General features: G+C 75.0%; 94 protein-coding genes and 1 riboswitch (2 of these 95 only partly in view). Of the genes, 56 read left to right on the plus strand and 38 right to left on the minus strand.

The window, feature by feature from the left end:
• Positions 1–130, minus strand: partial view of a DUF3263 domain-containing protein gene (locus J0910_RS05160; protein WP_017592007.1) — the start only. The gene continues 176 nt to the left of window position 1, outside the view; the window shows 130 of its 306 coding nt (coding positions 1–130); its start codon is at positions 128–130; its stop codon lies beyond the left edge, outside the window.
• 249 nt (positions 131–379) lie between these two features.
• On the opposite strand from J0910_RS05160, the gene J0910_RS05165 reads away from it, so the two are divergent.
• Positions 380–1,630, plus strand: coding sequence for a S8 family peptidase (locus J0910_RS05165; protein ID WP_420157366.1), 1,251 nt, complete (start codon positions 380–382; stop codon positions 1,628–1,630).
• 362 nt (positions 1,631–1,992) lie between these two features.
• Entirely contained in the window at positions 1,993–2,589 is a 597-nt protein-coding gene (locus tag J0910_RS05170) for a GrpB family protein (RefSeq protein ID WP_420157367.1), read from the plus strand.
• 37 nt (positions 2,590–2,626) lie between these two features.
• Here J0910_RS05170 and J0910_RS05175 read toward each other — a convergent pair whose 3' ends face one another.
• Positions 2,627–4,063: an alpha,alpha-trehalose-phosphate synthase (UDP-forming) gene (locus J0910_RS05175; protein ID WP_420161892.1), complete on the minus strand. Its 1,437-nt coding sequence runs from the start codon at positions 4,061–4,063 to the stop codon at positions 2,627–2,629.
• 308 nt (positions 4,064–4,371) lie between these two features.
• A riboswitch (SAM riboswitch) is annotated at positions 4,372–4,512 on the plus strand.
• 13 nt (positions 4,513–4,525) lie between these two features.
• On the opposite strand from J0910_RS05175, the gene thrC reads away from it, so the two are divergent.
• The 3 genes from thrC (at position 4,526) to groL (ending at position 8,111) form a co-directional block, all read left to right on the plus strand.
• Positions 4,526–5,791, plus strand: a complete 1,266-nt coding sequence (thrC, locus tag J0910_RS05180; protein ID WP_420157368.1) for a threonine synthase — start codon at positions 4,526–4,528, stop codon at positions 5,789–5,791.
• An 84-nt stretch (positions 5,792–5,875) separates the two neighbouring features.
• Positions 5,876–6,154, plus strand: a complete 279-nt coding sequence (locus J0910_RS05185; protein ID WP_420157369.1) for a MoaD/ThiS family protein — start codon at positions 5,876–5,878, stop codon at positions 6,152–6,154.
• 325 nt (positions 6,155–6,479) lie between these two features.
• Positions 6,480–8,111, plus strand: coding sequence for a chaperonin GroEL (groL, locus tag J0910_RS05190; protein WP_420157370.1), 1,632 nt, complete (start codon positions 6,480–6,482; stop codon positions 8,109–8,111).
• A 134-nt stretch (positions 8,112–8,245) separates the two neighbouring features.
• On the opposite strand, the gene J0910_RS05195 is transcribed toward groL, so the two are convergent.
• On the minus strand, positions 8,246–8,821 hold the full coding sequence (locus J0910_RS05195; RefSeq protein WP_420157371.1) for a dihydrofolate reductase family protein: 576 nt from the start codon (positions 8,819–8,821) through the stop codon (positions 8,246–8,248).
• 109 nt (positions 8,822–8,930) lie between these two features.
• On the opposite strand from J0910_RS05195, the gene J0910_RS05200 reads away from it, so the two are divergent.
• The 4 genes from J0910_RS05200 to J0910_RS05215 all read left to right on the plus strand — a co-directional run bounded on the left by J0910_RS05200 (position 8,931) and on the right by J0910_RS05215 (position 12,165).
• Complete coding sequence (locus J0910_RS05200) at positions 8,931–9,503, plus strand: TetR/AcrR family transcriptional regulator (RefSeq protein WP_420157372.1); 573 nt, start codon at positions 8,931–8,933, stop codon at positions 9,501–9,503.
• Positions 9,504–9,652: 149 nt separating this feature from the next.
• Positions 9,653–10,291: a phospholipid scramblase-related protein gene (locus J0910_RS05205; RefSeq protein WP_420157373.1), complete on the plus strand. Its 639-nt coding sequence runs from the start codon at positions 9,653–9,655 to the stop codon at positions 10,289–10,291.
• Positions 10,292–10,484: 193 nt separating this feature from the next.
• Positions 10,485–11,069: a septum formation family protein gene (locus J0910_RS05210; RefSeq protein WP_420157374.1), complete on the plus strand. Its 585-nt coding sequence runs from the start codon at positions 10,485–10,487 to the stop codon at positions 11,067–11,069.
• Between the two features lie 49 nt (positions 11,070–11,118).
• The gene (locus J0910_RS05215) at positions 11,119–12,165 is read left to right on the plus strand and encodes an LLM class flavin-dependent oxidoreductase (RefSeq protein ID WP_420157375.1); all 1,047 of its coding nucleotides are present in this window, start codon (positions 11,119–11,121) and stop codon (positions 12,163–12,165) included.
• Between the two features lie 22 nt (positions 12,166–12,187).
• On the opposite strand, the gene J0910_RS05220 is transcribed toward J0910_RS05215, so the two are convergent.
• The gene (locus J0910_RS05220) at positions 12,188–13,150 is read right to left on the minus strand and encodes a R2-like ligand-binding oxidase (protein ID WP_420157376.1); all 963 of its coding nucleotides are present in this window, start codon (positions 13,148–13,150) and stop codon (positions 12,188–12,190) included.
• Between the two features lie 245 nt (positions 13,151–13,395).
• Here J0910_RS05220 and J0910_RS05225 point away from each other — a divergent pair, with 245 nt between their 5' ends.
• Positions 13,396–13,632: a hypothetical protein gene (locus tag J0910_RS05225; protein WP_420157377.1), complete on the plus strand. Its 237-nt coding sequence runs from the start codon at positions 13,396–13,398 to the stop codon at positions 13,630–13,632.
• A gap of 23 nt (positions 13,633–13,655) precedes the next feature.
• Here J0910_RS05225 and J0910_RS05230 read toward each other — a convergent pair whose 3' ends face one another.
• The 4 genes from J0910_RS05230 to J0910_RS05245 all read right to left on the minus strand — a co-directional run bounded on the left by J0910_RS05230 (position 13,656) and on the right by J0910_RS05245 (position 16,346).
• Positions 13,656–14,108 (minus strand): hypothetical protein, encoded by a 453-nt coding sequence (locus J0910_RS05230; protein WP_420157378.1) that lies wholly within the window; start codon positions 14,106–14,108, stop codon positions 13,656–13,658.
• Positions 14,109–14,154: 46 nt separating this feature from the next.
• A complete protein-coding gene (locus tag J0910_RS05235; RefSeq protein WP_420157379.1) occupies positions 14,155–14,628 on the minus strand; it encodes a hypothetical protein in 474 nt (157 codons plus the stop codon).
• 645 nt (positions 14,629–15,273) lie between these two features.
• Positions 15,274–15,909 carry a CD225/dispanin family protein gene (locus J0910_RS05240; RefSeq protein WP_420157380.1) on the minus strand — a complete coding sequence of 212 codons (636 nt, stop codon included), beginning with the start codon at positions 15,907–15,909 and terminating at the stop codon, positions 15,274–15,276.
• A 104-nt stretch (positions 15,910–16,013) separates the two neighbouring features.
• Positions 16,014–16,346 carry a hypothetical protein gene (locus J0910_RS05245; protein ID WP_420157381.1) on the minus strand — a complete coding sequence of 111 codons (333 nt, stop codon included), beginning with the start codon at positions 16,344–16,346 and terminating at the stop codon, positions 16,014–16,016.
• Positions 16,347–16,562: 216 nt separating this feature from the next.
• Between J0910_RS05245 and J0910_RS05250 the strand changes: the two genes are divergently transcribed.
• The 5 genes from J0910_RS05250 (at position 16,563) to J0910_RS05270 (ending at position 23,494) form a co-directional block, all read left to right on the plus strand.
• Positions 16,563–17,384 carry a hypothetical protein gene (locus J0910_RS05250; protein WP_420157382.1) on the plus strand — a complete coding sequence of 274 codons (822 nt, stop codon included), beginning with the start codon at positions 16,563–16,565 and terminating at the stop codon, positions 17,382–17,384.
• A gap of 479 nt (positions 17,385–17,863) precedes the next feature.
• Positions 17,864–18,247, plus strand: coding sequence for a cold-shock protein (locus J0910_RS05255; RefSeq protein ID WP_420161893.1), 384 nt, complete (start codon positions 17,864–17,866; stop codon positions 18,245–18,247).
• Positions 18,248–18,483: 236 nt separating this feature from the next.
• Positions 18,484–19,251 carry a DUF3027 domain-containing protein gene (locus tag J0910_RS05260; protein ID WP_420157383.1) on the plus strand — a complete coding sequence of 256 codons (768 nt, stop codon included), beginning with the start codon at positions 18,484–18,486 and terminating at the stop codon, positions 19,249–19,251.
• A 31-nt stretch (positions 19,252–19,282) separates the two neighbouring features.
• On the plus strand, positions 19,283–19,945 hold the full coding sequence (locus J0910_RS05265; RefSeq protein ID WP_420157384.1) for an AIM24 family protein: 663 nt from the start codon (positions 19,283–19,285) through the stop codon (positions 19,943–19,945).
• A gap of 453 nt (positions 19,946–20,398) precedes the next feature.
• Positions 20,399–23,494, plus strand: a complete 3,096-nt coding sequence (locus tag J0910_RS05270; RefSeq protein WP_420157385.1) for a sacsin N-terminal ATP-binding-like domain-containing protein — start codon at positions 20,399–20,401, stop codon at positions 23,492–23,494.
• A gap of 754 nt (positions 23,495–24,248) precedes the next feature.
• Here J0910_RS05270 and J0910_RS05275 read toward each other — a convergent pair.
• Together J0910_RS05275 and J0910_RS05280 are read right to left on the minus strand one after the other, a co-directional pair.
• On the minus strand, positions 24,249–25,736 hold the full coding sequence (locus J0910_RS05275) for a DUF7059 domain-containing protein (RefSeq protein WP_420157386.1): 1,488 nt from the start codon (positions 25,734–25,736) through the stop codon (positions 24,249–24,251).
• A gap of 70 nt (positions 25,737–25,806) precedes the next feature.
• Positions 25,807–26,148, minus strand: a complete 342-nt coding sequence (locus J0910_RS05280) for a DUF2530 domain-containing protein (RefSeq protein WP_420157387.1) — start codon at positions 26,146–26,148, stop codon at positions 25,807–25,809.
• Between the two features lie 181 nt (positions 26,149–26,329).
• Here J0910_RS05280 and J0910_RS05285 point away from each other — a divergent pair, with 181 nt between their 5' ends.
• The 4 genes from J0910_RS05285 to thpR all read left to right on the plus strand — a co-directional run bounded on the left by J0910_RS05285 (position 26,330) and on the right by thpR (position 30,570).
• Positions 26,330–27,820: an NCS2 family permease gene (locus tag J0910_RS05285; protein ID WP_420157388.1), complete on the plus strand. Its 1,491-nt coding sequence runs from the start codon at positions 26,330–26,332 to the stop codon at positions 27,818–27,820.
• Between the two features lie 138 nt (positions 27,821–27,958).
• On the plus strand, positions 27,959–28,408 hold the full coding sequence (locus tag J0910_RS05290) for a MarR family winged helix-turn-helix transcriptional regulator (RefSeq protein WP_420157389.1): 450 nt from the start codon (positions 27,959–27,961) through the stop codon (positions 28,406–28,408).
• Between the two features lie 203 nt (positions 28,409–28,611).
• The gene (locus tag J0910_RS05295) at positions 28,612–29,883 is read left to right on the plus strand and encodes an MFS transporter (protein WP_420157390.1); all 1,272 of its coding nucleotides are present in this window, start codon (positions 28,612–28,614) and stop codon (positions 29,881–29,883) included.
• Positions 29,884–30,012: 129 nt separating this feature from the next.
• The gene (thpR, locus tag J0910_RS05300; protein ID WP_420157391.1) at positions 30,013–30,570 is read left to right on the plus strand and encodes an RNA 2',3'-cyclic phosphodiesterase; all 558 of its coding nucleotides are present in this window, start codon (positions 30,013–30,015) and stop codon (positions 30,568–30,570) included.
• Between the two features lie 486 nt (positions 30,571–31,056).
• Here thpR and J0910_RS05305 read toward each other — a convergent pair whose 3' ends face one another.
• Complete coding sequence (locus tag J0910_RS05305) at positions 31,057–31,791, minus strand: 3-keto-5-aminohexanoate cleavage protein (protein ID WP_420157392.1); 735 nt, start codon at positions 31,789–31,791, stop codon at positions 31,057–31,059.
• Positions 31,792–31,915: 124 nt separating this feature from the next.
• Between J0910_RS05305 and J0910_RS05310 the strand changes: the two genes are divergently transcribed.
• Positions 31,916–32,965: a hypothetical protein gene (locus tag J0910_RS05310; RefSeq protein ID WP_420157393.1), complete on the plus strand. Its 1,050-nt coding sequence runs from the start codon at positions 31,916–31,918 to the stop codon at positions 32,963–32,965.
• A gap of 33 nt (positions 32,966–32,998) precedes the next feature.
• On the opposite strand, the gene J0910_RS05315 is transcribed toward J0910_RS05310, so the two are convergent.
• The 4 genes from J0910_RS05315 to J0910_RS05330 all read right to left on the minus strand — a co-directional run bounded on the left by J0910_RS05315 (position 32,999) and on the right by J0910_RS05330 (position 37,364).
• Positions 32,999–33,610, minus strand: a complete 612-nt coding sequence (locus J0910_RS05315; RefSeq protein ID WP_420157394.1) for a Uma2 family endonuclease — start codon at positions 33,608–33,610, stop codon at positions 32,999–33,001.
• Positions 33,611–33,827: 217 nt separating this feature from the next.
• Entirely contained in the window at positions 33,828–34,823 is a 996-nt protein-coding gene (locus J0910_RS05320; protein ID WP_420157395.1) for a glycerophosphodiester phosphodiesterase family protein, read from the minus strand.
• Between the two features lie 129 nt (positions 34,824–34,952).
• Positions 34,953–36,083: a phosphoserine transaminase gene (gene serC / locus J0910_RS05325; protein ID WP_420157396.1), complete on the minus strand. Its 1,131-nt coding sequence runs from the start codon at positions 36,081–36,083 to the stop codon at positions 34,953–34,955.
• 168 nt (positions 36,084–36,251) lie between these two features.
• Positions 36,252–37,364 carry a citrate synthase 2 gene (locus J0910_RS05330; RefSeq protein ID WP_420157397.1) on the minus strand — a complete coding sequence of 371 codons (1,113 nt, stop codon included), beginning with the start codon at positions 37,362–37,364 and terminating at the stop codon, positions 36,252–36,254.
• Positions 37,365–37,481: 117 nt separating this feature from the next.
• On the opposite strand from J0910_RS05330, the gene pdxH reads away from it, so the two are divergent.
• The 3 genes from pdxH (at position 37,482) to J0910_RS05345 (ending at position 41,555) form a co-directional block, all read left to right on the plus strand.
• A complete protein-coding gene (gene pdxH / locus J0910_RS05335) occupies positions 37,482–38,147 on the plus strand; it encodes a pyridoxamine 5'-phosphate oxidase (RefSeq protein WP_420157398.1) in 666 nt (221 codons plus the stop codon).
• Between the two features lie 282 nt (positions 38,148–38,429).
• A complete protein-coding gene (locus J0910_RS05340) occupies positions 38,430–39,134 on the plus strand; it encodes an iron-dependent transcriptional repressor DtxR (RefSeq protein ID WP_420157399.1) in 705 nt (234 codons plus the stop codon).
• A 159-nt stretch (positions 39,135–39,293) separates the two neighbouring features.
• A complete protein-coding gene (locus J0910_RS05345) occupies positions 39,294–41,555 on the plus strand; it encodes an ATP-binding SpoIIE family protein phosphatase (RefSeq protein WP_420157400.1) in 2,262 nt (753 codons plus the stop codon).
• Between the two features lie 63 nt (positions 41,556–41,618).
• On the opposite strand, the gene J0910_RS05350 is transcribed toward J0910_RS05345, so the two are convergent.
• Positions 41,619–41,786: a hypothetical protein gene (locus J0910_RS05350; RefSeq protein ID WP_026120084.1), complete on the minus strand. Its 168-nt coding sequence runs from the start codon at positions 41,784–41,786 to the stop codon at positions 41,619–41,621.
• A 39-nt stretch (positions 41,787–41,825) separates the two neighbouring features.
• Positions 41,826–42,968 (minus strand): acyl-CoA dehydrogenase family protein, encoded by a 1,143-nt coding sequence (locus J0910_RS05355; protein ID WP_420161894.1) that lies wholly within the window; start codon positions 42,966–42,968, stop codon positions 41,826–41,828.
• Between the two features lie 219 nt (positions 42,969–43,187).
• Between J0910_RS05355 and J0910_RS05360 the strand changes: the two genes are divergently transcribed.
• A complete protein-coding gene (locus J0910_RS05360) occupies positions 43,188–45,227 on the plus strand; it encodes an MDR family MFS transporter (RefSeq protein ID WP_420157401.1) in 2,040 nt (679 codons plus the stop codon).
• Between the two features lie 88 nt (positions 45,228–45,315).
• Positions 45,316–46,458: an acetyl-CoA C-acetyltransferase gene (locus tag J0910_RS05365; RefSeq protein ID WP_420157402.1), complete on the plus strand. Its 1,143-nt coding sequence runs from the start codon at positions 45,316–45,318 to the stop codon at positions 46,456–46,458.
• Between the two features lie 449 nt (positions 46,459–46,907).
• Here the strand turns inward: J0910_RS05365 and J0910_RS05370 are convergent, their stop codons facing one another.
• Positions 46,908–48,119, minus strand: coding sequence for a winged helix-turn-helix domain-containing protein (locus J0910_RS05370; protein WP_420157403.1), 1,212 nt, complete (start codon positions 48,117–48,119; stop codon positions 46,908–46,910).
• A gap of 135 nt (positions 48,120–48,254) precedes the next feature.
• Positions 48,255–50,210 carry an acyl-CoA dehydrogenase family protein gene (locus J0910_RS05375; RefSeq protein WP_420157404.1) on the minus strand — a complete coding sequence of 652 codons (1,956 nt, stop codon included), beginning with the start codon at positions 50,208–50,210 and terminating at the stop codon, positions 48,255–48,257.
• 150 nt (positions 50,211–50,360) lie between these two features.
• On the opposite strand from J0910_RS05375, the gene J0910_RS05380 reads away from it, so the two are divergent.
• Positions 50,361–51,455, plus strand: coding sequence for a WD40 repeat domain-containing protein (locus tag J0910_RS05380; RefSeq protein WP_420157405.1), 1,095 nt, complete (start codon positions 50,361–50,363; stop codon positions 51,453–51,455).
• Positions 51,456–52,151: 696 nt separating this feature from the next.
• On the opposite strand, the gene J0910_RS05385 is transcribed toward J0910_RS05380, so the two are convergent.
• Complete coding sequence (locus J0910_RS05385) at positions 52,152–53,540, minus strand: sensor histidine kinase (RefSeq protein WP_420157406.1); 1,389 nt, start codon at positions 53,538–53,540, stop codon at positions 52,152–52,154.
• The gene (locus tag J0910_RS05390; protein WP_420157407.1) at positions 53,541–54,269 is read right to left on the minus strand and encodes a response regulator transcription factor; all 729 of its coding nucleotides are present in this window, start codon (positions 54,267–54,269) and stop codon (positions 53,541–53,543) included. It abuts the gene before it with no gap.
• Between the two features lie 302 nt (positions 54,270–54,571).
• On the opposite strand from J0910_RS05390, the gene J0910_RS05395 reads away from it, so the two are divergent.
• Both J0910_RS05395 and J0910_RS05400 read left to right on the plus strand, forming a co-directional pair.
• Entirely contained in the window at positions 54,572–55,360 is a 789-nt protein-coding gene (locus tag J0910_RS05395; protein WP_420157408.1) for an exodeoxyribonuclease III, read from the plus strand.
• A 91-nt stretch (positions 55,361–55,451) separates the two neighbouring features.
• Positions 55,452–56,336 carry a ribokinase gene (locus tag J0910_RS05400; protein ID WP_420161895.1) on the plus strand — a complete coding sequence of 295 codons (885 nt, stop codon included), beginning with the start codon at positions 55,452–55,454 and terminating at the stop codon, positions 56,334–56,336.
• A gap of 85 nt (positions 56,337–56,421) precedes the next feature.
• Here the strand turns inward: J0910_RS05400 and J0910_RS05405 are convergent, their stop codons facing one another.
• Positions 56,422–57,039 carry a YceI family protein gene (locus J0910_RS05405; RefSeq protein ID WP_420157409.1) on the minus strand — a complete coding sequence of 206 codons (618 nt, stop codon included), beginning with the start codon at positions 57,037–57,039 and terminating at the stop codon, positions 56,422–56,424.
• 358 nt (positions 57,040–57,397) lie between these two features.
• Here J0910_RS05405 and J0910_RS05410 point away from each other — a divergent pair, with 358 nt between their 5' ends.
• Positions 57,398–58,075, plus strand: a complete 678-nt coding sequence (locus J0910_RS05410) for a hypothetical protein (protein ID WP_420157410.1) — start codon at positions 57,398–57,400, stop codon at positions 58,073–58,075.
• A gap of 106 nt (positions 58,076–58,181) precedes the next feature.
• Here J0910_RS05410 and J0910_RS05415 read toward each other — a convergent pair whose 3' ends face one another.
• The 5 genes from J0910_RS05415 to plsX form a co-directional block, all read right to left on the minus strand.
• Entirely contained in the window at positions 58,182–58,823 is a 642-nt protein-coding gene (locus J0910_RS05415) for a DUF998 domain-containing protein (protein WP_420157411.1), read from the minus strand.
• A gap of 1,309 nt (positions 58,824–60,132) precedes the next feature.
• On the minus strand, positions 60,133–60,717 hold the full coding sequence (locus J0910_RS05420) for a sugar O-acetyltransferase (RefSeq protein ID WP_420157412.1): 585 nt from the start codon (positions 60,715–60,717) through the stop codon (positions 60,133–60,135).
• 186 nt (positions 60,718–60,903) lie between these two features.
• Positions 60,904–62,637: an arginine--tRNA ligase gene (gene argS, locus J0910_RS05425; RefSeq protein ID WP_420157413.1), complete on the minus strand. Its 1,734-nt coding sequence runs from the start codon at positions 62,635–62,637 to the stop codon at positions 60,904–60,906.
• Positions 62,638–62,660: 23 nt separating this feature from the next.
• On the minus strand, positions 62,661–64,064 hold the full coding sequence (locus J0910_RS05430) for a hypothetical protein (RefSeq protein ID WP_420157414.1): 1,404 nt from the start codon (positions 64,062–64,064) through the stop codon (positions 62,661–62,663).
• A gap of 263 nt (positions 64,065–64,327) precedes the next feature.
• Complete coding sequence (plsX, locus tag J0910_RS05435) at positions 64,328–65,347, minus strand: phosphate acyltransferase PlsX (protein ID WP_420161896.1); 1,020 nt, start codon at positions 65,345–65,347, stop codon at positions 64,328–64,330.
• Between the two features lie 425 nt (positions 65,348–65,772).
• Here plsX and J0910_RS05440 point away from each other — a divergent pair, with 425 nt between their 5' ends.
• Positions 65,773–67,149 carry a KamA family radical SAM protein gene (locus tag J0910_RS05440; protein WP_420157415.1) on the plus strand — a complete coding sequence of 459 codons (1,377 nt, stop codon included), beginning with the start codon at positions 65,773–65,775 and terminating at the stop codon, positions 67,147–67,149.
• Positions 67,150–67,360: 211 nt separating this feature from the next.
• Here J0910_RS05440 and J0910_RS05445 read toward each other — a convergent pair whose 3' ends face one another.
• Complete coding sequence (locus tag J0910_RS05445) at positions 67,361–68,980, minus strand: MFS transporter (RefSeq protein ID WP_420157416.1); 1,620 nt, start codon at positions 68,978–68,980, stop codon at positions 67,361–67,363.
• Positions 68,981–69,577: 597 nt separating this feature from the next.
• Here J0910_RS05445 and J0910_RS05450 point away from each other — a divergent pair.
• Positions 69,578–70,618, plus strand: coding sequence for an ROK family glucokinase (locus J0910_RS05450; protein ID WP_420157417.1), 1,041 nt, complete (start codon positions 69,578–69,580; stop codon positions 70,616–70,618).
• Here J0910_RS05450 and J0910_RS05455 read toward each other — a convergent pair.
• The gene (locus J0910_RS05455; RefSeq protein WP_420157418.1) at positions 70,608–71,348 is read right to left on the minus strand and encodes a GntR family transcriptional regulator; all 741 of its coding nucleotides are present in this window, start codon (positions 71,346–71,348) and stop codon (positions 70,608–70,610) included. The genes J0910_RS05450 and J0910_RS05455 overlap by 11 nt on opposite strands.
• Before the next feature lie 466 nt (positions 71,349–71,814).
• Here J0910_RS05455 and iolB point away from each other — a divergent pair, with 466 nt between their 5' ends.
• From iolB to J0910_RS05480, 5 genes are all read left to right on the plus strand, one after another.
• Positions 71,815–72,693, plus strand: coding sequence for a 5-deoxy-glucuronate isomerase (gene iolB, locus J0910_RS05460; protein ID WP_420157419.1), 879 nt, complete (start codon positions 71,815–71,817; stop codon positions 72,691–72,693).
• A gap of 5 nt (positions 72,694–72,698) precedes the next feature.
• Positions 72,699–73,088 carry a hypothetical protein gene (locus J0910_RS05465; RefSeq protein WP_420157420.1) on the plus strand — a complete coding sequence of 130 codons (390 nt, stop codon included), beginning with the start codon at positions 72,699–72,701 and terminating at the stop codon, positions 73,086–73,088.
• Positions 73,085–73,213 carry a hypothetical protein gene (locus J0910_RS05470; RefSeq protein ID WP_420157421.1) on the plus strand — a complete coding sequence of 43 codons (129 nt, stop codon included), beginning with the start codon at positions 73,085–73,087 and terminating at the stop codon, positions 73,211–73,213. The genes J0910_RS05465 and J0910_RS05470 overlap by 4 nt, the downstream gene beginning before the upstream one ends.
• Positions 73,214–73,700: 487 nt before the next feature.
• Positions 73,701–74,015, plus strand: a complete 315-nt coding sequence (locus tag J0910_RS05475) for a P-loop NTPase family protein (RefSeq protein ID WP_420157422.1) — start codon at positions 73,701–73,703, stop codon at positions 74,013–74,015.
• A gap of 32 nt (positions 74,016–74,047) precedes the next feature.
• Positions 74,048–75,052, plus strand: a complete 1,005-nt coding sequence (locus J0910_RS05480; RefSeq protein ID WP_420157423.1) for a Gfo/Idh/MocA family protein — start codon at positions 74,048–74,050, stop codon at positions 75,050–75,052.
• A 30-nt stretch (positions 75,053–75,082) separates the two neighbouring features.
• On the opposite strand, the gene J0910_RS05485 is transcribed toward J0910_RS05480, so the two are convergent.
• Together J0910_RS05485 and J0910_RS05490 are read right to left on the minus strand one after the other, a co-directional pair.
• On the minus strand, positions 75,083–75,355 hold the full coding sequence (locus J0910_RS05485; RefSeq protein ID WP_420157424.1) for a DUF397 domain-containing protein: 273 nt from the start codon (positions 75,353–75,355) through the stop codon (positions 75,083–75,085).
• A gap of 8 nt (positions 75,356–75,363) precedes the next feature.
• Entirely contained in the window at positions 75,364–76,239 is an 876-nt protein-coding gene (locus J0910_RS05490; protein WP_420157425.1) for a helix-turn-helix domain-containing protein, read from the minus strand.
• Between the two features lie 228 nt (positions 76,240–76,467).
• Here J0910_RS05490 and J0910_RS05495 point away from each other — a divergent pair, with 228 nt between their 5' ends.
• Both J0910_RS05495 and J0910_RS05500 read left to right on the plus strand, forming a co-directional pair.
• Positions 76,468–77,010 (plus strand): ATP-binding protein, encoded by a 543-nt coding sequence (locus J0910_RS05495; protein ID WP_420157426.1) that lies wholly within the window; start codon positions 76,468–76,470, stop codon positions 77,008–77,010.
• Positions 77,010–77,171, plus strand: coding sequence for a hypothetical protein (locus J0910_RS05500; RefSeq protein ID WP_420157427.1), 162 nt, complete (start codon positions 77,010–77,012; stop codon positions 77,169–77,171). Before J0910_RS05495 ends, J0910_RS05500 begins: the two co-directional genes overlap by 1 nt.
• 1,236 nt (positions 77,172–78,407) lie before the next feature.
• On the opposite strand, the gene J0910_RS05505 is transcribed toward J0910_RS05500, so the two are convergent.
• On the minus strand, positions 78,408–81,143 hold the full coding sequence (locus J0910_RS05505; protein WP_420157428.1) for a WD40 repeat domain-containing serine/threonine protein kinase: 2,736 nt from the start codon (positions 81,141–81,143) through the stop codon (positions 78,408–78,410).
• Between the two features lie 169 nt (positions 81,144–81,312).
• Between J0910_RS05505 and J0910_RS05510 the strand changes: the two genes are divergently transcribed.
• Entirely contained in the window at positions 81,313–82,149 is an 837-nt protein-coding gene (locus J0910_RS05510; protein ID WP_420157429.1) for a MerR family transcriptional regulator, read from the plus strand.
• Between the two features lie 102 nt (positions 82,150–82,251).
• Positions 82,252–83,130: a hypothetical protein gene (locus J0910_RS05515; RefSeq protein WP_420157430.1), complete on the plus strand. Its 879-nt coding sequence runs from the start codon at positions 82,252–82,254 to the stop codon at positions 83,128–83,130.
• Positions 83,131–83,172: 42 nt separating this feature from the next.
• Here J0910_RS05515 and J0910_RS05520 read toward each other — a convergent pair whose 3' ends face one another.
• The gene (locus J0910_RS05520) at positions 83,173–83,712 is read right to left on the minus strand and encodes a hypothetical protein (protein ID WP_420157431.1); all 540 of its coding nucleotides are present in this window, start codon (positions 83,710–83,712) and stop codon (positions 83,173–83,175) included.
• Between the two features lie 380 nt (positions 83,713–84,092).
• Entirely contained in the window at positions 84,093–85,757 is a 1,665-nt protein-coding gene (locus J0910_RS05525; RefSeq protein WP_420157432.1) for an ABC-F family ATP-binding cassette domain-containing protein, read from the minus strand.
• A gap of 464 nt (positions 85,758–86,221) precedes the next feature.
• On the opposite strand from J0910_RS05525, the gene J0910_RS05530 reads away from it, so the two are divergent.
• The 4 genes from J0910_RS05530 to J0910_RS05545 all read left to right on the plus strand — a co-directional run bounded on the left by J0910_RS05530 (position 86,222) and on the right by J0910_RS05545 (position 89,778).
• Positions 86,222–86,533 (plus strand): hypothetical protein, encoded by a 312-nt coding sequence (locus tag J0910_RS05530; RefSeq protein WP_420157433.1) that lies wholly within the window; start codon positions 86,222–86,224, stop codon positions 86,531–86,533.
• A 140-nt stretch (positions 86,534–86,673) separates the two neighbouring features.
• Positions 86,674–88,134 (plus strand): APC family permease, encoded by a 1,461-nt coding sequence (locus J0910_RS05535; protein WP_420157434.1) that lies wholly within the window; start codon positions 86,674–86,676, stop codon positions 88,132–88,134.
• A 69-nt stretch (positions 88,135–88,203) separates the two neighbouring features.
• Positions 88,204–88,977, plus strand: a complete 774-nt coding sequence (locus J0910_RS05540) for an SDR family NAD(P)-dependent oxidoreductase (protein ID WP_420157435.1) — start codon at positions 88,204–88,206, stop codon at positions 88,975–88,977.
• A 12-nt stretch (positions 88,978–88,989) separates the two neighbouring features.
• Positions 88,990–89,778 carry a crotonase/enoyl-CoA hydratase family protein gene (locus J0910_RS05545; RefSeq protein WP_420157436.1) on the plus strand — a complete coding sequence of 263 codons (789 nt, stop codon included), beginning with the start codon at positions 88,990–88,992 and terminating at the stop codon, positions 89,776–89,778.
• 124 nt (positions 89,779–89,902) lie between these two features.
• On the opposite strand, the gene J0910_RS05550 is transcribed toward J0910_RS05545, so the two are convergent.
• The 3 genes from J0910_RS05550 to J0910_RS05560 form a co-directional block, all read right to left on the minus strand.
• Positions 89,903–92,650, minus strand: a complete 2,748-nt coding sequence (locus J0910_RS05550) for a CDP-glycerol glycerophosphotransferase family protein (RefSeq protein ID WP_420157437.1) — start codon at positions 92,648–92,650, stop codon at positions 89,903–89,905.
• Positions 92,651–92,853: 203 nt separating this feature from the next.
• A complete protein-coding gene (locus J0910_RS05555) occupies positions 92,854–94,833 on the minus strand; it encodes a glycerophosphotransferase (protein WP_420157438.1) in 1,980 nt (659 codons plus the stop codon).
• The gene (locus tag J0910_RS05560; protein ID WP_420157439.1) at positions 94,830–96,305 is read right to left on the minus strand and encodes a D-ribitol-5-phosphate cytidylyltransferase; all 1,476 of its coding nucleotides are present in this window, start codon (positions 96,303–96,305) and stop codon (positions 94,830–94,832) included. Before J0910_RS05560 ends, J0910_RS05555 begins: the two co-directional genes overlap by 4 nt.
• A gap of 766 nt (positions 96,306–97,071) precedes the next feature.
• On the opposite strand from J0910_RS05560, the gene J0910_RS05565 reads away from it, so the two are divergent.
• The 8 genes from J0910_RS05565 (at position 97,072) to J0910_RS05600 (ending at position 105,613) form a co-directional block, all read left to right on the plus strand.
• A complete protein-coding gene (locus tag J0910_RS05565) occupies positions 97,072–98,523 on the plus strand; it encodes a gamma-aminobutyraldehyde dehydrogenase (protein ID WP_420157440.1) in 1,452 nt (483 codons plus the stop codon).
• Between the two features lie 98 nt (positions 98,524–98,621).
• Positions 98,622–99,782, plus strand: coding sequence for an ABC transporter ATP-binding protein (locus J0910_RS05570; protein ID WP_420157441.1), 1,161 nt, complete (start codon positions 98,622–98,624; stop codon positions 99,780–99,782).
• A gap of 36 nt (positions 99,783–99,818) precedes the next feature.
• Entirely contained in the window at positions 99,819–101,045 is a 1,227-nt protein-coding gene (locus J0910_RS05575) for a polyamine ABC transporter substrate-binding protein (RefSeq protein WP_420157442.1), read from the plus strand.
• Positions 101,046–101,058: 13 nt separating this feature from the next.
• On the plus strand, positions 101,059–101,934 hold the full coding sequence (locus J0910_RS05580) for an ABC transporter permease (RefSeq protein WP_420157443.1): 876 nt from the start codon (positions 101,059–101,061) through the stop codon (positions 101,932–101,934).
• Entirely contained in the window at positions 101,931–102,770 is an 840-nt protein-coding gene (locus tag J0910_RS05585; RefSeq protein WP_420157444.1) for an ABC transporter permease, read from the plus strand. Before J0910_RS05580 ends, J0910_RS05585 begins: the two co-directional genes overlap by 4 nt.
• A 172-nt stretch (positions 102,771–102,942) precedes the next feature.
• Entirely contained in the window at positions 102,943–104,346 is a 1,404-nt protein-coding gene (locus J0910_RS05590; protein WP_420161897.1) for an NAD(P)/FAD-dependent oxidoreductase, read from the plus strand.
• 75 nt (positions 104,347–104,421) lie between these two features.
• Positions 104,422–104,841: a hypothetical protein gene (locus J0910_RS05595; RefSeq protein ID WP_420157445.1), complete on the plus strand. Its 420-nt coding sequence runs from the start codon at positions 104,422–104,424 to the stop codon at positions 104,839–104,841.
• 568 nt (positions 104,842–105,409) lie between these two features.
• The gene (locus J0910_RS05600; RefSeq protein ID WP_420157446.1) at positions 105,410–105,613 is read left to right on the plus strand and encodes a cold-shock protein; all 204 of its coding nucleotides are present in this window, start codon (positions 105,410–105,412) and stop codon (positions 105,611–105,613) included.
• 111 nt (positions 105,614–105,724) lie between these two features.
• Here J0910_RS05600 and J0910_RS05605 read toward each other — a convergent pair whose 3' ends face one another.
• Positions 105,725–106,603: an NAD(P)-dependent oxidoreductase gene (locus tag J0910_RS05605; RefSeq protein ID WP_420157447.1), complete on the minus strand. Its 879-nt coding sequence runs from the start codon at positions 106,601–106,603 to the stop codon at positions 105,725–105,727.
• Between the two features lie 188 nt (positions 106,604–106,791).
• Between J0910_RS05605 and J0910_RS05610 the strand changes: the two genes are divergently transcribed.
• The 4 genes from J0910_RS05610 to J0910_RS05625 all read left to right on the plus strand — a co-directional run.
• On the plus strand, positions 106,792–110,667 hold the full coding sequence (locus J0910_RS05610) for an AfsR/SARP family transcriptional regulator (protein WP_420157448.1): 3,876 nt from the start codon (positions 106,792–106,794) through the stop codon (positions 110,665–110,667).
• An 829-nt stretch (positions 110,668–111,496) separates the two neighbouring features.
• Positions 111,497–112,465 carry an ABC transporter ATP-binding protein gene (locus tag J0910_RS05615; RefSeq protein ID WP_420157449.1) on the plus strand — a complete coding sequence of 323 codons (969 nt, stop codon included), beginning with the start codon at positions 111,497–111,499 and terminating at the stop codon, positions 112,463–112,465.
• A 56-nt stretch (positions 112,466–112,521) separates the two neighbouring features.
• Complete coding sequence (locus J0910_RS05620) at positions 112,522–113,388, plus strand: ABC transporter permease (RefSeq protein WP_420157450.1); 867 nt, start codon at positions 112,522–112,524, stop codon at positions 113,386–113,388.
• 132 nt (positions 113,389–113,520) lie between these two features.
• Positions 113,521–114,371, plus strand: the 5' portion of a protein-coding gene (locus J0910_RS05625; protein ID WP_420157451.1) for a sensor histidine kinase. It continues 433 nt past the right edge of the window; only the first 851 of its 1,284 coding nucleotides appear in the window; the start codon lies at positions 113,521–113,523; its stop codon lies beyond the right edge, outside the window.

Here is a 114,371-nt window from a genome sequence, read left to right on the forward strand (position 1 = left end):
GCTCCTTGGAGCCTTCGAGCTTCCACCACTGGCTCTCGAAGGCGAGGATGCGGCGCTCGCGCTCGGCGAGGCCGGCGGGCTCGGATGAGGGGTCGGACGGTTCTCGGTCACGGGTAGTGGAGTCTGGCATCGCACGTCTCCAGGTCGGGATCGGCGCGAATCATCGTAGCGAGTCGGGGTGACCGACACGGGGCGTGTGGTGCGGAACGACCGGAACGGTAAGGAAGTGCTGTCCAATCCAGCAGGGCCGGCTGTCCGGCACGCATACCCGCGCGAAGCTGGCAGAATTGCCGGTGCACACGGCACCGACCCGCGCACTCGCCGGAGAAGCCGCAGGTGGGCGCGGGTAGGAGAGACGGCTCAGGGGGATTGCTTCATCATGCGCACCAGGCAGGCCGGCACGCACCTCGGGCGCGGACTGGTGGCGGTCCCCCTGCTCGGAGCGGTGATCGCCGCCCAGATGGGCGCCGGGACCGCCGCCGCGGACACCGGTTCGGGCGGTCTGCTGCGCGAGCAGTGGGCCCTGGAGGCGATCGGGGCGCAGGAGGCCTGGGACGCCGGTGAGTCCGGTGAGGCCGGCGACGAGGAGGCGGGCCGCGGAGGCGGCGCCACCGTCGCGATCGTCGGCACCGGCGTCGACACCGACCACCCGGACCTGCGCGGCGAGGTCACCGAGGGCACCGACTTCTCCGGCGGCCCGGGGGAGGGCGCCGACGGCTCCTCCACCGCGCTGGCCGGCATCGCCGCCGCCCGCGGCCACGGCAAGGAGCACCTCGGCGGCGTGCTCGGCTCGGCGCCCGGCGCCGGGCTGCTCTCGGTCCGGGTGGCCCCCGAGGGCGGGGAGGCCGCCGACGCCGACGCGCTGGAGCGCGGCATCCGCTACGCGGCGGGCGAGGGCGCCCAGGTCGTGGTGGTGGCCGAGGGCGTCTCCGGCGGCCAGGACGCCGAAGGGGTGGCCGACGCGGTGGCCGGCGCGGTGCGCTCCGGCGCGCTGGTGCTGCTGCCCGCGGGCGACCCGGTGGCCGGGGCGGCCGGGGACGTGGAGGGCGTGCTCACCGTCGGCGCGGTCGGCGAGTCCCTGGCACCCGCCGCGGGCGGGACCGGGGCCGGGACCCCGGGCGGAACCGGGGCCGGCGCCGACCTGCTCGCCCCCGGGACGGGCGTGGACGCCATCGCGGCCGGCGGCGACTACGCGGAGGTCAGCGGGGACGACGCGGCGGCCGCGCTGGCCGGCGGCGTCGGCGCCCTGGTCCGCGCCGCCCACCCGCAGCTCCTCCCGGCGCAGGCCGCCGAGGCGCTGACCGGGGGCGCGGAGAACGGCGTGCTCAGCGCGCCCGGCGCGGTCCGCGAGGCGGCCGCCGCGGCCGAGGGCGTCCCGCTCTACGACGAGGACCTGGTCACCGAGGACGGCGGCCTGCCGGTCCCGGCCTGGACGCTGTGGACCGCGGGCGGCGTGCTGCTCATCGCCCTCGCGGTGGCCGGCGTGGTGCTGTTCCGCCGCGCCACCCGGAACCCCTACGACCTGCCCGAGGACGAGCCGGTCGAGGTGCCCGCCGCCGCGGCCGAGCAGGAGCGCACCACCCGCTCCATCGGCCGCCGCCGCAAGGGCGCCGGCCGCCGCCGGAAGTAGCGCCCGCGCCGGCCCCGGAGGGCGGAGGGCCGTACCCGCTGATGAACCGGGGCCGGGGTCGGCCGCCGGGCGTCCGAGGGGCGGTGTGCGGTCGGATCGCTCCCGCGCCCCCGGGAGTGGCCGGAAGCGGCGCCCGCGCCGGGAGCGGCTCCCGCCGGCGGGCCGGGGCGGGCGTCCGCCCGCTCTTTCGGGGATCGCGGCCCGGAGCGGTGGTCCGGTGCAGGCCGGGAGGGGGAGAGGGGCGGTCCGCCCGCCTTTCCCGGAGCCTTCCGGAGCGGGGAGCGGGCGGCCGGAAGCGGCCTCGGGGGGCCGGGAGCGGCACCAGGGTTGACAAGGGGGCCCCAGGTCACAAGAGTGCCTGCATGTCCCCCAGCACCGAACCCCCCGCCCCGCTGCCCGTGCGCGGTGCGGACCCGGATGTCGCCGCCGCCGTCGAGACCCGGCACTTCGACCGGGCGACCGGCCGGGTCCTGCTCGTCGAGCCCGACCCGAAGTGGCCCTACCTGTTCCAGCGCGAGGTCGAGCGGCTCCGCGGCCTGCTCGGCGAGGCGGCCCTCGGCATCGAGCACGTCGGCTCCACCGCCGTCCCCGGCCTGGCCGCCAAGCCCTGCGTCGACATCCTGCTGCTGGTCGCCGACCCCGAGGACGAGGAGGCCTACCGGCCCGCCCTGGAGGGCGCCGGGTACCGGCTCTTCCTGGTCGAACCGGAGCGCTCCGGGCACCGCGGCTTCAAGGGGCCCGACGTCAACGTGAACCTGCACGTCTACCCGGAGGGCCCGGAGGCCCGGCGGATGCTGCGGTTCCGCGACCGGCTGCGCTCCTCCGCCGGGGACCGGGAGCTCTACGAGCGGACCAAGCGGGAGCTGGCCGAGCGGACCTGGGGGTCGGTCCGGGAGTACGGCGACGCCAAGACCGGGGTGGTCGACGAGATCCTGTCCCGGGCCGGCGGGGAGGACTGAACCCGCCCCGCCGCCGGACGGGAGCGGGGCGGGCGGGTCAGCGCAGGGCGTCGAGCTGGCGGCGGAACCAGCGGGTCGGCGGGAGGGCGGTGGCCGCCTCGACCAGCCGCTCGCACCGGGCGGCCCGCTCCTCGGCGGGCATGGAGAGCGCGGCGTGCAGCGCCTCGGCGGTCTCCACCACGTCGTACGGGTTGACCAGCAGCGCGTCCGCGCCCAGCTCGTCGGCGGCGCCGGCCTCGGTGGACAGCACCAGGGCGCAGCCGCGCTCGGAGAGCACCGGCCCCTCCTTGGCGACCAGGTTCATCCCGTCCCGGATCGGGTTGACCAGCAGCACGTCGGCCATCCGGTAGGCGGCCAGGGAGCGCGGGAAGTCGTCGTTGACCTCCAGCACCAGCGGGGTCCAGTCCGGGGTGGCGAACTCCTCGGTGATCTCCTCGGCCAGCCGCCGCACCCGCTCGGTGTAGGCGAGGTACTCCGGCACGTCGGTCCGGCTGGGGTAGGCGAAGGCCAGGTGGGAGACCCTGCCGCGCCATTCCGGGCGGGAGCGCAGCAGCTCGCGGTAGGCCTCCAGGCCGCGGACGATGTTCTTGGACAGCTCGGTGCGGTCCACCCGGACGATGAGCCGGCGGTCCCCGACCCGCTCGCGCAGCGCCGCGGCGCGCTCGGCCACGTCCTCGGCGGCGGCCCGCCCGCGCAGCCCGTCGGCGTCGGCGCCCAGCGCGTGCACCTCCACCCCGATCACCCGGCCGCCGTACTCGACGGTGCGCCGGACCGGGTCCACGGTGGCGCGCAGGAACTCGGCGCAGCAGCGCAGGAAGGCGTCGGCCCAGCGGGGGCTGAGGAAGCCCAGGTGGTCGGCGCCGAGCATGCCCTCCAGCAGCTCGCGGCGGACGTCGGAGGGCAGCAGCCGGAAGTACTCCGGCGGCGCCCAGGGGGTGTGCGAGAAGTGCGCGATGCGCAGGTCCGGGCGGCGGCCGCGGAGCATCCGGGGGAGCAGCGCCAGGTGGTAGTCCTGCACGGCCACCCGGGCGCCCTCGCCGGAGCCGGTGAGCAGGGCCTCGGCGAAGGCGGCGTTGTAGGCGCGGTAGTCCGCCCAGCGGGTGCGGAACCCGGTGCCGAAGTCGGGCGCGTTGGGGGTGTCGTACAGCATGTGCTGGACGAACCAGAGCGTCGAGTTGGCGATCCCGGTGTAGGCGTTGTCGAACACGTCCTGCGGGATGTCGAGCATGGTGACGCGCATGCCGCCCAGGTCGGCGACGCGGTCGATGCGGCCGTCGCCGGACTCGGCGGCGGCCTTGCGGTCGGCGTCGGAGAGCGCCGCGCACACCCACAGCGTGTCGGTGCCCTCGGCGGCGGAGCTGAGCCCGGAGACCAGCCCGCCGCCGCCGCGGCGGTGGCCCAGCGAGCCGTCCGCGCCGATCGAGAAGGACACCGGGCCCCGGTTGGAAGCGACGAGGATCTGCGCCTTGTCCACCTGTTCGTTCACCTCTCGCCGTGTGGTCGGTCAGGAGCGCGCCCTGGCGCGGCCGCTGAGCGCGGGAAGCGCCGAACCACGCGCGGGGTCCGCCCCCGCGTGGTCTTAAGGGTTTCGCCCTGCGCGGGCGGCCGCAAACCCCCCACCGGTCACGGCCGCCCCGGGCGCCTGTGACATCCGCCATCGGTGTAATCCGGGTCACTCGGTCTGGAAAGGCGGCCGCGCCGTCCGTTACAGTGGCGATCGGATTCCCAACCGGAAGCGTGGACAAAACGGACGCGGTCCGGGATCCGCCGACAACTTCATATTGCTCATCCAGAGGGGTGGAGGGACCGGCCCTGCGAAGCCCCGGCAACCATCTCGGTGCGTGCGCTCGTAACCAGGCGAGGCGGCCGGGGCAGGTGCCAACTCCGGCCTGGGGCCAGATCGGTCGCCAGGGAAGATGAGGGGAGACGCCTCGCCATGGCGATTGCCGCCACCGAACCCGCCGCCACCTCCGCCCGGCCCTTCGGCCCCGCCGCCGCGCTGTCCTGCCGGGAGTGCGGCGAGCGCTACGACCTCGGCCCGAAGTTCGCCTGCGAATTCTGTTTCGGCCCGCTGGAGGTCGCCTACGACCACGGCGCGGTCACCCGCGAGCAGATCGAGGCCGGGCCGCTGAACATCTGGCGCTACGCCCCCCTGCTGCCCGTCCCGGCCGACGTGGACGAGCTGCCCAACATGAAGCCCGGCCTGACCCCGCTGGTCCGCGCCGACCGCCTCGCCGCCGAGCTGGGCCTGCGCTCGCTGCACGTCAAGGACGACTCCGGCAACCCCACCCACTCCTTCAAGGACCGGGTGGTGGCCATCGCCGTCGAGGCCGCCCGCACCTTCGGGTTCCGCACCCTGTCCTGCTCCTCCACCGGCAACCTGGCCGGCGCGGTGGGCGCCGCGGCCGCCCGCGCGGGCTTCGAGTCCTGCGTGTTCATCCCGGCCGGCCTGGAAGAGGGCAAGGTCGTGATGGCCGCGGTCTACGGCGGCAAGGTCGTCGCCCTGGACGGCAACTACGACGACGTGAACCGGTTCTGCTCCGAGCTCATCGGCGACCCGGCCGGCGAGGACTGGGGCTTCGTCAACGTCAACCTGCGCCCCTACTACGGCGAGGGCTCCAAGACGCTGGCCTACGAGATCGCCGAGCAGCTCGGCTGGCGGCTGCCCGAGCAGATCGTGGTGCCGATCGCGTCCGGCTCCCAGCTCACCAAGATCGACAAGGGCTTCCAGGAGCTGATCAGGCTGGGCCTGGTGGAGGACCGCCCGTACAAGGTCTTCGGCGCCCAGGCCACCGGGTGCTCCCCGGTCGCCCGCGCCTTCGAGCAGGGCCACGACGTGATCCAGCCGGTCAAGCCGGACACCATCGCCAAGTCGCTGGCGATCGGCAACCCGGCGGACGGCCCCTACGTGCTCGACGTGTGCCGGCGCACCGGCGGCGCGGTCGCGCACGTCAGCGACGCCGAGGTGGTCGACTCGATCAAGCTGCTCGCCCGCACCGAGGGGATCTTCGCCGAGACCGCGGGCGGCGTCACCACGGGCGTGCTGCGCAGGCTGCTGGCCGAGGGCGTGCTCGACCCGCAGGCCGAGACGGTGGTGCTGAACACCGGTGACGGCCTGAAGACGCTGAACGCGGTGGACTCCGGCGTCACCGCCACCATCCGGCCGTCCCTGGACGCCTTCAAGGAGGCCGGCCTGCTCTAGGCCGAGCCCGCCCCCCGGAAACCTGGTGCCTTTCCCGAACGCCTCCGTCCGGGCGGCCCCGCGCGACAAGGAGAACCCACAGCCATGAGCGTCAGTGTCCGAGTCCCCACCATCCTGCGCACCTACACCAAGGGCGCGGCCCAGGTGACCGCCGAGGGGGCCACCCTCAACGAGGTCCTGAACAGCCTGGACGCCGACCACCCGGGCATCCGGGCCCGGATCGTCGACGACTCCGGCAAGCTGCGCCGGTTCGTCAACGTCTACGTCGGCGACGAGGACGTCCGGTTCGCCGAGGGCCTGGAGACCGCCACCGCCGACGGCACCGAGGTGTCGATCATCCCCGCCGTGGCGGGCGGCTGCTGACCCCGGCCGAGCCTCTTCCGACCGCCGCATCCGGTGCGAACCGGGTGCGGCGTTCGTGTTTCCCGGACCTCGGCCGGGACCGGCCGCAACCTGGTTGACCTGCGGGTAACCGCCGGGAGAAACCTCCGCAAGGCGTTTGCACTCGCAGGGGTCGAGTGCTAAAAAGGGGAGTCGTTAGCACTCCGAGACCTGGAGTGCTAACTCGGGATCGAGACGATGAGGCTGCGGCCGCCGGCACCGGAACGCCGTCGGGACCGCGGTCGTCCGTCGCGGGCGTCGGCTCGTTCCTTCGCGTATCAGCCCGTCCCGGGAGGACAGGAAGTCTATGGCAGCCAAACTGATCGCGTTCGACGAGGAAGCCCGTCGCGGCCTCGAGCGCGGCATGAACACGCTCGCTGACGCCGTCAAGGTGACGCTCGGCCCGAAGGGCCGCAACGTCGTCCTGGAGAAGAAGTGGGGCGCCCCCACGATCACCAACGACGGTGTCTCCATCGCCAAGGAGATCGAGCTCGAGGAGCCGTACGAGAAGATCGGCGCCGAGCTCGTCAAGGAGGTCGCGAAGAAGACCGACGACGTCGCCGGTGACGGCACCACCACCGCCACCGTGCTGGCCCAGGCCCTGGTGCGCGAGGGCCTGCGCAACGTCGCCGCGGGTGCCAACCCGGTCGGTCTGAAGCGCGGCATCGAGGCCGCCGTCTCCCGCATCAGCGAGGAGCTGGCCAAGCTCTCCAAGGAGATCGAGACCAAGGAGCAGATCGCCTCCACCGCCTCCATCTCCGCCGGCGACACCCAGATCGGCGAGGCCATCGCCGAGGCCATGGACAAGGTCGGCAAGGAAGGCGTCATCACCGTCGAGGAGGGGCAGACCTTCGGGCTCGAGCTGGAGCTCGCCGAGGGCATGCGCTTCGACAAGGGCTACATCTCGCCCTACTTCGCCACCGACCTGGAGCGGATGGAGACGGTCCTCGAGGACCCCTACATCCTCATCGTCAACTCCAAGATCTCCAACAACAACGAGTTCCTCCCCGTTGTGGAGAAGGTCCTGCAGGCCGGCCGTCCGCTGATGGTCATCGCCGAGGACGTCGAGGGCGGCGCCCTGCAGACGCTGGTCGTCAACAAGATCCGCGGCACCTTCAAGTCCGTCGCGGTCAAGGCCCCGGGCTTCGGCGACCGCCGCAAGGCGCAGCTGGGCGACATCGCGGTCCTCACCGGCGGCCAGGTCATCACCGAAGAGGTGGGCCTCAAGCTGGAGAACACCGAGCTGGACATGCTCGGCCGCGCCCGCAAGGTCGTCGTCACCAAGGACGAGACCACCATCGTCGACGGCGCCGGCGACGCCACCGCGATCCAGGGCCGGGTCAACGAGATCCGCTCCGAGATCGAGCGCACCGACTCCGACTACGACCGCGAGAAGCTCCAGGAGCGCCTCGCCCGCCTGGCCGGCGGCGTCGCGGTCATCAAGGCCGGTGCCGCCACCGAGGTGGAGCTCAAGGAGCGCAAGCACCGCATCGAGGACGCCGTCCGCAACGCCAAGGCGGCCGTCGAGGAGGGCATCCTGCCCGGCGGCGGCGTCGCGCTGCTGCAGGCGGGCGTCCCGGCCTTCGAGAAGCTGGAGCTCTCCGGCGACGAGGCCATCGGCGCCGACATCGTGCGCCGCGCCATCGAGGAGCCGCTGAAGCAGATCGCGGTCAACTCCGGCCTTGAGGGCGGGGTCGTGGCCGAGAAGGTCAAGGGCCTCGAGGCGGGTGTCGGCCTGAACGCCGCCACCGGCGAGTACACCGACCTGTTCAAGGACGGCGTCATCGACCCGACCAAGGTCACCCGTTCCGCGCTGCAGAACGCCGCGTCCATCGCGGGCCTGTTCCTGACCACCGAGGCGGTCATCGCGGACAAGCCGGAGAAGGCCGCCGCCGGCGGCGCCGACCCGACGGGCGGCATGGGCGGCATGGACTTCTAAGTCCCCGTCCGGTCTCACCGGGTACGCGGTAGCAGCACCCGCGACAGCGAGGGCGGTCCCCGAAACGGGGGGCCGCCCTCCGTCGTGTCCGGCGGCCTCCCCGAGGGCGCGCCGCCCCGGGGAGGCCGCCGGGATCAGGCCCGGCGGTACAGGGTGTAGTCGGCGCCGCTGTCGAAGACGTGCCGGGAGACCGGCTCGAACCGGGCGGGGGCGTGGCCGGCCCCGTCGAACAGCGGCTTGCCCGCGCCGAGCAGCACCGGGTAGCGCTTGATGAACAGCGCGTCGATCTCGGGCAGCAGCGCCGCGGCGGCCTTGGCCCCGCCGACCAGGCAGATGCCCAGCTCCCCGTCCTCCGCCTTGAGCCCGCGGACCGCCTCCACCGGGTCGCCGGAGATGAAGTGCACCGCCGGGTCCGGGCTGGTCCGGGAGGCGGACAGGACGTACTCGCGCATGTGCGCATAGGGGCGGGTGACGCCCTCGTCCAGGGCGACCCGGTAGGAGCCGTGGCCCTGGACCATGGTGTCGAAGCGGCGGTTGGGGCCGAGTTCGAGCCCGTACCGCTCGCGGACGCCCGCCGGGATCAGCTCCGGGTACTCGGCGAAGTGGAACGCGGCGGTGTCCTCGGCGTGCGGGAAGGCGTCGAACGAGCCGTCCGGCGCGCAGATGTAGCCGTCCACGGAGACGGCGACGAAGTAGGTGAGTTCACGCATGGGGACCTCCAGGCCGGAACGGGCGCGGTGTCGGGGCGGCCCCGAATCACTTCAGTTATAGTACTTCGTGTGTAGTGGTTGCAACCCGTCTCCGAGGAGGACCCCGAACATGGCCAAGAACCCCCGCCGCCGGGCAGAGCTGCTCGACGCCGCGCTCCGGGTGCTCGCCGGGCAGGGCGCGCGCGGGCTGACCTTCCGCGCGGTCGACGCGGAGGCCGGCGTCCCGGCCGGCACCGCGTCGAACTACTTCGCCGGCCGCGACGACCTGCTCAACCAGGCCGGCGCGCACATCTACGTGCGGCTGACCCCCGACCCCGAGCAGGCCGCCGAGGCGCTGAGCGGCGCACCCACCAAGGAGCACCTGGCGGAGCTGATGCGCTGGATCGTCGGCCGGATGGCGGAGAACCGCACCGTCTACCTGGCCCTGCTGGAGCTGCGCCTGGAGGCGACCCGGCGGCCGGAGCTGCGCGCCACGCTCACCGAGCGGATCCGCGAGGACCTGGAGGCCAACGCCGCCGGGCACGCCGGGTCCGGGATGCCCGGCGGGCGGACCGAGGTGGTGCTGCTCTACCTCGCCGTCAACGGGCTGGTCGCCGAAGTGCTCACGCTGCCCGGGGTGCTGGACGGCGAGCGGGACCCGGACGAGCTGATCGGCCTGATGGTGGACCGCCTGGTCCCCTGAGCGCCGCCGCCGGGGCCCGCGCCTCCTCCGCGCCGGCCCCGGGGCCCGCGCCTCCTCCGCGCCGGCCCCGGGGCCGAGAGGGGGAGACCCCGGTTCAGCGCGGGTGTGCTCCGGGGTCCTGGGAGATCTCCCAGATGTTCGAGGGGAAAATGAGAAATCTGGGAACCCGGTCGGGGGTGGGGGCGTCCAAAGCCGACGTGGAGGACCTTTTCGACACCGTTCCGATCATCGTGAAGCAGCCCAAGCGCTTCTTCGTCGATGAGTCGGAGTACCACTGCTACGACGCCCGCGGCCGGCACGTCGCGCACGTCTGCGAAGAGGGGCTCGACGGCGGTATGCGGGCGCTCCGCTTCCTCGCCGAGAACACCTCGGGCTTCGCGCGCAAGCTGGTGGTGAACGACGCCTACCGGCGCCCGCGGCTGCGGATCCACAAGCAGTGGTCGCTGTGGACGGCGTCGACGAGCATCATGCTGGCCGACGGGACCCCCGTGGGCTACATCGACCAGGACTTCCGGCTGTTCAAGGCGGGCTTCCGGCTGCTGGACGGATGGAAGCGCCAGGTCGGGACGCTCAACGGGGACTTCTGGGGGTTCCGCTTCCGGATCGACGACGCGAGCGGCCACGAGGTCGCGAAGGTCGATCGCAGCGTCCCCGACCTGGGGGAGTTCTTCACCGCGGCGGACAGCTACGTGCTGTGGCGGCGCTATCCCGGCCTGCCCGAGCCGCTGCGGACCCTGGTCCTGGCCGCGGGCATCACGGTCGACCTGGTCCTCGCCGAAGGGAAGTAGCGGGCCCGGCCGGGCCCGGAGACCGCTCCGGTCGTGCGCGGCGCCCCGCGCGGGCGGCCGGTTCCCGTCCCCGCGGGAACCGCGGCCCAGAACAGCAAAAAGAATCCGATTTGTCGGATTTGAGAGTTATATTCGCCGGGTTCGGCAGACCTCCCGGCCACATCCCCGATCTGTGAAAACGGAGCCACCCCCGATGTCCCTCGACACCACCGCCATCGCCCCACTGGCCAAGAAGGCGCTGCTGGGCGCCGCCCTCATCGGCGCCGTCACCATGAGCTCCGGCTGCGGCGCGCTGATCAGCGGCATCCAGCAGGCGCAGCAGGAGTCCCAGGGCGCCTCCGACGCCCCGCCCCCCGCGAGCGACACCCCGGCCGACGCGCCGAGCGACCCCGCCACCGACGTGCCCGCCGCGGAGGAGGACGTCGCCGCCTTCGACATCTCCGTCGGCGACTGCCTCAACGACGAGAGCATCGTCGGCGAGGTCAGCGAGGTGCCGCTGACCGAGTGCTCCTCCCCGCACGACTCCGAGGTCTACGCCTCCACCACCTCCGGCGCCACCACCTGGCCGGGCGAGGACGGCATGGCCCAGGAGGCGCAGGAGTTCTGCGAGACCGAGTTCTCCACCTTCATCGGCGTCCCGATCGACCAGTCGATCTACCAGTTCAGCTACTACACCCCGACCCAGGACGCGTTCGACGCCTTCGACCGCGAGATCTCCTGCGTGGTCTCCGACCCGTCCGGCCAGACCACCGGCAGCCTCGCCGGCGTCGCGCAGTGACCCCGGGCGCCGGGCGGAATGCCCGGCGCCGCGGGGTGTTGTGCTGGACGTGACTTCAGTGCAGGAAGCCCCCGCCGCCGCTCCCGCCCCCGCCCCCGGCGGGCCGCGGCTCTCCGTCCTGGACCGGTCCAGCATCCGCGAGGGGCAGGACCCCTCCCGGGCGGTGCGCGAGACCGTCGAGTTCGCCCGCGCCGCCGAGGAGCTCGGCTACCACCGCTTCTGGGTCTCCGAGCACCACGGGGTGCCCGGCCTGGCCGGGCCGGCCCCGGCGGTGCTGGCGATGGCGGTCGCCGAGCGGACCTCCTCGATCCGGGTCGGCACCGGCGGCGTGATGCTGCCCAACCACCGGCCGCTCGCCGTCGCCGAGCAGTTCGGGGTGCTGGAGGCGCTGCACCCCGGCCGGATCGACATGGGGCTGGGCCGCTCCCTGGCGTTCACCTCCGGGATCCGCCGGGCGCTGGGCACCGGGCGGGACTCCGCCGCGGACTTCCCCGAGCGCCTGGCCGAGCTGCTCGGCTACTTCACCGGGGACCAGCACGACCACCCCGGGGTCCGGGCCTACCCGGGGGAGGGGCTGCGCCCGTCCCCCTTCCTGCTCGGCACCGGGGAGGGCTCGGCGGAGCTGGCCGGGCGGCTCGGGCTGGCGCTGGTCACCGCGCCGGTCCGGGGCGAGGACGCGATGGCCGGGACGGTCGCCCGCTACCGGGAGGCCTTCCGCCCGTCGGTGTGGGGCGCCGAGCCCTACGTCGCGGTCTCGCTCGGCGTCGCGGTCGCGCCGACCGGGGAGCAGGCGCGCCGGCTGCTGGTCCCGGAGGCGTGGGCGCAGGCCTACTCCCGGACCCGGGGCGTCTTCCCGCCGCTGGAGCCCGCGGAGCGGGCCGCCGAGCGGGAGATGACGCCCCGGCAGCGGGAGTACCTGGAGGAGTCGGTCGCCGCGGGCCTGTACGGCACCCCCGACCGGGTCCGCGCCGAGCTGGCCCGGCTGACCGCGCGGGTCGGAGCCGAGGAGGTGCTGGTCACGCTGAGCACCTACGACCGGGCGGAGATGCTGGACTCCTACCGGATGCTGGCCGAGGCGCCCGCGCCCGCCCGCTGAGCGGGGCGCCCCCGGCGGCCGCTCAGGCCAGCCGGGACATCGCGGCCCGGTCCTCCTCGCCGAACCGCTCCTCCAGCTCCTCGGGGGAGGCGTCCACATCGATCCGGGTGACCGGTACGCCGCGGGCGGTCTCGATGGCGCCCAGCCGGCGCAGCGCCCGGTCGGTGGCGTAGCGCAGCAGCTCGCCCTCGGGCAGCTGGTACCGCCGGTCCTCCTCGCTCTCCAGCGGGGTGTCGGCGGAGGCCACGGTGGCCTGCAGGTGCGGCAGCAGCTCCTCCAGCCGGTCGGTGACCACCTGCCAGTTGGCGTCGTCGGCGGCGACGTGCCGCCGGCAGGTGAAGGTTCCCCAGGCCATGTGCCGCCGCTCGTCGTCGCCGATCCGCCGGATGATCTCCCGCATGCCGGGGAAGATGTTCCGCGCCGTGCACAGGTGGTTCCAGGAGTAGTAGCCGGTCAGCGCGAGGGCGCCCTCGATGACGTGGTTGTAGGTGACCGAGGCGCGCACCTGGTTGGCCGGGGTGGGCTCATCGAGCAGCAGGTTCAGCGACTCGGGCAGCTCCCGGTAGAACAGCGCCCGGTAGCCGGGGTTCCGGTCGATGTGGGCGTGCAGGTCCTCGGTGACGCCGACGGCGTCCAGCCAGAGCCGGAACGCCTGGACGTGCTTGGCCTCCTCGAAGGCGAACTGGGTCAGGTACATCTCGTCGCCGATCCGCCCCTCGGCGGCCATCGCCCGGATGAAGGGCTGGATGTCCTCGGTCACCGCCTCCTCCCCGGCGACGAACTGCGCGCAGAGCCGGAGGATCCGCTCCTGGGCCTCGTCGCTGAGCCCCTTCCAGTCCTCGGCGTCGGCGGCCATGTCGATCGCGGCGGGGTCCCAGAACTTGGCGTTGCCCTTGGCGAACAGCCGCAGCGGGAAGGAGTCCCAGTTCAGCCCGCCGCGGCGGATGGAATGGAAGCCGTCGCGGGCGGGGGCGGTCTCGGTCATGCGGGGTACCTCCGTGGCCTCGAAGTCGCTCCCCATGATTCGACTCGGTATGTCGGAATGTAAAGCGCCTGGGGGACTTTCTCCCTGAAAGGGATGGAACGGCGGCCCGGAGGCGATCCGGGCCGGACCGGCGGCCGGATGCGGACCGCCCGAAGCGCGCGAGGCGGTACGGTCATGGTGACCGCGCGGCGCCGGACCGGGCCGGGCGGTCCCGCGACCCGCCCCGCCGACCACCGGGAGAGAACGTGTTCTGTGGCGACCCGCTGGCTCCCGGCTACGCGGACTGCACCCACCAGATGACGATCTTCGCCATCGCCTCCTCCATCCCGGCGATGCTGGCGCTGATCCTGATGGTGGCCGCCTTCGCCACGCCCGCGATGAAGGCCGCGCCGGCGCTGCGCACCCGCACCCTCGGCTACTCCCTGCTGGCCTGGGTCATCGCGGGGTTCACACTGGTCATGGGGGTTCTTCCGTCGGTGTGAGCCGGCCGCGGCGCACCGCCGGCTCAGGGAGGCGTCGCCGAAGAGGCCGACATGTCGGCCAGCATGATGGACATCACCACGAAGTAGGCGATGATCGCGAGGATCCCCAGCCCCACCAGGCCGATGTGGATCCAGTTGGAGATCCAGGCGTACTTCGTGAACCGCCGGAACCGCTCGACGTCGTGCTTCTCCGACATCGCGATGACCGCGAACACCATGCCGACGGCGTTGGTGAGCATGCTGCAGAGGAGCATGGTGATCAGAGCGGTCACCAGCGCGCCGATCGCCCTGCCCTGGCCCGCCTCGATCTCCGGGTGGGTGGCCGGCGGGTACGGGTGGTGGGCGTACGGCGGCGGCTGCTGCTGCGGCCCGTGCCCGGTGCCGGGCGGGGGGAAGGGCCGCTGGGCGCCGGTCTGGTAGCCGGGCGGCGGGTCGTAGCCTCCGGGGCGCTGGGACGGGGGCCACTGGTCGCTCATGTGTGCTCCGCTCTTCTCGGTTCCGGCGCTCCGGAGCGCCTCGTGGTCAGGACAGCAGGGCCAGCGCCATCACCATGACGCCGAGCAGGACCGCGGCGATCACGGCCAGGTAGACGAGGATGCAGGCCCAGGTGCGGGCGATGTTCCGCTCCACCGCCTCCGGGTGCCGGGAGCCCACGGCCAGCGCGCCGAAGACCACGCCGGGGACGTTGATCAGCAGGCCGAGCAGCGGGATCCCGATCAGCAGGCACAGCAGCGGGAAGAGCAGGCTGAGCAGGGCGCACAGCAGGGCGGCGACGGCGGCCCCGGTCCGCGCCGGAGGACCGGAGGGGAGAGCCGGAGCGGGCTGCGGGGGCGGCGCGGCCGCCGTGCGGTAGGCCTGCGGCACCGGGGGCCGCGCCGCCGCGGCCTGCGGTACCGGTGCGGCCGGGACCGGCGCGGGCGCCGTCCCGGCGGGCGGCGGCATGAGGACGGGACCGTCCTCCCAGAACCGCTCGGTGGCGGGCCGGTGCCCCTGCATGCGTTCCCCTCCTCCCGGACGGCCGGCTCATCGGAGCGGCGTTCCCGAGGCGCTCCCGCTCCCCGAGGTGACGGCGATCAGCAGGAAGCCGGTCAAAACGCCGATGCCCATCGTATTCCAGGCGTTGCGGCGCAGCCCGTGCCGCAACGCCTCGTCGGGGGGCGAGCGGCATGCCGGCGGCGGACACGGGCGCGGTGGCCCCGCGAACAGGGGTGCGGCGGGCCGTCATCGCGATCGCGGCAGGGCCGCCGAGGCGCGGCCCGGGGCGGTCTCCGGGGGCGCCGGCGGCGGTGTCGGCGTCCTGCTCGGCGACGGTGCGGTACCCGGCGCCGGGCGGCGGCACCATGCCGTCGCGGGGGTCGTGCACGGGGCGTCCTCCAGGGCGTTCTCCGTCTCGCCCCTCTGATGGGCGCCCGGGCGCCGCGGGTTCCGCGGCGGCCGGATCCGGCCGCCGGCCGGGCCCGTACCCGGGGAAGGCGCCGCGGCCGCCCCGGCCGGTTCCGGGCCGGCCGCGGCGCCGGCGGGCTCGCGGGAGAAGGACGGAGGGCCCGGCGGCGGCCCCACCGCCGGACCCCGGTCCGTCGGCGGGGACGGCCCTCCGCGCCGCCCCAAGGCGGCGGTCCCGGCGCCGGAGGAGGGGCGGCCTCAGTACAGGACGTTGCCCGGGACGAACCCCTGCACCCAGGAGCCCGCCCGGGTGAGCATCCACAGGGTGAGCACGGCCATCACGAAGAACATCACGGCCGCCGCGCCCAGGCAGTACCAGGAGTACCGGGCCAGCGTCTCGGCCTCCTCGTAGAGCCCGCGGTCGCGCTTGTGCCCGGCGCGCACCGCGAACACGATGCCGACCACGCCGAAGATCCAGTTGGCGCAGCACAGGAAGGTCAGCGCGTGCAGGATGAGCGCCATCGTGGAGCTGCTGGAGCCGCCCCCGGCGGCGGGGGCCGGGCGCTCGGCGCGCGCCTCGCGGTCCTCGTGGTCCGCCTCGTCTCCGCGGTCCTCGCGCACCTCGCGGCCGGTGTCCGTACCGCGGTCGGCGCGGGCCGGGCGCCCGGTGCCCGCCCCGCGCTCCGCGCCCGCCCCGTGCCCGGGGCGCGCCGCGCGGTCCTCGCGGCGGTCCGGGCGCCCTTCGGGCGGGGCGGGGGCGCGGTCCGCGCGCGGCTCGGCCCGCTCCCGCCGGGGCGGCTCCTCCCGGGCGGGCCCCTCGGGTCTGCGGGAGCGCCGGGGCGGTGGCTCGTCACGGGGGGACGCGGCGCCGGGCGGCAGCTGCGGGTCGCTCATCGCGGCCGACCCTTTCTGTTTCTCGGGGGCCTTCGAGGTCCCTCCTATCTCACCAGAAGGCGCGATCCCGCGCAGGGCCGGGATTCCGCTCGGCCGGGGCCGGATCAGTCGAAGTCGATGCGGACCGAGTGGACGCTGAGCAGCGGCGGGATCCACTGGGTGGCGTCGCGGCCCGCGCCGAGCGCGACCCCGGTGCAGTCCGGCCCGGAATAGAGCGCGTAGTCCGCGATCGGGTCGGCGTCGGCGTAGCCCACCGGGCGGGGCGCGGGGAAGGTGTGGCAGCCGTCCTCGACCTCCAGCACGGTGTGGCCGATGCCGGGGGCGGCGTAGAGCGCCAGGGTTCCGGAGTCGGCGGTCGCGGCGCCGGCCGCGGGGGCCGCGCCCAGCAGGAGTCCGGTGAGGGCGGCGACCAGGGCCGCGGAGCCGGGTGCGCGCATGTCGGCCTCTCTCGTCGGTGGGGACCGGGGCGGGCGGCCGCCGGTCGTCGGCGCGGGGGGCAGGGCTCATTCATACACCGCGGAGCGGGCTCGCGTGGCTACTTTCGGTCATCAAAACGGAAGTGGGTCGGCCGACCGGTACTCGGTGAACGGGATATTCGCCGAGCATCGGGTGATTCCGGGCGGGCGGCACCGATCTTGCGGCACCATGTGCCCATGACCGAGCAACCCGATCGCCTGGTCCTGGACTACGTATCGCGGGTGGGGGAGGCCGCGTACGGGGCCGTCCCCTCGCGGCGGCGGGTCGCCTTCCTCGCGGAGGTGCGGACCAGGGTGGACGAGGCCTGTGCGGCCGCCGGCGCGCGCAGCGCGGACGATGTGCGCCGGGTGCTGCGCGGCTTCGGCGCCCCGGAGGACGTCGTCGAGGCGGAGCTCGCCGCGCGCGCCGGGGAGCCGGACGGCCCCGGAGAGAACGGCGCGGGCGGGGGCGCGCCGGGGGACCGGGTCTACCGGCGCCGCGAGCCGCCGCCGTGGCGGGGCGGCCCGGAGACCGGCTGGCTGGGGTCGCGGGCCGGGACCGGGCGGGCGGTCGCGGTCGGTCCGGAGCGCGGCTCGCCCATCGTGACGACCAGGTCGCGGAGTACGGCCGGCCGGGCCGCGGGCACCCTCGGTGCGCTGCTGTCCCACCCGGCCGAGCTGGTCGCCCTCCTGCTCCACCTGGCCGGGGCGGTCCTCGCGGCCGCGGCGCCGCTGTGGCCGGTGGCCGCCGTGATGGTGGCGCTGAGCCGGGTGTGGCGGCGCAGCGACAAATGGGTGCTGGTGGGCGTGCCGATCGCGGCGACCGCGGTCGGCATGGCGCTGTGGCCGGGGGAGGCGCCCTATGTGGACCAGTACCTGCTCGGCTCGCTCGCCGAGACGGGGCTGACCGGCCTGCGCGCGGCGCTGGCGGGGTGCGCCGTGTACATGCTGCTCCGGATCGGCGGATCGGCCGGAAAAGCCGCCGGGGAGAAGGCGCGGAACGGGGTCATGGGCCGTTAAATCCTCCGGAATAACATCCTTGACCTGCACTTTCATGGGCGTGTCGGGAGGGCGGCCCGGGTAAGCATGGACCTGCGTCGCCGTTTTCGGACAGCGGTCCCAGTGCGGACGGCGCGATCGGCGCCCGCCGTATCCGGGGCGCCTGGCAGGTCCGACGCCGCCCCGGCTCCGCCGGGTCCCGTCCCAGCACTCCGCAACCAGCGGTGGCGGGGCGGCCGTCAGAGAGAGGCCCGGAAATCCGCTTCCGGGCCTCTCGCCTTGTCCGGGGCGCTGGCCGGATATGGCCGATGCGTTTATCCGCATTTGGCGGAATCGGCGGCGCGCTCGCCCTCGCCCCCCGAGTTCGGAGAGCACTAGCCTTGAAATCCCCTATGAAAAGATGGGTCTGCGGGATCTAGCGGACATTCGCCTAAGAACAGGGCGCCCCCTCTCGGTCCCCCCACACCGTCTGGTCCTACGGCGAGAACGTGAGGTCACACGTGCCCACCGGCAAGGTCAAGTGGTACGACAACGACAAGGGATTCGGTTTTCTCACCCGCGACGACGGCGGTGAGGTCTTCGTGCACTCCTCTGCGCTGCCGGCCGGGACCCCGTCCCTCCGGGCCGGCCAGCGGGTGGAGTTCGGTGTGGTCGAGGGGCGCAAGGGCGCGCAGGCCCTGCAGGTGCGCCTGCTCGACGCACCCCGGTCGGTGGCCAAGGCGCTGCGGAAGAAGCCCGACGAGATGGTCGTCATCGTCGAGGACCTGATCAAGCTGCTGGACGGGGTGTCCGGCTCCTACCGGAGGGGCAAGCACCCCGAGCGCCGGGAGGCGGCCAAGATCGCGCAGGTCCTGCGGGTGGTCGCGGACGACCTGGAGGAATGACCCGGACCCGGTCCGCCGCCGCCCCGGTGAGCTGGGGCGGGGCGGTCCCGCCCGGACTCCGGAGTGACCCCTGCCACAGGTGGGGCGCTCGCTCCGCCCGGGAAGCGCCCTACCTCCCCATTTCGACGTAACGGTCGTCTATCGAGTCGGTGTCGTGGTCTCGGTGGTGGCGGCGATCAGCGAAAATGGATGATGTGAGCCGTAGCCGTCGTACCCCCGCACCTGACAAGGCCAGCATGGAAGCGGTCGACCTCGCCCGCGAGGCCGCCGCCGAGATCGCGCGTCCGGAGTGGGTCGGTGAACACCTCTCCGCCTACGTCGAAGGCGACCGGGTGGTGACGCACCTGTTCGCGTGCCTGGACCCGGCCTACACCGGCTGGCGCTACGCCGTGACCGTGGTGCGCGCAGCCCGCGCCAAGGTCGTCACGGTCAACGAGGCCGTGCTGCTGCCCGGCAAGGAGGCGCTGCTGGCGCCGGACTGGGTGCCGTGGAAGGAGCGGCTGCGCCCCGGAGACGTCGGCGTCGGCGACCTGCTGCCCGCCTCGGCCGACGACGAGCGGCTGGAGCCCGGGTTCGGCCAGGTCCCCGAGGACGCCCTGGAAGAGGAGGGCGAGGACCGGCAGATGATCTGGGAGCTGGGCCTGGGCCGCAAGCGGGTCCTCTCCGAGGCCGGGCGCGAGTCCGCCGCCGAGCGCTGGTACAACGGCGAGGCCGGGCCGCGCAGCCCGATCGCGACCGCCGCCCCCGGGCGCTGCGCCACCTGCGGTTTCATGACGCTCATGGCCGGCAACTTCCGGCGCATGTTCGGTGTGTGCACCAACGAGTTCGCGCCCGACGACGGCAAGGTCGTCTCCTTCGACCACGGCTGCGGCGCCCACTCCGAGGCGGTCCGCGAGCCGGTCCGCGCCGAGCGGGCCTCCGAGCCCGTGGTCGACGAGCTGGGCTACGATCACATCGTTTTCGACGACACGACCGAGCTGGAGCTGGTCTCCTCCGAGGGCTGAACCGGGCGGGGGCCCGCCCGGAGGGAGCCGCATGCGCAGCAGCCTTTTCGACGAGGCGGCGGAGAACGACCGGCCGGGGATGTCCCTGCAGAACCGGAAGATGCTCCGGGTCCGCCTGGAGGGCGGCGAGTTCCACGCCCGGCAGGGGTCGATGGTCGCCTACCAGGGCCAGGTCGACTTCGCCTACAAGGGCGCCGGAGTGAAGCGGTTCCTGAAGAAGGCGTTCACCGGTGAGGGGCTGTCGCTGATGACGGTCTCCGGCGCCGGCGACGTGTTCCTCGCCCGGGACGCCTGGGACGTGCACCTGGTCGACCTGGAGGACGACGCGATCACGGTCAACGCCGAGAACGTGCTGGCCTTCGAGTCCGGCCTGGACTGGGACGTCTCCCGGGTGGAGGGCGCCGGGATGGCCGCGGGCGGCCTGTTCAACACCGTGTTCACCGGGCGCGGCCGGATCGCCGTGGCCTGCCTCGGCGCCCCGGTGCTGATCGGCGTCGACCGGCCCACCTACGCCGACACCCAGTCGGTCGTCGCCTGGTCCACCTCGCTGCGCACCGGGGTGCGCCGCACCGCCAAGGCCGGCGCGCTGGTCGGCCGGGGCAGCGGCGAGGCGTTCCAGCTCGCCTTCGAGGGCGAGGGCTTCGTCCTGGTGCAGGCCTCCGAGGGCCCGCCGCCCCAGCCGGCCCAGGGCTGACCCCGACCGCCGGACCGCCCGGCAGGCCGACCGGGAGGTCCGGCGGTCGCGTCCCCTCCGGGGCAGGCAATGGCCGATGCCGCGGAGCCCGGCCCTTCTGCCCCGGAGGACCGTCCGCCGCCGATCCGGCCGGACACCGGAACCGCGCTGAGAGCCTGTCGGGTGTGCGGGCGGTCGCGCGGCCCGCCCAGCGGGCCGGAGGGGATCGGATGCACCGAGGCATGCCGCACCGCCGCACCCGGACCGGCGAGTGGCGGTGCAGCCGCCGCAGCGCTCCGGGCGGCACCGCAGTCCGGCGCGGCGGCACCCTCTTCCGGACCGCCCCGCCCCCTCCGCAGTGGTGCGGTCCCGGCGACGGCTCCGGAACCGGTCCCGCCGCGCCGCGGGAAACCCGCTCGGCGCCCCCTCCTCCGTCGCGTACCGTAGTGCCGCACCGATCCGGGAGGAGACCCCATGGACGCCCGAACCGCCGATCCGTACGGCACCGCCGGGCTGCGGCGGCGCGTACTCGACGGCTGGTCCGCGTCGCCCTCCCGGTTCCGGGAGGACGCCAACGCCGAAGAGGACCACGCCCTCGGCGGGTACCGCGACCGCGCCGTCGTCGAGCTGGCCCAGAACGCCGCGGACGCCGCGCTGCGCGCCGGGGTCCCCGGCCGGCTGCTGCTCCGCCTCGACGGCGGCGCGCTCACCGCCGCCAACACCGGCGCCCCGCTCACCGCGGAGGGCGTGGAGTCGATGTCCACCCTGCGCGCCTCGGCCAAGCGCGGCGGCGACGGCGCGGCCCCGGTCGGCCGGTTCGGCGTCGGCTTCGCCTCGGTGGCGGCGCTCTCCGACGACGTCACCGCCGCCTCCCGGGACGGCGCGGTGCGGTGGAGCGCCGAGGCCGCCCGCGCCGAGATCGGCGCCGAGCTGCTGGACACCGGCCGGGCCGACCCCGGCCTCGCCGAGGAGCTGCACCGCCGCGGCGGCGCCCTCCCGCTGCTCCGGCTCCCGTTCCCGGCCGCAGGCGCCCCGGCGGTCCCGGACGGCTACGACACCGCCGTCACCCTGCTGCTCCGCGACGCCGAGGCCCGCGCGACCGCCGCCCGGCTGCTCGCCGAGACCGGCCCGGCCCTGCTGCTGGCGCTGCCCGCGCTGGCCGAGGTGCGGATCGAGACCCCCGGCGGGGAGCGGGTGCTCACCCGCGGGGACCGGCCCTCCACCGACCCCGACCTGCCCGGGGCGGAGGACGTGCTGATCGGCGCGGACGGCCCGGACGGGCCGAGCGGCACGCACTGGCGGACCCTCACCCGCACCGGCCGGTTCGACCCCGGACAGCTGGCCGACCGGCCGGTCGAAGAGCGGGACCGGCCGGACTGGACGCTGACCTGGGCGACCGCCCTCGACGAGGAGGGCCGCCCCGGGCTGCCCCCGGGCGTGCCCCGGGTACTGCACGCCCCCACCCCCTCCGACACCCCGCTGGACCTGCCCGCCCTGCTCATCGCCTCGTTCCCGCTCACTCCGGACCGGCGCGGGGTCGCCCCCGGGCCCGCGGCCGACGCGCTGCTCGCCGAGGCCGCCGAGGCCTACGCCGAGCTGCTCTGCCGGCTGGAGCCGCGCGCGGCGCTCGACCTGGTCCCGCAGCCCGTGCTGGGCGGCGGCGAGTTCGACGGCCGGTTCCGCGCGCTGGCCGGCGACCCGCTGCAGGACGCCCCGTTCCTGCGCACGGCGGGCGGTGAGCCGGTCAGCCCGCGCGACGCGGTGCTGGTGGAGGGCGGACCGGAGGTGGCCGAGGCGATCGCCGGGGCCGTCCCGGCCGCGCTGCCCGGCGACGCCGACCCCGCCCACCCCGGCCTGGCCCGGCTCCGGGTGCGCCGGATCGGCCCGGCCGAGCTGGCCGACCTCCTCGCCGAACTGGACAGGGAGCCGGCCTGGTGGGCGCGGCTGTACGCGGCGCTGCGCGGCGCGGTCGCCGCCGGGGCCGACGCCGGCGAGCTCGGCGCCCTGCCGGTGCCGCTGGCCGACGGCAGGACGGTGCGCGGTCCGCGCTCCCTGCTCATCCCCGGTCCCGGCGTCTTCGAGGCGCTGCCGGACCCGCGCGCGCTGGCCCCGCTCGGCCTGCGCATCGTGCACCCGGAGGCGGCCGATCCGCTGCTGGTCCGGCTGGGCGCGGTGGAGGCCGGCCCGTACGCGGTGCTCTCCGACGCGCAGACCCGGGCGGCGGTCCGGGGCTCGCTGGACGCCGAGGACCCGGACGCGGTCGCCGCCCCGGTGCTCGCCCTGGCCGCGGCCTCCGCCGCGTCCACCGCCGACCTGCCCTGGCTGGCCGAGCTGGCGCTCCGCGACGACGAGGACGGCTACTCGGTCGCCGGCGAGCTGCTGCTGCCGGAGAGCCCGCTGCGCGAGGTGTTCACCGACGACGCCCCGTTCGGGCTGGTCGCCGGCGACCTGGTGGAGCGGTACGGGGCCCGGCTGCTCGCCGCGGTCGGCGTGCTGGACGGCTTCACCGCGGTCCGCGCCGAGGACGTGACGCTGGGCGAGGCCCTGGAGGAGGTCCTGGACGACCTCCCGCTGGACGGCCTGGAGGAGTGGGCCGAGGAGGTCTCCGCCCGGCTCGGCGACCCCGACCTGCCGCCGACCGTCCCCGAGCTGGTGGCCGTGGCCGACCTGGAGTTCGTCCGGGAGGACCGCTGGCCCCGGGCGCTGGAGCTGCTGGCCGGGGCCGCCGGGACCCGCGCCGCGGTCACCGACCCGGCCCGGGTGCTGCTGGAGGGCGGCCGCTCGGCGGACGTCCCGTCCTACACCGCCTGGTGGCTGCGGACCGGGGCGCTGCTCGGCGGGGCCGCCCCGGGCGACCTGCGGCTGCCCGACGCCGACCCGGTGCTGCACGGGCTGTACGAGCCCGCGCCGAAGGGCGTCGACGCGGCCCTGGCCCGCGCGATCGGCGTCCGCGGCACCCTGGAGGACCTGCTCGCCGACCCGGACGGGCCGGACGACCTGCTGGACCGGCTGGCCGACCCGGAGCGCCGGATCGGCCACCGGGCGCTGCACCGGCTGTGGACCGCGCTGGCCGGGGCCGACCCGGAGCGGGTGGAGCCGCCGGAGCAGGTCCGCGCGGTGCAGGGCGGGGCGATCGTCGTCGCCGACGCCGAGGACGTCCTGGTGGTGGACGCCCCCGACCTGCTGCCGCTGCTGGCCGACCGGCCGGTGCTGCTCCCGCCCGCCGGGCTGGCCTCGGCGCTGGCCGACGTCCTCGACCTGCCGCTGGCCGGCGAGGAGGTCCCGGCGCCGGTCACCGCCCCCGGCGACGTCCGCCAGGTGCCCGACGAGGTCCGGCACTTCATCGACACCGACGCACTGACCTACGTGCACCACGAGGCGATCGAGGTGGACGGCGTCCCCCTGGAGTGGCGCCTCGCGGAGGGCGTCCCGCACGCCACCGGCCCCGAGGGCCTGGCCCGCGCCCTGTGCTGGAAGGCCGGCGCCTGGCACCGCCGCCACCTCGTCGCCCGCGTCCTCACCGACCCGGACCGCGCCCCGCTCCTGCTGGCCGAGGCCGACCTGGAGTGACCCCGGCGGCCGTGCGGCCGCCCAGCGCAGTCCGGGCGGGGTCCGGGACCTGGCCGGGTGCGGTGCGGTCGTGCCCGCCGCTCCGCACTGGGATCGCTGCCGGGAAAGGGGAAGCGGCCGCAGAAGAACCCCCGGCCCCCGCCCCTTTCCCGCGATGATCTCGGAGTCGCGGGCCCGGCAGAGCGCGCGGGCGGGCCCGCAACTCCGAGATCATCGCCCTGGGACGGGGGCTCCCATCAGCGGTCTGAGCTTGTTCTCAACCTGGGCGGGCGTGGTGCTCCTTCGGGCTCATGGCGCGTTCGGCTGTCTTTCCCCGCGTCATGGCGCGGTGCCCGACACCGGTTCTTCGACACCCGGGGGCGCCCGGGGCCGGGGGTTCGGGCGCACCGGCGGGACGGGCCGCCTCCGCGCGGACGCTGTGAAAGCCCCCCCGCACCCGCGCCGGGCCCGACCGCCCCGGCGGCCGGGGCGGGCGTAGCCGGGTGCGGGCGGCGATCACAGGCCACCTCCACCGGTCGGCCGCCTCGATGCCCCGGCCGCCCCCGAGGTTGAAGAACAAGCCGAGCAGGTGGGGCGGGTGCCGTCGCCGCCGCCGGTCTTCGGCGGGGCGTTGTTCCTGTGTTCCGGCGGCACCGGCTCCGGGCCCGCGCCGGATCGGAGGCGGGAGCGAGCCGCGGAGCGGCCTTGCGGGGCGGGCGGCCCGCTCCGTGCGGGGGTCCGGAGCCGGCCGGAAGAGCAGCGGGAGCAGGGCGGGTCAGCGGGCCACGCGGAAGAAGCCCTCGGCGATCAGGGAGCGGAGCACGTCGGGGAGGCGGTGGCGGAGCCGGGCCGGGTCCTCCTCGGTGAGCTGGGCGATGGCGTCGAGCAGCGGGCCGACCGGCATGGTGCCGTCGCAGACACCGGCCAGCGCCGCCTCGACGGTGCCCACCTGGGCGGCGCGGCGCAGGCCGTTCTCCTGGCGGAGCACGATGCGCTGCGGGTCCGGCGCGCCGGGGGTGCCGATCCGCTCCTCGACGACGCCCGGGGCCAGGGCCACGTGCGCGGAGAGCAGCGCCGCGTCGGTCAGCCGGTGCGCGGTCATCGCGCCGTCGACCACGTCGGGGAGGTAGCCGCCGACCGGCTGGTCGATCTCGTGCCGGAGCTCCTCGACCCGGACCGCGGCGTCCTGCGCGGCGTCGTTGCGCAGGCAGATCCAGCCGAAGCCGATGCCCTCCACGCCCTCCCGCTCGAAGTACTCCAGCCAGGCGTCGTACCGGCGGGTGTACTCGGGGCCGCCCTGCTCGCAGGAGTCGCGCAGCCACAGCTCGACGTACTCGGCGGGGTCCTGGACGTCGCGCTGGACCACCCAGCCGGAGCAGCCCGCGCCGGCCACCCACTCGCCGACCCGGTCCCGCCAGTCCTCGCCGTCGACGTGCAGCCAGTTGCCGAGGAGCTGGCACCAGCCGCCGTCGGTGAGGTGCCGCGGAGCCTCGCGGACCAGCTCGGCGACGACCGCGTCCCCGGGCAGGTCGGATTCGCGGTAGGTGAAGTTCGCGGCCCCGGGGGTGATGACGAACGGCGGGTTGGACACGATCAGGTCGAAGCGCTCGCCGGCCACCGGCTCGTACAGCGATCCGCGGCGCACCGCCACGTTGTCCGCGCCGGACAGCGCGGCGCTGATCTCGGCGAAGCGCAGCGCGCGCGGGTTGACGTCGGTCGCGCACACCTCGGCGGCGCGGCCGGCCAGGTGCAGGGCCTGCACGCCGCAGCCGGTGCCCAGGTCCAGCGCGCGCTCGACCGGCCCGTCCACGATGAGCCGGGACAGGGTGGCGGACGCGCCGCCCGCGCCCACCACGTGGTCCGGCCGGGGCACGCCCTGGCCGGGCCGGACGGTGGGGTCGCTGACCACGTAGCCGGGCTCGCCGCCGTCCAGCTCCCACGGGCCCAGGTGCACCAGGGCGCGGACGCCGCGGCCGTCCACCGCGAGCAGCCCTTCGGCGGCCAGCTCGTCGACGGGCAGCAGCGCGCGGGCCGCCTTCTCCTCGATCGGCTCCTGCAGCCACCACAGCCGGAGCAGCCTCCCCAGGCCCTCCTCGCCGCCGGTCGCGCGCAGCGCAGGGACCAGCTGCTCCCGGGCCAGGGCGCGCGCGGCGGTCCCGCCCAGGCGGTCGCGCACGCCGGCGACGGTGTAGTCGGCGTCGATCAGGATCCGGCGCAGCCGTTCGGCCAGCCGTCGCGGGAAGGGGCGGAGCGTTTCAGACACGGGCCCATTATCACGGAGAACCCGTCCGCTTCGGCTCATCCGCGCTGCGGGCCCGGGCGGTCCGGCGGGGTCAGGCGGGGCGGTCGGCGCCGGGCGGTGCCTCCGGGGCGGGGGCGGGCCGCTCCCCGGGGTCCGGGGCCTCTTCGGCGGTGGCCGCGGCGCGCTCCGCGGACCGCTCGGCCTCGGCGCGGGCCCGCTTGTCCAGCAGGCGGGGGATGTAGAAGAAGGCGAAGACGCCGAGCACCATCCCGGTGACGCACACGGCGACCCGCCAGCGCTGGTCGGGGTCGAGACCGTCGCCCCAGACCAGGAGGGCGGCCAGCGCCGCGGTCCAGCCCAGGGTGCCCAGGGCCGTGGGGACGCGGTAGTCGAACTCCAGGACCTCGGGGTCGGGACGTCGGGGTGTGCGCACGCCTCCAGGCTACGTCAGCGCGGAGCGGTGGGGCCGGGGCCGCGTGCCGCGCGGTGGGCGCCCGCGGCCCCGGCCGTTGTATGTTCCTCCAAGTGGTGAGACGGGGAACATGTCCTGGTTTGTACGAATATGCAACTAACCTGGTCTCGTCCCTTAATTCGCACATGTCAGGGTCAGCCGAGTGAACGCAACGCCACAGTCCACCTCCGCCCCCGCCGCGCCCGCCGGCCTGCGCGGCCGGATCGACGCCTACTTCCGCGTCACCGCGCGGGGATCGAACTTCGCCCGGGAGATCCGCGGCGGCCTCGTGACCTTCTTCGCGATGGCCTACATCATCGTGCTCAACCCGCTGATCATCGGGACGGCGCCGGACGCCAACGGCGACGAGCTGGGCATCGCCCGGGTGGCGGCGACCACCGCCCTGGTCGGCGGGGTCATCTCGATCCTGATGGGCGTGGTCAGCCGCTACCCGTTCGCGGTGGCGGCCGGCATGGGCCTCAACGTGATCGTCGCCTACACCCTGGCCCCCGAGATGACCTGGGCCGATGCCATGGGCCTGGTGGTCCTGGAGGGCATCGTGCTGATGGTCCTGGTGCTCACCGGGTTCCGCAACGCGGTGTTCCGCGCGGTGCCGGCCGGGCTGAAGAGCGCGATCGCGGTCGGCGTGGGCATGTTCCTCGCCTTCGTCGGGTTCGTGAACGCCGGCTTCATCCGGCGGGTCCCGGACGCGGCGGGCAGCACGGTCCCGGTCCAGCTCGGCTCCGGGCACCTGAACGGCTGGCCGATCCTGGTGTTCGTGCTGGGCCTGGCGCTGACCATCGCGCTGATCGTGCGCAAGGTGAAGGGCGCGATGCTGATCGGCATGGTCGCCGCCACCGCGGCCGCGATCGCGGTGGAGGCGTTCGCGAAGGTCGGCCCGTCGGTCGGCGCCGGCGGCGAGCCCAACCCGACCGGCTGGTCGCTGACCGTGCCGACGCTGCCGTCCTCCCCGGGCGACGTGGTGGCGGTGCCCGACTTCGGGCTGGTCGGCCAGTTCAACCTGTTCGGCAGCTTCGCCGGCATCGGCGTCATCGCCGTCGTCCTGCTGGTCTTCACCCTGCTGCTGGCCGACTTCTTCGACACCATGGGCACCATGGTCGGCGTGGCCGAACAGGGCAGGATGCTCGACTCCGACGGCAACCTGGACGGCAGCCGCGGGGTCCTGGTCGTCGACGCGGTCGGCACGATGGCCGGCGGCGCCGCCTCGGCCTCGGTGAACACCGTCTTCGCCGAGTCGTCGGCGGGCGTCGCCGAAGGCGCGCGGACCGGTATCGCGCCGATCGTCACCGGCCTGCTGTTCCTGGTGGCGACGCTGTTCGCGCCGCTGGTGGAGATCGTGCCGTTCGAGGCCGCGACCCCGGTGCTGATCATCGTCGGCTTCATGATGATGACCCAGGTCACCAAGATCGACTTCAGCGACCTGTCGCTGGGCGTCCCGGCGTTCATCACCATCGCCACCATGCCGTTCACCTACTCCATCGCCAACGGCATCGGCTTCGGCTTCATCGCCCACGTGCTGATCAAGGCGGTCCAGGGCCGCCCGCGCGAGGTGCACCCGCTGATGTGGATCGTCTCCGCGGCGTTCCTGGTCTTCTTCGCGCTGGAGCCGCTCAAGGCGCTTTTCGCAGGCTGAGGCGCGATTCCGGATAGAGTTCCCTGTCCGCCCCTCCGGGCGGGCAGGGCACCGCCGTACCGCAGCGCGGCTCGTCCCCGCTGCGGCGGGGAATGGCGGGGTGCCGCCGTTTGTTAGCAAGAGTAATGAGTCGTGCTAATGAAGAATCCCGACCTCACCCCGCAGACCCGAACCGACGCCGGACTGGCGGCGGTGCTCCGCGTGGCCGTGGGCAGGCTCGCCCGGCGGCTCAGGGCGCAGCGCCCCGACGCGTCGCTCTCCCTGGGGCAGGGGGCCGTCCTGTTCGCCCTCGCCCGCCACGGCCAGATGACCCCGCGAGCCCTGGCCGACCACGAGAAGGTGCAGCCCCCCTCGATGACCAGGATCATCACCGCGCTGGAAGAGCGCGGCCTGGTCACCCGGACACCGCACCCGCAGGACCGCCGGCAGCAGCTGGTGGACCTGACCGGAGCGGGCCGGACCCTGGTCCGGGAGGACCAGCACCGGCGGGAGGCCTGGCTGGCCCGGAGGCTGGCCGAGCTGAGCCCGCGGGAGAAGACGGTGCTGCGGGAGGCGGCGGAGATCCTGGACCGGCTGAGCCAGTCTTAACCGCCCCGCCCGATCCCGCCGACCAGGTCGCCGGCGCACCGGCGGCGGAGGCCCCGCACGACCCGGCCCCCGGCGCCCCGGAGCGGGCCGGCGCGGCCGAGGACGGTGCGGCCGACCGGGCGGCGGGCGGCGCCTCGGGGGGCGGCGGAGCGGCGGACGCCGAGGGGGCCGGCGAAGCCGAGCGGCCCCGCCGGGGCCCGGCGATGTTCCGCTCCCTGGCGATCCGCAACTACCGCCTCTTCGCCGCCGGCCAGGTGGTCTCCAACACCGGCACCTGGATGCAGCGGGTCGCCCAGGACTGGCTGGTCCTCCAGATCAGCGGCGGCAGCGGCATCGCCCTGGGCATCACCACCGCCCTGCAGTTCCTGCCCATGCTCCTGCTCGGCCTCTGGGGCGGCACCATCGTCGACCGCGCGAACAAGCGGCGGCTGCTCATCGCCACCCAGGCCGTGATGGGCGTGCTCGCCCTCGGCCTCGGCGTACTGGCCACCGCCGGGCACGCCCAGGTCTGGCACGTCTACCTGTTCGCGTTCGGCCTCGGCCTGGTCACCGTGCTGGACAACCCGGCCCGGCAGACCTTCGTGGTGGAGATGGTCGGCCGCCGCGACCTGCCCAACGCGATCGCGCTGAACAGCGCCAGCTTCCAGCTGGGCCGGGTGGTCGGCCCCGCCGTCGCCGGCCTGCTCATCGCCGCCGTGGGCAGCGGCCCGGTGTTCCTCATCAACGCCCTGTCCTTCCTCGCGGTGCTCACCGGGCTGTGGCTGATGCGCCCCGGCGAGCTGCAGCCCACCGAGCCCGCCCCGCGTGCCAAGGGCCAGACGATGGAGGGCCTGCGCTACGTCGCCGGCCGCCCTGACCTGCTGCTCCTGCTGGTCATGACCGGGTTCCTGCAGATGTTCGGCTCCAACGTGCAGAACCAGATCGCGCTGATGACCAACAACGTGTTCACCGCGGGCGCGGCCGCGTTCGGCGTCGCCGCCGCGGCGCTGGCCGTCGGCGCGCTGGCCGGCGCGCTGCTCTCCGCCCGCCGGGAGAGACCCCGGCTGCGCACCGTGCTGATCGGGGCGCTCGCCTTCGGCGCGGTCGAGTTCGCCTCCGCCTTCGCCCCCGGGTTCGCCTCCTTCACCCTGCTGCTGGTGCCGATGGGCATCGCCTTCCTCACCTTCACCGCGACCCAGAACGCCTTCTTCCAGCTCAGCGTGGAACCGCAGCTCCGCGGCCGGGTGATGAGCCTGTACATGCTGGTCTTCCTCGGCATGGCCCCGATCGGCGCGCCGATCGTCGGCGTGCTCGCGGACGCCTTCGGCCCCCGGGTCAGCCTCGCGACCGGCGGCGCGGTGACCATCGCGGTCACCCTCGCCGCCACCGCCCTGCTCGCCCGCAGGCTGGGCGCCCGCATCCGGCTGACCCCGCGCACCCGCCCCTTCCTCACGGTGGAGCGGGCCCGCCCCGCCGGAGCGGAGGGCGCGGCCTGACCCGGAGGCGGTGCGGCGGGCCGGTCCGCCGCACCGCCTTCCCCTCCGCGGCGGCGGCTGGCAGGCTGGCGGCACGGACACCGGTGCCGGGCCGGCCGGGCCGGCCCGCGGATGCGGAGGTGGTACGGAGTGCGGCTGTTCATCGCGGTCGACCCGCCGGAGGAGGTGCTCGACGAGGTGCAGGCCGCGGTGGCCGGAGTGCGCCGCAACGGCGACGGCCTGCGCTGGTCCGGGCGCCGCGACTGGCACATCACCCTGCACTTCCTGGGCGAGGTCGACGAGCGGCGGCGCCCCGGCCTGGAGGCGGCGTTCGCCGCCGAGGCCGCCCGGCACGGCGCGCCGCGGATCGCGGTGCGCGGCGCCGGCACCTTCCCCGGCGACGACACCCGCGCGGTGGTGCTCTGGGCCGGCGTGGAGGGCGGGACGGCTGCGCTCGGCCGGATCGCCGCCGGGCTGCGCCGGACCGCCCGCCGCTGCGGCGAGCGCGTCGAGCGCCGCCCCTACGTCCCCCACCTCACCCTGGCCCGCAGCCGCACCCCGGTCGACCTCGCCGGCACCCGCACCGCCCTGGCCGGCCTGGCCACCCCGTTCTGGCACGTCGGAGAGGTCCACCTGGTGGAGAGCCGCCCCGGCGCCGACGAGGACCGCTACCGCACCGTCGCCACCTGGCCCCTGGGCCCGGGCTGACCGCCGGGCCGCCGCCCCGCCCCCGGAACCGCTGCGGAGAGGGCCCCGGCCACCGGGCCCGGGCGCGGAGGCGCCCCGCCCCTGCGATGAACGCGGCGCTCCGGGCCGGTCGGGCCAGGCCGGCGGGCCCGGCCGCGGCCACCGCCCGGAAGACCGCTCCCCCGGCGGGCGGCCAGGGCACCGCCGCAGGCCGGGGCGGACGTCCCCGGTCGATCCTCGGGGACCGCCGCCTCCGTCCCGGAGCGCGGGCGGGGCCCGGCGGGGCCCGCATCCCGGCCCCGGCTCCGGGCGGGGGAGAGGCAGGCCACGGCGCCCCGGGGCGCGGCCGGTCCGGGGCGGGGCGACAATGGGCAGGGAGGACACCTCAGCCCGTCGTCCGCCCCCACGTCCACCGCCGCGAACGAGGTCGGCCCATGAGCATGCTCACCAACAACCGCAAGCAGCGCTGGCTGCTGCCCGCCGTGCTCGCGGTCATCATGCTGATCGTCATCGTCGGCTCTCTGCTGAGCTGACCAGCCGGGCCGCCTCCGCGACCAGCGCCGCGTTGTCCGCGGCCTCCGCGCCCGCCGAGGTGCGCAGGGTGTCCTCCAGCCCGATCCGCACGTCGCGGCCGGCCGCCACCGCGGCCTCCAGCACCGGCCAGGCGGTTCCGTCCGCCCCGTGCATCTGCCTGGGCAGATCGATCCCGGCCCGGTCCAGCACCGCGTCGATCGCGGCCGCCTCCTCCAGGGCCGCGCCGATCGCGGCGTGCGCCGGCTCCACCAGCACCCCGGTGAACTCCGCCGCGAGCCCGGTGGCGGCCAGCAGCCGCGCCGAGGCCGCCGACTCCAGCCCGGCCTCCACCCCCACCCTGCGGTCCACCAGCAGCCGGGCCACCTCCACCGCGCCCGGCTCGTGCAGGTTCACCGTCGCCGTGTCGGGCAGCGCGCCCCAGCGCTGCACCAGGTCGTAGCGGAGCCACGGGTCGGGCTGGGCGCTCAGCGCGGTCGTCACGCTGACCGGCACCCCGGGGATCTCCGCGCGCAGCCGCTCCAGCAGCGGGGTGAGCACCTGGGGGTCGAGCGCCTCCGCCCCGTCCGCCGCGCGGGGGTGGACGTGCACCGCGTCCGCGCCCGCGGCCACCGCCGCGGCCGCGTCCCGGGCCACCTGCTCGGCCGAGACCGGCAGCGCCGGGTGCGCACCGGGGCGGCGGTCCCCGTTCAGGCAGGCGGTGATCCTCATCGCCGGCTCCTCTCTGCCGCGGGGGCCGGGCCGTCCGCCCTGCCGTACGGCAGAGCATGCCCGCCCCGGGGCCGCGAATCACCCGCGGACCCGGCGCGGCCGGGCTGATGGCAGGATGTCGGCCATGACCAAGTCCGCCGCCCTCGCGCTCGCCGTCCTGCTCGCCCTGGCCCCGGCGGCCCCGGCGTCGGCGTCGGCCGCACCGAGCCCCGAGCCGAGCGGCACCGGGAACGTCCCGGAGGGCTCCGAGATCCTGTTCCGCCTCACCGACCCGAGGATCACCGAGTCCAGCGGCCTGGCCGCCTCCTCCCGGCACGAGGGGGTGTACTGGACGCACAACGACAGCGGGGAGCATCCCGCGGAGGTCTACGCCGTCGACGGCGACGGCGCGGTCCTGGCCACCGTCACCCTCTCCGGCGAGGGCGTCGAGCTGCGCGACTGGGAGGCCGTCGCGCTCGGCACCGACGAGGCCGGGGAACCGGCGGTCTACGTCGGCGACATCGGCGACAACTTCCAGGGCGGCTGGCCGAGCGTGCGGGTCTACCGGTTCACCGAGCCGGCCGAGCCGGCCGACGCCACCGTGGAGGCGGAGGCGTTCACCTTCACCTACGCCGACGGCGGCCGGGACGCCGAGGCGATGATGGTCGACCCCCGGGACGGCCGGCTCTACATCATCAGCAAGGAGGTCGCCGGCGGCGTCTACGCGGCCCCCGAGGAGCTCGACCCGGACGCGGAGAACACCCTGGAGCGGGTCGACTCCGCGCCGCTCTACGCCACCGACGCGTCGTTCTCGCCGGACGGCTCGTACTACGCGGTCCGCACCTACTGGGGAGCCACCTTCTACGACGCCGCGGACGGCGTCCCCGGGCGCAGCGCGGGCCGGGTCGGCCTGCCCGAGACCGACCAGGGCGAGTCGCTCGCCTTCACCGCGGACGGTTCGGCGGTGCTGGCCGGCACCGAGGGCCCGGAGAGCCCGGTGTGGCGGGTGCCGGTCCCCGGCCACATCGCGGAGGGAGGCGGGGAGCCCTCGCCGGCCCCGGACGCCTCCGCCGCCCCCGAGGAGGGGGAGGAGCAGGTCGGCTCCGGCCCGAGCGCGACCACCCTCATCCTCACCGGGGCCGGGGTCGCCGCCGCGGTCATCATCGGCATCGTCCTGCTGGTCCGCAGGTCCTGACGGGGCGGAGGGCTCCGCGAGCCTCGGATCGGTTCAGCGATCGTCCTCGTCCGGCTCGGTGAACTGAGACGTGTCGAACTCGGCATTGAACGGTTCCGGCAGGTGGAGGGACTCGCCGAACGGTACGGTGACGCGCCTGCGGTACACCCCGTCCTCGGGTTCCTCGAAGAGGGTCACAGAAGGCCCTTCCGGGGCCCAATGGTCAACGAGAAGGTAGAGCGGGACTCCACTGAGGGCGTATCCCCTCAGCTTGTGCTTGCGGTCCTGCTCCCTGCTGCTCGGTGAGACGACCTCCGCGGTGAGGAGGGCTTTGGAAGCAGGGGGGAAGCTCTTTTTGCGAATGGCCTCGAAGAGTGCCCGGTTCGGCAGGATCAGCGCGTCAGGGATGTAGAGCTGGCTGCTCGACGGGAGCAGGATGCCCTGCGTCGTGTAGATGCCGCACGCATCCGGCAAGTGTTTCGGGAGGAACTGCAGAAGCAGATTGAGGATGAAGTTGTGCAGTGCGGCCGGGGGCGCCATGAGCCTGATGTCTCCATCGATGATCTCGGCCCGCCAACCGTCGGGCACGTCCAGCTCTCGCCAGGTGCGCAGCAGCAGCTCGAACTGGGCGTCGTCCCGGTCGGAAACAAGGTCAGGCTCGGCCATCAAGAGACTCATTTCGCCGCTCACCTCCGGGCAGGAGATTAGGCCAGGGGCAAGGTCTCCTGTCCGCCCTTTCACTGGAGAGCATACGGGGATCGGTCTACGGATCCCCGTCCATGCAGGTCGGACCGGCCTGGTGGCAGGTGGGCAGAGGACTTCGCGCGGTCCCTCGCCCCCCGCCCTGGAATTCCAGGCCGGGCGGAGCCGGTACAGGCCGGCCTCAGCCGCCCCGGGACTCCTCGAAGACCTCGCGGGCCAGGTAGGCGTGGCGGGAGTGGTCGGTGAAGACGCCGTCCACGCCGGCGGCGAAGAAGGCCTCGTACTCGGCGGCGAACGAGCCGTAGCCGGCCGGGTCGTCGCCGGAGCGCAGGTCGGCGGGGAGGAAGCGGTTCTCGCTGCGGAAGGTGTAGGGGTGCACCAGCAGGCCGGCCCCGTGCGCGGCCTCGACCAGGCCGGTGGGTTCGGCCAGGGCCCCGTCCTCGGCGCGCGGGACCACCAGCTCCTTGGCGGGGCCGATGGCCTGGGCGAACTCCGCCGCCTCGGCGAGCCCCTCCGGGGTGGTGAACCGGGTCTCGTCGGAGCCGAGCAGCAGCACCCGCGGGACCTCCAGCGGGGCCAGCTTCTTCAGGCTCTCCGCCTCGAAGGACTGGAGGAAGACCGGGACCTCCGGCTCCGGGCCGGCGAGCCCGGCGGCGCGCAGCGCCTCGATCAGCGGCGGCTCCAGCTCCAGGCCCTGCGCCTCGTGGTAGGCCGGGTGCTTGGTCTCCGGGTAGACGCCGATCGGGCGGCCCAGCTCGGCGGTGAGCTCGCGGGCCAGGGAGACGATCTCCTCCAGGGTGGGGATCCCGTACTCGCCGTCGTAGGAGGCGTTCTCCGGCCGCACGTCCGGGATGCGCTCGGTGGCGCGCAGCGTCTTCAGCTCGGCCAGGGTGAAGTCCTGCGCGAACCAGCCGGTGTGCTCGGTGCCGTCGATGGTGCGGGTGGTGCGCCGGTCGGCGAACTCCGGGCGGCCGGCGACGTCGGTGGTGCCGCCGATCTCCGGCTCGTGCCGGGCGACCAGGGCGCCGTCGGCCGTGGCCACCAGGTCCGTCTCGATGAAGTCGCCGCCGTACCGGGCGCCCAGCCGGTAGGAGGCCAGGGTGTGCTCGGGCCGGTGCCCGGACGCCCCCCGGTGCGAGATGACCGTGATCGCGTGGCCCCGCTTGTTCCTGCGCACGTACCTGCTCCGCCCTTGCGAACCCCGTGGCGGGCCCGGTGCGGGCCCGCGCTGACCTGGTGGCCGGCCCGTACCGCGACCGGGCCGGCCACCATGTCTATCCGCTCGGCGGCGCCGGGGCCAACTCGCTCAGGAGAGCTTGCCGACCACGTGGTCGACGCAGGCGGTCAGCGCCTGCACGTCGGCCGGCTCGATCGCCGGGAACAGGCCGATGCGCAGCTGGTTGCGGCCCAGCTTGCGGTAGGGCTCGGTGTCCACCACGCCGTTGGCGCGCAGCGCCGCGGCCACGGCGGCGGCGTCCACCGCGTCGTCGAAGTCGATGGTGCCCACGACCTGGGAGCGCTGCGCCGGGTCGGCCACGAACGGGGTGGCGAACGCGGACTTCTCCGCCCAGTCGTAGAGGGCCTGCGAGGACTCGGCGGTGCGCCGCACCGCCCAGTCCAGGCCGCCCTGCCCGTTGATCCACTCGACCTGCTCGGCGAGGAGCAGCAGGGTGCCCACGGCCGGGGTGTTGTAGGTCTGGTCCTTGCGGGAGTTGTCGATCGCGGTGGGCAGCGAGAAGAACTCCGGGACGTAGCGGCCGGAGGCGGCGATCTCCGCGGCCCGCTCCAGGGCCCGCGGGGACATGACCGCGATCCACAGCCCGCCGTCGGCGGCGAAGCTCTTCTGCGGGGCGAAGTAGTAGACGTCGGTCTCGGCGATGTCCACCGGCAGGCCGCCGGCGCCGCTGGTGGCGTCCACCAGGACCAGCGCGTCGTCCGCGGCGCCCTGCGGGCGGCGGATCGGCATGGCCACGCCGGTGGAGGTCTCGTTGTGGGTGAGCGCGTAGGCGTCCGCGCCCTCCTCGGCGCGGGCCTCGCCGTGCGTGCCCGGGGCGGTCTCGATCACGGTCGGCTCGGCCAGCCACGGGGCGCCCTTGGCCACCTTGGCGAACTTGGCGGAGAACTCGCCGAAGGCGAGGTGCTGGGACTTCTCCCGGATCAGGCCGTGCGCGGCGATGTCCCAGAAGGCGGTGGTGCCGCCGTTGCCCAGCACCACCTCGTACCCCTCGGGCAGCGGGAAGAGCGAGGCGAGGCCGGAGCGGACCCGGCCGACGAGGGACTTGACGGCCTTCTTGCGGTGCGAGGTCCCGAAGTAGGCGGAACCGGAGTCGGCGAGGGCCTTCAGCTGTTCGGGGCGGACCTTGGAGGGGCCGCATCCGAAGCGGCCGTCGGCGGGCAGCAGGTCGGCGGGGATCTGAATGTCGCTCACCCCGTACATGGTAGTGGCGGGCGGTGCGCCGCCGCAGGTGAGGGGGGACTTTTCCGGTCCTTTCGAATTCCCCGCAGGACCCGCGGCCGAATGTGAGGATCCGTCGGTGAATGTGAATTCCTGTTAATCGCGGGCGCCGTTCCGGAACCGGTTCCGGGCCCGCCCCCGGGGCGCCCCTCAGTCCCCCTCGGCGAGCGCCGCCCCGGCGCCGGGGACGTCGGAGAGCGGGCGCTCGGCCGGGCCGGTGTAGTCGGCGCTGGGGCGGACCAGGCGGCCGGTGAGCTTCTGCTCCAGGACGTGCGCCGACCAGCCGGCGGTGCGGGCCGCGGTGAACAGCGCGGTGAACAGGTCCGCGGGGACCTCCGCGAAGTCCAGCACCACCGCCGCCCAGTACTCCACGTTGGTGGCCAGCACCCGGTCCGGCTTGCGGGCCTCCAGCTCCTCCAGCGCGGCGGCCTCCAGCGCGGCCGCCGCCTCGTAGCGGGGCGCGCCCAGCTCGCGGGCGACCCGGCGGAGCACCCGGGCGCGCGGGTCCTCCGCCCGGTACACCCGGTGGCCGAAGCCCATCAGCCGCTCGCCCCGGTCCAGCACCCCGGTGACGTAGCCGCGCGCGTCGCCCAGCCGCTCGGTCTCGTCCAGCATGTGCAGCACCCGGGCCGGGGCGCCGCCGTGCAGCGGCCCGGAGAGCGCGCCCACCGCGCCGGACAGCGCCGCGGCGGCGTCCGCCCCGGTGGAGGCGATCACCCGGGCGGTGAAGGTGGAGGCGTTCATGCCGTGCTCGGCCGCCGAGGTCCAGTAGGCGTCGACCGCCCGCACGTGCGCCGGGTCCGGATCGCCGCGCAGCCGGACCATGAACCGCTCCACCGCGGTGCGGCCCTCCGCCACCCGCTCCTCGGGCACCTCGGCGAGGCCGGCCTCGGCGCGCGCCGCCGCGGCGATGACCGCCAGCGCGGTCGCCGAGACCCGGGCGATCTCCTCGCGGGCCTGCCCGCCGTCCAGGTCCAGCAGCGGCCGGAGGCCCATCCGCGGGGCGAAGGCGGCGATGCCGGCCTGCACGTCCACCCGCACGTCGCCGGTGCGCACCGGGCCGGGCACCGGGTCGGCCGGGGGCAGCCCCGGGTCCAGTTCCCCGTCGACGAGCAGACCCCAGACCCTGCCGTACTCCACCTTCCCGACCAGGGACTCGATGTCCACGCCCCGGTAGCGCAGCGCACCGCCCTCCCGGTCGGGCTCGGCGATCTCGGTCCGGAAGGCCGTGACTCCTTCGAGTCCGGGAGTGAACTCCGGCATGGCGGCTGCCTCCGCAGGTCGGTGACGTCGGTGCCGCGGCGGGGCGGGCGGCCGTGCGGCCGGGCGCACCCGCGGCGGCTGGCGCTAACCTCCGAGGACGTGTGAGGATGCACCCTTGTGAGTCATTCTGACCCTGCTGAGCTGCGGGAACCCTATTCCGGTGCACCACTTCGCCGGAGCGGGCTGCCCGCCCACCCGCTGGACCTGTTCGACGCGTGGTTCGACGAGGCGGCCGCCGAGGGCCTGGCGGAGCCCAACGCCATGGTGCTGAGCACCGTGGACCCCGACGGGACGCCGCGCTCCCGGACCGTGCTGCTCAAGGGGTTCGACCGGAGCGGCCTGCGGTTCTTCACCAACTACCGGTCCCGCAAGGGCCGGGCGCTGCTCGCGGAGCCGCGGGCGGCCGCGCTCTTCCCCTGGCACGCGGTGCGCCGCCAGGTGATCGTGACCGGGCGCGCCGAGCGGCTGAGCGACGCGGAGAACGACCGGTACTTCCGGTCCCGCCCGCGCGGCTCGCAGATCGGCGCCTGGGCCAGCGAGCACCAGTCCTCCCCGGTCGCCGAGCGGTCCCTGCTGGACGAGCGGTACGCGCACTGGGAGCGGTTCTGGGAGGGCGAGCCGGAGGTGCCCCGGCCGGACTACTGGGGCGGGTTCCGGATCGTCCCCGCCGAGGTGGAGTTCTGGCAGGGCGGCACCGACCGGATGCACGACCGGTTCCGCTACCGGTCCGCCCCGGCCGGCGCGTCCGGCGGGAGCTGGGAGATCGACCGGCTGGCCCCCTGACCCGGGGCCGCGCGCCCGGCGGCGGACCGGGCGGTCCGCCGCCCCGCTCCCGGGGAGCGCGCGTCGCCTGCGGGAGCGGCCCTGCGGGGCGCCCTGGCGTACCCTTCGTCACGCTATGATGGGGCCCACCGGTGGCCGCTTTCCGAGGGCGGCGACGACGGGCGAGAGCGGGGCCGACGGCGGCCCCGGGCCCGGTGTCCGCGTTGGGAATCCGACGCCGCCGGCCGGTGTTGGGAGTTCTGCCGCGGCGAACGCCCGACGGCGGACGAGGGGAGGAGAACGTTGACCGCGCACGGGCTCATCGACACCACGGAGATGTACCTCCGCACGATCTTCGAGCTCGAGGAGGAAGGCATCGTTCCTCTTCGGGCCCGCATCGCCGAGCGCCTCCAGCAGAGCGGCCCCACCGTGAGCCAGACCGTGGCGCGGATGGAGCGCGACGGCCTGCTCCGCGTCGAGAACGACCGGCACCTGGTCATGACGGAGGAGGGGCGCCGCCTCGCCACCCACGTCATGCGCAAGCACCGCCTGGCCGAGCGGCTCCTGGTCGACGTGATCGGCCTGCCCTGGGAGGACGTGCACGTCGAGGCGTGCCGCTGGGAGCACGTCATCTCCGAGGCGGTCGAGGAGCGGCTGATCGGGCTGCTGAACGCCCCCTCGGTCTGCCCGCACGGCAACCCCATCCCCGGCCTGGACGAGCTGGGCCTGGAGAACTACTCGCCGGAGCCGTTCGCCGACGACTCGATCCTGCCGATGACCGAGATCGCCAACGGCGCGGAGACCAGGGTCGCGGTCCGGCGGATCAGCGAGCAGATCCAGAGCGACCCGGACATCATGCTCTCCCTCAAGGACGCGGGCGTCCGGCCGGGGCAGGAGGTCGTCCTCCTCTCCACCGACGACGGCGTCCGGGTGGGCCGCGAGGACGGCGGCGAGCCGGCCGAGCTGTCCCGCGAGGTCGCCAGCCATGTGTTCGTCGCCAAGCTCTGATGTCGCCGACGGCGCAGGCCCCGGGGCGGCCCCGGCCCCGAAATGTCGCGTTGCTCTGCGGGTTTGCGTCCTATAGGGCTATGCTCGGGCGAAAGCGGGGGCGATCCGGAACGCGCGGGTCATCATGACGCGGGTCATTGACGGCAAGGTGGCGGCTGAATGAAGCGGTGGGGGGAAGCCTTCTACGACGACAGCGCGGTCACCGGGGAGACGGTCGTCGAGCGGGCGCAGATCGCCGTCATCATGACCGACCGCTTCAGCCACCTGCGCTATTGGAACGCCTACGCCCGCGACCTCTTCGGGTTCGTGGACGGCCGGGACCCGCTCGGCATCTCCTTCCTGGACATCGGCATCCACGAGTCGGACCGGGAGCGCGCCGCCCAGCTCGCCCGCCGGGTGCTCAAGGGCGAGACCTGGGAGGGCACCTTCGGCGTGGTCCGCGCCGACGCCACCTGGATGCACATCCGGGCCCAGGCCGTGCCGGTCCGCGACGAGCAGGGCGCCGTCGAGGGCATGGCGATCTTCGCCTACGAGGCGATGCGCAGCGGCCGGGTGGAGGAGCAGTACGGGCTGCTGGAGCGGATCGGCGACCGGCTGGCCGGATCGCTCCGCTACGACGGTGCGCTCAAGGCCGTCGCCGAGACCCTGGTGCCGCAGTTCGCCGACCACTGCTTCATCGACCTCTACGACGGCGACCGGCTGGTCCGCCGGGTCTCCATGCACGCCGAAGGGTGGTCGCCGCCCCCGGGCACCTGGTCCGACGTCGGCCAGGAGGTCCGCTACCCGGAGCGGAACGTGGCCGCGCTGGCGATGCGCCGGCTGGAGGCCATCGCCGTGGACGACCTCTCCTATCCCCCCGGATCACTCGACGAGGGCTCCGCCCGCGCCGTCGAGCAGGTGGGGGTGAGCTCGGCCGTCGCGGCGCCCCTGCGGGCCCGCGGTGAACTCCTGGGCGTGCTGACGCTCGCCCTGTCCCGGCTGACCCCGCGCGACAAGACCTCCTACGACGGCTTCGACCGCGACCTGGTCGGCGCGGTCGCCGGCCGGGTCGCGCTGGCCATCGACAACGCCCGGCTCTTCGAGGAGGAGCGCAGCACCGCGCTGGCCTTCCAGAACAGCCTGCTGCCCAACACCTTCCCGTCCTTCGACGGGCTGTCCATCGCGCACCGCTACGTGCCCGCCCGGCCGCTGGAGTCCCAGGGCCGCGGCGTGCAGACCCAGGTCGGCGGCGACTTCTACGACGTGGTGCCGCTGTCGGCGGGCCGGGTCGGCATCGTCGTCGGCGACGTCGAGGGGCGCGGCCCGCACGCCGCAGCGGTGATGGGGCAGCTCCGCGCCGCGCTGCGCGCCTTCGCCCAGGCCGACCGGGAGCCCGCGGACATCCTCCGCGAGCTCGACGAATGGGTGCGCAGACTGGGCGTGCCGGACGGCTCCGGCGGCACCTGGGTGCCCAGCGTCAGCTGCCTGTACATGGTCTACGACGCCTGGTCCCGGGAGCTGTCCTACGGCAACGCCGGCCACCCGCAGCCGCTGCTCATCTCCGGCGGCGAGGTCATCCCGCTGGCCCTGGAGGTCACCGACTCGCTGCTCGGCGTGAAGACCCGCGGCGTCCCCTACGACGAGGCCATCTACCACCAGGCCGACCTCACCCTGCCGGCCGGGGCGACGCTGCTGCTCTACACCGACGGACTGGTCGACCGGAGGCCGGCCGGCGGCGGGACCGCGGACGAGGGGCGGGCACTGCGCCGGCTGCGCGAGCGGGTCCGCACCGTGGCCGACTCCGACGTGGAGCGGATCGCCGACGTCGCGCTGGGCGCGGTGCCCGGGGAGAACGACGACGACACCGCGCTGCTGGTGGTCCGCACCCACCCCGACGAGCTGGCGCTGCGCGAGGGCTGGTTCGTCGCCGAGGCCCCCACCGTGGCGGAGGCGCGCCACCTGGCCGCGGCCACCTTCAAGGAGTGGGGGATGGACGCCGGCCAGTCCGAACTGGCCTGCCTGCTGGTCTCCGAGATCGTCACCAACGTGGTCATCCACGCCACCCCGCACCCGGTGCGCCGGGAGTTCACCGCCGACGGCGTGGTGGACTCCGCCGATCCGCTCGGCGGCCTGGGGCTGCAGGGCGGCGCGGACGACTTCTCCGAGGACTGGTCGGACCTGCTGGAGGAGGTCGCCGAGGCGTCCGACGAGGACACCCCGGAGCAGACCCGGTTCCTGCTCCGGCTGCGCCGCGGGGCGTCCTCGGTGTGGGTGGAGGTCTTCGACGACGACCTGCGGCTGCCCCGGATCCGCAGCGCCGGCGCCGACGACGAGGGCGGGCGCGGCCTCTACCTGGTCGACCAGCTGGCCGACCGGTGGGGGTCCAGGCCGACCCCCACCGGCAAGGCGGTCTGGTTCGAGATCTCGATGAAGGGCGACTGAGCGCCGCTCCGCCGGCCGCCCGTGCCCGCGCGCCCGGACCGCCGGGGCGCGGGCGGGCCCGGGTCAGCGCCAGGACCACGCCCACAGCAGCAGCACCAGGAAGATGAAGAAGACCACGATCCCCCCGGTGCTCCAGGGGATGTGCATCTTGGGGCGCAGTTTGCGCACCCCGATGACCAGCAGGAGGACAAGCAGTCCCAGGACGATCAAGCCGTCCCATGCACCCGTCATGACCCTGGAGACCTTTCGCCGCGACCGAGGGGGCGGTGGCTACAGGCCCATGGAGCGGCCCACGATCTCCTTCATGATCTCGGTGGTGCCACCGAAGATCGATTGGATCCGGGCGTCCTGCCAGGCCTTCGCCACCGGGTATTCCATCATGTACCCGTACCCGCCGTGCAGCTGCAGGCACCGGTCCATCACCTTGTTGGCCAGCTCCGAGCACCACCACTTGGCCTTGGCGGCGTCCTCCACCGAGAGCTCGCCCCTGTTCAGCAGGGTGATGGCCCGGTCCACGTAGGTGCGGGCCAGGTCCACTTCGGTGGCCAGTTCGGCCAGTACGAAACGGGTGTTCTGGAACTTGGAGATCGGCCGGCCGAAAGCCGTCCGCTCCTTGCAGTAGGCGATGGTGGCGGCGAGCATCGCCTCGGCGCCGGCGGTGGAGGAGACCGCGATGGAGAGCCGCTCCTGCGGCAGCTTCTCCATCAGGTGGACGAAGCCCTTGCCCTCCTCGCCGATCAGGTTGGCGGCGGGCACCCGCACATCGGAGAAGGAGAGCTCGGCGGTGTCCTGGGCCTTCAGCCCGATCTTGTCCAGGTTGCGGCCGCGCTCGAAGCCCGCGGCGCCGCGCTCCACCACGAGCAGCGAGATGCCGTGCGCGCCCGCCTCCGGGTCGGTCCGGGCCACCACGATCACCAGGTCGGAGTTGATCCCGTTGGTGATGAACGTCTTCTGCCCGTTGAGGACGTACCCGTCGCCGTCGCGTACCGCGGTGGTCCGGATGCCCTGCAGGTCGCTGCCGGCGCCGGGCTCGGTCATCGCGATCGCGGTGATGGTCTCCCCGGAGCAGAACCCGGGCAGCCAGCGCCGCTTCTGCTCCTCGGTGGTGAGGTCGACCAGGTAGGGCGCGATCACGTCGTTCTGCAGGGTGAAGCCGAGGCCGCTGGCGTGCGCCTTGCAGATCTCCTCGGAGAGGACGGCGTTGAACCGGAAGTCGCGCACCCCGCTGCCGCCGTAGGCCTCGGGGACGCCCAGGCCGAGCAGTCCGACCCGGCCCGCCTCGGCCCACACCTCGCGGGGGACGATGCCGTCCTTCTCCCACCGGTCGTGGTGCGGCTTGACCTCCCGGTCGAGGAACTCGGCGACCGACTCCCGGAAGAGGTCGTGCTCGGCTTCGAAGAGCTCCCTCTGCATGGACATGACTCCTTCGCGCACGGGGGCCGCCCGGAGGCGGGGTTGTGCCGCCAACGTTAACCGAATCCCATTCGGTTTTGCACGGTCCAAATCGCGGCAAAGCCGGGGTCTCCCCCCTCCGCCGGAGCCGGGCCCGGCCCGGCCCGCTTCCTAGGGTCGGGAAGGGGCGCCCGCCCCGGGCGCCCGCGGCTCGCGGACGGCGACGGGGGGAGCGGCCGGATGGGCAGGCACGAGGCGGCGGTGCGCAAGCGGCGGAGCGGCGGGGCGGAGGAGCCGCGGGTCGCGGTCATCATCGCCGCGCTGCTGCTGACCGTGCTGGTGGCGGCGCTGAACCAGACCGTGGTCGCCACCGCGATGCCGCGCATCGTCTCCGACCTGGGCGGGCTGAGCCACATCTCCTGGGTGGTCACCTCCTACCTGCTGGCCGTCACCGCCTGCACCCCGCTGTGGGGCAAGCTCGGCGACCAGTTCGGCCGCAAGTGGGTGCTGCTGGTCTGCCTGGCGGTCTTCCTGGCCGGGTCGGCGCTGTGCGGGCTGGCCGGCGGCTTCGGGACCCTGGTGGCCTACCGCGCGGTCCAGGGCATCGGCGGCGGCGGGCTCATGGTGCTCGCCCAGGCCGCGATCGGCGACATCGTCCCGCCGCGCCGGCGCGGCTCCTTCATGGGCCTGTTCGGCGCGGTCTTCGGGGTGGCCAGCGTCGCCGGGCCGCTGATCGGCGGGTTCATCGTGGACAACCTGTCCTGGCGGTGGGTGTTCTACGTGAACCTGCCGCTGGGGGTGGCGGCGTTCCTGGTGCTGATCGCCGCGCTGCCCGCGACCCGCGGAACCGCGCGCACCAGGGTCGACTACGCGGGCATCCTGCTGCTGGCCGCGGCGTCGGTCTGCGCGGTGCTGGTGACCTCGCTGGGCGGCACCGCCTACGGCTGGCTCTCGGTGCAGGTCATCGGGCTGATCGCGGCGACGGTGCTGCTCGCCGTGCTGTGGTGGGCCGCCGCCCGGCGGGCGGACGACCCGGTGATGCCGCTGTCGCTGTTCCGCAGCCCGGTGATCGTCGCCTCGGCGGCGATCAGCTTCGCGGTGGGCTTCGCGATGATGGGCTCGATGGCCTACATCCCGCTGTTCCTGCAGGTCGTGCACGGGTATTCGCCGACCTCGTCCGGGCTGCACCTGCTGCCGATGGTGGCGGGCATGCTCGTCTGCTCGATCGCCAGCGGGCAGCTGCTCACCCGGACCGGGCGGTACAGGATCTACCCGATCATCGGCTCCGCGCTGGTCGCACTGGCGCTGTTCCTGATGTCCGGGCTGGAGCCGGACACCCCGTTCCCGGTGCTGGGCGGGTACCTGCTCCTGCTGGGCAGCGGGCTGGGGCTGACCATGCAGGTGATCGTGGTCGCCGCGCAGAACGCCGCGGACTACCGGGACCTGGGCGCGGCCACCTCCGCGGCCACCTTCTTCCGCTCGATCGGCGGGTCGATCGGCACCTCGGTGTTCGGCGCGGTCTTCGCCGCGCAGCTCGCCGCGAACATCGCGGAGCGGATGGCCGGGGTCGCGCTGCCGCCCGGCGCCGACCCGCGGGAGCTGCAGAACGACCCGAGCGGACTGGCCGAGCTGCCGCCGGAGGCGCGGGCGGAGTTCCTCGGCGCCTACGCCGACTCGGTGGACGCGGTCTTCCTGTCCGCGGTGCCGCTGGCGCTGGCCGCGTTCGTCGTCGCGCTCTTCCTCAAGCAGATCCCGCTGCGCACCACCATCGGCCCGCCGGACCTGGACGAAGTGGTGGCGCCGGTGCGCACCGACCGCACCGCCGTGGCCGAGCTGGAGCGCGCGGTGTACCGGGCGTTCGGCAGGGAGGGGGCCCGGCACGCCTACCTCAGGCTGGCCGAGGAGGCCGGGCTGGAGCTCTCCCCGGGCGCCTGCTGGACCGTCACCCACCTGGCCGCCACCGGCCCGATCGGCGCCGAGGAGCTCTCCCGGATGTCGCACGGCACGGTCGAGCAGGACGAGTCGGTCCACCGGGAGCTGCTCCGGGCCGGCCTGCTCCGGGACGCTTCGCCCACCTGGGAGCTGAACCCCCAGGGGCGGGACGCCGCCCGCCGGCTCCGCGAGGCCCAGGAGCGGACCCTGCGCGGGCTGCTCAGGGAGTACGGCCCGGCGGACCACCCGGAGCTCAACGCGGCCCTGCACGACCTGGCCCGGTCCTGCCTCGGCGACGAGGAGGACGCCGGCCTGGTCCGCGAGGGCGGTGACGAGCGCCGCCTGTAGCGGACCCCGGTGCCGGACTCGCGCGGCGAAACCGAATATGGTTCGGTTAAGGTAGTCCGCACCGAACAGGCTCCCCCAGGAGGACCGCATGGCTGAGGCATTCATCGTCGGGGCCGTCCGCACCCCCGTCGGCACCAAGAAGGGCGCGCTGGCCGGGGTGCACCCCGCGGACCTGGGCGCACACGTCCTCAAAGAGCTGATGCGGCGCACCGGCGCCGACCCGGCGGCGGTGGAGGACGTCATCATGGGCTGCGTGAGCCAGGTCGGCCCGCAGGCCCTGGACCTCGCGCGCACCGCCTGGCTCTCCGCCGGGCTGCCGGAAACGGTCCCCGGCGTCACCATCGACCGGCAGTGCGGCTCCTCCCAGCAGGCGATCCACTTCGCCGCGCAGGGCGTGCTCAGCGGCACCCAGGACCTGGTGGTCGCCTCCGGCGTGGAGAACATGGGCATGGTGCCGATGGGCGCCAACGCCAAGTTCGCCATCGACGAGGGCCTCCCGCTCTTCGGCGACGGCTGGACCGAGCGCTACGGCATGCAGGAGATCTCCCAGTTCCGCGGCGCCCAGCTGATGGCCGAGAAGTGGGGCTACAAGCGGCAGGACCTGGAGGAGTACGCCCTGGAGAGCCACCGCCGGGCCGGCGCGGCCCTGGCGGACGGCAGGTTCGACGCCGAGATCGCCCCGATCGCCGGTGTCGAGCGGGACGAGGGCGTCCGCCCGGACACCACCCTGGAGAAGATGGCCGGCCTCAAGCCGCTGCGCGACGGCTGGGCGCTGACCGCCGCCGTGGCCAGCCAGATCTCGGTGGGCGCCGGCGCGGTGCTGATCGCCTCCGAGGCCGCGGTGGAGCGGCACGGCCTCACCCCGCTGGCCCGCATCGTGCAGCTCTCGGTGGTCGGCGACGACCCGGTCTACATGCTCACCGCCCCGATCCCGGCCACCCGGCTGGCCCTGGAGAAGGCCGGACTGGGCATCGGCGACATCGACGTCACCGAGATCAACGAGGCCTTCGCCCCGGTCCCGATGGCCTGGGCCGAGGAGCTCGGCGCGGACATGGCCAAGGTCAACCCGAACGGCGGCGCGATCGCCCTGGGCCACCCGCTCGGCGCCACCGGCGCGGTGCTGATGACCAAGCTCGTCCACGAGCTCGAGCGCTCCGGCGGCCGCTACGGCCTGCAGACCATGTGCGAGGGCGGCGGCCAGGCCAACGTCACCGTCATCGAGCGGGTCTGACGGGCCGGGGACCCGCCCGGCCGCCTGGGGAGCACGGCCCTCCGCCCTTCGGACCCGCGGAGAACCGCCGACCGGGCGCCCCCGGCCCCGCCGACCGGATCCGCGGCCCCGCGGCGCCTTCCGGGGGCCGGCCCCCGGAGCGGGCGGGCCCGGGAGGCGGCCGGGCGTGCGGTCGGCCGCCTGAAGTGTTCGGCCGCCGCCCGCCCGCCTGGAGCCTCAGCCCCGCGCCTGCCTGCGCCGGGCCCCGGCCCCGCGCCCGCCTTCATCGAGAAGCACCACCCTGCGACGGTGCCGGGGAGGGGCGGGCCGGCTGCAGGGCGGCCCGCGGCCGGACACTCCGGGCGACCGGGTGCGTACCCGACGGCCTCTGAGCCGGGGAGGGCCCGGCCGGTGCGGTGGGAGGCTCCGCTCCGCTGCGGGCAGGCGGCCGGAGCCCTCCGGCGGCCCGGTCAGCCCTGGTGGACCGGGCCGTGCTCCAGGCCGAGCCAGGCGGCCATCGACTCCAGTTCGGCGCGGAGCTCGGCGGCGGTCTCCGGCGGGGCGCCGTCCTCCAGAGTGGTGCGGCGGACCAGGAGCCGGCCGGAGGCCCGGTCGGACTTGAGGTCGGCCCGGGCGACCAGGCGGTCGCCGAGCAGGAACGGCAGCACGTAGTAGCCGTGCACCCGCTTGGCGGCCGGCACGTAGATCTCCAGCCGGTACCGGAAGCCGAACAGGGCCTCGGTCCGGCTCCGCTCCCACACCGCGGAGTCGAACGGGCTGAGCAGCGCCCGGGCGTGCAGCCGGCGCGGCACCCGGGCGTCGGCGTGCAGGTAGGCGGGGGAGTCCCAGCCCTGCACCGAGACCGGCACCAGCTCGCCGGAGTCGACCAGGCCGGCGACGGCGGCGCGCCCCTCGGCGGCGCTCAGCCGGAAGTAGTCGCGCAGGCAGCGCTCGGTGCCGACGCCGTGCGCCCGGGCGGCGATCCGGACCAGCTCGCGGCGGGCCTCCTCGGGGTCGGGGTCGGGCGCGCCGTGCACCTCGGCGGGGAGCACCCGCTCCGGCAGGTCGTAGCGGCGCTCGAACTGGGCGGTGCGCCCGTTCGCGGTCACCTCGCCGGCCCAGAACAGGAACTCCAGCGCGCGCTTGACCAGCGACCAGTTCCACCCCCAGTGGTCCTTGGCGCGCGGCGCGTCGTGCTCCAGGCCGGCCTCGATCTCCCGCGAGGTGGCCGGCCCGATCCGGGCGACCTCTTCGCGCACCGCCTTCACCAGCTCCGGCTCGTCCCGGGCGATCTGCCGCATGCCGCCCCAGGCCTCGTCCCGGGCGCGCGCCATCCGCCAGCGCAGCATCCGGTGCGTCGAGGGCGGGACCAGGCTCGCCTCGTGCGCCCAGTACTCCACCAGCCGCCCGCCGCGCCGGGTGGCCGCCCGGTCCGGCAGCGCCCGGTCGTAGGGGCCCAGCCGGGCGAAGAACGGCAGGTAGTGGCTGCGGGAGAGCACGTTCACGCTGTCGATCTGGACCACGCCGATCCGGTCGACCACCCGCTGCACGTGCCGCATGGTCGCCGCTCCGCCGGGTCTCCGGTCCGCGAACCCCTGGGCGGCCAGCGCCACCCGGCGGGCCTGGGCGAGGGAGAGCACCGAGTCGCGGCGCGGATGCGGAGCGGGAGGGGAGTCGTACATGAGTACTAACGTAGTAGCGGTTCGGTCCGCCCGCCACCGCCCCGCCGGGGCCCGCGGCCCCGCGGTCCCGAACACCCCCGGGAACGTCTCGCAGCGGAACCCCGCGGCTCCCGGCGGCCGCCGGGCCCGGGGCGGTCAGCCCATCCGGCGGTGGTGGTCCTCCTTCCCGGTGGGGCCGGGGGCGGCGTCGGCGATGAGGGGGCCCGGGGCGGACGGGTCCAGGGCGCCCTCCTCCAGCCAGGTGTAGCGGTCGGCGAGCAGGCGCTCGGCGACCTTGGCGTCGGTGCCGTCGGTGTTGGCCCACAGCGCGCGGAACAGCTCCTCGACGCGGAGCCGGGAGCGGCGGCAGAAGGCGTCGGCGAGCTCCTGGCCGGCTCGGGCCCGGTCGGGGTCCCCGGCGTGCTCCCGGCGCTCCGCCTCGGCGCGGACCACCGCCGCGCTCATCGCGAACAGCTCGGCGCCGATGTCGACCAGCCGGGCCAGGAAGGCCTGCCGCTCCTCCATCCCGCCCTGCCACCGGGACATGCCGTAGAAGGTGGACCGGGCCAGCCGGCGGGCGGCCCGCTCGGTGAAGCGCAGGTGCCCGGCGAGCGGCCCGAACCCGCCGAACGCCCCCGGGCGCTGCCCCTCGCCGACCACCAGGCCGGGCAGCCAGGAGGCGTAGAAGCCGCCCGCCTTGGCCAGCGCGCGGGCCTTGGCGGCGCCGTCCGCGTCCGGGTCGATCAGGTCCCCAGCGACCGAGAGGTGGGCGTCCACCGCCTCCCGGGCGATCATCAGGTGCATGATCTCAGTGGACCCCTCGAAGATCCGGTTGATCCGCAGGTCGCGCAGGAGCTGCTCGGCGGGGACGCCGCGCTCGCCCCGGGCGGCCAGCGAGTCGGCGGTCTCATAGCCGCGCCCGCCGCGGATCTGCACCAGCTCGTCGGCGATCTCCCAGGCCCGCTCCGAGGCCCACAGCTTGGCGATGGCCGCCTCGATCCGGATGTCCCGGCGCCCGTCGTCGGCGAGCCGCCCGGCCAGTTCCACCATGGCCTCCATGGCGTAGGCGGTCGACGCGATGAACGCGATCTTCTTGGCGATCTCCTCGTGCCGGCCGACCGGCCGGCCCCACTGCACCCGCTCGCGCGCCCACTCCCGGGCGATCCGGGTGGCCCACTTGCCCGCGCCCACGCAGATCGCGGGCAGCGACAGCCGGCCGGTGTTCAGCGTGCTCAGCGCGATCTTGAGGCCCTGCCCCTCGGCGCCGATCAGGTTGGCCGCGGGCACCCGCACCCGGTGGAAGCGGGTGACGCCGTTCTCCAGCCCGCGCAGCCCCATGAACCGGTTCCGGTTCTCCACCGTGATGCCCTCGGAGCCGCCCTCGACGACGAACGCGCTGATCCCGCCGCGGCGCCCGGGGCCCTCCGGCACCCGGGCCATCACCACCATCAGGTCGGCGACCACGCCGTTGGTGGTCCACAGCTTCACACCGTCCAGCAGGTAGGCCGAGCCGTCCCCGGTCGGGACCGCGGTGCTGCGCAGCCGCGCCGGGTCGCTGCCCACGTCCGGCTCGGTGAGCAGGAACGCGCTGATCTCCCCGGCGGCGCAGCGCGGCAGGTACTCCCGGCGCTGCTCCTCGGTGCCGAACGACTTCAGCGGCTGCGGCACCCCGATCGACTGGTGCGCGGAGAGCAGCGCGCCGATCGCCGGCGAGACCGAGCCGACCAGGGCGAGCGCCCGGTTGTAGTGGACCTGGCCCAGGCCCAGGCCGCCGTACTCGCGGGGGATCTTCATGCCGAACGCGCCGAGCTCTTTCAGGCCGCGGACCACCTCGTCGGGGATCTGCTCCTCGCGCTCGATGCGCTGGGCGTCGATGCCGGAGCAGAAGCCGCGCAGCCGGCCGAGGAACCCGGCGCCGGCCCGCTCGGCCTCCTCGTCCGGTGCCGGGCAGGGGTGGACCAGGTCGAGCCGGAGCCGGCCGAGGTAGAGCTCCTTGCCGAAGCTCGGCAGGCGCCACTCGGTCTCGCGGGCGGCCTCGGCGACGGCCCGCGCCCGCCGCTCGTCGACGCCGCCGTCCCCGGGGGAGGGGCCGCCCGTGTTCACCGCCGTCATATCGGGATCACCTCGCAGGTGGGAGGGGGTGCGGTCCGCGGCGGCCGCGGGCCGCCCGCTCCGCCGTGGCGTACATCACACACCTACCCGCCGGTACCGCCGGTGAAGCCCGGCGCCCGGCTGTCCGAGGCGGGGCCTAGGTTGCCGCGCATGACAGATGAGCGCATGATCCCCGAGCTGTCCGGCCGGGCCCGGTGGCGCACCCGCCACGACACGACCTCCCTCATCGAGGTGGACGGGGCGCCCCTCGCCGTCGGCGTCGACGAGGAGGGGGTGCTGCACACCTGCGACCTGCGCACCGGCGCCCGGACCGAGGTCCCCCTCGACCTCGACCCGCAGACCCTGGTGGGGCCGCTGCTCCACGATGAAGAGGACGAGGAGTTCGAGGAGGACGAGGAGGACGAGGAGGACCTCTCCGAGTACGAGGTCGACACCTACAAGCTCGCTGCCCGGGTCGCCGCGCTGCACCTCGGCGGGCGGCCGGTGGTCCTCACCGGGGCCGACCGCTTCGACGTGCTCATGACCGACGACGACTACGGGGGCGGCGCGGTGCGGGCCTGGGACCTGCGCACCGGCCGCATGATCGGCCGCCCCATGGACGGGCACGAGCTGGGCGTCACCGCGCTGACCGCGCTGGCCGGCCCCGGGGCGGCGCTGTCGGTGAGCAGCAGCGAGGAGGGCCGACTGGTCGTCTGGGACCTGGACCGGGGCGAGCGCGTCGCGAACCTGGCCGGCTCCTACAACGGGGTGATGGGAGCCGGGTTCGCCGGCGGCCGCCCGATCGCCGCCACCGGGGGCCACCACGACTACGTCGAAGTGTGGGACCTGGCCGCCGGGGAGCGCATCGGCGAGCCGCTGACCGGCATCGACGGTCCGGTCCGGGCCATCGCCGTCACCGAGGTCGAGGGCCGGGCCGTGGTCCTGGCGGCGGGGGACGCCGATACCGCCCTGTACCGGTGGGACCTGGTCGGCGGCGGGTCGGCCGGCGCCCCGCTCACCGGGCACACCGACTCGGTGATCGACCTTGCCGCCGTGGTCGCCGGCGGCCGCCCCATCGCGGTGTCCGGCGCGGCGGACCGCACCGCCCGGGTGTGGGACCTGGCGGGCGGCGGGCAGATCGGCGCCCCCATCGAGGGGTGCTGGCTGCTGGAGGACGTCGCCGTGATCGGGGGCGTCCCGGTCGCGCTGACCTCCAGCCTGGAGGGAGAGCTCCAGGTCTGGGACCTGGATCGGGCCGCCCGCTGAGGGCCCGCCCCCTCCGGGCGGCCCGCGGCCCGGAGGGGGGCGGTGCCCGAGGGCGCCCGGACGCCCCGCGCCGGGTCGGTACGGGTACCACCGGACCGGAGCAGGGGCGCCCGCCCCGCTTCCGCCGTCCCGAAGCGGAGGACCGCCTTCCGGCCGATGCGGCCCCGCATCGGCGGGCGGTCCCGGACCGGGGGCGGACCGGTGCCGCGTCGGCGGGCGGCACGCGGGCGGGCGACCGCACGGCGCCCGGCCCTGCCCGGGGCCCGGTGCCGCTTTCGGCCGGGCGGCCGTACGGCGCGGCCGGTGGCGGCTTCGGCCGTCCGTCCTTCCCGCACGGGCCGGGCCGAGCGGCAGGCACGCAGCGGGCCGGGGCCAGGCGCCCGGTGGGTGTGAGTCCGGCGTTGGCGCGGGCAGTGTGAGCCATCGGGGGCCTTCCGGTCAGCGGTGCAGATCTCGCAATCCACACCGGTACCGGGGCCCTCTCGTCGTATGTCAGCAGGGCTGGGCGTTCCCGGCCTTTATGGTCGGTGCAGCTGGGCCCTGTTCCGCGGATGCCTTCGGGCCGGGTGCTCCGCCGGGGGCGCGGGCGGGCGGCGGTTCGCGCGAGCCGTCTCGCTCCGGCCGTCCCGGGCGGCGGTGCGAGCGCGGTCGGCGCCGCCGGCGTCGTTCATGCCGCCCCCGCGCCGGGGCTCCGCGCTAGCGGTAGGGGAAGCGGACCGTGACCCGGGTGCCGGCGCCCGGCGCGGAGGCGATGCCCGAGTCGCCGCCGTGCGCGTCGGCGATCGCGGCGACGATGGACAGCCCCAGGCCGGAGCCGCCGCCGGGGGAGCGGGTGCCGCGGTGGAACCGGTCGAAGGCGCGGCGGAGGTCCTCGCCGGACATCCCCGGGCCCTCGTCGGAGATCTCCAGGGCGGCGTGCGCCGGGCCCGCGCTCAGCCGGACCCGGACCGGGGTGCCCTCCGGGGTGTGCTCGGCGGTGTTGGCCAGCAGGTTGGCCAGCACCTGCCGGAACCGGGCCTCGTCGATCCGGCAGGGCAGCCGGTCCGGGGCCTCCAGCGAGATCTCCCGGTCCGGGGCGACCACTCGGGCGTCGGCGACCATCTCGCGCACCACCGGGACCAGGTCGGCGGTCTCCAGGTGCAGCGAGCCGCCGCGGTCCAGCCGGGCCAGCTCCAGCAGCTCGCCGACGAGCCGGCTCATCCGCTCCGACTCGTCCTCGATCCGGCGCATCGCCCCGCCCAGCTCCTCCTCGGGCACCGCGCCCTGCCGGTACAGCTCGGCGTAGCCGCGGATCGTGGTCAGCGGGGTGCGCAGCTCGTGCGAGGCGTCGGCGGCGAACGCGCGCACCCGCTCCTCGGACTCGCGCTGCGCCGCGAAGGCCTGCTCCAGCCGGGCCAGCATGGTGTTGATCGCCCCGGCCAGCCGCCCGACCTCGCTGTTCTTCTCCGTGTCGGGCATCCGCGCGGACAGGTCGGAGCCGGTGGAGATGCGGTCCGCGGTGGTGGCCATCCGGTCCAGCGGCTCCAGGCCGCGCACGATCAGCCAGCGCCCGGCCAGCGCCAGCCCCCCGAGCAGCAGCACCGCGGTGACCATCTGGGTCAGCACCAGCTGCCAGGGGTACTCCTCGCGCTCGTTGGTCGGCACCAGGGTGACCATCAGGCCGCCGGGGCGCGGCCGGACGGTGGCGCGGAACGGCGGCACGGTGGCGTCCCGGCCGTCCAGGTCGAAGATCTCCTGGGTGCCGGCCCGGTCGTGCAGCCGGCGCAGCGGCACCTCGGCGATCCGCTCCAGCGCGACGTCGTCCCGCTCCAGGTCGCCGTAGACCTGGGTGACCTTGCCGGTGCGGCCGTCCAGCAGCACCACCAGGTAGGGCGAGGGGCTGGGCGCCTCGACGCCGACCGGCGGGGTGTCGTTGTCCAGCCGCACCATGGCGCTCTCCGCGGCCAGCGTCACCTGGTCGTCGATCCGGTCGGTGATGAACCCGCGCATCGTGACGAAGCCGACCACGCAGGTGACCAGCAGGCCGACGGCGGTGACCGCGATCAGGCCGGTGAGCAGCCGTGAGCGGAGCCTGCCCGGAGGCATCTACCGGGCGTCCGGGGCGCGCAGCGCGTAGCCGACGCCGCGCTGGGTGCGGATCAGCGGCGGGCCGTACCGGTCCAGCTTGCGGCGGAGGTAGCTGATGTAGGTCTCCAGTACCTGGGACTGCCCGGTGTACTCCCCGCCCCACACGTTCTCCAGGATCTGGGCGCGGGTCACCACCTGGCCGGCGTTGCCGGCCAGGTAGGCGAGGAGCCGGAACTCGGTGGGAGACAGGTCGATCGGGCGGCCGTCCCGGCGCACCTTCCACTTGCGCTCGTCGATCTCCAGGTCGGCGTAGTGGATCAGGCCGACGGAGCCGCGGACGCCGGTCCCCTCCCCGGCGGGGGCGTCCCGCTTGGCGCGGCGGAGCAGCGCGCGGATCCGGGCGATCAGCGCCTCGACCGAGAACGGCTTGGTGACGTAGTCGTCGCCGCCCAGCGAGAGGCCGGTGACGGTGTCGGTCGGGGTGTCCCGGGCGGTGAGGTAGATGACCGGGACGTCGTCGCCCCGGCCGCGCAGCTTGCGGCAGACCTCGAAGCCGCTGATGTCGGGGAGGAGCACGTCCAGCAGGATCAGGTCCGGCTTCTCCTCGCGGGCGCAGTCCAGCCCGGTGGCGCCGTCCCCCGCGGAGCTGACGGTGAAGCCGTGGAAGCGCAGGGCCGCGCGGACGAGGTCCCGGATGTTGGGTTCGTCGTCGATGACCAGCACGTGCGGCGGGACATCGTCGGCCATGGCTTCCTCCTCGGTGCTCTCGTCTCCTCGGCGACCCCTCCATGATGCCGCAGCCGGGACGGGGTCCCTGCCGCCTCCGCCGCCCGGGGCGCGGCCCGGACCCGGTCCGCGCGGTGAAACCGAGAAGAGGCGAACCGTTTCGGTTCGCGGCGCGTCGGAGAGGAATGAGAAGGACCGGCGCGGGGCGGGCCGCCGCGGAGGACGGCCGCAGCGGCCCGCCCCGCCCGCCTTCCGCCCCCGGATCGGCCCGGATCCCGTGCGGGCGCCGCCGGATGTCGCCGCCGGGCGCTAGCCTTGCCACCGTGCGAATCGCAACGTGGAACGTCAACAGCATGAGGGCCCGCGCGGACCGGGTCGCCGCCTGGCTGGAGCGGAGCGACGCGGACGTCGTCGCGATCCAGGAGACCAAGTGCCGGGACGACCAGTTCCCCGCCTCCGTCTTCACCGACCGCGGTTACGAGGTGGCCCACCACGGGCTGGGCCAGTGGAACGGCGTCGCGCTGGCCTCCCGGGTCGGCCTGGAGGACGTGCGCACCTCCTTCGACGGCCAGCCCGGGTACGGGGAGCCGGAGGAGGCGGAGGCCCGGGCGGTCTCCGCGGTCTGCGGCGGCGTGCGGGTGTGGAGCCTGTACGTGCCGAACGGGCGCGAGATCGACCACCCGCACTACGCCTACAAGCTGCGCTGGCTGGAGGCGCTGCGCGGGGAGGGCGCCGCCCGGCTGGCCGAGGACCCGCGGGCGCAGATCGCGTTCTGCGGCGACTTCAACGTGGCCCCGCAGGACGACGACGTGTGGGACATGGCCGCCTTCGAGGGCAAGACGCACGTCACGGAGGCGGAGCGGCAGGCCTTCCAGGAGCTGGGCAAGGCCGGGTTCGCCGACGTGGTCCGCCCGCACGCCCCCGGCCCCGGCGTCTACACCTTCTGGGACTACCAGGGCCTCTCCTTCCCGAAGAAGAAGGGCATGCGGATCGACTTCCTGCTCTGCTCCCCGGCGCTGGCCGACCGGGTGTCCGGTGCCCGGATCGACCGGGAGGAGCGCAAGGGCAAGGGCGCCTCGGACCACGCCCCGGTCCTCGCCGACCTGGACTGACGGGCTCCGGCGCGACCGGGCCGCTGCGCTGAGTAGAGTCGTCGGTGTGAACGCAGGACACGCAGAGCAGACAAAGCCCTCGCGGCCGAGGATCGCCGTCTTCGGCAGCGTCAACATGGACCTGGTCGCCTACGTGCCGGTCCGCCCTGGCAGCGGGGAGACCGTCGGCGGGACCGAGTTCCGCCAGGTCCCCGGGGGCAAGGGCGGCAACCAGGCGATCGCCGCCTCCCGGGCCGGCGGCGACGTCGCCTTCCTCGGCGCGGTCGGGGACGACTCCTTCGGGGTGCAGATGCGCAGCGCCCTGGTGGACAGCGGGGTGGACACCTCGGCGCTGCGCACCGTCCCCGGTCCGTCCGGGGTGGCGCACATCGTGGTGGAGGACGGCGGCGCCAACTCCATCATCGTGGTGCCCGGTGCCAACGCCGCGATGACCGCGCTGGACGGGAACGACCGCCGGGTGCTGGAGGGGAGCGACGCCCTCCTGCTCCAGCTCGAGCTGCCGATGGAGGGCGTGATCGCCGCGGCCGGGGCGGGCCGCGAGGCCGGGGTGCGCACGGTGCTGACCCCCGCCCCCGCCCGGGAGCTCCCCGACGAGCTGCTGGACCGGGTCGACCTGCTGGTCCCCAACCAGCACGAGGCGGAGGCGATCACCGGCGAGTCCGACCCGCGCCGGGCCATGGCGGCGCTGCTGGAGCGGGTGCCGGAGGCGCTGATCACCCTCGGGTCGTCCGGTTCGCTCTACGGCGTCCGCGGCGCCGAGCCGGTCGAGGTCGCCGCCCGCCCGGTGGAGGCGGTCGACACCACCGCCGCCGGCGACACCTTCTGCGGCGCCTTCGCGGTGGCCCGCGCCGAGGGGCGCGGCCCGGCGGAGAGCATGGCCTTCGCGGCGGCGGCCGCCGCCCTGTCCGTGCAGCGCCAGGGCGCCAGCACCTCGATGCCGGAGCGGGCCGAGATCGACGCGCTGCTGGCGGGCTGAGCGCCGGCGCCCCGCCGCGGGCGCGGCCGCTCCGGCGGCCGCGGACCCGGGGCGGGGCACCGGGGCGCCGCAGGGGCGCGGAGGCTCAGGCGATGTGCCCGATCCCGCGCAGCCACTCGGTCGGGTCGGCGTCCTGCAGCCGGATCTCCAGGACGACGTCGACGGTGTCGCCGATGATCCGGGCGCCCCACGGCGTCGGACCGACGTCCTCGATGCCGAAATCGGAGAGCGAGATCCGGGTGTCGGCGGCGAAGAAGTGGCCGTGCACGCCCTCCGGGTCCTGCAGGTCGGGGGCCTCGCCGCCCCACCGGCAGTCCAGCGAGACCGGCCGGGTGGCGCCGTGCAGGGTGAGCTCCCCGCGCATCCGGAAGGCGTGCGCGCCGCGGCCGCGCCGCTCCAGGCCGGTGGCGGTGAACCGCATCTCCGGGTGGGCCGCGGTGTCGAGCAGGTCGGGGGAGCGCAGGTGCCGGTCGCGGGCCTCGACCCCGGTGTTCAGGCTCTCCGTGCGGATGACCGCGTCGACCTCGGTCGCGGCGGGGTCCTCCGCGACCCGGACCACCCCCCAGGAGTCGCCGAAGGTGCCCTGCACCCGGCCGAAGCGCAGGTAGTGCGCGACGAAGATGATGCAGGAGTGGGCCGGGTCGATGTACCAGGTCCCCGGTGCGATCTCCGGGGCGCCCCCGGGCTGATCCTCGTCCGACATGTGGTGGTTTCCCCCTGTTAGTCGTTTTTCCGGTGCCAGGCTAGACGCCGCGCGGCGGTCGTTCCGCCCGCCGACGGGTCCGGGGCCGCTCCGCGGGACCTTCGGCCCTTGCCGGTCCGCCGGACGGTGCTGTAGGCAGTCGCGTTGGTCACACCCGGGCGGTGGAACAGGGGCGGAACCGCGGGTATATCGGGGTTTGCCGGTTTTCGGCGTTCGGCGCGGGGGTGTCGCGAACCGTCGCGGTTCTTTACAGTTCGTCCCTGGGTGTCGTTCACGACCCCGCCGGACCGTGAGACCGCGGTCTCCCCACACGGAATTCAGACGCGCCATGACCGGATCAGCACGGAGAAGCGGGCCGATGGACGAGGCCGACCCGCGGAGCCGCACCGAGCGCCGCCGACAGCAGCGGCGCCGCTCGCGCAACCGCATGATCGTCGCCGGCGTCGTGCTCCTGGGGCTGGCGGCCGGCGGCACGGCCGTCGCGGGCATGGCCCTGCCCGGCGACACCGAGGTGGGCCTGGACGACGCGCCCGCGCCGGCCGGCCACCCGGGCCACCCCGGGCAGACCGGCGAGGCCCCGGGCGGGGCCGGTCCCGGCGGCAGCGGCAGGGTCGGCACCGATGAGGACGGCGTGGACGGCGGGACCCCGGAGAAGAGCGGGGACGAGGAGCCGCGGTCGACCGGGAAGAGCGGCACCGGTGGGGAGCGGGGCGGCGGCTCGGACCGCGGCGACCGGGGGGACCGCGGCGACCGCGGCAGCGGCGGCCGGGACGGCGACCGGGACGAGGACGGCGGCTCCGGCGGGGGCGACCGCCCCGGCCCGCGCCCGCCCCACCGCCCCACGGAGCGCCCCACCCCGGAGCCGACGCCCACCGATCCGGCCCCGCCGACCGAGTCGCCCGACCCGGAGCCGACCGGGCCGGAGCCGGAGCCCACCGGCGGCCCCAACGGATCGCAGCACGACCCGTACGATCCCTACGGCCCGTACGGGTACTACGGCCCCCACGGCCACTACGGCCACTACGGCCACTACTAGGGAGCCGTCCCCTTTCTCCGATGATCTTGACGTTGCGGCCCTATCCGAGCGCTCGGATAGGGCCGCAACGTCAAGATCATCGGGTGTGAGGGCGGTCCCGCGGGCGTCAGCGGGCGGCGTACAGGAACAGCAGCCCCAGCCAGAGCCAGCCGACGATGATCGTCGCGCGCTGGAGGAGGCCGGTGCGGGGGCCGTCCTTCTCCCAGGACCGGCCGAACGCGAAGAACCCGGCGGTGGCGAGCACCGCCGTCAGCCCCGAGTACGCCTTCCAGCCGGGCTCGGGAAGGGCGATCGCCGCGATGACCGCCGCGGCCGGCAGCGCGGTGAACACCAGAGCCCCGGCCCGGTCGTGCATCTTGTGGCGGGCGGAGAACTCGGCCGGGGTGCCGTCGGGCGCCCCCGGCGGGTAGCCGCGCATCGGGTCCATCGGGAACACCCCGGACAGGACCAGCGCGGCGCCGAAGACCCCGACCGCCACGGCGAGCACCGTGCTGCCCAGCGCACCGGCGAGGGCGACCGCGCCCGCCGCCACGGCCAGGCCGCAGAGGACGAAGTCGGCCGTCTGGATCCACCCGCGCGGCCCGAGGGCCAGCGCGCTGACCGGGTGGCGGACCGGCCGGTACCCGGGCCGGGTCCAGCCGTCGACGGTGAAGACGGCGATGAACGCCCAGCACCCCAGCGCACCCGCCCACAGCAGGGCGGTCATCGCGGGCTCCGGACGGGTGCCGGAACCGGTGTCGTCGTACACCGCATGCCACCGCTCCGATCGGGCCGGGGTCGGGTCCGTGGCACCGATCCTAGAACCGCGATCGGCGCCCTCCCACCCCGCTTCCGATGATCTCGACGCCGTCGCGGTCTCGACCCCGCTGGTTTCCAGCGTCTGCTGCAACACCGCACACCAAGAGGACAGGAGAGGAGCAGTCGGTCGCCCGGGCGCGGCGCCCCACGGGGCGGGGGTTCAGGCGGGCGGCGAAGGCGGCGGTGGGCACCGGCTGGTCGGTCTGGCGCGGCGTCTCGCGGGGTGGCGGTTCAAGCGGGCAGCGAGGGCGGGAGGGCGTGCTGGCTGGTCGGTCTGGCGCGGCGCCCCACGGGGTGATGGCGCGAACCGGCGGCGACGGCGAAGGCAGAGGCGGGGTGCAGGCGTCGCCCGGGTGCCGGGCCCCACGGGGTCGGGGTTCACGCAGGCGGCAAAGGCGGCGGTGGGGGACCGGCCGGTCGCTCCGGTGCGGCAGAGCAGGGAGGGGCGGGCCGGGGTGGCGGGTTCGCCGTTCCCGCGTCGCCCGGGCGCCGGGGCCGGCCGCCCTTGAAACCGCTGCCCCTTCCTGACCTGGGTGAATACGCAGGGTGATGGTGGGGTGGGGTGCCCTGCGCACCGCGAGAGCACCCCGGTGATTCCTGGGCGCGCACCCTGGGCCGGATCGGGCCCCGAGAGGCCCGAATCGCTCTGATCGGGCCGGTGATCGGGGTTCGAGTGGCCCGGAAGGTCGGGAGGCAGGGGGCCGGAACCCGGGCAGGGGCGGCGCGGGGGCGAGATATCGCTTTTGCTCTGCCTGGGAGGCCCCGCTTTGGCCACTCTGGGTGATCGGTGAGGGGGCGGTGGGGGCCTCAGGGCTTACTACTCGCTGGTAGATGTAATCGGGGTGCTCCCGCGGTGTGCAGGGCGCCCCCGCCCCTGCCTGTCCCCTGCCGCAGACCCGGCATAGGGGATATGACCACCCCCGGCGGTGCGGGCGGGCCCACCCGCACCGCCGGGGCGCCGCACCCGGGCGACCGCCTTCGCCATGGCCCTCCCCTTGCCGTCGCCGCCGGTTTGAGCCTTCGCCCCGTGGGGTGCCGCGCCGAACCGACCGGCCGGTCCCCATCCCGCCCTCGCCGCCTGCTTGAACCCTCATCCCGTGGGGTTCGACACCCGGGCGACCACCTGCACCCCGTCCCTCTCTCTCCTCCTCGGGGTCCTCGTTTCCTCGTTGCAGCGGCCGCTTGACGGCGAGGCCGGTCGAGACGGTGACGGCGATGGCGATGGCGTCGAGACCATCGGGGAGGAGGGGCCCCGCTCGCTACCCCCGGACCGGGCGGATGACCCGGGCGGGGTTGCCGACCGCGACGACGCCGGCCGGGACGTCCCTGGTCACCACGGAGCCGGCCCCGATCACGCTGTCCTCGCCGATGGTGACGCCGGGGAGCACGATCACGCCGCCGCCGAGCCAGACGTTGTCGCCGATGGTGATCGGCTGCGCGGCCTCCAGCTTGTCCCGGCGCGGCTTCGGGTCGATCGGGTGGGTGGGGGTGAGCAGCTGGACGTTCGGGCCGATCTGGCAGTCCTCGCCGATGTCGATCCGGGCCACGTCGAGCGCGGTGAGACCGGAGTTGACGAAGGTGCCGCGGCCGACGGTGATGTGCGCCCCGTAGTCGACGGCGAGCGGCGGCTTGATGAAGGCGTCCTCGCCGAGGCCGCCGAGGAGCTCGGCCAGGATCGGCCGGGCCTTCTCCGGCTCCTCCACGAAGGCCGCCTGGTAGGCGGCGGTGAGCCGGACGGCCCGCCGGCTCATCCGCTCGTCCTCGGGGCCGCCCGCGAGGTAGAGGTCTCCGGCGAGCATCCGCTCCCAGTGGCTCCGGGGGTCCCCGGCGAAGTAGTCGTCCATGGGGCAGGAGGCTAGCGGTGCCGGGCCCGGCGGGCGGCGGATTTTCCCGGCCCGGCACCCCGCCGGCGCCCGGCGGGGAGGCGCGCCCGCTCCGGGGCGCGGGGGCGGAGGCCGGCGGGGGAGCGGGAAAGGGGGCCGCCGCTGGGCGGCGACCCCCTCGTGCTTCCCCGTGCTTCCGTCCGGGCCCTACATCTGCTCCGGGGCCTCGACGCCGAGCAGGTCCAGGCCCTGCACCAGGATGCGCAGCGCGGCCGCGCACAGCGCCAGCCGGGAGTCGCGCAGCTCCGGGGTGTCCGCGCTCAGCACCGGGCAGTGCTCGTAGAACGCGGTCAGCGCCTGGGCCAGGTCGAACAGGTAGCCGCAGAGCCGGTGCGGGGCGAGGTCGTCGCCGACCAGGGCGACCGTCGGGCCGAAGCCGAGCAGTGCCAGCGCCAGCTCGCGCTCGGCCGGCTCGCCGATGGCGATGGTCCCGGCCGGGTTCGCCGGGTCGGCCCCGCCCTTGCGGAAGATGGAGCGCAGCCGGGCCTGGGCGTACTGCAGGTAGGGGCCGGTGTTGCCGGTCAGCGCCAGCATCCGGTCGAAGTCGAACACGTACTCGGTGTCGTGCGAGACCGACAGGTCGGCGTACTTCACCGCGCCGATGCCGACCTGGCGGGCGATCCCGGCGCGGGTCCCGGCGTCCAGGTCGGGGCGGTTCTCCTCGACCACGGCGCCGGCCCGCTGCACCGCCTCGTCCAGCAGCTCCATCAGCCGGATCGGCTTGCCGGAGCGGGTGCGCAGGATCTTGCCGTCCGAGCCGAGCACGTTGCCGATCTGCACGTGCACCGGCTCCACGCCGTCCGGGATCCACCCGGCCAGCCGGGCGGCCTCCCAGACCATGCGGAAGTGCAGGTTCTGCGGGGCGCCCACCACGTAGAGCACCCGGTCGGCCTTGAGCTCGGCGGCCCGGTACCTGATGGTGGCCAGGTCGGTGGTGGCGTAGCCGTAGCCGCCGTCGCTCTTGCGGACGATCAGCGGCACCGGTTTGCCCTCGCGGCCGGTGAACCCGTCCAGGAAGACGCAGAGCGCGCCCTCACTGGTCACGGCCAGGCCCTTCTCCTCCAGCTCGCGGCAGACCTCTTCGAGCATGTCGTTGTACATGCTCTCGCCGGCCAGGTCGGCGTCGCCGAGGGTGACGCCGAGGGCGGAGTAGACCCGGTTGAAGTAGGCCTTGGACAGGTCGATCAGGCCCTGCCAGATGCGCAGCGTCTCCGGGTCGCCGGCCTGCAGCGAGACCACCCGCTTGCGGGCGCGGGCGGAGAACTCCTCGTCGGAGTCGAACTTCTCCCGTGCGGCCTGGTAGAAGGTGTTCGGGTCGGTCTTGAGGTGCGCGGCCTCCTCGGAGTCCTCGCCGACGTCCAGCAGGTGCTCGATGAGCATGCCGAACGGGGTGCCCCAGTCGCCGATGTGGTTCTGCCGGACCACGTTGTGCCCGAGGAACTCCAGGGTGCGGGCCAGTGCGTCGCCGACCACGGTGGTGCGCAGGTGGCCGACGTGCATCTCCTTGGCCACGTTGGGCGCGGAGTAGTCGATCGGGATGTTCTGCCGCTCCTGCACCGGCACGCCCAGCCGGGCGTCGGAGAGCAGGGCCTGCGCCTGGGCGGCGATCCAGTCGTCGCGCAGGGTCAGGTTGATGAAGCCGGGGCCGCTGATCTCGACCTCGCGGCACACGTCGCCGACGTCCAGTCGCTCCACGATCTCCGCCGCGGCCTCGCGCGGCTTTCGGCCGAGCCGCTTGGCCAGCGCCAGTGCGGCGTTGGCCTGGTAGTCGGCGAACTGGGAGGGACGGATGACGGGGTCGGTCTCGGCGTGCTCGGGGCCGAAGGCGGCCCCGATCGCGGACTGGACCCGTTTCGCGAGTACTTCTTGCGGGTCGGCCATGCGCCCAGCCTACCGACACGCGTTCACCGGACGGTCCTGAACTGCGCCGATCCGGGGCGTCCGGGGCGCGGCGGGAGCAGCGGCCGGACCGCCCGCAGGGCGCCCCACCAGGCCGCCGCGGTGACCGCCGCCCCCGCGGCCTGCCAGGGCAGCCGCCACCAGGGCGAAGGCGGGGCGGGGAGACCGCCGTCCGGCGGCGGGACCGGGTCCGGGTGCTCCCCGGCGGCCGTCCGGGACCAGAGCATGAAGGCGTCCCCGACCGGCAGTGCCCCGCCGAGGTAGGCGCGGTGCTCGCGGCCGGCCGCGGCGCCGAGCGGCTCGCCCAGCCCGGTCAGCGCCGCCGCGGCGGGCCCGTCGCCGTAGACCACGGCGTCGCCCAGCGCCACCGCGCTCGCGGAGGCGGACAGGCCCAGGACGAGCGGCCCGGAGTCGACGTCGCCGGCGCCGCCGGTGCCGGCCGGGAACTCGCGGACGCCCGGCGCCCAGGCGTGCCCGGAGCGGAACTCCTCCCGGAAAGCGCGGTAGTCCTCGGCGGCCCAGGCCGGGTCGACGTCGGGCAGGAAGCGGAGCAGCAGCGCCTGGGAGCTGCCCCGGGCCGGGCCGGCGGGCTCTCCGGTCTCCGCGTCCACCCGGTGCGGGATCAGCCCGGTGCCGGGGTCGGTCCGCTCGCGCACCGCCGCGGACCAGGCGTCCAGCGTCGCGGCGTGCGCTTCGGCGCGCTCCGGGTCCTGGGCGCCGCCCAGGACCCGGTCGGCGCGGGCCAGGGCCGCGGCGGCGGCGACGCTGTCCACCGGCCACGCCTGCCCGGGGTAGGCGGCCAGGTAGGGGCTGCCCGATCCGGCCAGGGAGGCGTCGAAGGCGGCGGCGATCTCCTCGGCGTCGGCGGCCAGCCGCCGGGCCTCCTGCGGCGCCTGCTCGGGGCCGCCGGCCAGCTCCACGATCCGGGCCAGCAGGTAGGTGCTCCAGCCGGCGTGGAAGACCCCGTACTCCGGCTCGGCCTCCCGGGGGAACGGGGCGGTGCCGGCGGGGGAGTCCAGCCGGTCCAGCGCCCACCGGGCCTCGGCCAGCGCCTCCTCGCGCCGGCCGGGGTCGAGCGTCCCGGAGTTGGCCCGGCTCAGCCCGTACAGCGCGTGGGTGAAGAAGTACCCCTCGGGGAAGAGCGCCTGCATCCGCTCCCCGGCCCCGCCGCGCAGCTCGGCGCCGAGGAAGCGGAGGTGCGGTTCGGCCGCGGCGGCGGTCCGGGGGCCGCCCTGCTCCAGCGGCGAGGGGGTGTGGGCGCGCGCCCAGCCGGTGCCGACCAGCGCGGTCACCGCCACCGCCGCCAGCGCGGCCAGTACGGCCCCGGCCGCCCGCCAGGGGCGGCGGCGCACGGCGGCCCGCAGCGCGGTCCCGGGGGGCGTCGGGGGTCCGTTCTCGGCTCTCGGCATCCGGCGATGCTAGCCCGCGGGCGGCTTCCGGGCCGAGCCGGGGCCCTCCGGGCCGGCGGACCCGGCCCTTCGGGCGCAGCACCGCGAGGCCCGGCCCGGGGCATGCCCGCCCGGCCGCTCCCTCCGGCCCGGACCCCCGCCCGGCCGGTCGGGGCGCCCGGCCGAGCGGGCCGCCGCCCCGCCGCACCGCTCTCGGAGCGCGAGGCGGTTCCGCACCGCCCCGCCCGGTCCGGGAAATCGCCGGCGGAAGGGCCGGGGCCGGCTCAGTCGTCGTGCTGGCTCAGCCGGGAGAGCCAGGTGGTGCGGTGGGCGGTGCCGACGCGGCGCCGGATCTGGTCGACGATGCGCCCGCCGGCCAGGTCGGAGGCGAGCAGGCAGGCGCGCTCGATGCCGCGGGCGCGGCTGGCGCCGTGCGCGATGACCACGGTGCCGTTCAGGCCGAGCAGCACCGCGCCGCCGTAGCTCTCGCTGTCCAGCCGGTCGCGGAGCCCGCGGAGCGCCTTGCGCTGCAGCAGGGCGCCGGCCTTGGCCATCCGGCTGGAGGCGAGCGCGTCGCGCACCTGGTCGAAGGTGAACCGGACCGCGCCCTCCACCGACTTCAGCGCCACGTTCCCGGTGAACCCGTCGGTGACCACCACGTCCACGTCCCCGGCGAGCAGGTCGTGGCCCTCCACGTTGCCGCGGAAGTCCAGCCCGGGGGCCTCCTCGGCGGTCGCGGTGAGCAGCTCGGAGGTCTTGCGGGCGAGCCGGTTGCCCTTGCCCGGCTCGGCGCCGATGGTCAGCATGCCGACCCGGGGCGAGGCCACCCCGTAGGCGGTGTGCGCGTAGGCGGCGCCCAGGTGGGCGAACTGGACCAGCATCTCCGGTTTGGCGTCGGCGTTGGCGCCCGCGTCCAGCAGGATCGTGGGGCGGTCCCCGGTGGGCAGGGTGACGGCGAGCGCCGCGCGCAGCACGCCCGGCTGGGTGCGCAGCCGCACCGTGGAGGTGGCCACCACCCCGCCGGTCGACCCGGCCGAGACCAGGGCGGAGGCGTCTCCCTGCCGGATGAGCTTGCAGGCCACCGCGACGCTGGAGCGCGGCCGGCGCCAGCTGGCCAGCGCCCCCTCGTTCATGGCCAGGGTGTCCTCGGCGTGCGCCACCGGCACCTCGCCGAGCGCGCCCAGCTCGTCCAGGACCGGGAGCAGCTCGGCCCGGCGGCCGACCAGCACCACCCGCAGCCCGTGCGCGCGCACGGCGGCCACCGCGCCGTGCACCGCCTCGGCGGGCCCGTGGTCGCCGCCCATGGCGTCCAGGGCGATCACCGGTGCGCCCCCGGCGCCCGGCCCCGCGGATGCTCCGGTCACGTGTCCGTCCTCACTCTCAGCGCGTCGGGCCGCCGGCCGCCCCCTCCCCGGGCCCGCACCCTTCCCGCACGTCATGCCGGGGGTGCGCCGACGGGGGCAAGGCTATGCGGTGCCTCCCGGGGAATCGCGGGCGCCCCGGGGCGCACCGGAAAAATGAGTGCTCAGGAGGCTATTTCCGGAAAGTGGGTAAGAATCACCCGAGATCGGGTACATCCGACCGCTGGTCAGGCGGATTGATCACGTAACTGACCGTAATCGAATCATAGAACCGCTTCACCGGGTGGCCCCCCGTTGCCGAGGGGCCGCCCGGTTCAGGCCTGCCCGGTTGATCACCGGGCGGCCTGCCGCACCCCGAAGGGAGACGCGTGAGCTTGACGCACGACGCGGCATCGGCCCCTTCGACGCCCCCGTCAGCGGGACGTCGATTCCGTGCCTACACCTCCAAGCACCTGGACGAGTTGACGGCGCGGGCGGGCCTCGGCTCCGACGAACGGCTCGCCGTTCGAGCGGTCGCCACGGTGCTGCCGTTCCGGGTCAACAGCTACGTCATCGACGAGCTGATCGACTGGGACTCCGCGCCCGACGATCCGATGTACCGCCTGGTCTTCCCGCAGCCCGACATGCTGCCGGAGGCCGACGTGTCCCGGATCGCGGACCTGCTGCGCCAGGACGCGCCGAGAAAAGAGCTGAACCGGGTCGCCAACGAGATCCGGGCGAAGCTCAACCCGCACCCCGCGGGCCAGATGGACCTGAACGTGCCCAAGATCGGCGGGCAGGACCCGCTGGAGGGCATGCAGCACAAGTACGACGAGACGGTGCTGTTCTTCCCCAAGCAGGGGCAGACCTGCCACGCCTACTGCACCTACTGCTTCCGGTGGGCGCAGTTCGTCGGGGAGCCGGACCTGAAGTTCGCGTCCGGCGAGGTCGACCACCTGGTCCGCTACCTCAAGGACAACCCGCAGGTGACCAGCGTGCTGTTCACCGGCGGCGACCCGATGATCATGGGCGAGGGGGTGATCTCCCGCTACGTCGAGCCGCTGCTGGAGGTCGAGAGCCTGGAGTCCATCCGGATCGGCACGAAGGCGCTGGGCTACTGGCCGCAGCGGTTCGTCACCGACCCCGACGCCGACGACACCCTGCGGCTGTTCGAGCGGGTCGTGGAGTCGGGCAAGAACCTCGCGTTCATGGCGCACTTCTCGCACCCGGCCGAGCTGGAGTCGGACCTGGTGGCCGAGGCGGTCCGGCGGATCCGCGGCACCGGCGCGGTGATCCGCACCCAGGCCCCGCTGATCCGCACCATCAACGACGACCCGGCGGTCTGGGAGCACATGTGGCGCACCCAGGTGCGGATGGGCATGGTGCCCTACTACATGTTCGTGGAGCGCGACACCGGCCCGCAGGACTACTTCGCGGTCCCGCTGGCCCGTGCCTACGAGATCTTCCAGGGCGCCTACAAGAACGTCTCGGGCCTGGCCCGGACGGTCCGGGGCCCGTCCATGTCGGCCACGCCCGGCAAGGTCTGCGTCGACGGCGTCACCGAGATCGCCGGCGAGAAGGTCTTCATGCTCCACCTGATCCAGGCGCGCGACGCCGACCTGGTGGGCAAGCCCTTCTTCGCCAAGTACGACGAGAAGGCCGCCTGGCTGTTCGACCTGGAGCCGGCCCTGGGGGCGACGCACTTCCCCTATGAGTCGGCCCCGCCGGCGGACGTCTCCAGCCTGGTCGACCCGGCTCGCGCCTAGCGCAGGCCGGCGACGGCAGGGCCCCGGTCCCCGCGCGCGACCGGGGCCCTGCCCCTTTTCTCCGCTCCCGCCGCTCCCGGTGCGGCCCGTCCCGGCCGCGCGCGGGAGCCGGGGCGGGAGCGCCGGGCGGCCAGGCCGTGCGAGGCGGCGACCGCCCGGCAGAGGACCGGGCGGGCCGCGTGCGGCAGGAAGGCCGCCGCCGGGCCCGGGGTCAGTCCCGCTCCGCGGCGGGGGTCCTCTCCGGGGCGCGCCGCGGGCCGCGCATGTTGCGGGAGAACAGGGTGGCGGCCAGGCCGAGGGCGATCGCGCCCAGCGGGACCAGGCCGACCAGGCGGAAGGTGTCGGTGAAGGCCTGCGCGAACACCGCCTCCGCCAGCGCCGGGAGCCGGTCGGCGACCGACTGCGGGACGTCGGCGGGCAGCTCCGGCGGGGCCGGCGGGCCGAGCTCCAGGCCGGTCCCGTGGCCGGTGGAGACGCCTTCGGCGAACCGCTCCCGGACCTCCGGGGGGAGCTCCCCGGCGCGGGCCCGGGCCTCCGCCTCCATCCGGGCGCTGAGCGAGGCCTGCATGAGGGCGCCCACCACCGCGCCGCCCAGCACCGAGCCGAGCTGGCGGACGGTGTTCAGCACCCCGGAGGCGGCGCCCGCCATCCGCGGCTCGACCCGGTACATCGCCAGCGAGTTCATCGGGCCGAAGACCGACGCGACGCCGATGCCCATCACCACCAGCGGGGCGACGAACACCGGCGGGCCGCTGTCCGGGGAGGCGAGCGCGAGCAGCGCCGCCAGGCCGCCGCCGAACAGGGTGAACCCGCCGATGAGCAGGTACTTGCCGCCGACCCGGTCCACCCAGCGCCCGATGACCGGCGCGGCGACCATGGACATCACCGACATCGGCGCCATGGTCAGCCCCGCCGCCAGCGCGCTCATCTGCAGCACCGACTGCAGGTAGATGGTGAACAGCAGGGAGTACCCCAGCATCGCCACCGAGACCAGCGCCGCGTTGAGGCTCATCAGGCTGTAGTTGCGGTCGGCGAACAGGGCGAACGGCACCAGCGGGTCGCGGCCCTGCCGGGCGCGCTGCTGGACGAGGAAGGCGGCGAACAGCACCGCGCTGAGCGCCAGCAGCAGCGGGATGCTCACCGGGCCGACCACCTGGCCCCAGTGGAACCGCTCGCCCTCGACCAGGCCGAACGCGAGCAGGCCCAGCGCCAGGGTGGCCAGCAGCACGCCGGTCCCGTCGAACCGGGGCCGAGCCTCCGACGGCGGGTCGGGCGGGATGAGCAGGGCGCCCAGCACCAGCGCGAGCGCGCCGAACGGGACGTTCACGAAGAAGATGGACCGCCAGTCGAACCCGGTGACCAGCAGGCCGCCCAGGGTGGGGCCGGCGATCGTGGCCAGCCCGGCGACCGCGCCCCACACGCCCATCGCGGTCCCCCGGCGCTCCGCCGGGAAGACCCGGATGATCAGCGTCATGGTCTGCGGCATCATGACCGCCGCGCCGACGCCCTGCAGCACCCGGGCCGCGATCAGCCACCCCGCATCGGGGGAGAACCCGCAGGCCACCGAGGCGGCGGTGAACGCCGCGACGCCGATCAGGAACAGCCGGCGCGGCCCGAACAGGTCGCCCAGGCGGCCGGCGGTGATGATCAGCACCGCCAGTACCAGGGTGTAGGCGTTGGCCACCCACAGCACCTCGTCCACGGCCGCGCCCAGCCGCCGGATCATGTCCGGGATCGCGATGTTGACGATGGTCAGGTCGAGCAGCGTCATGAAGAACCCGAGGCACAGCGCGGCCAGGATGGCCCACGGGTCGCCGCGCAGCGATCTCACCGGACCCCCTCCGCGGGGCGCGGGACGCGCCGGGCGCCGCCGGTGTGCGCCGCGCCGCTCCGCGCCCCTGCGCCGGGGCGCCCGGACCCGCTCGGGGGGCGGGCGGCTCCGCCGCGGACCCGCCGCGCGCCGCCCTCCGCGCCGGCCCGGCCCGGCCCGGCCCCGATGCGGTGCGGGCGGGGCGCTCGTCCGGGGCGCCCGAGGCCCGGTGCGGCGGCGGTTCCGGGCGCCGTGCGGGGCGTCGGCGGCCGGGGTGTTCGGCTCGGCATGGATCCCTCCGCGGGCCCGGTCGGCCCCTCGGAAAAGATGCGGGCCCGCCCTCCCCGGACGACCCTACCCCCGGGCCGCCGGGGTTGACCGGCCGCTGCGGACCGTTTGCCGTCCCTTGCCGGGGCCCTGCGCCGGGGAGGGCGCCGGGACCGGGGAAGGGAGGGCGTCCGTCCCGGTCGGGGCGGTGGTCCCGCCGCCGAGGAGGGGAGGGGCGGGCGGCTCCCCGGAGTCCTCCCCCCGCCGGTGACCGGGGGCGGGGCGGCGCGGCCGACAGGGGCCCGCGCCGCGGCGGGAACCGCCCGGCCGCCGGATAGGGTTGTCCGGGTCATGGCACTCACCAGGGGGAACGGCGGCCGTTCGCGCGGGCTCGTGATCGGCGTCGACATCGGCGGAACCAAGGTCGCCGCAGGGGTGGTCAACCCCTCCGGGCGGGTCCTGGCGCGGCTGCGCGCCGAGACCCCGGACCGCAGCAAGAGCCCCAGGGTCGTCGAGGACACCATCGCCGGCGTGGTGGAGGAGCTGCGCGCCGAGTACCCGGTCAAGGCGGTCGGCGTGGGTGCGGCCGGGTTCGTCGACGAGCGCCGCTCCAATGTGCTGTTCGCACCGCACCTGTCCTGGCGGGACGAGCCGCTGCGCGAGGCGCTGAGCGCCCGGCTGGGCCTGCCGGTGGCGGTGGAGAACGACGCCAACGCCTCCGCCTGGGCGGAGATGCGGATCGGCGCCGGGCGCGGCCACCGGGACGCGGTGGTGGTCAACCTGGGCACCGGGATCGGCGGCGCGATCGTGCTGAACGGCGCGCTGTACCGGGGGCGCCACGGCATCGCCGGGGAGTTCGGGCACATGTCGGTGGTCCCGGGCGGCCACCGCTGCGAGTGCGGCAACCGCGGCTGCTGGGAGCAGTACGCCAGCGGCAACGCGGTGACCCGGGAGGCGCGCGAGCTGGCCGAGGCCGACTCGCCGGTGGCCCGCACACTGCTCCAGGCGGTCGGCGGCGACCCGTCCCGGATCACCGGCCCGCTCGTCGCCGAGCTGGCCCGGGACGGCGACCGCGCGAGCGTGGAGATCCTGGAGGACGTCGGCGGCTGGCTCGGCGTGGGCCTGGCCGACCTGGCCGCGGCCTTCGACCCCGAGCTGTTCGTCATCGGCGGCGGCGTGTCCGACTGCGGCGAGCTGCTGCTGGGCCCGGCGCGCACCGCCTTCCGCCGCAACCTGACCGGGCGCGGCCACCGCCCGGAGGCCCGGATCGCCCGCGCCGAGCTGGGCAACGAGGCCGGCATGATCGGCGCCGCGCTGCTGGCCCGCGAGGAGCCGCGGAACCGCCTGCTCCGCCGCCGCTTCCCCGCCCGCCGTCGGCGCCTCAGCCGGTGAGGGTGAGCTCGAAGGAGTAGCGCGAGGCGCGGTAGACGTGCGAGCCGGCCTCGACGGCGCGGCCGGTGTCGTCGTAGGCGACCCGGTCCATGGTGAGCAGCGGGGCCCCGGGGGCCTCGCCCAGGGCGCGGGCCTCGGCGGCGGTGGCGCCGCGGGCGCCGATGCTCTGCGAGGCGGTCTTCACCGCCACCCCGCCGGCGCGCAGCAGCCGGTAGAGGCCGGTCTCGGCGAGCCGGTCCGGGTCCAGGGCGACCAGGTCCAGCGGCAGGTGGTTGCGCATCAGCGCGAGCGGCTCGCCGCCGGCGTAGCGGAGCCGCTCCAGCGCGTAGACCTCGGTGCCCGGGGCCACCTCCAGCCGGTGCGCGACCGCCTCCGGGGCGGGGCGGACGCTCAGGGCCAGTACCTCGGTGCGCGGGCGCCGGCCGGCCCGGTCCAGGTCGTCGTAGAGGCTGGACGACTCCACCGGGCGGCGCGCGCGAGGGGTGACGACCTGGGTGCCCACGCCCCGCTTGCGCACCAGCAGCCCCTGGTCGACCAGGTAGCCGATGGCGCGGCGCAGCGTCGGGCGGGACAGCCCGAGCCGGCCGGCGAGCAGGATCTCGTTCTCCAGCCGGGTGCCCGGGGGCAGCTCGCCCTCGCGGATGCGGCGCTCCAGTTCCCGGGCGAGCTGGAAGTAGAGCGGGATCGGGCTGGTGCGGTCGAGCGGCACCGAAAGGGGCGTCTCAGCCACGGGACTCCTGTCGGCGGGGAGCGGGGCGGATGCCGGCAGTCTACCGACCTGACATGTTGACCGGAGGTCATGATGTGACTATGTCTGGACATATCGTTGACAGCCGGTGCGGGCCCGGCGTAGAAATCAGGGCGGGGCGTGACCCGGGTCACGCCGCGCGCCGGTCCGGCGCCCGGTCCGCCCCCGTTCGGACCCCTCGGCGGACGGAGGGAGCGGCGGTGCGCGTCGGACTCATCGGATCAGGGCGCATCGGCCCGCGGCGCGCTGCGCTCCGGTCCCGCCCGCCGGACGGCCGGCCCCGGCCGGGCCGGTACGGCTCCGCGCAGGGCCGCCGCGCCGTCCCGGCCCCGCCACCGGCCGCAGGGGCGTCCCGCCCCGGCGGCGAAGTCCCCGGCTCCGCTCCCGCACCGCGGGAGGCCCGATCCGCCCCCGGCCCCGGCGGCCGGGGCGACCCAGGAGGTGCACGGTGAACAAGCACCACGTCCCGGCCCGCTCCACCGCGTCCGGCCCGTTCTCCACCGTCGTCACTCCCGAATCCGCGGGATGGGGCCACTCCGGCCTGCGGGTGCTGGAACTGCCGCCGGGCGGGCGCGCCGAGGTGGCCACCGGCGACGCGGAGACCCTGGTGCTGCCGCTGAGCGGCGCCTGCTCGGTGGAGCACGGAGGGGAGCGGTACGCCCTGGAGGGCCGCCTCGACGTGTTCAGCCGGGTCACCGACTTCGCCTACCTCCCCCGCGACGCGGCGGCGACCGTCTCCAGCATCGACGGCGGCCGGTTCGCGCTGCCCTCGGCCCGCTGCGAGCGGCGGCTGCCGTTCCGCTACGGCCCCGCCGACGGCGTCCCGGTGGAGCTGCGCGGCGCCGGCCGGTCCAGCCGGCAGGTGAACAACTTCTGCACCCCGGAGGCGTTCCACGCGGACCGGCTGATCGCCTGCGAGGTGCTCACCCCGGAGTCGAACTGGTCCTCCTACCCGCCGCACAAGCACGACGAGGCCACCGCCGCCGAGTGCGTGCTGGAAGAGATCTACTACTTCGAGGTCGCACCCGGGCCCTCCGGCGCCGGCTTCGGCTACCAGCGGGTCTACGGCACCGCCGAGCGCCCCATCGACGTCTTCGCCGAGGTGCGCACCGGCGACGTGGTGACCGTTCCGCACGGCTGGCACGGACCGTCCATGGCCGCCCCCGGCTACGACCTCTACTACCTCAACGTGATGGCCGGCCCCGGCGCCGAGCGGGCCTGGCGGATCTGCGACGACCCCGCGCACTCCTGGATCCGCGGGACCTGGGAGGCCCAGGAGGCGGACCCGCGCCTGCCGATGTGCGGCGCGGCGGGGAAGGGAGGGTGACCGGGGTGGCGACGGTACGGCTGACCGCGGCCCAGGCGCCGGTGCAGGCCGCCGCGTTCGCCGAGATGCGCGACCGGCTGCAGGCCCGCGCCTGCACCGCCTCCACCGCCTCCACCGGCCCCGGCTCCACCGACCGGCTCCCGGTGCCGCTGCCCGGCGACGTGTTCGCCGCCCGCCCCGCCGACCCGGTGCCGCAGCGGCTGGAGGACGCCCGCGCCGGCGGCGCCACGGCCAACGACGCGCTCCGCCCGGTCTCCGAGTGCTGGGACCGGATCACCCGGCCCGAGCAGCCGGTTCCGCGACGGCGGCGATGCGGGCGCTCACCGGCCCGGCGGAGACCGGCGGCCACGGCACCGCCGTCGGCGCCGCGATCGGCGCGTTCGTCTGCGGCATGACCGAGCAGGGCATCGCCTACACCGGCCGGGCCGACGACCGGGTGATGTCCTTCGTCGGCGCCATGCCGCCGCCGGCGGTGGCGGCCAACGGCCGGTTCCGCACCAGGGCCGGCGGCAGGAGGTGACCGGGAGCGACCGCGGAGCGGACCGCGCGGGCGGAGCGGCGGACGGAACCGCCCCGGAGCCGGGCAAGGACTCCGCCGGCATCCGGGTGCTGAGCGGCGCGGACCCGGAGGTGCACGCCGGCCGGGTCGGCTGCGTCCCGGGCGACAGCGGAGCCGGCGAGTCCGCCCTGATCAAGATCCTCGCCGGGCCGCACCGGCCCACCGCCGGCACCTACCCGGCGGACGGCGGGCCGGTGGCGTTCTCCTCGCCGCGCGAGGCGCCGGACCGCGGCATCGCCACCGTCGACCCGGACCTGGCCCTGCTGCCGCTGATGCCGGTGCGGCGCGACTTCTTCCTCGGCCCGGAGCCGCGCGCCGGGCTCCGGCCGCTCACCCGGCTCCAGGGGCCGAGATACGCGCCACCGCCGACGCCGGGCCGAAGAGGACGGGCATCGGCCCGCCGGACATCGACGCGCCCGTCGCCGGCCTGCCCGGCGGGCAGGGGCAGGTGGCGGCGATCGCCCGCGCGGTGCACTTCGGCGCCCGGGTGCCCATCCTGGACGAGCCCGCCGCCGGGCTCGGCGTCAAGCGGTCCGGGGCGGTGCTCAGGTGCGTGCGGGCCGCCCGGGACGCCGGGCCGGGGGCCGTGTTCATCACGCCCGACCCGCACCACGCCCACCTGGCCGGCGACCGCTTCACCGTGCCGCGCCTGGGCGAGGTGGAGCCGGACGCGCCCCGCACCGGACCGGCCCTGGACGACCTCGTCCAGCACAAGGCGGGCGGCGCCGAGCCGGACGCCCTGAAGCACGATCCCGCCCGCTGACCTGTCCCGCCCCCAAGGAGAGGAAGCACGGAATGCCCCTCAACGTCGGCCTGGTCGGCGCCGGGATGATCGGCGCCGACCATGCCCGCAGGATCGCCGCCTCCGTCCCCGGCGCCCGGATCGCCGCGGTGACCGACATCGACCCCGGCCGGGCCGCGGCGGTCGCGGCGTCCTGCGGGGCCCGCACCGCCGCCTCCGACCGCGAACTGGTCGGCTCCGGCGACGTCGACGCGGTGCTCGTCGCCTCCTGGGGCCCGGCGCACGCCGGGACGGTGCTGGCGTCCATCGCCGCCGGAAAACCGGTGCTCTGCGAGAAGCCGCTGGCCACCACCGCCGAGGACTGCCTGAAGATCATCGAGGCGGAGCAGGCGCTCGGCCGCCGCCTGGTGCAGGTCGGCTTCATGCGCCGCTACGACGCCGGCCACCGGGCCCTCAAGCGGCTGGTCGGCGGCGGAGGCCTGGGCGAACCGCTGATGGTGCACTGCGTGCACCGCAACGCCTCGGCGCCGGAGGCCTACCGCACCGAGATGGCGGTGCACGACACGGCGGTGCACGAGATCGACGCGGCGCGCTGGCTGCTGGACGACGAGATCGCCTCGGCGCAGGTGCTGTTCCCCAAGCGCACCCGGAACCGCTTCGAGCACCTGCGGGACCCGCAGTTCATGCTCTTCGGGATGGAATCGGGCGCCCGGGTCGACGTCGAGGTCTTCGTGAACTGCCGGTACGGCTACGACATCCGGTGCGAGGTGGTCGGCGAGGCCGGCACCGCCGAGCTGCCGCCCCCGCCCGCCCCCGCGGTCCGCTCCGCGGCCCGGCTGAGCACGCCGGTCCTCCAGGACTGGAAGGACCGGTTCGCGGACGCCTACGACGCCGAGATCCGGGAGTGGGTCATGGCGGCGGCCGAGGGCACCGCCGCCGGCCCGAGCGCGTGGGACGGGTACGCGGCGGCGGTGGCCTGCGACGCGGCCGTCCGCTCCCAGCGGACCGGGGAGGCGGAGCCGACGGGCATCGGCCCCCGCCCGGACTTCTACGCCTGACGCCGGAGGGGCCTGACGGGCCTGACGGACCTAGAGCCGGTGCTCCCGAGCAGCGATGACGAAGGCGGCCCACTCGGAGGAGGGGAGGAAGAGCGCGGCGGCGTCCGGGTTCTTGGAGTCCCGGATGCCGTGCAGGACGGCGGCGGGGTGGGCGCCGACCTCGACGCAGTTGCCGTTTCCGCCGCTGTAGGAGGACTTGCGCCAGTCGAGTGCGACCTCGACGCAGTTCCCCTGGTCACCGGTGTAGCTGGACTTCCGCCACTGCCCGTCGGTGGTGCGTCGGGGGTCTGTCATGTGGGGCATCGGCGTCGTCATTCCTTCCGCAAACCGTGCCGGATGCTTGAGATCAGCGATGTTGTCGACTGGACCCCAGCGGCAGCCGCACGGAGGTTGTCGAAGACCTTCTCGTAGGTCTCGATGTCTTCCTCGGAGTCGAGGTACAGGTTACTGGTCCGGCCTTCGACGTAGACGGCCGTCAGGGAGATCTCGGACAGGCGGAGGATAAGGAAACCGCTGGTTTCCAGGCCCGGGTGGGCGCCCTCGGAGAAGGGGACCGCCTGCAGGGTGATCCTGGGATGCTCGGAAAGTTCCAGAAGCCGTGTGAGCTGCTCGTGCATGGTGGGCGGGCCGCCGATCAACTGGCGGAGGGCCGCCTCTCCCACTATCAGCCAGAGTTCCGTGGACCCCTCTTCCCAGGTCCGCTGGCGCTGCAGCCGCACATTGACCCGCTGTTCGAGCGTTGTCGGGTCGATGTCGGGGCGGGTCCCCTTGATGACCGCGCGCATGTAATCCTCGGTCTGGAGCAGTCCGGGGACGAGCTGCGGGTCGAAGGCTTCGATCTCAGAGGCGTTCGCCTCCAGGCCGATGAGGGTTCCGTAGTGCTTGTCCAGGTCATAGGGCTGCCACCAGCCGCGTGAACGGGCCTCGTCGCGCAACGCCATGAGGCGCTGAGTCTCCGCCTCATCCACCTCGTAGTACTCAAGAAGGCGGGTGAGGGTGCCTGACGCGGGGACGACTCCGTCGGAACCCGCGGTTTCCCAGCGGAAGACGATGGAAGGCGTCATCCTCAGCGCCTTGGCCACTTCGTTCGCGCTCCGGTCACCGCGCAGCCGGCGGAGTTCTCCGGCCAACTGCCAGCGGACCACCGTCGGGTTCTTGGTGGGGGGTGTGGTCTTCCGCTTCCTCATGCATCAAGAATACGCGAGTCGCATATTGATTTGCATATAAGCCTTGCATAGTTCTGTCACGAGGCCCATACTCGCAGTATCGCAGCCTCGGCTCGGCAGCGCGGAGGAATCCGCAGAACGCCTGTCGGCTGTGCAAACAAAACGGCCCTGCCGGGTGGTGGAGCACCCAAAGGCAGGGCCTAGTCCCACCCGCCTGCTAACCCAGGGAGTAGAACCGTGTCCACATTAGTGCCACGCCCGTCCGCCGCGCACCCCGGAACCGGTTGGGGGCCCGCGTTCGCGCGGCTCGCCCTCGCCGGGACCCCCGGCTCCGCCGGGGAACTGCGTGTCTGGGCCGCACGATCGCTCTCCGCCTGCCCCCGCCCCTACCGCACCGATACCGACCTGCGGGAGCGGCTGGAACTGGTGGCCAGTGAATTCGCGTCCAACGTCGTCCGGCACTCCGCCTCCGGCCGGGACGGCGGGATCATGATCGCCGCCCTCTTCACCCCGCACGACCGGCTCGCCCTCCGCCTCTACGACGAGGGCCCGCGCCCCGGCACCCCGCGCACACCGCAACCACCGCCATCCGTCCTGGGCGACACCGCCCTGCTCGACGCCGAGGGCGGCCGGGGCCTCGCGCTCGTCGCGCTCGCCTCCGCCGCCTACGGCTTCACCGCCCCGCCCGAGCAGCCCGCCCACTCCGTCTGGGCCGAACTCGCCCCCGACGACGCCCCTCCCGCCGCCTCCGACCCGGCGGACGGCCCCGACTCCCTGGGGCGGTGGTCCTGATGCGCCGACTCTCCTGGCGCCGCCCGCGCTCCCGGGTCCGCCGCTACACCCGCCCCGCCCCTGCGGCGGCCGTCGCCGGCCGCTGGCCGGTGATCCGCGCCGGGTACGGGAGCCCGCTCCCGCTCCGGCCGCTGCTCACCCCACCGACGGCCCTCGCCTGATCCCGGCCGGACGCAGGTCCGGGGCCGAAGCACGGTCCGCCCGCTCGGAGGGGGGCGGGCGGACCGCCCCCTTGCGTCGATGTCGGGTGCGGCGTCTCGCGGAGTGAAGGTTCAAGCAGGCGGCGAAGGCGGTGGTGGGGACCGGCCGGTCGGTCGGGCGCGGCGCCCCGCAGAGCGAAGGTTCAAGCCAGCGGCGACGGCAGAGGTAGGGGCGGGGCTAAGGCGATCGCCCGGGCGCGGCGCCCCACGGGGTGGCGGTTCAAGCAGGCAGCGAGGGCAGCGGCGGGCACCGGCCGGTCGGTCGGGCGCGGCAGGGCGGGTGGGGGCTGCCGGGGGCGGGATCGCCGTGCCTGCACCGCCCCGGGCGCCGGGGTCGGCTGCCCCTGAAACCACCACCCCTCCCTGACCTGGGCAAATACGCAGGGTGATAGCAGGGTGGGGCGCCCTGTACACCGCGAGAGCACCCCGGTGATTCCTGGGCGCGCATCCCGGCCCTGATGGGCTCTCCAAAAGCCCGAACGGGGCCGATCGGGCCGGTAAACGGGGGTTCGAGCCCGGCCAGAAAGCAGGGGGTCGGAACCCGGGAAGGGCAGGGGGGCGAGATGTCCCATTAGTCCCCTGGGAGGGCCTGCCTTGGCCACTCTGAGTAACCGGGGAGGGGGTGGTGGGGGCCTCAGGGCTTACTACTCGCTGGTAGATGTAATCGGGGGTGCCGTGGAGGTGCGCAGGGTGCTCCCGCCCCCGCATGATCCTCGCCGCAAACCCGGCATGGGGGATATGACCCCTTGGTGAGCCCGGGCAGACCCACCCGCACCGCCGGGGCGCCGCCCCCCGCCGGGAACAGGCGCCGGGCCGGGCCGGTGAACGCGGCGCCCGGCCCCCTCCGACCCTCGCCGCCCGCTTGAGCCCTCACTTCGTGGGGTGCCGCGCCGGACCGGCCGGCCGGTCCCCACCACCGCCTTCGCTGCCTGCTTGTGCCTTCGCTCCGTGGGGTGCCGCGCCCGACCGACCAGCCGGTGCCCGCCGCTGCCTTCGCTGCCTGCTTGAACCGCCACCCCGTGGGGTGCCGCGCCGGACCGGTCGGCCGGTGCCCCTTCCCGCCGTCGCCGCTGGTCTGAGCCTTCGCTTCGTGGGGTGCCGCGCCCGACCGACCGGCCAGCACGCTCCCTCCCCGCCGTCGCCGCCTGCTTGAACCCTCGCCCCGTGGGGTGCACCCGGTCGGGGCACCCCCTGCCCCTACGGAGTCTCGGAGAAGGGCAGCGGGATCTCCTCGGCCACGGAGAAGTCGTCGTGCAGCCGGAGGAAGACCTTGGTCTCGCCGCCGCCTCCGCCCTCCTCGGAGGCGATGGCCCCGGTGAACCCCGGGGACGGAGAGAAGACCTCGTAAGACGTGTCGCCGCGCTCCTCACCGATCGGCTCCCCGCCACCGCTTCGCCAGGTGCGGACGAAGGGGTCCCCCTCCTCGGTCCCCCAGGCGGCGATCTTGGAGCCGCCGTCGGAGAACTCCAGGCCGGCCACCTCAGGTGGGACGGAGGGCGGTCCCTCCGCCAAGCTCGGCAGCTCCTCCGGGGGTCCGCCCGCGTCGATGCTCCACACCTGGACCGCGCTCTGCGATGCGGCGGCGACCTTGCCGTTCGGGCCGAAGGCCAGCGCGGTGCCGAGGCCGCGCGGAGAATCCTCCAGAGCAGGGAGATCGCGCTCCTCGCCGGTGGCGGTGCTGAGCACGGTGATGCCCCGGTCGTCGGAGACGGCCAGGTCCATCCCGCTCGGTGAGACGGCGAGGGCCCGGGCGCCGGGGGCTTCGACCGTGAAGAGCTCGGCGCCGTCCAGGGCGCCGAACGCGCGCACCTCGGTCCGCCCGCGGTCGTCCTCCAGGATCGCGAAGAGCACCTCCCCGTTGGGGGAGAGCTCGGTGCCCAGGACCTCCGGCGAGGCGCCGGCGGGGGCGATGCTGTTCTTCCCGGGACCGTCCGTGCGCCACACGTGCAGGGTGTCCCCGGCGGAGTCCCCGCCGGAGCCGTCCTTCCTGCCCCGGGCGGACAGGGCGACGGCGGTCCCGTCGCGGCTCGCGGTGATCCGGTGCCGGTAGTAGCGGTCGGCCTCGGTCAGCACCTGGACGTCGTACTTCCCTGTGCTCGAGCCCGGTCCGGAGGAGGAGAACAGGTAGAGGCCGTCGGAGGTGTTGGCCGCGAACCCGCCCACGCCGTCGAGCAGTGCGATGTCGTGGGTGACGAGGGGAGCCTCCCCTGATGGGTGCGAACCGGACCCGCCGGGCGCCCCTTCGCGATCCCGCCAGGTGACGTCGCCTTCGTACAGCACCTCCTCGGGCAGGTTCCGGGCCACCATCACCCCGCTGATCACCAGGGACATGGCGATGACCGCCCAGCCCACCAGCCTCTGCCAGGAGGCGTCGCCCTTCGGGGCGGCCCGGCCGGGGGCGGGCGCCGAAGGGGCGGGAGCCCCGGCGCGCGGTGCTGCGGGCGCACCCTTCCCAGGGGGAGTCTTCGGCTGCGGGGAGGCGTTCTCGGACCGGTCGGCGGTGGCGGGGGCGGGGGAGGACGGTGTTCCGGCGGGTGCGGAGCCCGCCGGGCCACCCCCGTTCCCGCTTTCGGGCTCCGGTCCGGCCTCCTCCGGCTCCTCCTGCCGCCGGCCTTCCGGACCCTCCGGTTCTTCCGGCTCCTCCTTCGGAGCGTCGCTCTCGTCCGGTTTCTCCGGCTTCTTCTGCCCGGCCGGCGGCTGCAGTGGCCACGGCGGCAGACCGGCCGGGGCGAACGCCTCCGCCTCTTCCACCGCAGGGGGTGCTGCGGCGGGCGCCGGACCGGCCGCCGCCTCCGGGGACCGGGTGCCAGGGGGCGCCTCCGGAGCGGCGGCCGGGGCAGGGGCGGGGACGCCGGCCGGGCCGTCCTGCCTGACGGCATCCTGGTCGGCGGAGTCCTGTCGCTCCTCCGGGCCGCTCTCCTCGCGGGGCTCCTCGGCCCCGGCGCTCTCCTTCTCCACCGGCCCCTCGCCAGCCGGGGCGGGCTCCGCCGGGAGGGCCGCGGTCCGGGCCAGTACGGTCTGCGCCACTGTGGGCGCGAGCTCGACCAACGTCGCCGCGGTCCGGATGACCTGGGTGGCGACGGAGTCGGGGAGCCAGGCGGTGGCGGCCTCTTCATCGGAGCCGGGCAGCGGATCGGCGCCCAGCCCGGCCAGGACGGCGTCCAAGCCGGGGCGGTCGGCGGGGTCCTTGGCGAGGCAGGAGGCGATGAGCCCGCGCAGCCCGTCCGGCACCCCGGACAGGTCGGGTTCCTCGTTGACCACCCGGTAGAGCAGCGCGGCCGGGTCGCCCGTACCGAACGGCTGGCGCCCCGTCGCGGCGAACACCAGCACGCCGCCGTAGGAGAAGACGTCGCCGCGGTGGTCCAGGTCGGCGCCGGTCGCCTGCTCGGGCGACATGTAGCCGGGGGTGCCCAGGGTCTGGCCGGTGCGGGTGAACGACGTCGCGTCCACGGCCCGGGAGATGCCGAAGTCGATCACCTGCGGGCCGCGCGGGGAGAGCAGCACGTTGGACGGTTTGAGGTCGCGGTGGACCAGCCCCACCGAGTGGATCGCGGACAGCGCCTCGGCGAGGCCGGCCGCCAGCACCCGCAGCGAGTCCTCGGGGAACGGCCCGCCGTCCCGCACCGCCCGGTCGAGCCCGGGGCCCGGCACGTACTCGGTGGCCAGCCAGGGGGTCGGGCCCTCGGTGTCGGCGCCGAGTACCCGGGCGGTGTAGGGACCGCGCACCCGGCGCGCCAGCTCCGCCTCCCCGGCGAACCGGGCCCGGAACTCGGCGTCCTCGGCGTACTCCGGCCGCACCGCCTTGACCGCCGCCGGCTCCCCGCCGCCCGCCGGGACACCGAGGTAGACCACGCCCATGCCGCCGGCGCCGATCCGTCGCAGCAGGGTGTACCCGCCGAGCTCTCGGGGGTCGTCGGGGCGGAGTTCGTACAAGGCGGGCTTTCCGGGGGATTCGTCGCGTCGCTTCCGGAGGGGAGCGTAGCGGATACCCAGCGCACCCGGCGGCGCGGAACCCGGCCGATGGCGGCCAGGGACGGGGGAGGGGCGGCCGGGGCCGTGTCGGTCGGGCCCTGCCGGGGCGGGCGGGGGGAGCATGAGGGGTGTGGAGGACGAGCTGCTCACCATCGGACGGTTCGCCCGGCTGTGCAGGGTCGGGGCGGGGCGGCTGCGCGAGTACGAGGAGCTGGGGCTGGTGCAGCCGGTCCGGGTCGACGCGGACTCCGGGTACCGGTACTACGCGCGGTCCCAGGCGCGCGACGTGCTCACCGCGGAGCTGCTGCTCGACGCGGGCGTGCCGCTGGCCGTCGTCGCCGACGTGCTCCGGGGCGACGAGCGGACCCGCACCGTGGTGCTCCAGGCCGAGCGGGAGCGGCTGGCCGAGCGGGCCGACCGGGACACCGGGCGGATCGGCGTCCTCACCCGGCTCGCCCAGGGCGGACTGCCCGATCACGAGGTCGTCCGGGAGCACGAGCCGGAGCGGCGGCTGGCCGCGGTGCACCTGGAGTGCGGCCCCGGAGGCCTGGGCGAGTGCACCGAGGAGGGGGTGCGCCGGCTGCTCGGCGCCATCGAGGCGGCGGGCACGCCGTGGATCCCCCCGCTCATCGGCCTGCTCCCGCTGGACCTCGCCGAGGGCATGCGGGTCGGCATCGCCGCGGAGACCGAGGAGGACGAGGTCCCCCGCGGCGCCGAGCGCGCCGTACTGCCCGCCGCCGACGTCGCCTCGACCATGCACGAGGGGCCCTGCGCCCACCTGCCGCTCGCCTACAACGCCCTGTTCACCTGGATCCACGACCAGGGCCTGCAACCGCACGGCCCGGCCCGCGAGACCTACCTCGCCACCCCCGGCGAGACCGACCCCGACGAGCAGCTGACCAGGATCGCCGTCCCGATCGAGCCGCGGAGGGCGGGGGACGGGGAGGCGGGGGACGCGGAGACCTGACCGCGGAACGCGTCGAATCCGAATTCATCCGGTGAAAGGGAGGAAACGGACCGGAAAATGCATTCTCCGGTCTGAAAGAGATCGGGGCGGTAGTTTGCTCCCGTGTCCGTTTCCCATGGCCATGAGACCCGGGTGCAGCTCTTCAAGGACTGCCCCGCTTTCGCCCCGCAGCTGCTGTCCGAGTGCCTCGGCGTCGAACTCCCCGAATTCGACCAGGCCGTTCTGCAATGCGCCGATCTGGGGGAGGTCGTTCCGGTCGAGCGGAGAGCCGACGCCGTCGTCGGCCTGCTCGACACCGCCCTGATCGCGCGGATCGAAAAGCACGACAAGACCGAGATGCTGATCGTGGTCGAGGTCCAGAACGAGTTCGTCGAAGAGAAGGTCTACCGCTGGGCGGAGTACTGCGGCGTCTCGGCGGACCGGTCGCGCTGCCCGGTCGCACTCCTCGTGCTCTGCCCGGACCAGGACGACGCCGACCGCTACGACCGCTGGTTCGAACTGGGCCCGGGCTTCCGCCTCAAGCCCCAGGTCCTCGGCCCGGACCGGCTGCCGGTGATGGCATCGCCCGAGGACGTCGCCCGCTCCCCGGAACTGGCGGTGCTCGCCTTCGCGGCCCATCCGGAGGCCCCCGGCGCAGTGAAGACACTGGTGGAGGGGTTGGAAAGAATCGACCCGCACGACGCCGCGAAATACACTGAGTACACGCTGACCCTGCTGGACGGGAAGGTCCGCGACGAGCTGGAGGAGACCGCGACCATGAGCCCTGTGCGTTATCGGAGCGAGTACACGGACCGGTTCGTGGAGGAGGGGCAGGAGAAAGGCCTTCGGGAGGGGCTTTTCCTGGTTCTGGAGTCCCGGGGCATCGCGCTGTCAGCGGAGGACCGCCGCCGGATCGAGGCGTGCCGCGACCAGGGGGAGATCAAGCGCTGGTACGCCCGGGCGCTGGCCGCTTCCACCGCTGAGGAGCTTTTCCGGGACTGACGCTCGACCGGCGCCTCCCGCCGGTCCCCGGGCCGGTCGGGGTCAGGCCGGGAAGGGCCACTCCGGGACCGGCAGCTGCCAGCCGCCCTCGGCCTGCTCCTCGTCGATGCACGGGGAGGAGGCGCTGATGGAGAACTCGTCGTCCTCCCCGGAACCGCCGTGCACGGAGAGTTGGAACTCGTCGTTCCGGTCGCGCACGGAGACGAAGGGCTCGTCCGGGCGGAGGTCCTCCTGGACGGTGTAGCCGTTGATGCTCCAGTGCGTGACCAGGGCATCGACGGCCTCCTTGCTCTCCTCGGCGGGGAGGGAGTCCAGCGAGTACCTCTTGGCGACCGCGACCAGGTCGTCGCTGGCGCAGGGGGTGCCGACGGCCGATTCCGGGGCGCCCGGCTCCATCTCCGCCGCGCCCGGGAGGGCCGCGACCGCGTCGGCGAGGTGCTCGTCGGCGAGCTCGCCGGCCCGCGCCTCGTCCAGGCCGTCCTCCCGCGGGGAGAAGGGGAGGTCGATGCCCAGGCGCGGTGCACCGTAGACGACCAGGGCCACCAGGACCGCCGCGAAGGCGAGTCTCGCCGGCCAGCGCATTCTTCCCACTCCCTACCTGCTTCCACCCGGCCGGGAGCGGCCTCGCCCGCACACGCCCCGGGCACGCCGGAGACCTTCCCGGCGTGCTGCGCAAGCGGGGCTTTCGCGGCCGTCCGGGAGGAGCGGCGCGGGGCGCCGGCGTCGTTGCCGGCATGAGCGGGGTGGAGGCGCCGTGCCCGGTGGACGGGGGCACCATGCCGGGGCGCCCCGCGATCCTTCCGGTGTTCGGTTCTCGTGACTGGGACGCTACCCCCCGCTGAACAGCCCAAAAAGACCCAAGCGGACCCAAGTTCGCCCGGGTTTCGGCCGGTCGGCGTGGGCCCTCGGCCCGGGGCCGGCGCCTCCCCGCCCGGCGGTCCGGGAGGGGAGGCGCCGCCCGGTCAGGCCGCGCGGCCGTCGACCAGGTGCAGGCGGGAGCCCTGCCAGTTGCCGCGGAGCCAGCGGTCATGGCTGGCGATGACGACCGCGCCCGGGGCGCTCTCCAGGGCCTCCTCCAGCTCCTCGGCCAGGGCCAGGGAGATGTGGTTGGTCGGCTCGTCCAGCAGCAGCGCCTGCGGGCGGGTCGCCACCAGCAGGGCCAGGGCCAGGCGGCGGCGCTGGCCGACGCTGAGCGCGCCCGCCGGGCGGTCCAGGTCGGCCGGGGCGAGCAGGCCCAGCTCGCGCAGGGGCGGGGCGTCCGACCCGTCCGGGAGCGCCGACGCGTAGATCTCGCGCGGCGACCGCTCCGGCCGGGGGAAGGCCGCGTCCTGTTCGAGCAGGGCCACCCGGGCGCCGCCGAGCCAGTGCACCTCGCCGCCGGGCCCCGGGGGCAGCCGCCCCGCCAGCACCGCCAGCAGGGTCGACTTGCCCGCCCCGTTGGGCCCGGTGACCAGCAGCCGCCCGTCGGCGGGCAGGTCCAGGCGGTCCAGGCGGAGCCGGCCGGGCACCTCCAGGCCGCGGGCGGACAGCGCCAGCCCGGCGTCGGCCGCCGCGCCGGTCAGCGCGGAGGAGAACTCCAGCACCGGCGGCGGCTTGCGGACCTGGTCCCGCTCCAGCTCGTCCAGGCGCCGCCGGGCGTTGCGCACCCGGCGGGAGACCTGCTTCTGCACCCGGGCCCCCTTGAAGTCGTAGTGCATCTTCGAGGTGTTGCCCATCGGCCGCCCGGGCGCGACCTGGCGGGCCGTGGTCCGCACCGACTCGCGCAGCTCGCGCAGTTCGTCCTGCTCCTCGTGGAACCGCTGCTCCCAGCGGGCCCGCTCCTTCCGCTTCTCCTCCAGGTAGTAGGTGTAGGCGCCGCCGTAGTGCACCGGGCCGCCGACCGCCGGGTCCAGGTCGAGCAGGCCGGTGCAGACCGCGTCCAGGAAGGTCCGGTCGTGGCTGGCCAGCACCACCGCGCCGGGTAGCGCCGACAGGTACTCCTCCAGGAAGAGCACCGCGCCGTCGTCCAGGTGGTTGGTGGGCTCGTCCAGCAGCAGGGCGCGCGGGCGGCGGATGAGCAGCGCGGCCAGGCCGAGCCGGCTGCGCTGGCCGCCGGACATCTCCCGGAGCGGGCGGTCCGGCTCGATGCCGCCCAGGCCCAGTCCGGCCAGGACCAGCTCGGCGCGCTGGTCGGCCTGCCACACGTCCAGCGCCTCGGCCAGCTCCAGCGCCTCGGCGTAGGCGCGGGCCGGGCCGGCCGCGTCCGGGGCGGCGTTCACCGCCTCGGCCTGCGCGGCCAGCTCGCGCTCCACGGCGCGGCTCGGCGCCAGCGCGTCCTCCACGATCGCGCCCAGCGGGGCCTCCTCCGGGTAGGGCGGTTCCTGGTGCAGGAAGCCGGTGTCGCTCGGCCGGGCGACCGTGCCCGAGTCCGGGTCGAGGGCGCCGGAGAGCAGGCCGAGCAGCGTCGACTTGCCGGTGCCGTTCTCGCCGACCAGGCCGAGCCGCCGCCCGGGGGCGACGTCCAGCGACACCCCGTCGAGCACCGGCCGGCCCTCGAAGGACTTGGCGAGGTCGCGGGCGCGCAGCAGCGGTGCGGGGCCCGCACCGGACGGGGCGCCGGCGGTGCGGGGGGCGGGGGTACGGGACAAGGGCGTCCACCTCCGAGGCGATCGGGGCGGGCCGCGAGTGCCAGTGGTCCGGAGCGGCGGGGTCGGGCCGCCGGGCGCACGCGGAGTGCGCCGGACCGCTGCATCGAGACCGCGCCGGTTGGTGTCTGGCGTAAAGGGACGCACCGGGAGGGGCATGGCTCCAGCCTCATGAAGGGCGAGCCGCCGCGCGTCCCGGTGCGTGGTCTCGATGGTCACTTGCGCACGGACGGAAGGCTACGGCGCTCCCCGGCGGAAGCGCAAAGGGTTTTCCGGCCCGCGCGCCGCCCGGCCGCGACCTGCGGGGGCGCGGGTGCGGGGAGCGGACCGGAGGGGCTACGGTTGCGGGCGCCCGGGGCCGGTCCGCCTCCGGTGCGGAGCGCGGCCCCCGCTCGCGCGCTCCCGCCCGAGGGCGGAGCCGGCTCCGGGCGCGACCGCCCGGAGAACCCGAGGGAGAGGACCCCGACGTGTTTCGCAGACCGCAGGCCAACCTGATCGTGCTCCGCGACATCGACTCCGCGGTGGAGGCGCTGCGCGGGGCTCTGGACGGCGCCGATCCGGCCGAGAGGCCCGGACTGCTCCGCGCCCTGGCCATTCTGGAGCAGGAGACCGACGCCGACCCGCGGATCCGCTGGACCCGGCAGGTCCTCGCCGACGCCGGCGTCGACCCGCGGGAGAAGGAGGTCCAGGCGGTCAAGGCCGTCCGCGACGCCCTCCCCGGGCTGACCCTGCAGCAGGCGGTCGACCTGGTCAAACGGGCCAAGGACGGCGAGGGCTGAAGGCGGGCCCGCCGGGCCGCTTTGTACGCGGTGGACTAAAGTGACGTGGATCACTCCGAAATGAAGTCTTGTCGGACCGGGGTGGAACCTGCATTGATGGGCCCCTGACCCTGTCGACCGGACGGATGGGACCCGCGGCCATGTCCGAAGCGGCGAGCAAGAGCGGTTCGGCCGGAGGCGCCGGCGGCCTCCTGAAGGTGCTGGGGCGCGGGGACGTCCTGGCGCTGGCGTTCGGCGCGATGATCGGCTTCGGCTGGATCGTGCTGACCGGCGATTTCATCAACGCGGCGGGGAGCGCCGGCGCGGCCCTCGCCTTCGTGATCGGCGGCGTGGTCATCGCGTTCGTCGGGTTCACCTACGCCGAGCTGGTCTCGGCGATGCCGCACGCCGGCGGCGAGCACCACTACGCGCTGCGGGCGCTGGGCGGCCACGGCGCGTTCGTCGCCTCCTGGGCGATGGTGCTCGGCTACGTGTCGGTGGTGGCGTTCGAGGCCGTCGCGGTGCCGCAGACCGTGCTCTACCTCTTCCCGGACATGGGCGCCGGGCGGCTGTGGACGGTCGCCGGGTACGACGTGCAGGCCAGCCTGGTCGCGCTGGGCGTGCTCGCCGCCGCCGTCATCACCTGGCTGAACTACATGGGCATCCGGCCGGCCAGCGTCTTCCAGACCGTCGCGGTGCTGTTCCTGCTCGCGGCCGGCGCGGTGATGGTCGTCGGCGCGTTCGCCGGCGGTTCGGTGCAGAACATGGAGCCGCTGTTCACCGGCGGTCCCTCCGGCATCTTCGTGGTGCTGGTCGCGGTGCCGTTCCTGTTCGTCGGGTTCGACGTGATCCCGCAGTCGGCCGGCGAGGTGAAGATCCCCTACCGCCAGGTCGGCACGCTGCTGGTGGTCTCGGTGGCCTGCGCCGCCGGCTGGTACGTGCTGATCATGCTCACCGCCGGCGCCGGGCTCGACGCCGAGGGGCTGGCCGGGGCCGAGCTGGCGTCGGCCGACGCGATGGCCGCCATGTGGGACAGCGGGGCGATGGGCAACGTGCTCGTCCTCGGCGGTATCGCCGGGCTGCTGACCAGCTGGAACGCCTTCCTGATCGGGGGCAGCCGGCTGCTCTACGCGATGGCGGAGTCGCGGATGATCCCGCGCTGGTTCGCCAAGGTGCACCCGAAGTACCGGACCCCGTCCAACGCGGTGCTGTTCATCGGCGCCCTCTCGCTGCTGGCCCCGCTGTTCGGCGAGGCGATGCTGGGCTGGCTGGTCAACGCGGGCGGGCTGAACATCGTCGTCGCCTACGCCGTGGTGGCCCTCTCCTTCCTGCTGCTGCGCCGCCGCGAGCCGGGCATGGAGCGCCCGTTCCGCGCCCCGGCGGGCCCGTTCGTCGGCTGGACCGCGCTGCTGCTCAGCCTCGGCCTGCTGGTGCTGTACCTGCCCGGCATGCCCGCCGCGCTCTCCTGGCCCTGGGAGTGGACCATGGTCGGCGCCTGGTGGCTGCTGGGCGCGGTGTTCATGGCCCGGATGCCGCGGACCGCCCCCGGGGCCGACGCGGAGCGCCGGCTGATCGCCGCGGTCGAGGCCCGGGGGCGGGAACGGGGGCGGGGACGGGGCTGACGTCGGGGGGGCGCGAAAAACCGAACCTGGTTCTAGTCGGGGCGGCGCGGGGTCGGTAAGGTTCCGCACATGGATCTGAATGGAGTTGCCGCCGTCGTCTCCGGCGGTGCGAGCGGGCTCGGGGAAGCGACCGTACGGCAGCTGGCCGAGGCCGGGGCGACCGTGGTCGTCGCCGACCTCAACGCCGAGCGCGGCGAGGCCGTGGCCAAGGAGGTGGGCGGCGTCTTCGCCGCCACCGACGTCTCCGACGAGGCCCAGGTGCAGGCCGCGGTGGACGCCGCGGTGGCCACCGGGAAGCCGCTGCGCGCGGCGGTGGCCTGCGCGGGAATCGGCTGGGCCACCCGGACCGTCGACCGGGACGGCGTCCCGCACGACCTGGCCGCCTACAAGAAGGTCATCGACGTCAACCTGATCGGCACCTTCAACCTGCTGCGGCTGTCCGCCGCGGCGATGGCCAAGACCGAGCCGGTCAACGAGGACGGCGAGCGCGGGGCGATCGTCAACACCGCCTCGCTGGCCGGGATCGAGGGGCAGATCGGGCAGATCGCCTACTCGTCCTCCAAGGGCGGCGTGATCGGCATGACCCTGCCGGCCGCGCGCGACCTGGCCGCCATCGGCGTCACGGTGAACACCGTCGCCCCGGGCATCCTGGACACCCCCATCTACGGGCAGGGGCCGGAGTCCGAGGCGTTCAAGGAGCGCCTGGCCGCGCCGGTGCCGTTCCCCAAGCGGCTGGGCACCGCCGACGAGTTCGGCCGCCTGGTCCGCTCCCTGCTGGAGATCAGCTACATCAACGGCGAGGTCGTCCGGATCGACGGCGGCCTGCGCATGCCGCCCAAGTAGCGAGGGGGACGCATGGCGGACACGACCGGAGCCCCCGCCGAGGAGGCGGTGCTCTACGAGGCGGCCGACGGGGTCGCCGTCATCACCATCAACCGGCCCCGGGCGAAGAACGCGGTGAACGCCGCCGTCGCCCAGGGCATCGCCGACGCCCTGGACGACCTGGACTCCCGGGACGACCTCACGGTCGGCATCATCACCGGCGCGGGCGGCACCTTCTGCTCCGGCATGGACCTCAAGGCCTTCATGAAGGGCGAGGTGCCGGTGGTGGAGGGGCGCGGCTTCGCCGGGTTCGCCCAGCGCCCGCCGCGCAAGCCGCTGATCGCCGCCGTGGAGGGCTACGCCCTGGCCGGCGGGTTCGAGACGGTGCTCGCCTGCGACCTGGTGGTCGCCGCCGAGGACGCGAAGTTCGGCATCCCCGAGGCCAAGCGGGGCCTGGTCGCCGCGGGCGGCGGGCTGCTCCGGCTGCAGCACCGCATCCCGCGCAACATCGCGATGGAGTTCGCCCTCACCGGCGACTTCGTGGACGCGCCGCGCCTGGCCGAACTGGGCCTGGTCAACGCGGTGGAGCCGAGCGGCGGCGCCCTGGACGGCGCCAAGCGGCTCGCCGCGCGGATCGCGGAGAACGCCCCGCTCGCGGTGGCCGTCTCCAAGCAGGTCGTCAACGAGTCCGAGGACTGGTCCACCGAGGAGATGTGGACCAGGCAGGACGCCATCACCGGCCCGGTCTTCGTCAGCCACGACGCCATGGAGGGCGCCGCGGCCTTCGCGGAGAAGCGCAAGCCGAACTGGAAGGGCGCCTAGGGCACCGGCGGAGGGAGGGGCGGCCCGCTCCGAGGAGCGCCGCCCCCGCCCCCGGCGGTCCCGGTGTCCTGGGAGGCGCACGGGACGCCGTCCCGCTGGACGGCCCTGCGCCGGGCGCTCCGGGTCACTCCCCGCCGAGCTCCAGCATCCGGTCGACCACCTCGGCGGCGGCGCGGCCGTGCGAGGGGTCGCAGAAGTCGCGGACGAAGGCGGCGTAGCGCTCCCGGTACTCCTCGGTGACCGCGTCGATCCCCCGGATCGACCGGACCAGCTCCTCGGAGGTCTTGATCAGCGGCCCGGGGGCGCGCTCGGCGAAGTCGAAGTAGAAGCCGCGCAGCGTGTCCCGGTAGTGCTCCAGGTCGTAGGTGAAGAACAGCATCGGCCGGCCGGAGTGCGCGAAGTCGAAGAACGACGACGAGTAGTCCGTGACCAGCACGTCGGTGATCAGGAACAGGTCGGCGATGTCGGGGTAGGCGGAGACGTCGAAGACGAAGCCCTCGCCGGCGCCCGGAACGCTGTCCACCACCCGGCCGTGCTTGCGGACCAGCAGCACGTGGTCGGCGCCCAGCTCCTTCTCGGCCGCCTCCAGGTCGACCCGGAGGTCCAGCTTGAAGCGCTTGCCGCTGTGCCGCTGGTCGTCGCGGAGCGTCGGCGCGTAGAGCACCACCCGCCTGCCCTCGGGGATCCCGATCAGCCTGCGGGTGCGCTCGGCGCGCGCCCGCCGCTCCTCCTCCGGGGCGTGGAACAGGTCGTTGCGCGGGTAGCCGGACTCCAGCATGTCGCCCTCGTAGGCGAAGGCGTTCTTCAGCACCGGGGTGGCGAAGGTGTTCGGGGAGACGAACACGTCCCACTGCCGGGACTGGTGCGGCAGGCTCGCGATGTAGGCCTCGTTGGCCTTGACGGTGCCGCGCAGGTCGGCGCCGATCCGCTTGAGCGGGGTGCCGTGCCAGGTCTGCACCACCACCTGCCCCTCGCGCTTGGCGAACCACTCGCCGAACCCGCCGTTGGTGTTGGTGACGATGTAGCGGCTGCGGGCCAGCGCCTCGTACCACTCCCGGCTCTTCCACTCCACCGCCCGGACGCCCTCCGGCGGCACCGCCTGCTGGTCGGCGACGGTCCACAGGTGCTCCACCTCGACGCCGCGCCGGACCAGCTCCTCGTGGACCGCGCGCGGGGAGTCGGAGTACTGCCGGCCGCCGAAGTTGTTGTAGAGCACCGCCTCGCGCAGCGGCTCGCGCTTGGCCGCCGCGGTGAACTCCTCGCGCAGCAGCCGCTGCCGGTAGGGGCCCTGCGCGTCGATCGGCAGCGGCTTCTCCGAGGCGATGAAGAGCAGGTCGTGGAAGCGGCGGTCGAGCCGGAACGCGCGGCGCACCCCGGGCAGCGGCTTCGGGATGCCGTCCAGCAGGTCGGTGCGGATCCGCAGCGGCACGTCGCGCTCGGTGCCCCGCTCGCCCTCCGGGCGCAGCCGCAGGTACCAGCGGCCCTTGCGGAGCGGCACCTCGTCGCCGAAGGAGGGGACCCGCTCCGGGGCGATGCGCGCGGTGAAGCGCCCGCCCGGCGCCTCGAACGGCAGCCGGACCTCCTCGAACCGCTCGCCGTGCCGGAGCACCAGGACCATCGGCCGGCCGGGGTCGGAGTAGGAGCCGGAGAGCACCAGGTCGCCGCCGCTCCACTCGGCGGAGTCGACGACCGGGCCGGCGGTCCGCTCGGCCAGGTTGGCCAGGCCGGTGCCGGTGGCCGCCACCGCCAGCTCGCGGCCGGAGCCCAGCGCCCGCTCGGCCGGGACCAGGGACGCCCCGGCGGCCGGGCGCTCCTCGGTGCCGTCGGCGAACACCACGATCGGGCGCAGGTGCCGGGTGGCCGCGCCGGCCGCGGGGGCGGCCAGCCCGTCCAGCGGCAGCTCGGCGCTCCACCGGCCCGGCCCGCCGCCGGCGGAGGTCAGCGGGTACTCCCGGTCCGGCTCCCCGCCGCCCTCGCACACCACCCGCAGCAGCACCGGCTCCTTGCGGGCGGACAGCTCCAGGCGGAGCGCGCCGCCGCCGAACTCCGCGGCCTCCACCCGTGCGGCGCCGCGCCGCACGGTGATCCGCAGCCGGCCCTTGGCCGGCTCGCAGACCAGCTGGTACCCGTCGCCCAGGTCGCGGGCGAACGGGTGGCCCTCCCGGCCGACCTGGCCGGGGGCGATGCCGCCGCGCCGGACCAGGTGCGGGCCGGGTACGCCCAGGGTCAGCGTCCAGCTCCCGGTCCGCAGGCCGCCCTCGCCGCGCAGCCGGGCCGGGTCGACGGTGATCTCGAACCCGGCGCCGTCGAAGCAGTGCAGCGGCTGCCGGGAGTCGAGGGTGGCCTGCGGCTCGGTGCGGGCGCGCAGCGGCAGCCGGATCCGGCGCCGCTCGCCGGGCCGGCTCAGCCAGGCGAACCGGGGCAGCCGGGGCCGCCCGGGCACCGCGGCGTTGCGCAGGAACGCGTAGCCGCGGATGCGCAGCGCGCCGTCCACCCAGTCGATCGAGGTGGCCTTGGCGCGCAGCGGGATCTCGTCCTTGCGCAGCACCGCGATCTCATCGGGCACCGAGGAGACGTCGACGCCGGGGATGTCCGGCCGGGGCCGGCGCAGCCCCTTGATCCGGTAGGCGGAGGGGAACTCCCGGTCGTGCCGGATCAGCGCGAGCAGCTCGCCGGTCCGCCCGGCGCCGGCCAGGAACCACTTCAGCCGGGTGACCGGGCCCAGCCCGGCGGCGAGCGCCGCGGTGCCGTGCTCTTCGGTGAACGCGCGGGCCTCCGCGATGAACGCCTCCCGCTCGGCCGGGCCGGCCTCGGGCAGGTAGCGCATCCGCCGCCGCAGCTCGTCGGGGATCTCGAACGGTGTTCCGGTCACCGGGCCTCCAACAGGGCGCCCCGGCCCGCAGGCCGGGAAGGGATCAGGGCTCCCTCCCCGCGCGCCCCGGAGCAGGCCGGCCCGGGGCCGGGCCGCGGCGCTCGGGCCGTCGCGGGGGAGGAGGGGGAGAAGGGGAGTGGGAGGGGCGGGGGCGGGGCCGGGCGGGAGGGGGAGGCCCCTCCGCCCGGCCCCGCGGTGCGGCCTCAGGCCGCGCGCTCGTGCAGCCCGGCGGGGCCGTCCAGCGGGCGCACCCGGGCGGTGCGCTCGTACAGGTCGTCCACGGCCGCGGCGAACCGCTCCTGGGACGGGGGCAGGTCCGGGCCGAGCAGGTACTCGCGCAGCCGCAGCCGGGCGTCGGCGAACCGGTCGGTGCCCGGCGCCCGGGCCGCGTCCAGCGCCTCGTCCAGCCCGCCGGCGTCCGGGGAGAGCAGGAACGCCGCCCCGGAGGTGGGGTGCTCGGCGCGGAACTCCTCGTCGGTGACGCCCTCGCAGTTGGCGATGGCGTACGGCTTGCCGCTGGACACGAAGTCGGCGACCACGCTGGAGATGTCGCTGATCAGCAGGTCGGACTCGTTGAAGCAGGAGTACAGCGACGGACGCGGGCCCTGCACGGCCAGGTGCTCGCCGTCGGCCTTGGACTCCCAGAACAGCCGGTGCCACTCCGCGGTGAGCCCGGCGATCTCGTCGGCGTCGGAGGCGCCGGGCCGGCCGGCGTCCCGGGAGCGCTGCGCCTCGTCCACCGACTCGTCCAGGGTGTCGACCGCGTTCAGCCGGGCCTCCAGCCCGGCCAGGCGCGGCGAGGCCGGGCGGGCCGGTGCGGCGGAGCCGGCCGCGGCGAGCAGCTCGGTGATCCGCCGGTGCGCGGTCCGGGCCGCGGCCGACCGGATTCCGGTGAACGGGTGCGGCTTGTAGATCACCCGCACCCCGGGCTCGGCGGCGAGCAGCGCCCGGACGATCGCCGGGCCGGCCTCGATCAGCGAGGTGTTGCCCGGCTCGTCGGTCCAGCCCTCCCAGGTCGGCGCGTACAGCACGGTGGGCCGGGAGCGCGGCGCGGTGTCCGGGCGGACCGGGGACAGCTGGGGCCGGCCGACCTCGACGATGGTCTCGTCGCGCACGCCGACCGCGGCCAGCGCGTAGCGGTCCCGCCCGGCCCGCCCGGCGGTCCACACCTCGTCGTAGACCTTGCTGAACGGGTTGACGCTGGCGATCTTGTCGCTGTCGCCGTGGCCGATGAACACGTGCCGCATCTGCGGGTTGCGCAGCATGTGGATGTTCTTGCCGGTGTTGGCCGGGTAGAGCGCCACCCGCGCCGGGCCGAAGTCCAGCGCCATCAGGTCGGTGGAGGCCGGCACGCACAGCACCGGCAGCGGGGTGGCGGCCAGCTGGGCGGCGACCGCCCGCTCGCGCAGCACCACCACGGAGCGGCGGGGCAGCGCCCGCACCGACTCCAGCCACATGTTCACCTGGTAGGCGGAGTCGGCCGAACCGGAGAAGTAGAGCACCACTTCGGGGCGGTAGGAGTCCAGCCAGCGCTGGGCGTACTCCATGGCCTCCGCGGAGGAGGCGATGGCCCGGTCCCGCACCAGGTGGCGCAGGAGCAGCGCGGACGGCACCAGGGTGGCGGCCAGCGACACGGCGCCGCCGACGGCCGCCGCGGCCACCGCGCCGGTGGCGGTGTAGGCCACCGCGCCGGCCAGCAGCGGCAGGTCCAGCAGGAGCAGCCGGGCCATCACGTCGTGCACCAGGATCCGGGGCGGCGCGTCGGTGACGCGCAGCGGGCCCAGGTCGATGTTGCGGGTGACCACGGGCAGCCGGCGCACCGAGCGGAGCCGGCGGGCCAGGTAGCCGTAGCAGAACTGGACGCCGAACAGCAGCGCGAAGCAGACCAGAACCCACCAGAACCCGGTGCCGCCGGCCAGCGCCCCGTCCGCGAGCAGGCCCAGCGTGAGCAGCTGGCGCAGGAGCGCCCGGGAGGTGATGCCGAACCGCAGCTGGGACAGGGCCTTGGCGGCCCGGGAGGCGCGCACCATGAGCAGCACCTCGGTGCCGTAGCACAGCACCAGGCCCAGCGCGAAGGGCGCGGGCGAGGCCGGCAGCGCGCCGATCAGCAGCAGGAAGTAGCCGAACCCGTAGGCGAGGAACGGCAGCAGGACCGGCTCGGACTCCTCGTGCGGGGCGCTCATCGGATCTCCTCTCCGGCGGCGGCCGCCGCGGCGAGCGCGGCGGGGTCGGTCGGGTCCTCCCGGCGGACGTCGACGACCTGGCCGGTCAGCGCGGACAGCAGCACGTCGACCGAGGTGCGGGCGACCTTCTCCGCGCTGAGCAGGGAGCCGGCCGGCTCGTCGCCGAACGCCCGGGTGCGCATCGGGGTGGCGGTGCGCTCGGGGTTGATGCAGTTGATCCGCACCCCGTCGGCGGCCCACTCGTCGGCCAGCGCCTGGGTGAGGTTGACCGTGGCCGCCTTGGCCGAGGAGTACAGGCTGTACTCGGCGCGGCCGCGGGTGTAGGAGCTGGAGGTGTAGAGCAGCAGCTGCCCCCGGGTCTGTGCCAGGTAGGGGAAGGCGGCGCGGGCGATGCTCACCGGCGCCAGGTAGTTGATCCGGAGGTTCCGCTCGATGGCGGCCGGGTCGGCGGCGTCCAGCCGGCCGATCTCCAGCACGCCGGCGGTGTTGACCACGTGGTCGATCCGCCCGGTCGCGGCGTGCGCCTGGGCCAGCGCCGCCGCCACCTGGTCGGGGTCGGCGACGTCGGTCCGGGTGGTGCCGCGGGAGTAGCGGAACACCCGGGCGCCGTGCCGCTCGGCGAACTCGGCCACGCCGGCGCCGATGCCGTGGCTGCCGCCGAACACCACCACGGTGGCCCCGGTCAGCCGCTCGGTGCGGTCGGCCCCGGTGAGCGCGGGGGCGGCGGCCGCGGCGAGCTGGAAGAGCTTGTCCGCGATGAAGATGTCCACCGGCTCGGTGACCTTCATGTTGTGCCCGTCGCCCTCGACCACGTGGATCGGGGTGCCCGGCAGGTAGCGCAGCACGACGGTGCAGTCGTCGGTGGCCTCGAAGCCCGGGTCCTCCCAGGCGTTCCGGTAGGCCTCGCGGATGGCCGCGAGGCGGAACGCCTGCGGGGTCTGGCCGCGGCGCAGCCGGGACCGCTTGGGCACGTCGGTGATGAGGTCCTCGGCGTCGACCTCGATGATGGTGTCCGCGGACGGGATGGCCACGTCCACGGCGGCGTGCTCCTCCAGCGCGGTGATGCAGTCGGCGATGATGCGCTGCGAGAGCAGCGGGCGGACCGCGTCGTGGAACAGCACGTTGGTGCTCTCGCCCGGGTGGGCGTGGAGGGCGTCCAGCGCGAGCTGGGTGGTGGCGTTGCGGGAGGTGCCGCCGGGCAGCACCTGGACGGCGGTGGTGAAGCCGGCCTTCTTGACGATCTCCTCGGCGTCGGAGACGAACCCGGGGTTCATCATGACCAGGATCTCGTCGATGCCGGGGGCCTGGTCGAACAGGGCCAGCGTGTGCTCCAGGATCGTCTTCCCGGCGATCTTGAGCAGCTGCTTGGGGGTGGCCAGGCCGATGCGCCGTCCGCTGCCCCCGGCGAGCACGACGGCGATGGTGCGCGCGCCGCGGGAGGGAGCGGACGCGGTGGGGTCGGTCGCGGACACGGCGAATCTCCTAGGGGCGACAGGCGGTGAACCGGTGCGCGGTGGAATGCGCCGCCCGTTGCGTCCGCATCCGGGGAGGAACGATCGAGTGTTTCCCGGGGGAGGGCAGGAGAAAGGGGCGGTAAACCGGTATTTGCCTCCAGGTTATACCTGCCGCCGGATAAAATTCACGTTCTGTCCGCCCGAGTGTGCCTGCGCGCCGCGGCCCGGAACCGCCCCTCCGCCGGAGGGGGAGGGCATCCGCCCAGGTCGGCGCGGTGCCTCGGCGGTGTCGGGGATCACCGGGTGAGGTGCGGAACGGTTTCTTCCGCCGCTTCGGGGGTGTTCCCGGGCCCGCCCCCTACGCGCGAGGGGCGCGTTCGGTTTACCGTTCGCCGGTACTTTTTTGCCGACGCTTTGCCCGCCTATCCGTTGTCGGGAACTCCTATCCGGTAATCGATCCGTGATCTGCGGCCGCCGTTTTCCGACACTGCGTGCCCGCCCGGCTCCGCTCCGTCGGTGCGCGGGGCGCGGCCGCGCCCCGCGCGGCGCCCCCTGCCGGCCGCGCTCCGCCCGCCCCTGCCCGGGGCCGGTGCCCGCGGGGTGTGCTACCGCCGCGATTTCCCGGTCGGTTACAGGGAAACGGTTGAAGTGTGCGTCAAGTGATGGCGGATCAATGGTGAAACAGGAGATTTACAACGGAATCCCTTGTGTTGTGTGGGCGGCTCTGTCAGGGTACGGAGCATACGCACTGTGCCCTCCGTCACCTTCCTCAGGAGAGTTCCGGATGACCGACCAGAGCAGCCCCCGGGTGCTGCGCAATTTCGTCAACGGCGCCTACACCGAGGCGCGCGACGGCAGGACCGGCGAGGTGGTCGACCCGGCCACCGGCGAGGTCATCGCGCACGCTCCGGTCTCCTCCGCCGCCGACGTCGACGCCGCGTTCCAGGCGGCGCAGGCGGCCTTCGACGGGGGCTGGCGGGACAGCACCCCGGCCGAGCGGCAGATCGCGCTGAACAGGTTCGCCGACGCCGTGGACGAGCGCGCCGACGAGCTGGTCGCCGCCGAGGTCGCCAACTGCGGCAAGCCGGTGCAGACCACCAAGGACGAGGAGATCTGGCAGGTCACCGACGCGCTCCGGTTCTTCGCCGGCGCCGCCCGCAACCTGGAGGGCAAGGCCGCCTCGGAGTACATGGCCGACCACACCTCCTGGATCCGCCGCGAGCCGATCGGCGTGGTCGGGCAGATCACCCCGTGGAACTACCCGATGGCGATGGCCGCCTGGAAGATCGGCCCCGCGCTCGCCGCCGGCAACACCCTGGTGCTCAAGCCCTCCGACACCACCCCGATGTCCACCCTGCTGCTCGCCGAGATCGCCGCGGACTTCCTCCCGCCGGGCGTGTTCAACGTGGTCACCGGCGACCGGGACACCGGCCGCGCCCTGGTGGAGAACCCCGTCCCGCAGCTCATCTCGCTGACCGGCTCCACCCGCGCCGGCTTCGAGGTCGCCCAGAGCGCCTCCACCGACCTCAAGCGCCTCCACCTGGAGCTCGGCGGAAAGGCCCCGGTCATCGTCTTCGACGACGCCGACGTGGAGCGGGCCGCGGCCGGCATCGCCGAGGCCGGCTACTTCAACGCCGGCCAGGACTGCACCGCCGCCACCCGGGTGCTGGCCGGCCCGCGCGTGCACGACGACTTCGTCGCCGCGCTCACCGAGCAGGCCCGCGCCACCCGCACCGGCGGCCCGGAGGACACCGGGGCCGCGTACGGCCCGCTGAACAACGCCGCCCAGCTGGAGCGGGTCTCCGGCTTCCTGGACCGCGTCCCCGGCCACGCCGAGGTGCCGGCCGGCGGCTCCCGCTCCGGGACGAAGGGCTTCTTCTACGAGCCCACCGTGGTCACCGGGCTGCGCCAGGGCGACGAGCTGGTCACCGACGAGGTCTTCGGCCCGGTCATCACCGTGCAGCGGTTCGACGACGAGGACACCGCCGTCGCCTGGGCCAACTCGGTGCGCTACGGTCTGGCCTCCAGCGTGTGGACCCGGGACCACGCCCGCGCGCTGCGGGTCTCCCGGCGGCTCGACTTCGGGTGCGTGTGGATCAACACCCACATCCCGATCGTCGCGGAGATGCCGCACGGCGGGTTCAAGCACTCCGGCTACGGCAAGGACCTCTCGCTGTACAGCCTGGAGGACTACACCCGGGTCAAGCACGTGATGAGCTACATCGGCCGGGACTGAGTCCCCGGGCCGGCGGGACCGGGGCGGCGGCGCCCGCCCCGGCCCCGGTGCGGCGGCCGGAGCGGCGCGCCGAGGTACGGACGGGCAGGAGGGATGCCATGGCGAGTACGACCGAACCGGGCACCGCTGCGGCGGAGCGCACCGGGCAGCAGCAGGACGCCGTCCCCGCGATCGCGCTGGAGGGGGTGGCCAAGACCTACCGCTCCGGCGGCGAGCAGGTCGCCGCGGTGCGCGGCGTCGACCTGGAGATCGGGCAGGGCGAGTTCTTCTCCCTGCTCGGCCCCTCCGGATGCGGCAAGACCACCACCATGCGGATGGTCGCCGGGTTCGAGGAGCCGACCGAGGGCACGGTCCGGCTCAAGGGGGCCGACGTCACCGGGGTGCCGCCGCACCGCCGCGACGTCAACATGGTGTTCCAGAGCTACGCGCTCTTCCCGCACATGAGCGTCTTCGACAACATCGCCTTCGGGCTGCGCCGCAAGGGCGTGCCCGCCGCAGAGGTGCGCAGCCGGGTCGGCGAGGCCGTCGAGCTGGTCGAGCTGGCCGGCCGGGAGCGCACCAGGCCCACCCGGCTCTCCGGCGGCCAGCAGCAGCGGGTCGCCCTGGCGCGGGCGCTGGTCAACCGGCCCAGCGCGCTGCTGCTGGACGAGCCGCTGGCCGCGCTCGACCTCAAACTCCGCCAGTCCATGCAGATGGAGCTCAAGCGGATCCAGCGCGACGTCGGCATCACCTTCGTCTACGTCACCCACGACCAGGGCGAGGCGCTCACCCTCTCGGACCGGATCGCGGTGATGAACGGCGGCCTGGTCGAGCAGCTGGGCGCCCCGCAGGAGATCTACGAGCGGCCCGCGACGCGGTTCACCGCGGGCTTCATCGGCACCTCCAACCTGCTCTCCGGGGAGGTCTCCGCCTCCTCCGGCGGGGTGATCGACGTCCCGGTCGGCGGCGGCCTGGTGCGCGCGGCCGGCTCGGCCGCACCCGGCGAGCGGGTGGAGATCACCGTCCGCCCGGAGAAGATCTCCCTGGCCGCCGAGGGGGACGGAGCGCAGCACGCGGAGGCGGGGGCCTCCTGCCTGCCCGGCACCGTCACCGAGGTCGTCTACCTCGGCTCGGCGACGCACTACACGGTCGAGGCCGACGGGGGCGCCGAACTGGCCGTGCACGCGCAGAACGGCGCCGGGCCGGCGGCCGCGGCGCTCCGCGGCGACCGGGTCCGGCTGACCTGGAGCCCCGAGCAGTCCTACGTACTGCCCGGCTAGCGCCCCCCGAACCCCCGTACGGAAAAGAGCCGAACCGTGAGCAGAACCGACCCGGCCCTCCGCAGAGGACTGACCCGGGCCCGCCCCAGCAGGCGGAGCGTGCTCGGCGCCGCGGCGCTGGCGGCCGCCGCGGCCGCGCTGCCGGGCTGCAGCGTCAAGGGCCAGGGGGCGGGCAGGACGCCCGCCACCGAGGCCTACTGGAAGGGCAGGAAGAGCACCGGGTCGCTCTCCTTCGCCAACTGGCCGCTGTACATGGACGCCGAGCGCACCCAGCTCAAGGAGTTCACCGAGGCCACCGGGGTCGAGGTGGACTACGACGAGGCGGTCCAGGAGAACCACTCCTTCTTCGGCAAGATCCAGCCGATGCTGGCCGACGGCGCCTCCATCGGCTACGACCTGATGGTCCTCACCAACGGCATCGAGCTGACCAAGCTGGTCGAACTGGGCTACCTGGCCCCGCTCGACCACGACCGGCTGCCGAACTTCGCCGAGCACGCCGGGGCCAAGTACAAGGAGGCCGAGTACGACCCGGGCAACCGGTTCACCGTCCCCTACACCTCCGGGATCACCGGCATCGCCTACAACCCCGCCTACCTGGACCGGGAGATCACGAGCATCGCCGACCTGTGGGACCCGGAGTTCGCCGGCAAGGTCGGCATGATGGCCGACCCGCAGGAGATCGCCAACTTCGCCCTGCTGCTGGACGGGACGGCGCCCGCCGACTCCACCGGGAAGGACTGGGAGAAGGCGGTGCGCAGGCTGGAGGAGCAGCGCGACGCCGGCATCGTGCGCCGCTACTACCAGCAGGACTACATCCAGCCGCTGACCAACGGCGACGTGTGGCTCTCCATGGCCTGGTCCGGCGACGTCTTCCAGCAGAACGCGGAGGAGGGCGCGGGCCTGGAGTTCATCATCCCCGAGGAGGGCGCCACGCTCTGGAGCGACCTGATGATGATCCCGATCACCGCGGCCGCCCCGGTGGACGCGATCATGCTGATGGACTTCCTCTACGACCCGGAGACCGCCGCCGGGCTCACCGAGTACATCAACTACATCACCCCGGTCCCCGAGGCGCAGGAGATCCTGCGCGGCGAGGCCGCCGAGGCCTCCGGCGAGGACGGGGAGTTCCTGGCGGACCTGGTGGAGAGCCCGCTGGTCTTCCCCACCGAGCAGGACTACGCCCGGCTGCACAACTACGTCCCGCTCACCCTGGTGCAGGAGGAGGAGTTCTCCCCCATGTTCCTCTCGGTGACCCAGTCCTAGGAGCGGAGGGCAGATGACCGACCGAGACCGCCCCCGCCTCGCGCGGGCGGCGCCCTACCTGCTGGTCGCGCCGGCCTGGCTCTGGCTCGCGCTGTTCTTCCTGGTGCCGATGGCGACCGTGCTGTCGATGTCGCTGATGTCCGGCAACCTCTACCAGGGATACGTCTTCACCTGGGAGTTCGGGAACTACGCCGAGGCCGTGTCGGCCTACTGGGAGCAGATCGCCCGCTCCCTGCTCTACGGCGCCTGCGCCACCCTGCTGTGCATCGCCATCGGCTACCCGGTGGCCTACTGGATCGCCTTCCGCGGCGGCGCCTACAAGAACACCTACCTGCTGCTGCTCCTGCTGCCGATGTTCGTCTCCTTCGTGCTCCGCACCATCTCCTGGAAGGCCTTCCTGGCCGACGAGGGCATCGTGCTGGGGCCGCTCAAGGACATCGGCCTGCTCCCGGGGGACGCCCATGTGCTCAATACCGCGCCGGCCGTCGTCTTCGGCCTGGCCTACAACTTCCTGCCGTTCATGGTGCTGCCGGTCTACGCGGTGCTGGAGCGGATGGACCACCGCGTCGTGGAGGCCGCCCAGGACCTCTACGCGGGGCGGGTCCGGGCGTTCGCCTCGGTGGTGCTGCCCATGTCCCTGCCGGGCGTGTTCGCCGGGGTGATCATGACGTTCATCCCGACCTCCGCCGACTACGTCAACGCCCAGGTGCTCGGCGGCGCGCACAACACCATGGTCGGCCGGATCATCGAGAGCCAGTACCTGGTGAACAACGCCTACCCGATGGCCGCCGCGATCACCTTCGTACTGATGGCGGTGCTGCTGGCCGGCATCTTCTCCTACGCGCGGGCGCTGGGGACCAAGCAGGTGATGGAGGTGCAGGCCCGATGAGCGCAGTGACCGAGGGGCCCCGGCCCGCCCCGGACCGCGGTCGGCCGCGCCGCCGCGCCGGCCGGGGGAGGCCGGATTGGGGGAAGTACTTCACCTGGGCGGTCATCGCCTGGCTGCTGGCGCCGATCGCGTTCATGGTCGCCTTCGGCTTCAACGACGCCCAGGGCCGGCACAACGTCACCTGGCAGGGGTTCACCCTGCGCTGGTACGCCGACGTGTTCGCCTACCCCGACCTGACCCGGGCGCTGCTCGCCTCGCTGGCCATCGCGGTGCTGACCATGCTGATCGCCGGGGTGCTGGGCGGGCTGCTCGGGCTGGCGATGGGCCGGTTCCGGTTCCGCGGCAAGGCCCTCACCGACCTGGTGATGTTCTCCGCGATCTCGGCGCCGGAGGTGGTGCTCGGCGCCGGGCTGCTCTCCATGTTCCTCACCATGAACATCGCGACCGGGTTCTGGACCATCCTGATCGCGCACGTGATGTTCTCGGTGTCGTTCGTGGCGATCACGGTGCGGGCCCGGGTGCTCGCCCTGGACCCCGCCCTGGAGGAGGCCGCCCGCGACCTGGGCGCCTCGCCCTGGGCCACGTTCCGGCTGGTCACCCTGCCGATGCTGTTCCCCGCGCTGATGGCCGGCGGGCTGATCGCCTTCGTGCTCTCCATCGACGACTACATCATCACCACCTTCGTCAGCGGCAGCACCACCACGTTCCCGCTGTGGATCTGGGGCACCACCCGCGTGGGGACCCCGCCGCAGGTCAACGTCATGGGCACACTGATCTTCGCGGTCGGCGTGCTGCTGGCGGTGATCAACGCCGCCGTGGCCCGCCGCCGCGGCTGAGCCGGCCCGGCGCCGGCGCGGGGAGCCCTCCGCGCCGCCGCCGGCCGCCGCACCGCGCGGGGCGCACCCGCCCCCGCGCTTCCACGCATTCGACGAGACGGCCGCCGCGCAGGCGGCCGGGCAACGGAGTGAGAGCGTGTCACCGAGCACGTCACCGACCCCTTCCGCGTCCATGATCGACGCCTCCCTGGCCGGCACCCGGCCGTCCCCGTTCTGGCTCGACCCGGAGGTGCACGGCGACGCCGTCCCCGAGCCGGCCGCCCCGCTGCGCGGCGAGGCCTCCGCCGACCTCGCCGTCGTCGGCGGCGGCTACTCCGGCCTCTGGGCGGCGCTCTGCGCCAAGGAGCGCGACCCCGGCCGGGACGTGGTGCTGCTGGAGGCCCGGACCGCGGGCTGGGCCGCCTCCGGGCGCAACGGCGGGTTCTGCGCCGCCAGCATCACCCACGGCCACCTCAACGGCCTGGAGCGCTGGCCGGAGGAGATCGGCGAGCTGGAGCGGCTGGGCCGGGCCAACCTGGACGGCATCGCCGAGGCGGTCGAGCGGCACGGCATCGACTGCGAGTTCGAGCGCACCGGGGAGCTGCTGGTCGCCACCGAGGAGTGGCAGATGGAGTCGCTCGCCGAGCAGGCGGAGTCGCTGCGGGCGCTGGGCCACGAGGCGGTGCTGCTCTCCGCCGGGGAGGCCCGCTCCGAGGTGGACTCGCCGACCTACGTCGGCGGGATGATCGAGCCCGGCGCCTGCGCCATGCTGCACCCGGGCCGGCTCGCCTGGGGGCTGCGCGAGGCCTGCCTCCGGCTGGGGGTGCGGATCCACGAGCACAGCCCGGTGCGCCGGATCTCCCCGGTCCGCGGCGGCCTGCGGCTGGAGACCGCCCGGGGCGCGGTCACCGCCCGCCGCACCGCCTGGGCCACCGGGGCCTTCCCCGGCCCGCTGCGCCGGCTGCGGCACTACGTCGCCCCGGTCCACGACTACGTGCTGACCACCGAGCCGCTCACCGCCGAGCAGAAGGCCGCGATCGGCTGGAAGGGCCGGCAGGGGCTGGGCGACTCGGCCAACTTCTTCCACTACTACCGGCTCACCGCCGACGACCGGATCCTGTGGGGCGGCTACGACATCGTCTACCACTACGGCGGGAAGGTCCGGCCCGAGCACGACCAGCGCCCGGAGACCTTCCGCACCCTCGCCGAGCACTTCTTCACCACGTTCCCGCAGCTGGAGGGGGTCAGGTTCAGCCACTCCTGGGGCGGGGTGATCGACACCTGCAGCCGGTTCTGCGGCTTCTTCGGCCAGGCCTACGGAGGCCGGCTCGCCTACACCGCCGGCTACACCGGGCTGGGCGTGGGCGCCACCCGGTTCGGCGCGCTCACCGTGCTCGACCTGCTGGAGGGGGCCGACACCGAGCGCACCCGGCTCGCCATGGTGAAGGAGAAGCCGATCCCGTTCCCGCCCGAGCCGCTCCGCTACGCCGGCATCGAGCTGACCAAGCGCGCCGCGCACGCCGCCGACCGCAACGGGGGCCGGCGCAACCTGTGGCTGCGCACCCTGGACCGGTTCGGGATGGGCTTCGACAGCTGACCCGGGCCCTTGGCAGGCTCCGAGGCGGTGTGCTTCGATTCACGGAGGCACCGCTCGGGGGAGGGGCTCACGGTGATGTCCACGGAACGCGACCGCACCGCGTCGGCGATGACGCTGACCCTGCCGGAGGGATTCGCGTCCTGGCTGACCGGGACGGGGGCGATCAGCGCCGCCGCGGCCGATCCGTTCCACGCCTCGGCGCAGCAGGCGATGGCGGCGGCCCGGGTCGGCCCCACCGGGGAGGTCGAGGTGAGCTGCGACGCCGGCGGCCTGTGCGTGATCGGCGAGCAGGCCTACCGGCTCGCGCACACCCCCGGCATCCCCGACGACCTGCTGGACGCGGCGCTCACCGCCCTGGACCGGTTCCACTCCGCGATGGACGCCTGGAGCGGCCGGGAGGGCATGTGCGTGGACTGCGGCGGAGGCGGCCGCGCCCCCGGCGGCGCGGCCTGCCCGCAGTGCGCCGGATCGGGCCGGGTGCCCACCGGCTGGTAGCCGCGGCGCCGCCCGCCCGTGCCCGGGGCGCCGCCGGGCCGTCCGGACAGGCCCGGAGCGGCCCTCCCGCCTGTCCGCAATGCCCGGAGGAAACGTCCGTTATGGGGGCCCTGTGGGCTGAAAAGGGGATTTTTCTGCGTGGCCGGAGCGGGCCGCGGAACGTGATCCACGCCGCATACCGGTGGGTGTGCATCGGCCGCCCGGAGTCTTTCCCCGGCGGCCTGATCAGGGCGGAAACCCCTGCGGTCACGGCGATGCGGCCGCTCCGGCGGGCCGCGGGCGGGCCGGTCCCGGCCCCCGCCCGGCGCCGCCGCCCCGATGAGCCTCTTGAGAGGCGGGGGTTTTCTTGGGAGCGTTGGGAATACGTCGTCGCGAGAGGCGTTGTACAGGACGGTCGTGAATTTCTGTGTATGTGTTTGACCTTGCGTTTCATACCATGTGTTGACGCTCGCGGGAGTCGTCGCGGGCGCCTTGCTTCTGCCGGGAACGGTGGGGCGCGCCACGTCTCGAAGTGCGATCTGGGCCCGGAAGTCGGGTCCATCACCCATCGACCTGTCAGGAGACAGATATGGCTCAGGGAACCGTGAAGTGGTTCAACGGCGAGAAGGGCTTCGGCTTCATCTCCCAGGACGAGGGCGGCCCCGACGTCTTCGTGCACTACAGCAACATCGCGGGCAGCGGGTTCCGCAACCTCGACGAGAACCAGCGCGTCGAGTTCAACATCACCCAGGGCCCGAAGGGCCCGCAGGCCGAGGACGTCCGCGGCATCTGAGACCGATCGGGCCCCGCACAGGGGCCTGACCGGCGGTGATGTGCGCCGCCCCCGCCTCTTCGCGAGGCGGGGGCGGCGCCTTTTCCGTTCCCGGGCGGGCCGTGCGCCCGGTCAGCCCCGGGCCGGCCGCATCAGGGTGATCAGCGCGGCGAAGCTCTCGTCCTGCAGCCCCGCGCCGAGCCCGCGCCGGAAGATCGCCGAGACCGCGGCGGGCAGGTCGGCGTCGACCCCGGCGTCGCGGGAGGTGTGCACCACGTGCTCGATGCTGGCGGCGCCCATCGCCATCCGGTCCTCGTCGCCGGCGAAGTCGCCCTCCCGCACCTGCCGGGCGGTGCCCTCGAAGAAGGCGGCCATGTCGTTGGCGCCGATCAGGTAGGGCGTGATCGTCTCCACCGGGATGCCCTCGGCCTCGGACAGCGCCAGCGCGTGCAGGAACCCGGTCATGGTGGTCCAGAACAGCCCGAGCTGGACCTGGTAGTAGGCCTGGGACAGGCCGGGGTCCGCGCCCCGGTAGTCGACCGCGGTGAGCACCTCCAGCACGCCCCGGAGCCGGTCGGCGACCTCCTCGTCGCCGCTGTAGAAGGTGGACACCTCCGCCGACCCGATCCCCGGGGGCGGCGACATGACGCCCCCGCTCAGGAACCGGCCGCCGCGCCCGGCCGCCCACGCCGCGCCCTCGCGCGCCTCCGCCGGGGTGCCCGAGCTCAGGTTCACCACGGCCTTCCCCTCCAGCGAGGGGACGTCCTTCAGCACGTCGTACATGGCCTGGTAGTCGGTGAGGCTGAGCAGCACCGCCTCCGAGGCGGCCACTGCCTCGGCCGCGGAGGCGGCGAACACCGCCCCCTCCCGCACCAGCCCGTCGGCCCGGGACCGGGTCCGCCCCCACACCGTCACCGGGTGCCCCGCCGCCAGCAGCGCCTTCCCCATCGCCCGGCCCATCGGCCCGAGCCCGATCAGGGTGACCGCCTGCTTCGCGCTTCCGTCGCTCATCGGAATCCTCGTCTCCGTTCCGGTGTCCTCGCCGTGTTCACCCCCACCGTCGCGGAGAGCGCTACGCCTTCCCTACGCATCCGCCACCGGTCCGCCACCGGCCCCGCCGGGGCCCGCCCCGGGGCCCCCGGAACCGGGGCGCGGGGAGGGCGGCGCCCGGAGGGGCCGGGGCGGGCTACCTTTGGCGGGTGAGGTTCGGAATCCTGGGGCCGCTGGAGGTCCGCGACGGCGACGGCGCCCCGGTGCCCGTCCCCGGGGCCAGGGTCCGGACGCTGCTCGCCGTCCTCCTGCTCGACCGCGGCCGCACGGTCTCCGCGGACCGGCTGGTCGAGGACGTCTGGGGCGCCTCCCCGCCGGCCGACCCCGCCGGGGTCCTCCAGGCCCGGGTCTCCGACCTGCGCCGCGCACTGGAGCGCGGCGCCCCCGGCGGCCGCGCACTGGAGCGCGGCGCCCCCGGCGGCCGCGCCCTGGTCCGCCGCAGCCCGCCCGGCTACCTGCTCGACACCGCCCCGGACAGCCTGGACGCCGACCGGTTCACCGCCCTGACCGGACAGGCCCGCGCGGCGGAGGACCCCGGGCGGCGGGCCGCACTGCTCGCCGACGCCCTCGCGCTGTGGCGCGGGCCCGCGCTGGCGGACTTCGCCGACGAGCCCTTCGCCCCGGCGGCCGCCGCGCGGCTGGAGGAGCGCCGGGTCATCGCGCTGGAGGAGCAGGCCGAGGCCCGGCTCGCACTCGGCGACCACGCCGACCTCGCCGCGGACCTCGCCGACCCGGTCCGCCTGCACCCCTTCCGGGAGCGGCTGCGCGCCGCGCACATCCGCGCCCTGTACCGCTCCGGCCGCCAGACCGAGGCCCTCGCCTCCTACGAGGACCTGCGCACCCGCCTCGCCGACGACCTCGGCCTCGACCCCGGCCCCGAGCTGGCCGCCCTGCACCAGGCCGTCCTGGAGCAGTCCCCGTCCCTGGCCCCGCCGCCCCGGCCGCCCGATCGCCCCCGCCCGGCGGCCCCGGGCGGACCGGACGCACCGGCCACCGCCCCCGGAGCCGCCCCGGGAACCGGCCCGAGCGGCGGAGAAGGCCAGGCAGCGCCCTCGCCGGGACCGCCCGGGGGCACGGCCGGCCCCGCCGGGGCGGAGGCGGAGGCCCGCGCCCCCGGCGGCGCCCCGCCGTCCGCGGCGGCCGGCACCGGGCCGGGCCCCCTTCCGGCCCCGCCGGTTTCGGAGCAGGGCGGCGGCCCCGCGAACGCGCCGGGCGACCGACCCGCGGACTCCGCCCCGGGCGGCGCCTCCGCCGCCGCGGAACCGGTTCCGCCGAGGGGCGGGCCGCCCGCGCCGATCGGTCCGCTCATCGGGCGGACCGGGGAGGTCGCCCGGGTCCGGGCGCTGCTGGCCACCGAGCGGCTGGTCACCCTCACCGGCCCCGGCGGGGTCGGAAAGACGCGGCTGGCGGTCGAGGCCGCCTCCGAGTCGGCGGCGGACTTCCCCGGCGGCGTGCACCTGGTCGAGCTCGCCCCGGTCGCCCCCGGCGGCGACCCGGCCGAGCGGACCGCCGCCGTGCTCGGGCTGCGCGACACCGGCGCCGACCCGGCCGCCCCGATCGCCGAGGCGCTGGCGCACCGCCGCGCCCTGCTCGTACTGGACAACTGCGAGCACCTGGTGGACGCCGTCGCCGGCCTGGCGGTCCGGCTGCTGGCGGCCGCACCGGAACTGCGCATCCTGGCGACCGGCCGGGAACCCCTCCGGGTCTCCGGGGAGCGGGTGCGCCCGGTGGCCCCGCTCGGGCTCCCGGCCGCCGGAGCCGACCGCGACCTCGGCGTGCTCCGGCAGGCCGCCGCGGTCCGGTTCTTCGAGGCGCGGGCGTCCGCCGCCGCCCCCGGCTACACGCTGACCGCCGCCGACGCCGGGCCGGTCGCCCGGATCTGCCGCCGGCTGGACGGCATCCCGCTGGCCCTGGAACTGGCGGCGACCCGGGTCCGCGCGATGGCCCCGGGCGAGATCGCCGACCGGCTCGACGACCGGTTCCGGCTGCTGACCTCGGGGTCCCGCGCCGCCCCGGAGCGGCAGCGCACGCTGCGCGCCGCCATCGGCTGGAGCTGGGACCTGCTCACCGGGCCGGAGCGCGCCGTGCTCCGCCGCCTCTCGGTGCACCCGGACGGCTGCACCCTGGAGGCGGCCGAGGAGGTCTGCTCCGGCGGCGGTGTCGACCCGGCCGACGTCCTCGACCTGCTGGCACTGCTGGTCGACCGGTCCCTGGCGGTGCCCGCGCGCACCCCGGCCGGCACCCGCTACCGGCTGCTGGAGTCGGTGGCGGCCTACGCGCGGGACCGGCTCGCCGAGGCGGGGGAGGCGGAGGAGGTGCGCCGCCGGCACGCCCTTTACCACGCCGACCTCGCCGGACGCGCGGAGGACGGCGTCCGGGGCCGGGAGCAGTGCGCCTGGCTGGAGCGGGCCGAAGCGGCCGCCCCCGACCTGCGGGCCGCCCTCGACCACGCGGTCGGCGCCGCCGACGCCGAGCTGGCGCTGCGCCTGGCCAACGCCGCCGCCTGGCCCTGCCACCTGCGCGGCCGCAGCACCGAAGCGGCCCGGCACCTCACCGCGGCGCTCCGCGTCCCCGGCGGCTCCGCCTCCGCCCGGACCGAGGCCCGCGCCTGGCTGGCCGGCCTGTACACCCTGGGCGGCCGGACCGAGGAGGAGCGCCCGGAGCCGCGGAGCGGCACCGCGCCGCCCTCTCCCGGCGAGGCCGCGGCGGCCGACCGCGGCACGGCCCCCTTCCCGGAGGAGGCGGAACCGCTCCGGGCGGCGCAGGACGGCCCCGTGCTCCTCTCGCCGACCGGCACGCCCGGCCACCGGGAGAGGCCTCGGCCGGAGGGCCCGGGGCCGGCGGCCTTCGAGGGCCGTGCGGAAGGAGGGCCGGGCGGGGAAGGCGCGGCGGCCGACCGCTCCGCACCCGGGGGCGCGGGCCCTGCGCCGGAGGAGGCGGAGCCGCCGGCGGAACCGCTTCGGGCGGCGGGGGACTCTGCCGCAGCCGGAACGGGGGGCTCGGAGCCCCGGCGTGCGGAGCGATGGCGGGCCGAAGGCGTGGCCGACCCGGTGCGGCGGGCGCGGGTGGAGTGCTTCCTCGCCTTCGCCGGGTGGGGCCTGGGCGACCTGGCCGAGGGGGAGCGGCGGACCCGGGAGCTGCTGGCCGGCTGCGAGCGCCGGGGCGACCGGTGGGGGACCGCCGCCGCCTCCTCGGTCCTGGCCCTGGACGCGCTGATCCGGGCCGACCTGGCGGCGGCGCGGACCGCCGCGACCCGCGCGGCGGAGCTGTTCGGCGCGCTCGGCGACCGCTGGGGCGTCCTGCAGGCCTCCGACGTGCTCGGCCAGGTCGCGGAGATCACCGGTGACTACGCCGGGGCCGTGCGGGTGCACCGGGACGGCCTGGAGATCGCCGAGGGGCTGGAGCTGTGGGGCCAGGTGTCGCTCAAGCTCTCCGGCCTGGGGCGGCTCGCGCTGCTCGAAGGCGACCTGGAGCGCGCCGCCGAGCTGCACGAGCGGGCCCTGGAGGTGGCCGCCGACCACTCCGACGAGCCCGGCCGCCAGTTCGCCGAGACCGGACTGGGGCTGATCGCCCGCCGGGCCGGCCGCCTGGACGAGGCCGAGCGGCACGTGCTCGGATCCCTGGACCGGAACCGCGAGGACGACGGCCGGATCGGGCTGGCGTTCATCGCGGCCGAACTCGGCTTCATCGCGGAGCAGCGCGGCGACGCCGGCGGCGCGCTGGACCTGCACACGGACGGGCTCGACGCGGCGCGCTCCACCGGCGACCCGCGCGCGGTCGCCCTGGCCCTGGAGGGCCTGGCCGGGGCGCACTCGCTGGCCGGCCGCCCGGTCCGCGCGGCCCGCCTGCTCGGCCGCGCCGCCGCCCTGCGCTCCTCGGCCGGCGCTCCGCTCCCCGCCGCGGAGCGCTTCGACACGGACCGGATCGGGGCCCGGATCCGCACCGCCCTCGGCGGCGCCGGGTTCACCGCCGCCTTCCGCGAGGGCCGGGACGGGGGACCGGCCGAGGAGGAGCGCCGGCCGTAGCCCCTCTGCCGTCGCCTGCGCTCGGGGTGGTGCGGGGACGCCCACCGCCTTCCTTCCGGCAACGACCTCAACGGACGTCGGGGCGCCGCTCGCATCCCGCCCGCATTCGGCCGGTCCCCTCGTGGCACGGCTCTGCCTCATCGCCGGACGGACAGGGCGGCCTCCGGCCGGGACCCCGAGGAGCGGCCCCGCCATCCGGAGAACAGGACGGAGGGGAACGGGCGGCCGACCTGTCGGCCTCCACCGTGTTGCGGATGTGCCGGCCGATGCATCCGGCGGGCCCGTCCCCGGTCCCCGCCTGGCCCCACCGGGGCCGGTCCTTCCGGAGCGGAGGGGAGCCGGGCGCCTCAGGGCCTCCGTGCTCCGGGTCCGGTGTCCCGGCGGGCCGCGCCGGCGGCATTCGCCGTACTGCTCCGGGCGCACGACCAGGATGAGCCGGTGGCCGTGGTCGCTGTACTGCACGAGGACGTCGACGCCGGCCTCGCCGAGGCGGTGCGCGAAGGCGCCGGGCCGCCCCGGGGTCTCCTGGCCGAGACGGAGCGCGACCACGTCGTCGACGGACACCGGGCCCGATGCCGTGCCGCTCCGGTTCGCCCCCGGCCGGTCCGCGAGGGCGGTCCCGATGTTCCGGTACGCCTCCCGCCCGCTCATCGGCGCGCCCCCTTCGGCGGGGGACCGGCCGGTGCGGTCGGTGCGGTGTCTTCTCCGGTACGGGGGCGGGGCCGCCGGGAGATGACAAGTGTCATGGGCCGGGGGCGGCAGGAGTCACGGCCGGACGGTGACACCGTGCTCTACCTCGGGCGGGGGCGCCGGCGGGAGAGTAGGGGGCATGAGCACGGGAGAGCGCAGCGGCGAGGCCGCGATCAGTGTCCGGGACCTGCGGCAGGCCTACGGCGACTTCGAGGCGGTCCGGGGGATCTCCTTCGAGGTCGCGCCGGGGGAGCTGTTCGCGCTGCTCGGCACCAACGGGGCCGGGAAGACGACGACCATCGAGACCCTGGAGGGGTTCCGCAGGCCCACCGGCGGGCGGGTGCGGGTGTTCGGCACCGACCCCTACGGCCAGCCCGCGGAGCTGCGCGAGCGGGTGGACGCGGTGCTCCAGCACTCCGGGCACTTCCCGGAGCTCACCGTCGCCGAGACCGTCGGCCTCGCCGGCGACCTCAGCGCCGACCCGATGGAGCCGGACGAGGTCCTGGAGCTGGTCGGCCTCACCGACAAGGCCGGGGTCCCGGTCCGGCAGCTGTCCGGCGGGCAGAAGCGCCGCCTCGACCTCGGCACCGCGCTGCTCTCCCGCCCCGAGGTGCTCTTCCTGGACGAGCCCACCACCGGGATGGACCCGGAGGCGCGCCGCTCCACCTGGGAGATCATCGCCGCGACGGTGCGCGCCGGCACCGCGGTGCTGCTCACCACGCACTACCTGGAGGAGGCCGAGCGGCTCGCCGACCGGCTGGCCATCATGCACCGGGGGGAGGTGCGGGCCGCCGGGACCCTGCACGAGGTCGTCGCCGAGCGGGGCGACCGGATCGCGTTCCTGCTGCCCGACGGGGTCCGCTCGGACGACCTGCCCGACCTGCCCGGCGCCGCCGCCGAGGTGGAGCTCCGCGGCGAGCGGGCCTGGGCGGTCTACACCGTGCGCGGCGCCGACACCGAGCTGCGCGCGCACCGCGCCGCCGAGGCGCTGACCGACTGGGCCAGGGCCCGCGGCACCGGCCTGGCCCGGCTGGAGATGCGCCCGGCGTCGCTGGAGGACGTCTTCCTCGGCATCGCCGACGGCGCCCGCGACCTGGTCGCCGACTGACCGCCGCAACCCCGTACCGCCCCGCCCCCGCCCCCGCGATGAGGAGAGACGCAGACATGACCCTCGGTGCCCCGACCTCCACCGGAGAGCGCGCCCCCGGGCGCCCCGGCGCGACCCGCCGCCCCGTTCCGGTCCGGCGGCAGCTGCTCCGGATGGCCCGGGTCGAGCTGCTGCTGTTCTACCGCTACCGGATGGCCGCCTACATCGCCGTCGTCCCGCTGTTCCTGCTGTTCCCCGCGCTGACCCTGGGCGGCCAGGACAACCAGGCCGGGATCGACACGGGCGCGTTCTACACCGCGGCGGTGTTCGTCCTGACCCCGATGACCCTGGGCATCATGCACATGCCCAACGTGTACGCGGCCCGCCGGGAGAGCATGCTGCTCAAGCGGTACCGGGTGGCCGGGGTGCCGCCGACCGCCCTGTTCGGCGCGACGACGCTGGCGGTCTCCGCGGTGGCCGCGGTGCTGTGCGCGGTGGTCGCCGCGGTGCTGATCGGCCGGTTCGGCGAGACCCCCGCCGACCCGCTGCTGCTGGTCCTCGGGCTCGCCCTGTGCAGCGTGCAGATGTGCCTGTTCGGCGCGGTCTTCACCAACCTGGCGCGCAACGCGGAGAGCGCGCAGATGATCTCCATGGTGCCGTTCCTGGGGATGCTCCTGCTCAGCGGCGCGATGTTCCCGGTCGACTTCCTGCCGGACGGGGTGCGCACCGGGCTGTCGCTGCTGCCCTTCCTCCCCGCCGTCGACCTGGCCCGCAGCGCCTACTTCGGCCAGGACCTGTTCTCCGGCCCGGCGCAGGCCGAGGCGGTCGCCGGGCTCGGCCTGTGGGCGGCGTCGCTGCCCGCGCTGGCGGTCATGGCGGCCTGGACCGGGATCGCCGTCTACCTCCTCCGGTTCTTCCGGTGGGACCCGCGCCAGGGCGGGTGAACCGGCTCCGCCGGGGAGCGCCCGGCTCCGCCGGGGAGCCGGGCGCTCCCCGGCGGCGTCCGCGGGGACCGGCGGGACGGGCCGGCCCCCGCGCATTGGCGTCCGGGGAGCGGACAGGGAAGGATCGGGGGCATGACGAGCGTGCGCGGGGCCGCGGAGCCGGCCGGCGGCAGAGACCACTTCGACCGCCGGCTGCGGGTGGCCAGGTGGACGGTGATCGGCATGCTGCTCTTCGTCAGCCTGCAGATCCCCGTCTACGCGGTGACGCTGGTCCTCACCATCATGGACGCCTCCGGCGGGGTGGCGCTCTGGCTGGGCGCCGCGGGCGTCGTGCTCTCCGTGGTGCTGTCGGTGCTGCTCTCCTGGATGCTCGTCGACCGGGTGCACCACGGCAGGCGGGAGCGCCCCGGGCCGTACTGGTCGGCGTTCGCGCTCACCGTGCTGATCATCCTGTTCATCGGGGTGTTCGGCTGGACCATGCTGATCGCCGCGGTGTGGTGGTCGGTCGCCGCCATCACCGGCAAGCGGCGGTGGACGGCCGCCGGGACGCTGGTCCTGCTGGTCCTGCCCTGGGCCGTCGCCGCGTTCGTCCCGGATCCGCCGTGGTTCGAGGTGCTGCTGGTCTTCACGATGAGCGTGGTGTGGGGCCTGGTGGTGCTGTTCGGCAACGTCAGCTGCATGTGGCTGTGGGACCTGGCCAAGGACGCCCTGGCCGGCCGGGAGGCGCAGACCCGGCTGGCGGTGAGCGAGGAGCGGCTGCGGTTCGCCCGGGACATGCACGACCTGCTCGGGCACAGCCTGTCCGGGATCGCGGTCAAGAGCGAGCTGGCCGCCCGGCTGGCCGAGCGCGACCCGGCGCGGGCCGCCGAGGAGATGCGGCAGGTGCAGGGGTCGGCCCGGGAGGCGCTGCGCGAGGTGCGGATGGCGGTCAGCGGCTACCGGCGGATCGACCTGGCCGAGGAGCTGGGGAACGTGCGCGGGGT

It is taken from the genome of Nocardiopsis oceanisediminis (genome assembly GCF_048595525.1).
Lineage (GTDB): Bacteria > Actinomycetota > Actinomycetes > Streptosporangiales > Streptosporangiaceae > Nocardiopsis_A > Nocardiopsis_A oceanisediminis.

What these genes read in the sequence shown, in the direction of transcription:
- J0910_RS05265 (WP_420157384.1), top strand. Translation starts at nt 19,283, where the DNA reads ATGCGCAGCAGCCTTTTCGACGAGGCGGCGGAGAACGACCGGCCGGGG.
- J0910_RS05295 (WP_420157390.1), top strand. Translation starts at nt 28,612, where the DNA reads ATGTTCCGCTCCCTGGCGATCCGCAACTACCGCCTCTTCGCCGCCGGC.
- J0910_RS05370 (WP_420157403.1), bottom strand. Translation starts at nt 48,119, where the DNA reads ATGTACGACTCCCCTCCCGCTCCGCATCCGCGCCGCGACTCGGTGCTC.
- J0910_RS05260 (WP_420157383.1), top strand. Translation starts at nt 18,484, where the DNA reads ATGGAAGCGGTCGACCTCGCCCGCGAGGCCGCCGCCGAGATCGCGCGT.
- J0910_RS05185 (WP_420157369.1), top strand. Translation starts at nt 5,876, where the DNA reads ATGAGCGTCAGTGTCCGAGTCCCCACCATCCTGCGCACCTACACCAAG.
- J0910_RS05365 (WP_420157402.1), top strand. Translation starts at nt 45,316, where the DNA reads ATGGCTGAGGCATTCATCGTCGGGGCCGTCCGCACCCCCGTCGGCACC.
- J0910_RS05485 (WP_420157424.1), bottom strand. Translation starts at nt 75,355, where the DNA reads ATGCCCCACATGACAGACCCCCGACGCACCACCGACGGGCAGTGGCGG.
- J0910_RS05385 (WP_420157406.1), bottom strand. Translation starts at nt 53,540, where the DNA reads ATGCCTCCGGGCAGGCTCCGCTCACGGCTGCTCACCGGCCTGATCGCG.
- J0910_RS05390 (WP_420157407.1), bottom strand. Translation starts at nt 54,269, where the DNA reads ATGGCCGACGATGTCCCGCCGCACGTGCTGGTCATCGACGACGAACCC.
- J0910_RS05480 (WP_420157423.1), top strand. Translation starts at nt 74,048, where the DNA reads ATGCCCCTCAACGTCGGCCTGGTCGGCGCCGGGATGATCGGCGCCGAC.
- J0910_RS05605 (WP_420157447.1), bottom strand. Translation starts at nt 106,603, where the DNA reads ATGAGCGACGGAAGCGCGAAGCAGGCGGTCACCCTGATCGGGCTCGGG.
- J0910_RS05345 (WP_420157400.1), top strand. Translation starts at nt 39,294, where the DNA reads ATGAAGCGGTGGGGGGAAGCCTTCTACGACGACAGCGCGGTCACCGGG.
- J0910_RS05245 (WP_420157381.1), bottom strand. Translation starts at nt 16,346, where the DNA reads ATGCGCGCACCCGGCTCCGCGGCCCTGGTCGCCGCCCTCACCGGACTC.
- J0910_RS05315 (WP_420157394.1), bottom strand. Translation starts at nt 33,610, where the DNA reads ATGGCCGAGCCTGACCTTGTTTCCGACCGGGACGACGCCCAGTTCGAG.
- J0910_RS05420 (WP_420157412.1), bottom strand. Translation starts at nt 60,717, where the DNA reads ATGGACGACTACTTCGCCGGGGACCCCCGGAGCCACTGGGAGCGGATG.
- J0910_RS05405 (WP_420157409.1), bottom strand. Translation starts at nt 57,039, where the DNA reads ATGTCGGACGAGGATCAGCCCGGGGGCGCCCCGGAGATCGCACCGGGG.
- groL (WP_420157370.1), top strand. Translation starts at nt 6,480, where the DNA reads ATGGCAGCCAAACTGATCGCGTTCGACGAGGAAGCCCGTCGCGGCCTC.
- J0910_RS05230 (WP_420157378.1), bottom strand. Translation starts at nt 14,108, where the DNA reads ATGAGCGACCAGTGGCCCCCGTCCCAGCGCCCCGGAGGCTACGACCCG.
- J0910_RS05570 (WP_420157441.1), top strand. Translation starts at nt 98,622, where the DNA reads ATGGCGAGTACGACCGAACCGGGCACCGCTGCGGCGGAGCGCACCGGG.
- J0910_RS05310 (WP_420157393.1), top strand. Translation starts at nt 31,916, where the DNA reads ATGACCAAGTCCGCCGCCCTCGCGCTCGCCGTCCTGCTCGCCCTGGCC.
- J0910_RS05520 (WP_420157431.1), bottom strand. Translation starts at nt 83,712, where the DNA reads ATGCGCTGGCCGGCGAGACTCGCCTTCGCGGCGGTCCTGGTGGCCCTG.
- J0910_RS05210 (WP_420157374.1), top strand. Translation starts at nt 10,485, where the DNA reads ATGTCCCTCGACACCACCGCCATCGCCCCACTGGCCAAGAAGGCGCTG.
- J0910_RS05290 (WP_420157389.1), top strand. Translation starts at nt 27,959, where the DNA reads ATGAAGAATCCCGACCTCACCCCGCAGACCCGAACCGACGCCGGACTG.
- J0910_RS05270 (WP_420157385.1), top strand. Translation starts at nt 20,399, where the DNA reads ATGGACGCCCGAACCGCCGATCCGTACGGCACCGCCGGGCTGCGGCGG.
- J0910_RS05540 (WP_420157435.1), top strand. Translation starts at nt 88,204, where the DNA reads ATGGATCTGAATGGAGTTGCCGCCGTCGTCTCCGGCGGTGCGAGCGGG.
- J0910_RS05470 (WP_420157421.1), top strand. Translation starts at nt 73,085, where the DNA reads ATGACCGAGCAGGGCATCGCCTACACCGGCCGGGCCGACGACCGGGTG.
- J0910_RS05165 (WP_420157366.1), top strand. Translation starts at nt 380, where the DNA reads ATGCGCACCAGGCAGGCCGGCACGCACCTCGGGCGCGGACTGGTGGCG.
- J0910_RS05555 (WP_420157438.1), bottom strand. Translation starts at nt 94,833, where the DNA reads ATGAGCGCCCCGCACGAGGAGTCCGAGCCGGTCCTGCTGCCGTTCCTC.
- J0910_RS05620 (WP_420157450.1), top strand. Translation starts at nt 112,522, where the DNA reads ATGACCCTCGGTGCCCCGACCTCCACCGGAGAGCGCGCCCCCGGGCGC.
- J0910_RS05250 (WP_420157382.1), top strand. Translation starts at nt 16,563, where the DNA reads ATGACCGAGCAACCCGATCGCCTGGTCCTGGACTACGTATCGCGGGTG.
- J0910_RS05205 (WP_420157373.1), top strand. Translation starts at nt 9,653, where the DNA reads ATGAGAAATCTGGGAACCCGGTCGGGGGTGGGGGCGTCCAAAGCCGAC.
- J0910_RS05170 (WP_420157367.1), top strand. Translation starts at nt 1,993, where the DNA reads ATGTCCCCCAGCACCGAACCCCCCGCCCCGCTGCCCGTGCGCGGTGCG.
- J0910_RS05220 (WP_420157376.1), bottom strand. Translation starts at nt 13,150, where the DNA reads ATGACCGAGACCGCCCCCGCCCGCGACGGCTTCCATTCCATCCGCCGC.
- J0910_RS05585 (WP_420157444.1), top strand. Translation starts at nt 101,931, where the DNA reads ATGAGCGCAGTGACCGAGGGGCCCCGGCCCGCCCCGGACCGCGGTCGG.
- J0910_RS05355 (WP_420161894.1), bottom strand. Translation starts at nt 42,968, where the DNA reads ATGCAGAGGGAGCTCTTCGAAGCCGAGCACGACCTCTTCCGGGAGTCG.
- J0910_RS05490 (WP_420157425.1), bottom strand. Translation starts at nt 76,239, where the DNA reads ATGAGGAAGCGGAAGACCACACCCCCCACCAAGAACCCGACGGTGGTC.
- J0910_RS05500 (WP_420157427.1), top strand. Translation starts at nt 77,010, where the DNA reads ATGCGCCGACTCTCCTGGCGCCGCCCGCGCTCCCGGGTCCGCCGCTAC.
- J0910_RS05545 (WP_420157436.1), top strand. Translation starts at nt 88,990, where the DNA reads ATGGCGGACACGACCGGAGCCCCCGCCGAGGAGGCGGTGCTCTACGAG.
- J0910_RS05380 (WP_420157405.1), top strand. Translation starts at nt 50,361, where the DNA reads ATGACAGATGAGCGCATGATCCCCGAGCTGTCCGGCCGGGCCCGGTGG.
- J0910_RS05195 (WP_420157371.1), bottom strand. Translation starts at nt 8,821, where the DNA reads ATGCGTGAACTCACCTACTTCGTCGCCGTCTCCGTGGACGGCTACATC.
- J0910_RS05235 (WP_420157379.1), bottom strand. Translation starts at nt 14,628, where the DNA reads ATGCAGGGGCACCGGCCCGCCACCGAGCGGTTCTGGGAGGACGGTCCC.
- J0910_RS05535 (WP_420157434.1), top strand. Translation starts at nt 86,674, where the DNA reads ATGTCCGAAGCGGCGAGCAAGAGCGGTTCGGCCGGAGGCGCCGGCGGC.
- J0910_RS05565 (WP_420157440.1), top strand. Translation starts at nt 97,072, where the DNA reads ATGACCGACCAGAGCAGCCCCCGGGTGCTGCGCAATTTCGTCAACGGC.
- J0910_RS05240 (WP_420157380.1), bottom strand. Translation starts at nt 15,909, where the DNA reads ATGAGCGACCCGCAGCTGCCGCCCGGCGCCGCGTCCCCCCGTGACGAG.
- J0910_RS05450 (WP_420157417.1), top strand. Translation starts at nt 69,578, where the DNA reads ATGGCACTCACCAGGGGGAACGGCGGCCGTTCGCGCGGGCTCGTGATC.
- J0910_RS05305 (WP_420157392.1), bottom strand. Translation starts at nt 31,791, where the DNA reads ATGAGGATCACCGCCTGCCTGAACGGGGACCGCCGCCCCGGTGCGCAC.
- J0910_RS05200 (WP_420157372.1), top strand. Translation starts at nt 8,931, where the DNA reads ATGGCCAAGAACCCCCGCCGCCGGGCAGAGCTGCTCGACGCCGCGCTC.
- thrC (WP_420157368.1), top strand. Translation starts at nt 4,526, where the DNA reads ATGGCGATTGCCGCCACCGAACCCGCCGCCACCTCCGCCCGGCCCTTC.
- J0910_RS05600 (WP_420157446.1), top strand. Translation starts at nt 105,410, where the DNA reads ATGGCTCAGGGAACCGTGAAGTGGTTCAACGGCGAGAAGGGCTTCGGC.
- J0910_RS05430 (WP_420157414.1), bottom strand. Translation starts at nt 64,064, where the DNA reads ATGCCGAGAGCCGAGAACGGACCCCCGACGCCCCCCGGGACCGCGCTG.
- J0910_RS05595 (WP_420157445.1), top strand. Translation starts at nt 104,422, where the DNA reads ATGTCCACGGAACGCGACCGCACCGCGTCGGCGATGACGCTGACCCTG.
- J0910_RS05580 (WP_420157443.1), top strand. Translation starts at nt 101,059, where the DNA reads ATGACCGACCGAGACCGCCCCCGCCTCGCGCGGGCGGCGCCCTACCTG.
- J0910_RS05590 (WP_420161897.1), top strand. Translation starts at nt 102,943, where the DNA reads ATGATCGACGCCTCCCTGGCCGGCACCCGGCCGTCCCCGTTCTGGCTC.
- argS (WP_420157413.1), bottom strand. Translation starts at nt 62,637, where the DNA reads ATGGCCGACCCGCAAGAAGTACTCGCGAAACGGGTCCAGTCCGCGATC.
- J0910_RS05615 (WP_420157449.1), top strand. Translation starts at nt 111,497, where the DNA reads ATGAGCACGGGAGAGCGCAGCGGCGAGGCCGCGATCAGTGTCCGGGAC.
- J0910_RS05350 (WP_026120084.1), bottom strand. Translation starts at nt 41,786, where the DNA reads ATGACGGGTGCATGGGACGGCTTGATCGTCCTGGGACTGCTTGTCCTC.
- J0910_RS05360 (WP_420157401.1), top strand. Translation starts at nt 43,188, where the DNA reads ATGGGCAGGCACGAGGCGGCGGTGCGCAAGCGGCGGAGCGGCGGGGCG.
- J0910_RS05410 (WP_420157410.1), top strand. Translation starts at nt 57,398, where the DNA reads ATGGACGAGGCCGACCCGCGGAGCCGCACCGAGCGCCGCCGACAGCAG.
- serC (WP_420157396.1), bottom strand. Translation starts at nt 36,083, where the DNA reads ATGTACGGGGTGAGCGACATTCAGATCCCCGCCGACCTGCTGCCCGCC.
- J0910_RS05375 (WP_420157404.1), bottom strand. Translation starts at nt 50,210, where the DNA reads ATGACGGCGGTGAACACGGGCGGCCCCTCCCCCGGGGACGGCGGCGTC.
- plsX (WP_420161896.1), bottom strand. Translation starts at nt 65,347, where the DNA reads ATGGGCGGCGACCACGGGCCCGCCGAGGCGGTGCACGGCGCGGTGGCC.
- J0910_RS05330 (WP_420157397.1), bottom strand. Translation starts at nt 37,364, where the DNA reads ATGCCGGAGTTCACTCCCGGACTCGAAGGAGTCACGGCCTTCCGGACC.